The 114,657-nt window shown below is 52.7% G+C and carries 113 protein-coding genes, 3 tRNA genes and 1 pseudogene (2 of these 117 only partly in view); 79 read left to right on the forward strand and 38 right to left on the reverse strand.

Features of this window, described 5'->3' with window-relative positions; genetic code table 11:
- Positions 1-122: the end of a chaperonin GroEL gene (gene groL / locus N7268_RS07355; protein ID WP_260862312.1), read on the forward strand. It extends 1,525 nt beyond the left edge of the window; only the last 122 of its 1,647 coding nucleotides appear in the window; its start codon lies off the left edge, out of view; it ends in the stop codon at positions 120-122.
- 133 nt (positions 123-255) lie between these two features.
- Positions 256-609, forward strand: a complete 354-nt coding sequence (locus N7268_RS07360) for a DUF4156 domain-containing protein (protein WP_198906781.1) — start codon at positions 256-258, stop codon at positions 607-609.
- 188 nt (positions 610-797) lie between these two features.
- Here N7268_RS07360 and yjeJ read toward each other — a convergent pair whose 3' ends face one another.
- Both yjeJ and epmB read right to left on the reverse strand, forming a co-directional pair.
- Positions 798-1,661, reverse strand: a complete 864-nt coding sequence (yjeJ, locus tag N7268_RS07365) for a YjeJ family protein (RefSeq protein WP_260862313.1) — start codon at positions 1,659-1,661, stop codon at positions 798-800.
- 181 nt (positions 1,662-1,842) lie between these two features.
- On the reverse strand, positions 1,843-2,871 hold the full coding sequence (gene epmB / locus N7268_RS07370) for an EF-P beta-lysylation protein EpmB (RefSeq protein ID WP_260862315.1): 1,029 nt from the start codon (positions 2,869-2,871) through the stop codon (positions 1,843-1,845).
- Positions 2,872-2,911: 40 nt separating this feature from the next.
- On the opposite strand from epmB, the gene efp reads away from it, so the two are divergent.
- The 3 genes from efp (at position 2,912) to ecnB (ending at position 3,993) form a co-directional block, all read left to right on the forward strand.
- Complete coding sequence (efp, locus tag N7268_RS07375; RefSeq protein ID WP_096758605.1) at positions 2,912-3,478, forward strand: elongation factor P; 567 nt, start codon at positions 2,912-2,914, stop codon at positions 3,476-3,478.
- 126 nt (positions 3,479-3,604) lie between these two features.
- Positions 3,605-3,739: an entericidin A/B family lipoprotein gene (locus N7268_RS07380; RefSeq protein ID WP_260862316.1), complete on the forward strand. Its 135-nt coding sequence runs from the start codon at positions 3,605-3,607 to the stop codon at positions 3,737-3,739.
- A 107-nt stretch (positions 3,740-3,846) separates the two neighbouring features.
- Positions 3,847-3,993, forward strand: a complete 147-nt coding sequence (gene ecnB / locus N7268_RS07385; RefSeq protein WP_003025482.1) for a lipoprotein toxin entericidin B — start codon at positions 3,847-3,849, stop codon at positions 3,991-3,993.
- A 30-nt stretch (positions 3,994-4,023) separates the two neighbouring features.
- Here ecnB and N7268_RS07390 read toward each other — a convergent pair whose 3' ends face one another.
- Positions 4,024-4,623, reverse strand: a complete 600-nt coding sequence (locus N7268_RS07390) for a LuxR C-terminal-related transcriptional regulator (protein WP_260862317.1) — start codon at positions 4,621-4,623, stop codon at positions 4,024-4,026.
- A 255-nt stretch (positions 4,624-4,878) separates the two neighbouring features.
- On the opposite strand from N7268_RS07390, the gene sugE reads away from it, so the two are divergent.
- Positions 4,879-5,196, forward strand: a complete 318-nt coding sequence (sugE, locus tag N7268_RS07395) for a quaternary ammonium compound efflux SMR transporter SugE (protein WP_198906776.1) — start codon at positions 4,879-4,881, stop codon at positions 5,194-5,196.
- On the opposite strand, the gene N7268_RS07400 is transcribed toward sugE, so the two are convergent.
- From N7268_RS07400 to frdA, 5 genes are all read right to left on the reverse strand, one after another.
- Positions 5,193-5,726 carry a lipocalin family protein gene (locus N7268_RS07400; RefSeq protein ID WP_260862319.1) on the reverse strand — a complete coding sequence of 178 codons (534 nt, stop codon included), beginning with the start codon at positions 5,724-5,726 and terminating at the stop codon, positions 5,193-5,195. The two genes, sugE and N7268_RS07400, sit on opposite strands and share 4 nt — an antisense overlap.
- Before the next feature lie 107 nt (positions 5,727-5,833).
- On the reverse strand, positions 5,834-6,190 hold the full coding sequence (gene frdD, locus N7268_RS07405; protein WP_003025535.1) for a fumarate reductase subunit FrdD: 357 nt from the start codon (positions 6,188-6,190) through the stop codon (positions 5,834-5,836).
- A gap of 10 nt (positions 6,191-6,200) precedes the next feature.
- Complete coding sequence (gene frdC, locus N7268_RS07410) at positions 6,201-6,596, reverse strand: fumarate reductase subunit FrdC (RefSeq protein ID WP_198906774.1); 396 nt, start codon at positions 6,594-6,596, stop codon at positions 6,201-6,203.
- A 10-nt stretch (positions 6,597-6,606) separates the two neighbouring features.
- On the reverse strand, positions 6,607-7,341 hold the full coding sequence (frdB, locus tag N7268_RS07415) for a succinate dehydrogenase/fumarate reductase iron-sulfur subunit (RefSeq protein WP_198906773.1): 735 nt from the start codon (positions 7,339-7,341) through the stop codon (positions 6,607-6,609).
- Entirely contained in the window at positions 7,334-9,124 is a 1,791-nt protein-coding gene (frdA, locus tag N7268_RS07420; RefSeq protein WP_260862321.1) for a fumarate reductase (quinol) flavoprotein subunit, read from the reverse strand. Before frdA ends, frdB begins: the two co-directional genes overlap by 8 nt.
- Positions 9,125-9,448: 324 nt before the next feature.
- Between frdA and epmA the strand changes: the two genes are divergently transcribed.
- Both epmA and yjeM read left to right on the forward strand, forming a co-directional pair.
- A complete protein-coding gene (epmA, locus tag N7268_RS07425) occupies positions 9,449-10,426 on the forward strand; it encodes an elongation factor P--(R)-beta-lysine ligase (protein WP_137384013.1) in 978 nt (325 codons plus the stop codon).
- A gap of 221 nt (positions 10,427-10,647) precedes the next feature.
- Positions 10,648-12,150, forward strand: a complete 1,503-nt coding sequence (gene yjeM / locus N7268_RS07430; RefSeq protein WP_260862323.1) for a glutamate/gamma-aminobutyrate family transporter YjeM — start codon at positions 10,648-10,650, stop codon at positions 12,148-12,150.
- A 65-nt stretch (positions 12,151-12,215) separates the two neighbouring features.
- On the opposite strand, the gene mscM is transcribed toward yjeM, so the two are convergent.
- From mscM to rsgA, 3 genes are all read right to left on the reverse strand, one after another.
- Positions 12,216-15,530, reverse strand: a complete 3,315-nt coding sequence (mscM, locus tag N7268_RS07435) for a miniconductance mechanosensitive channel MscM (protein ID WP_260862324.1) — start codon at positions 15,528-15,530, stop codon at positions 12,216-12,218.
- A gap of 17 nt (positions 15,531-15,547) precedes the next feature.
- Positions 15,548-16,516: an archaetidylserine decarboxylase gene (gene asd, locus N7268_RS07440; RefSeq protein WP_260862326.1), complete on the reverse strand. Its 969-nt coding sequence runs from the start codon at positions 16,514-16,516 to the stop codon at positions 15,548-15,550.
- Between the two features lie 91 nt (positions 16,517-16,607).
- Positions 16,608-17,660 (reverse strand): small ribosomal subunit biogenesis GTPase RsgA, encoded by a 1,053-nt coding sequence (gene rsgA / locus N7268_RS07445; protein ID WP_198906768.1) that lies wholly within the window; start codon positions 17,658-17,660, stop codon positions 16,608-16,610.
- Positions 17,661-17,766: 106 nt separating this feature from the next.
- On the opposite strand from rsgA, the gene orn reads away from it, so the two are divergent.
- The 4 genes from orn to N7268_RS07465 all read left to right on the forward strand — a co-directional run bounded on the left by orn (position 17,767) and on the right by N7268_RS07465 (position 18,917).
- Positions 17,767-18,312 carry an oligoribonuclease gene (gene orn / locus N7268_RS07450; RefSeq protein WP_260862328.1) on the forward strand — a complete coding sequence of 182 codons (546 nt, stop codon included), beginning with the start codon at positions 17,767-17,769 and terminating at the stop codon, positions 18,310-18,312.
- Between the two features lie 186 nt (positions 18,313-18,498).
- A tRNA-Gly gene (locus N7268_RS07455) sits at positions 18,499-18,574 on the forward strand.
- Positions 18,575-18,730: 156 nt separating this feature from the next.
- A tRNA-Gly gene (locus N7268_RS07460) sits at positions 18,731-18,806 on the forward strand.
- A 35-nt stretch (positions 18,807-18,841) separates the two neighbouring features.
- A tRNA-Gly gene (locus tag N7268_RS07465) sits at positions 18,842-18,917 on the forward strand.
- 269 nt (positions 18,918-19,186) lie between these two features.
- Here the strand turns inward: N7268_RS07465 and queG are convergent.
- Positions 19,187-20,326 (reverse strand): tRNA epoxyqueuosine(34) reductase QueG, encoded by a 1,140-nt coding sequence (gene queG, locus N7268_RS07470; RefSeq protein ID WP_260862331.1) that lies wholly within the window; start codon positions 20,324-20,326, stop codon positions 19,187-19,189.
- On the opposite strand from queG, the gene nnr reads away from it, so the two are divergent.
- The 21 genes from nnr to N7268_RS07575 all read left to right on the forward strand — a co-directional run bounded on the left by nnr (position 20,325) and on the right by N7268_RS07575 (position 42,143).
- Positions 20,325-21,872: a bifunctional ADP-dependent NAD(P)H-hydrate dehydratase/NAD(P)H-hydrate epimerase gene (gene nnr / locus N7268_RS07475; RefSeq protein WP_260862332.1), complete on the forward strand. Its 1,548-nt coding sequence runs from the start codon at positions 20,325-20,327 to the stop codon at positions 21,870-21,872. The two genes, queG and nnr, sit on opposite strands and share 2 nt — an antisense overlap.
- Positions 21,844-22,305, forward strand: a complete 462-nt coding sequence (tsaE, locus tag N7268_RS07480; protein ID WP_198906764.1) for a tRNA (adenosine(37)-N6)-threonylcarbamoyltransferase complex ATPase subunit type 1 TsaE — start codon at positions 21,844-21,846, stop codon at positions 22,303-22,305. Before nnr ends, tsaE begins: the two co-directional genes overlap by 29 nt.
- 16 nt (positions 22,306-22,321) lie before the next feature.
- Positions 22,322-23,653, forward strand: a complete 1,332-nt coding sequence (amiB, locus tag N7268_RS07485; protein ID WP_260862333.1) for an N-acetylmuramoyl-L-alanine amidase AmiB — start codon at positions 22,322-22,324, stop codon at positions 23,651-23,653.
- A gap of 9 nt (positions 23,654-23,662) precedes the next feature.
- Positions 23,663-25,516, forward strand: coding sequence for a DNA mismatch repair endonuclease MutL (gene mutL / locus N7268_RS07490; protein ID WP_260862334.1), 1,854 nt, complete (start codon positions 23,663-23,665; stop codon positions 25,514-25,516).
- The gene (miaA, locus tag N7268_RS07495) at positions 25,509-26,459 is read left to right on the forward strand and encodes a tRNA (adenosine(37)-N6)-dimethylallyltransferase MiaA (protein ID WP_198906761.1); all 951 of its coding nucleotides are present in this window, start codon (positions 25,509-25,511) and stop codon (positions 26,457-26,459) included. Before mutL ends, miaA begins: the two co-directional genes overlap by 8 nt.
- 84 nt (positions 26,460-26,543) lie before the next feature.
- Positions 26,544-26,852, forward strand: a complete 309-nt coding sequence (hfq, locus tag N7268_RS07500; RefSeq protein WP_003025584.1) for an RNA chaperone Hfq — start codon at positions 26,544-26,546, stop codon at positions 26,850-26,852.
- A 74-nt stretch (positions 26,853-26,926) separates the two neighbouring features.
- On the forward strand, positions 26,927-28,207 hold the full coding sequence (hflX, locus tag N7268_RS07505) for a ribosome rescue GTPase HflX (RefSeq protein ID WP_042312807.1): 1,281 nt from the start codon (positions 26,927-26,929) through the stop codon (positions 28,205-28,207).
- Positions 28,208-28,333: 126 nt separating this feature from the next.
- Entirely contained in the window at positions 28,334-29,590 is a 1,257-nt protein-coding gene (gene hflK, locus N7268_RS07510; RefSeq protein WP_260862336.1) for an FtsH protease activity modulator HflK, read from the forward strand.
- A gap of 2 nt (positions 29,591-29,592) precedes the next feature.
- Positions 29,593-30,597 (forward strand): protease modulator HflC, encoded by a 1,005-nt coding sequence (hflC, locus tag N7268_RS07515; RefSeq protein WP_006686309.1) that lies wholly within the window; start codon positions 29,593-29,595, stop codon positions 30,595-30,597.
- A gap of 83 nt (positions 30,598-30,680) precedes the next feature.
- Positions 30,681-30,878, forward strand: coding sequence for a DUF2065 domain-containing protein (locus N7268_RS07520; protein ID WP_003025602.1), 198 nt, complete (start codon positions 30,681-30,683; stop codon positions 30,876-30,878).
- Between the two features lie 102 nt (positions 30,879-30,980).
- Positions 30,981-32,279 carry an adenylosuccinate synthase gene (gene purA, locus N7268_RS07525; RefSeq protein ID WP_198906757.1) on the forward strand — a complete coding sequence of 433 codons (1,299 nt, stop codon included), beginning with the start codon at positions 30,981-30,983 and terminating at the stop codon, positions 32,277-32,279.
- 230 nt (positions 32,280-32,509) lie between these two features.
- Complete coding sequence (nsrR, locus tag N7268_RS07530; RefSeq protein WP_198906756.1) at positions 32,510-32,935, forward strand: nitric oxide-sensing transcriptional repressor NsrR; 426 nt, start codon at positions 32,510-32,512, stop codon at positions 32,933-32,935.
- Between the two features lie 38 nt (positions 32,936-32,973).
- Positions 32,974-35,415: a ribonuclease R gene (rnr, locus tag N7268_RS07535; protein WP_260862337.1), complete on the forward strand. Its 2,442-nt coding sequence runs from the start codon at positions 32,974-32,976 to the stop codon at positions 35,413-35,415.
- A 92-nt stretch (positions 35,416-35,507) separates the two neighbouring features.
- Positions 35,508-36,239, forward strand: coding sequence for a 23S rRNA (guanosine(2251)-2'-O)-methyltransferase RlmB (gene rlmB, locus N7268_RS07540; RefSeq protein WP_198906754.1), 732 nt, complete (start codon positions 35,508-35,510; stop codon positions 36,237-36,239).
- A 125-nt stretch (positions 36,240-36,364) separates the two neighbouring features.
- Positions 36,365-36,769, forward strand: a complete 405-nt coding sequence (locus N7268_RS07545; RefSeq protein ID WP_260862338.1) for a YjfI family protein — start codon at positions 36,365-36,367, stop codon at positions 36,767-36,769.
- A gap of 15 nt (positions 36,770-36,784) precedes the next feature.
- A complete protein-coding gene (locus N7268_RS07550; protein WP_260862339.1) occupies positions 36,785-37,483 on the forward strand; it encodes a PspA/IM30 family protein in 699 nt (232 codons plus the stop codon).
- A gap of 57 nt (positions 37,484-37,540) precedes the next feature.
- The gene (locus tag N7268_RS07555) at positions 37,541-38,200 is read left to right on the forward strand and encodes a YjfK family protein (protein ID WP_260862340.1); all 660 of its coding nucleotides are present in this window, start codon (positions 37,541-37,543) and stop codon (positions 38,198-38,200) included.
- Between the two features lie 17 nt (positions 38,201-38,217).
- Positions 38,218-38,616, forward strand: a complete 399-nt coding sequence (locus tag N7268_RS07560; RefSeq protein ID WP_260862341.1) for a DUF350 domain-containing protein — start codon at positions 38,218-38,220, stop codon at positions 38,614-38,616.
- A 9-nt stretch (positions 38,617-38,625) separates the two neighbouring features.
- Positions 38,626-39,267, forward strand: coding sequence for a DUF1190 domain-containing protein (locus tag N7268_RS07565; protein ID WP_260862342.1), 642 nt, complete (start codon positions 38,626-38,628; stop codon positions 39,265-39,267).
- 2 nt (positions 39,268-39,269) lie between these two features.
- Positions 39,270-40,436 carry a glutathionylspermidine synthase family protein gene (locus N7268_RS07570; RefSeq protein ID WP_260862343.1) on the forward strand — a complete coding sequence of 389 codons (1,167 nt, stop codon included), beginning with the start codon at positions 39,270-39,272 and terminating at the stop codon, positions 40,434-40,436.
- A gap of 84 nt (positions 40,437-40,520) precedes the next feature.
- The gene (locus N7268_RS07575; protein WP_260862344.1) at positions 40,521-42,143 is read left to right on the forward strand and encodes an isovaleryl-CoA dehydrogenase; all 1,623 of its coding nucleotides are present in this window, start codon (positions 40,521-40,523) and stop codon (positions 42,141-42,143) included.
- Positions 42,144-42,225: 82 nt separating this feature from the next.
- On the opposite strand, the gene yjfN is transcribed toward N7268_RS07575, so the two are convergent.
- Positions 42,226-42,501 carry a DUF1471 family protease activator YjfN gene (gene yjfN / locus N7268_RS07580; RefSeq protein WP_198906747.1) on the reverse strand — a complete coding sequence of 92 codons (276 nt, stop codon included), beginning with the start codon at positions 42,499-42,501 and terminating at the stop codon, positions 42,226-42,228.
- A gap of 147 nt (positions 42,502-42,648) precedes the next feature.
- Positions 42,649-42,978 (reverse strand): biofilm peroxide resistance protein BsmA, encoded by a 330-nt coding sequence (gene bsmA / locus N7268_RS07585; protein WP_198906746.1) that lies wholly within the window; start codon positions 42,976-42,978, stop codon positions 42,649-42,651.
- Between the two features lie 181 nt (positions 42,979-43,159).
- On the opposite strand from bsmA, the gene yjfP reads away from it, so the two are divergent.
- Positions 43,160-43,909, forward strand: a complete 750-nt coding sequence (gene yjfP / locus N7268_RS07590) for an esterase (protein WP_260862345.1) — start codon at positions 43,160-43,162, stop codon at positions 43,907-43,909.
- Here the strand turns inward: yjfP and ulaR are convergent.
- Complete coding sequence (gene ulaR / locus N7268_RS07595; protein ID WP_260862346.1) at positions 43,906-44,661, reverse strand: HTH-type transcriptional regulator UlaR; 756 nt, start codon at positions 44,659-44,661, stop codon at positions 43,906-43,908. The genes yjfP and ulaR overlap by 4 nt on opposite strands.
- A 106-nt stretch (positions 44,662-44,767) precedes the next feature.
- A complete protein-coding gene (gene ulaG / locus N7268_RS07600; RefSeq protein ID WP_260862347.1) occupies positions 44,768-45,832 on the reverse strand; it encodes an L-ascorbate 6-phosphate lactonase in 1,065 nt (354 codons plus the stop codon).
- 367 nt (positions 45,833-46,199) lie between these two features.
- Here ulaG and ulaA point away from each other — a divergent pair, with 367 nt between their 5' ends.
- Genes ulaA through ulaF form a run of 6 tightly spaced genes read left to right on the forward strand, consistent with a single transcriptional unit; the run spans position 46,200 to position 50,606 of the window.
- A complete protein-coding gene (gene ulaA / locus N7268_RS07605) occupies positions 46,200-47,597 on the forward strand; it encodes a PTS ascorbate transporter subunit IIC (RefSeq protein ID WP_260863532.1) in 1,398 nt (465 codons plus the stop codon).
- A 15-nt stretch (positions 47,598-47,612) separates the two neighbouring features.
- On the forward strand, positions 47,613-47,918 hold the full coding sequence (gene ulaB, locus N7268_RS07610; RefSeq protein WP_000218360.1) for a PTS ascorbate transporter subunit IIB: 306 nt from the start codon (positions 47,613-47,615) through the stop codon (positions 47,916-47,918).
- 9 nt (positions 47,919-47,927) lie between these two features.
- Entirely contained in the window at positions 47,928-48,392 is a 465-nt protein-coding gene (gene ulaC, locus N7268_RS07615) for a PTS ascorbate transporter subunit IIA (protein ID WP_198906741.1), read from the forward strand.
- 13 nt (positions 48,393-48,405) lie between these two features.
- Positions 48,406-49,056 (forward strand): 3-keto-L-gulonate-6-phosphate decarboxylase UlaD, encoded by a 651-nt coding sequence (gene ulaD, locus N7268_RS07620; protein ID WP_260862348.1) that lies wholly within the window; start codon positions 48,406-48,408, stop codon positions 49,054-49,056.
- Positions 49,057-49,065: 9 nt separating this feature from the next.
- Positions 49,066-49,920, forward strand: coding sequence for an L-ribulose-5-phosphate 3-epimerase UlaE (gene ulaE, locus N7268_RS07625; RefSeq protein ID WP_260862349.1), 855 nt, complete (start codon positions 49,066-49,068; stop codon positions 49,918-49,920).
- Complete coding sequence (ulaF, locus tag N7268_RS07630) at positions 49,920-50,606, forward strand: L-ribulose-5-phosphate 4-epimerase UlaF (RefSeq protein ID WP_260862351.1); 687 nt, start codon at positions 49,920-49,922, stop codon at positions 50,604-50,606. Before ulaE ends, ulaF begins: the two co-directional genes overlap by 1 nt.
- A gap of 135 nt (positions 50,607-50,741) precedes the next feature.
- Here the strand turns inward: ulaF and yjfY are convergent, their stop codons facing one another.
- Positions 50,742-51,017: a DUF1471 family protein YjfY gene (yjfY, locus tag N7268_RS07635; RefSeq protein ID WP_260862352.1), complete on the reverse strand. Its 276-nt coding sequence runs from the start codon at positions 51,015-51,017 to the stop codon at positions 50,742-50,744.
- A gap of 301 nt (positions 51,018-51,318) precedes the next feature.
- Between yjfY and N7268_RS07640 the strand changes: the two genes are divergently transcribed.
- The 6 genes from N7268_RS07640 (at position 51,319) to N7268_RS07665 (ending at position 54,748) form a co-directional block, all read left to right on the forward strand.
- Complete coding sequence (locus N7268_RS07640) at positions 51,319-52,083, forward strand: TSUP family transporter (protein ID WP_260862353.1); 765 nt, start codon at positions 51,319-51,321, stop codon at positions 52,081-52,083.
- 159 nt (positions 52,084-52,242) lie between these two features.
- Positions 52,243-52,638 (forward strand): 30S ribosomal protein S6, encoded by a 396-nt coding sequence (gene rpsF / locus N7268_RS07645; RefSeq protein ID WP_020456251.1) that lies wholly within the window; start codon positions 52,243-52,245, stop codon positions 52,636-52,638.
- A gap of 6 nt (positions 52,639-52,644) precedes the next feature.
- Complete coding sequence (gene priB / locus N7268_RS07650) at positions 52,645-52,959, forward strand: primosomal replication protein N (RefSeq protein WP_006686338.1); 315 nt, start codon at positions 52,645-52,647, stop codon at positions 52,957-52,959.
- 4 nt (positions 52,960-52,963) lie between these two features.
- The gene (gene rpsR, locus N7268_RS07655) at positions 52,964-53,191 is read left to right on the forward strand and encodes a 30S ribosomal protein S18 (protein ID WP_000135199.1); all 228 of its coding nucleotides are present in this window, start codon (positions 52,964-52,966) and stop codon (positions 53,189-53,191) included.
- Between the two features lie 41 nt (positions 53,192-53,232).
- A complete protein-coding gene (gene rplI, locus N7268_RS07660; protein WP_005134442.1) occupies positions 53,233-53,682 on the forward strand; it encodes a 50S ribosomal protein L9 in 450 nt (149 codons plus the stop codon).
- A 142-nt stretch (positions 53,683-53,824) separates the two neighbouring features.
- Positions 53,825-54,748, forward strand: a complete 924-nt coding sequence (locus N7268_RS07665) for a DMT family transporter (RefSeq protein WP_260862356.1) — start codon at positions 53,825-53,827, stop codon at positions 54,746-54,748.
- A 57-nt stretch (positions 54,749-54,805) separates the two neighbouring features.
- On the opposite strand, the gene N7268_RS07670 is transcribed toward N7268_RS07665, so the two are convergent.
- The gene (locus N7268_RS07670) at positions 54,806-55,456 is read right to left on the reverse strand and encodes an OapA family protein (RefSeq protein WP_260862357.1); all 651 of its coding nucleotides are present in this window, start codon (positions 55,454-55,456) and stop codon (positions 54,806-54,808) included.
- A 218-nt stretch (positions 55,457-55,674) separates the two neighbouring features.
- Between N7268_RS07670 and fklB the strand changes: the two genes are divergently transcribed.
- Both fklB and cycA read left to right on the forward strand, forming a co-directional pair.
- Complete coding sequence (gene fklB / locus N7268_RS07675) at positions 55,675-56,295, forward strand: FKBP-type peptidyl-prolyl cis-trans isomerase (protein ID WP_038642968.1); 621 nt, start codon at positions 55,675-55,677, stop codon at positions 56,293-56,295.
- A 309-nt stretch (positions 56,296-56,604) separates the two neighbouring features.
- Positions 56,605-58,014, forward strand: a complete 1,410-nt coding sequence (cycA, locus tag N7268_RS07680; RefSeq protein ID WP_260862359.1) for a D-serine/D-alanine/glycine transporter — start codon at positions 56,605-56,607, stop codon at positions 58,012-58,014.
- Between the two features lie 59 nt (positions 58,015-58,073).
- Here cycA and ytfE read toward each other — a convergent pair whose 3' ends face one another.
- Positions 58,074-58,736, reverse strand: a complete 663-nt coding sequence (ytfE, locus tag N7268_RS07685) for an iron-sulfur cluster repair protein YtfE (RefSeq protein WP_260862360.1) — start codon at positions 58,734-58,736, stop codon at positions 58,074-58,076.
- Between the two features lie 245 nt (positions 58,737-58,981).
- On the opposite strand from ytfE, the gene N7268_RS07690 reads away from it, so the two are divergent.
- Positions 58,982-60,553, forward strand: a complete 1,572-nt coding sequence (locus N7268_RS07690; protein ID WP_260862361.1) for a methyl-accepting chemotaxis protein — start codon at positions 58,982-58,984, stop codon at positions 60,551-60,553.
- A gap of 65 nt (positions 60,554-60,618) precedes the next feature.
- Here the strand turns inward: N7268_RS07690 and N7268_RS07695 are convergent, their stop codons facing one another.
- From N7268_RS07695 to N7268_RS07705, 3 genes are all read right to left on the reverse strand, one after another.
- Positions 60,619-61,584: a DMT family transporter gene (locus N7268_RS07695; RefSeq protein ID WP_260862362.1), complete on the reverse strand. Its 966-nt coding sequence runs from the start codon at positions 61,582-61,584 to the stop codon at positions 60,619-60,621.
- Between the two features lie 76 nt (positions 61,585-61,660).
- A complete protein-coding gene (locus N7268_RS07700) occupies positions 61,661-62,485 on the reverse strand; it encodes an AraC family transcriptional regulator (protein WP_260862363.1) in 825 nt (274 codons plus the stop codon).
- Between the two features lie 80 nt (positions 62,486-62,565).
- Positions 62,566-63,414, reverse strand: a complete 849-nt coding sequence (locus N7268_RS07705) for an SDR family oxidoreductase (RefSeq protein WP_260862364.1) — start codon at positions 63,412-63,414, stop codon at positions 62,566-62,568.
- Between the two features lie 88 nt (positions 63,415-63,502).
- Here N7268_RS07705 and N7268_RS07710 point away from each other — a divergent pair, with 88 nt between their 5' ends.
- The gene (locus N7268_RS07710) at positions 63,503-63,883 is read left to right on the forward strand and encodes a winged helix-turn-helix transcriptional regulator (RefSeq protein ID WP_198906727.1); all 381 of its coding nucleotides are present in this window, start codon (positions 63,503-63,505) and stop codon (positions 63,881-63,883) included.
- Positions 63,884-63,927: 44 nt separating this feature from the next.
- Here N7268_RS07710 and N7268_RS07715 read toward each other — a convergent pair whose 3' ends face one another.
- Complete coding sequence (locus N7268_RS07715) at positions 63,928-65,871, reverse strand: bifunctional 2',3'-cyclic-nucleotide 2'-phosphodiesterase/3'-nucleotidase (RefSeq protein ID WP_260862365.1); 1,944 nt, start codon at positions 65,869-65,871, stop codon at positions 63,928-63,930.
- A 188-nt stretch (positions 65,872-66,059) separates the two neighbouring features.
- Between N7268_RS07715 and cysQ the strand changes: the two genes are divergently transcribed.
- Entirely contained in the window at positions 66,060-66,800 is a 741-nt protein-coding gene (gene cysQ / locus N7268_RS07720) for a 3'(2'),5'-bisphosphate nucleotidase CysQ (RefSeq protein ID WP_198906725.1), read from the forward strand.
- Here the strand turns inward: cysQ and N7268_RS07725 are convergent.
- The gene (locus tag N7268_RS07725; protein WP_260862366.1) at positions 66,790-67,347 is read right to left on the reverse strand and encodes a YtfJ family protein; all 558 of its coding nucleotides are present in this window, start codon (positions 67,345-67,347) and stop codon (positions 66,790-66,792) included. The genes cysQ and N7268_RS07725 overlap by 11 nt on opposite strands.
- A gap of 327 nt (positions 67,348-67,674) precedes the next feature.
- On the opposite strand from N7268_RS07725, the gene N7268_RS07730 reads away from it, so the two are divergent.
- On the forward strand, positions 67,675-67,881 hold the full coding sequence (locus N7268_RS07730; protein WP_003025710.1) for a DUF1107 domain-containing protein: 207 nt from the start codon (positions 67,675-67,677) through the stop codon (positions 67,879-67,881).
- Positions 67,882-67,961: 80 nt separating this feature from the next.
- Here the strand turns inward: N7268_RS07730 and N7268_RS07735 are convergent, their stop codons facing one another.
- Both N7268_RS07735 and msrA read right to left on the reverse strand, forming a co-directional pair.
- Positions 67,962-69,299: a hemolysin family protein gene (locus N7268_RS07735; protein WP_198906723.1), complete on the reverse strand. Its 1,338-nt coding sequence runs from the start codon at positions 69,297-69,299 to the stop codon at positions 67,962-67,964.
- Between the two features lie 149 nt (positions 69,300-69,448).
- Positions 69,449-70,087 carry a peptide-methionine (S)-S-oxide reductase MsrA gene (msrA, locus tag N7268_RS07740; RefSeq protein ID WP_260862367.1) on the reverse strand — a complete coding sequence of 213 codons (639 nt, stop codon included), beginning with the start codon at positions 70,085-70,087 and terminating at the stop codon, positions 69,449-69,451.
- A 210-nt stretch (positions 70,088-70,297) separates the two neighbouring features.
- Here msrA and tamA point away from each other — a divergent pair, with 210 nt between their 5' ends.
- The 3 genes from tamA to N7268_RS07755 are packed head-to-tail and all read left to right on the forward strand — an operon-like array spanning position 70,298 to position 76,151.
- Complete coding sequence (gene tamA, locus N7268_RS07745) at positions 70,298-72,031, forward strand: autotransporter assembly complex protein TamA (protein WP_260862368.1); 1,734 nt, start codon at positions 70,298-70,300, stop codon at positions 72,029-72,031.
- Complete coding sequence (gene tamB, locus N7268_RS07750; RefSeq protein WP_260862369.1) at positions 72,028-75,804, forward strand: autotransporter assembly complex protein TamB; 3,777 nt, start codon at positions 72,028-72,030, stop codon at positions 75,802-75,804. The genes tamA and tamB overlap by 4 nt, the downstream gene beginning before the upstream one ends.
- A 2-nt stretch (positions 75,805-75,806) precedes the next feature.
- Entirely contained in the window at positions 75,807-76,151 is a 345-nt protein-coding gene (locus tag N7268_RS07755; RefSeq protein ID WP_198906719.1) for a gamma-glutamylcyclotransferase, read from the forward strand.
- A gap of 57 nt (positions 76,152-76,208) precedes the next feature.
- On the opposite strand, the gene N7268_RS07760 is transcribed toward N7268_RS07755, so the two are convergent.
- The 3 genes from N7268_RS07760 to ppa all read right to left on the reverse strand — a co-directional run bounded on the left by N7268_RS07760 (position 76,209) and on the right by ppa (position 80,136).
- Positions 76,209-78,218 carry a TonB-dependent receptor domain-containing protein gene (locus N7268_RS07760; RefSeq protein WP_260862370.1) on the reverse strand — a complete coding sequence of 670 codons (2,010 nt, stop codon included), beginning with the start codon at positions 78,216-78,218 and terminating at the stop codon, positions 76,209-76,211.
- Between the two features lie 84 nt (positions 78,219-78,302).
- A complete protein-coding gene (locus tag N7268_RS07765) occupies positions 78,303-79,373 on the reverse strand; it encodes a YncE family protein (protein WP_260862371.1) in 1,071 nt (356 codons plus the stop codon).
- Between the two features lie 232 nt (positions 79,374-79,605).
- Entirely contained in the window at positions 79,606-80,136 is a 531-nt protein-coding gene (gene ppa, locus N7268_RS07770; RefSeq protein ID WP_260862372.1) for an inorganic diphosphatase, read from the reverse strand.
- Positions 80,137-80,446: 310 nt separating this feature from the next.
- Here ppa and ytfQ point away from each other — a divergent pair, with 310 nt between their 5' ends.
- The 5 genes from ytfQ (at position 80,447) to N7268_RS07795 (ending at position 86,264) form a co-directional block, all read left to right on the forward strand.
- On the forward strand, positions 80,447-81,403 hold the full coding sequence (ytfQ, locus tag N7268_RS07775; protein WP_260862373.1) for a galactofuranose ABC transporter substrate-binding protein YtfQ: 957 nt from the start codon (positions 80,447-80,449) through the stop codon (positions 81,401-81,403).
- A gap of 118 nt (positions 81,404-81,521) precedes the next feature.
- Entirely contained in the window at positions 81,522-83,024 is a 1,503-nt protein-coding gene (gene ytfR / locus N7268_RS07780) for a galactofuranose ABC transporter, ATP-binding protein YtfR (RefSeq protein ID WP_260862374.1), read from the forward strand.
- Between the two features lie 13 nt (positions 83,025-83,037).
- On the forward strand, positions 83,038-84,060 hold the full coding sequence (gene ytfT / locus N7268_RS07785) for a galactofuranose ABC transporter, ATP-binding protein YtfT (protein WP_198906821.1): 1,023 nt from the start codon (positions 83,038-83,040) through the stop codon (positions 84,058-84,060).
- The gene (gene yjfF / locus N7268_RS07790) at positions 84,047-85,048 is read left to right on the forward strand and encodes a galactofuranose ABC transporter, permease protein YjfF (protein ID WP_260862375.1); all 1,002 of its coding nucleotides are present in this window, start codon (positions 84,047-84,049) and stop codon (positions 85,046-85,048) included. Before ytfT ends, yjfF begins: the two co-directional genes overlap by 14 nt.
- 103 nt (positions 85,049-85,151) lie before the next feature.
- Entirely contained in the window at positions 85,152-86,264 is a 1,113-nt protein-coding gene (locus N7268_RS07795) for a methyl-accepting chemotaxis protein (protein ID WP_260862376.1), read from the forward strand.
- Positions 86,265-86,347: 83 nt separating this feature from the next.
- Here the strand turns inward: N7268_RS07795 and fbp are convergent, their stop codons facing one another.
- On the reverse strand, positions 86,348-87,346 hold the full coding sequence (gene fbp, locus N7268_RS07800; RefSeq protein ID WP_003830390.1) for a class 1 fructose-bisphosphatase: 999 nt from the start codon (positions 87,344-87,346) through the stop codon (positions 86,348-86,350).
- A 175-nt stretch (positions 87,347-87,521) separates the two neighbouring features.
- Between fbp and mpl the strand changes: the two genes are divergently transcribed.
- Positions 87,522-88,901 carry a UDP-N-acetylmuramate:L-alanyl-gamma-D-glutamyl-meso-diaminopimelate ligase gene (gene mpl / locus N7268_RS07805; RefSeq protein ID WP_260862377.1) on the forward strand — a complete coding sequence of 460 codons (1,380 nt, stop codon included), beginning with the start codon at positions 87,522-87,524 and terminating at the stop codon, positions 88,899-88,901.
- 100 nt (positions 88,902-89,001) lie between these two features.
- On the opposite strand, the gene yjgA is transcribed toward mpl, so the two are convergent.
- Positions 89,002-89,553, reverse strand: coding sequence for a ribosome biogenesis factor YjgA (gene yjgA, locus N7268_RS07810; protein WP_198906711.1), 552 nt, complete (start codon positions 89,551-89,553; stop codon positions 89,002-89,004).
- Positions 89,554-89,646: 93 nt separating this feature from the next.
- Between yjgA and pmbA the strand changes: the two genes are divergently transcribed.
- The 13 genes from pmbA (at position 89,647) to N7268_RS07875 (ending at position 99,898) form a co-directional block, all read left to right on the forward strand.
- Positions 89,647-90,999: a metalloprotease PmbA gene (gene pmbA, locus N7268_RS07815; RefSeq protein ID WP_260862378.1), complete on the forward strand. Its 1,353-nt coding sequence runs from the start codon at positions 89,647-89,649 to the stop codon at positions 90,997-90,999.
- A gap of 80 nt (positions 91,000-91,079) precedes the next feature.
- Positions 91,080-91,466 (forward strand): cytochrome b562, encoded by a 387-nt coding sequence (gene cybC / locus N7268_RS07820; RefSeq protein ID WP_198906709.1) that lies wholly within the window; start codon positions 91,080-91,082, stop codon positions 91,464-91,466.
- A gap of 337 nt (positions 91,467-91,803) precedes the next feature.
- The gene (locus N7268_RS07825) at positions 91,804-92,112 is read left to right on the forward strand and encodes a glycine dehydrogenase (RefSeq protein ID WP_260863533.1); all 309 of its coding nucleotides are present in this window, start codon (positions 91,804-91,806) and stop codon (positions 92,110-92,112) included.
- 10 nt (positions 92,113-92,122) lie between these two features.
- On the forward strand, positions 92,123-92,485 hold the full coding sequence (locus N7268_RS07830; protein WP_198906707.1) for an SFCGS family glycine-rich protein: 363 nt from the start codon (positions 92,123-92,125) through the stop codon (positions 92,483-92,485).
- Positions 92,486-92,487: 2 nt separating this feature from the next.
- Entirely contained in the window at positions 92,488-92,787 is a 300-nt protein-coding gene (locus N7268_RS07835) for a DUF4312 family protein (protein ID WP_198906706.1), read from the forward strand.
- Between the two features lie 22 nt (positions 92,788-92,809).
- Positions 92,810-93,586 (forward strand): DUF4311 domain-containing protein, encoded by a 777-nt coding sequence (locus N7268_RS07840; protein ID WP_260862380.1) that lies wholly within the window; start codon positions 92,810-92,812, stop codon positions 93,584-93,586.
- An 11-nt stretch (positions 93,587-93,597) separates the two neighbouring features.
- A complete protein-coding gene (locus N7268_RS07845; RefSeq protein ID WP_260862382.1) occupies positions 93,598-94,242 on the forward strand; it encodes a DUF4310 family protein in 645 nt (214 codons plus the stop codon).
- Positions 94,243-94,299: 57 nt separating this feature from the next.
- Complete coding sequence (locus tag N7268_RS07850; protein ID WP_260862384.1) at positions 94,300-95,433, forward strand: amidohydrolase/deacetylase family metallohydrolase; 1,134 nt, start codon at positions 94,300-94,302, stop codon at positions 95,431-95,433.
- Positions 95,417-96,535 (forward strand): DgaE family pyridoxal phosphate-dependent ammonia lyase, encoded by a 1,119-nt coding sequence (locus N7268_RS07855; RefSeq protein ID WP_260862386.1) that lies wholly within the window; start codon positions 95,417-95,419, stop codon positions 96,533-96,535. The genes N7268_RS07850 and N7268_RS07855 overlap by 17 nt, the downstream gene beginning before the upstream one ends.
- A complete protein-coding gene (dagF, locus tag N7268_RS07860) occupies positions 96,532-97,272 on the forward strand; it encodes a 2-dehydro-3-deoxy-phosphogluconate aldolase (RefSeq protein WP_260862388.1) in 741 nt (246 codons plus the stop codon). Before N7268_RS07855 ends, dagF begins: the two co-directional genes overlap by 4 nt.
- Before the next feature lie 21 nt (positions 97,273-97,293).
- Positions 97,294-99,207, forward strand: coding sequence for a BglG family transcription antiterminator (locus N7268_RS07865; protein WP_260862389.1), 1,914 nt, complete (start codon positions 97,294-97,296; stop codon positions 99,205-99,207).
- A gap of 171 nt (positions 99,208-99,378) precedes the next feature.
- Positions 99,379-99,627, forward strand: coding sequence for a type II toxin-antitoxin system Phd/YefM family antitoxin (locus tag N7268_RS07870; protein WP_016155558.1), 249 nt, complete (start codon positions 99,379-99,381; stop codon positions 99,625-99,627).
- Positions 99,617-99,898 (forward strand): type II toxin-antitoxin system RelE family toxin, encoded by a 282-nt coding sequence (locus N7268_RS07875; protein WP_198906698.1) that lies wholly within the window; start codon positions 99,617-99,619, stop codon positions 99,896-99,898. The genes N7268_RS07870 and N7268_RS07875 overlap by 11 nt, the downstream gene beginning before the upstream one ends.
- A gap of 29 nt (positions 99,899-99,927) precedes the next feature.
- On the opposite strand, the gene nrdG is transcribed toward N7268_RS07875, so the two are convergent.
- From nrdG to treR, 5 genes and pseudogenes are all read right to left on the reverse strand, one after another.
- Positions 99,928-100,392 carry an anaerobic ribonucleoside-triphosphate reductase-activating protein gene (gene nrdG, locus N7268_RS07880; RefSeq protein ID WP_260862390.1) on the reverse strand — a complete coding sequence of 155 codons (465 nt, stop codon included), beginning with the start codon at positions 100,390-100,392 and terminating at the stop codon, positions 99,928-99,930.
- Positions 100,393-100,576: 184 nt separating this feature from the next.
- Positions 100,577-102,715, reverse strand: coding sequence for an anaerobic ribonucleoside-triphosphate reductase (gene nrdD / locus N7268_RS07885; RefSeq protein WP_198906696.1), 2,139 nt, complete (start codon positions 102,713-102,715; stop codon positions 100,577-100,579).
- A gap of 408 nt (positions 102,716-103,123) precedes the next feature.
- Positions 103,124-104,776 (reverse strand): alpha,alpha-phosphotrehalase, encoded by a 1,653-nt coding sequence (gene treC / locus N7268_RS07890; protein WP_260862391.1) that lies wholly within the window; start codon positions 104,774-104,776, stop codon positions 103,124-103,126.
- 48 nt (positions 104,777-104,824) lie between these two features.
- On the reverse strand, positions 104,825-106,243 hold the full coding sequence (gene treB, locus N7268_RS07895) for a PTS trehalose transporter subunit IIBC (protein WP_198906820.1): 1,419 nt from the start codon (positions 106,241-106,243) through the stop codon (positions 104,825-104,827).
- 110 nt (positions 106,244-106,353) lie between these two features.
- Positions 106,354-107,304 (reverse strand): annotated as a pseudogene (treR, locus tag N7268_RS07900) (trehalose operon repressor TreR); the annotation flags it as partial.
- Between the two features lie 216 nt (positions 107,305-107,520).
- On the opposite strand from treR, the gene mgtL reads away from it, so the two are divergent.
- The 5 genes from mgtL to N7268_RS07920 all read left to right on the forward strand — a co-directional run bounded on the left by mgtL (position 107,521) and on the right by N7268_RS07920 (position 113,716).
- Positions 107,521-107,574 (forward strand): mgtA regulatory leader peptide MgtL, encoded by a 54-nt coding sequence (gene mgtL, locus N7268_RS25165; RefSeq protein WP_353655333.1) that lies wholly within the window; start codon positions 107,521-107,523, stop codon positions 107,572-107,574.
- 143 nt (positions 107,575-107,717) lie between these two features.
- Positions 107,718-110,426: a magnesium-translocating P-type ATPase gene (gene mgtA, locus N7268_RS07905; RefSeq protein ID WP_260862392.1), complete on the forward strand. Its 2,709-nt coding sequence runs from the start codon at positions 107,718-107,720 to the stop codon at positions 110,424-110,426.
- A gap of 423 nt (positions 110,427-110,849) precedes the next feature.
- Positions 110,850-111,827: a TRAP transporter substrate-binding protein gene (locus N7268_RS07910; protein WP_260862393.1), complete on the forward strand. Its 978-nt coding sequence runs from the start codon at positions 110,850-110,852 to the stop codon at positions 111,825-111,827.
- Between the two features lie 62 nt (positions 111,828-111,889).
- The gene (locus N7268_RS07915) at positions 111,890-112,399 is read left to right on the forward strand and encodes a TRAP transporter small permease (RefSeq protein ID WP_260862395.1); all 510 of its coding nucleotides are present in this window, start codon (positions 111,890-111,892) and stop codon (positions 112,397-112,399) included.
- Positions 112,400-112,429: 30 nt separating this feature from the next.
- Positions 112,430-113,716 (forward strand): TRAP transporter large permease, encoded by a 1,287-nt coding sequence (locus tag N7268_RS07920; protein WP_003839607.1) that lies wholly within the window; start codon positions 112,430-112,432, stop codon positions 113,714-113,716.
- A 52-nt stretch (positions 113,717-113,768) separates the two neighbouring features.
- Here the strand turns inward: N7268_RS07920 and ridA are convergent, their stop codons facing one another.
- A complete protein-coding gene (ridA, locus tag N7268_RS07925) occupies positions 113,769-114,155 on the reverse strand; it encodes a 2-iminobutanoate/2-iminopropanoate deaminase (RefSeq protein ID WP_071696512.1) in 387 nt (128 codons plus the stop codon).
- Positions 114,156-114,232: 77 nt separating this feature from the next.
- Positions 114,233-114,657, reverse strand: the 3' portion of a protein-coding gene (pyrI, locus tag N7268_RS07930; protein WP_016151492.1) for an aspartate carbamoyltransferase regulatory subunit. It continues 37 nt past the right edge of the window; 425 of the gene's 462 nt are visible here — the last part of the coding sequence; its start codon lies beyond the right edge, outside the window — the gene reads right to left on this strand; its stop codon occupies positions 114,233-114,235.

Consider the following 114,657-nt stretch of genomic DNA (forward strand, 5'->3'; position numbering starts at 1 on the left):
CTGTTGCGGGTCTGATGATCACCACCGAGTGCATGGTTACCGACCTGCCGAAAGGCGACGCTCCTGACTTAGGTGCTGCTGGTGGTATGGGCGGTATGGGTGGAATGGGCGGCATGATGTAATCATGTTGTTCTGAACCTCTCAGAATTGAAAACCCCCAGGCAGAAATGTCTGGGGGTTTTTCTTTTGGTCATCTTTTTAGTATATGATTCAGCTACGGACAAAAGGTCCAGCTCATTGATTATGGGGAATAACATGCACGTGAAATATTTAGCAGGGATCGTTGGTGCCGCGCTACTGATGGCGGGTTGTAGCTCCAGCAACGAACTGAGTTCAGCCGGGCAGAGCGTACGCTTTGTAGAAGAGAAGCCAGGCGCTGAGTGCCAACTGATTGGTACTGCAACGGGTAAGCAGAGCAACTGGCTTTCTGGTCAGCATGGTGAAGAGGGCGGTTCTATGCGCGGTGCGGCGAACGATCTGCGTAACCAGGCTGCAGCGATGGGCGGTAACGTGATTTATGGCGTCAGCAGCCCGTCGCAGGGGATGCTGTCCAGCTTTGTCCCAACGGCCAGTGAGATGAACGGCCAGGTTTATAAGTGCCCGAACTGAGTGCACTTCATCATTCAACCTGCCTTTCCGTTGGCTGTGCGGTGAAACCCCCAGTCACGTAGTCCTCTATGCTCCTGGGGATTGATGAGAGACGTCTCAGTCTCTCATTCGTTCCTGACGACGGTATGCCTCATTTGCCACCGCGATGCAGATTGAATGAGCGAGTGTCCAGCACTGCGCTAACCACATCAGGCATTCTTAGCTTTCTTCATGGACTGAACGCGTAAATGATGTAATGCGCGCAGGCACTGTTCCTGGGTGAGCTTCTGCGTTTTATCGTCCGTTAACGTTCTGACAAATACCTGGCACGGTGCGCCGACCAGCTTTTTCAGTCTGGGGCTGAAGTCGAGCAATCGACGTGAAATCGCCTTCACCTCTTTACTGCCTGAAGGTGTGCGGGTTTTCACTACGGAACCACAAAACTGAGTGTTGCCCGTTTCATCCTCGTAGCGATAAAGCACGGCCAGATAATGATTAAATAAATGCTGTTTCCACTCGGGTTGCTCGTAGGAATCATATTCCAGATTGTCGTTTTTCTGGCAATCCACATCGTACAGAGGCAAAAAATCCAGCAGTGACGTAATACGTAGCGCTAATTCACGCATGCCTGCATTGTTGATGGCATGAATTATTGCATGTGTCAGAACATTAATTTGCAATTCATTAATCAATAACTCGCATGTTTGTCCATCATGTAATGTCAGAGATAGCGTTAAGTGCTCGCCTTTATCATTGATAAGTATGAGTGAATTGATGCGACGGTTAATATCTGCGTTTTTTAACTCACCTTCCTGAATTAAGGGGATGTTCTCGTGCATTTTCTTACTGGCCCTGGCACAGGCTTTTTCATAGTGCTGACGTTCATCGTCGCGAAGCAGAGATTTCGCATATAGCCTGCTCTCCAGTGCGATAAACAGGTCTCGCAAACCCAGCGGAGACAGGAAAAAAAGTGATTCTTTGTTACCCGTTTCTTTTATCTTTAAGGCCAGTGCAATAAATTCATTTTTCTGGCGAATAACACCTGTATTAATTCCCTTAATACTAATAGGCATCACGGTTCTCCCTAACCATATATTAATTAGAATGATAATTTTGGATTGTGCCATATATTTTAAAAATGCACATTTATAAGCGCTTGTTAAAATAGCATAGATTAAAAGTGAGGCTCTACCCGAATGGAATTAAATCATAAAATTTAGCAATGGGTGTCCGATTTCGGACACCCATTACGTGTTATTGTTGACGTAATTGTAAATCCAGCGGTGTTTTACTTGGCTCTCCGCCGATCTCACGTGCCAGTTTGGGCACCATATAACCTGAAACCAGCGTTAATAACTCACGCATGATTTGACGTGCTTCGTCGTCGCTGACCATAAAGTGGGCGGCTCCCTGCACTTTATCCAGCACATGCAGGTAATAAGGCATCACTCCCGCATCAAACAATGCATTGCTGAGAGCAGCCAGCGTTTGCGCATTATCGTTGACACCACGCAGCAACACGCTTTGGTTGAGTAGCGTGACGCCTGCTTTACGCAGCGTTGCCATCGCCTGACGAAATGTCTCATCGATTTCGTTGGCGTGATTAATATGGTTCACCAGCAAAACTTGCAGGCGCGATTGCTCGAAGCGGGTTGTCAGCCCATCCGTAATACGTGCAGGAATCACAATCGGCAGGCGACTGTGAATTCGCAGACGTTTGATATGCGGGATGGCTTCCAGTTGTGTGAGTAACCACGCCAGCTCATGATCCTTGGCCATTAACGGATCGCCACCGGAGAAGATGATCTCATCAAGTTCAGGATGCGCAGCGATGTAATCTAACGCGACCTGCCAGTTGCGTTTATTCCCTTGATTTTCTGCATAAGGGAAATGGCGGCGGAAACAGTAGCGGCAGTTTACCGCGCATCCACCTTTTACCAACAGTAACGCCCGATTACGGTATTTATGCAGCAATCCCGGCACAACGCTGTGTTGTTCTTCCAGCGGGTCGGTAGAGAATCCGGGCGCGGCGACAAATTCATCCTGTGAGGTAAGAACCTGACGCAACAGAGGATCGTTAGGGTTGCCTTTTTCCATACGCGCGATAAATGAGCGCGGCACGCGGAGGGCAAAAAGACGTTTTGCCTCGCGCCCTGCGAGCAAATTTTCATCAGCGTCTATATTCAAAAGACGTAATAGTTCATCCGGATCGGTGAGAACATCGGCAAGTTGTACTAACCAATCTTCTCTGGATGGGGTGTTTAGGGTTACAATATGCGCCATTTTGTGGCTTAGCTACCAGTTAACAATTTCAGAGGGCCTTATGGCAACTTACTATAGCAACGATTTTCGCGCCGGTCTTAAAATCATGATGGACGGCGAACCTTATGCGGTTGAAGCCAGTGAATTCGTTAAACCGGGCAAAGGCCAGGCTTTCGCGCGCGTTAAGCTGCGTCGTCTGCTGACCGGTACTCGTGTAGAGAAAACCTTCAAGTCCACCGACTCTGCAGAAGGCGCAGATGTTGTCGATATGAACCTGACTTACCTGTACAACGATGGTGAGTTCTACCATTTCATGAACAACTCCACTTTCGAACAGCTTGCAGCTGACGCGAAAGCAGTCGGTGATAGCGCTAAATGGCTGCTGGACCAGGCTGAGTGCATCGTGACCCTGTGGAATGGTCAGCCGATCTCCGTGACTCCGCCGAACTTCGTTGAGCTGGAAATCGTTGAAACTGATCCAGGTCTGAAAGGCGACACCGCAGGTACTGGCGGCAAGCCGGCAACGCTTTCCACTGGCGCAGTAGTTAAAGTTCCGCTGTTCGTACAGATTGGCGAAGTGATTAAAGTGGATACGCGTTCAGGCGAATACGTTTCCCGCGTTAAGTAATACACTTCATCCTTCATGCTGCTTCTTTGCAGGCCTTTTTGACTGGTCGCTTCGACGCAGCATGAATGATTTTGAATTTTTGATGATGAGTGCAGATCACTGCACCCGACTTTTTCCAGGGCAGGAATGATGAAACGTCTTCTCGGTCTTGTAATGGTAATCTTTTTCTCCAGCACGCTTCTGACGGGCTGTAATACCGCTCGCGGCTTCGGCGAAGATATCAAACACCTTGGTAGTTCAATCTCTCACGCAGCCAGCTAATCTTCTCATATTGTCTTAAAAACGCGCGTTTATCCGTCATCCTTCCGGATCTTGTCTATCATTAAGTAGCTATACACAAACAATATTGGCTAGAAAAGGAAGACGTTATGGTTAAGAAGACAATTGCTGCGATCTTTTCTGTGTTGGTACTTTCTTCCGTATTAACCGCGTGTAATACCACGCGAGGCGTCGGGCAGGATATTTCTGAAGGCGGTAGTGCCATTTCTGGCGCAGCGACAAAAGCTCAGCAATAACCCTGAACGGTACGGCGCCATGTCGTACCGTTAATTCTTGTTTTCCGGTAGTGACAGAAATGGTGAGAATCGGTTGCCTAAATGCAGTTTCATCCGGATATTCCGTTTATAGGTGTAGGCCGTTTTGCTATGAATACCGAGTGCAGCGGCTATTGCCTTGTTTCCCATACCATCCATCCACAGTGACAGTACTTTCTCCTCTTGCGGCGTGAGCAGCGGCGTGACACTTTTTTGTGTATCCAGTGTGGCGCGAATGCGCAGCGCATCCTGAATGATGTCCGAGAGTTCGTTTAGCGCAGTGCGTTTGGATAATACCGAATGGACTGTGTACTGGCGGTCGTAGGCGGGTATATGCTCGCGCTCTCCTGATTGCAGCAGAATCAGGGGGATGGTGTTACAACTCATAAAAAAAGGGGCGATGGGTGTGCTGGCGCGAGGATCGCTGAGAAAACTGTATAAGTCCGCGATAACCAGATGGGGTTTCCACTGCAAAATATGCTCTTTTGCCAGCAGGAGATTATTCATTCCTGATACCAGAAATGAAGCGTTGAACGTCCCGGAATGATTGAGCAAAGCCTCTATTCCTGTGCGGGTAAAGTGGCATCGATCAATCACTAAAATTTTAAGCATAAACCTGTCGCATTCAGAAGAGGGGCAAACGGCTTCCTGACTTCAGAAAGCACTTCATCATAGATAAATCTAATGTGAGCCAAATGCGGGAACTACGCTGCTAATTGCGCTTAATTCTTGCTTTAAGTAGACAGCTAATAAAAAGGTTGAAATTGATTTTCTGCAGGGTAAAAATGCTTTTTCACACATTGCTTTGCAGGACGACCTGCAAACGCTTCTTTCATCGGGGACGGCCCCACTATTCTGGAGCCTGACATGTCCTGGATTGTTTTACTGATTGCTGGTCTGCTCGAAGTTGTATGGGCCATTGGCCTGAAATATACCCACGGTTTTACCCGCCTGATGCCGAGCATCATCACCGTTGTGGCAATGGTTGCCAGCGTCGCCATGCTCTCCTGGTCGATGAAATCACTACCGGTTGGGACGGCCTACGCGGTCTGGACCGGCATTGGCGCTGTTGGTGCGGCCATCACCGGTATCGTGCTACTGGGGGAATCAGCCAGCCCGGCACGTCTGCTGAGCCTGGGGCTGATTGTTGCCGGCATTATTGGTCTGAAGCTCAGCACCCATTAAGCGCCAGGCTGTTTTACCCAAATCAGTTTGTTCACTTCGAAACCTTGTCGGGTCGCGATTGCCAGCATCTGCTGTTTCATTTCATCTGAAATCGTCGGTGTCCGTGAAAGTATCCACAGATAGTCACGATCCGGGCCGCAGACCAGCGCATGGCGATAATCTCGATCGAGCGCAATCACGTTATACCCGCCATAGAAGGGGCCGAAGAACGAGACTTTTAGCGCGGCCCGTGAAGGATCACCCGTAAAATAGGCTTTGCCTTCCGTTTTTTGCCACATGCTTCTGTCCGGGTTGTAACCTTTGTTGATCACGTTGATACCACCGTCATCGCGCATGCTGTAAGTCGCGGTGACTTTGTCCAGCCCTTGTTCAAAGCGATGGTCGAAGCGCGCGATTTCATACCAGGTTCCGAGGTAGCGTTTCGCATCAAAGTTATTTACAACGGTAACTCCTTTGGGCGGCGTGGGAGAGCTGCAAGCGACAACCAGAAACGCAGCCGTAACGGCAGCAACGACGGGCAGCAAGCGCATAGGTATTTCCTTAGAGGTTTTTCCTAAGTGTAGAACCTGATGGGGAAATAAGGGGAAGGGGACGAGAAAAAAACGCCCTCTTACCTGATGATAAGAGGGCGCTTCGATTAGATCGTGAGGATACCAATCGCGGTAACAACGGTCAGGATCGCTGCCAGACCGTAGAATACCCATTTGCCAGCAGGCACGTGGATTTTCAGGTCATGCATCGCGTGGTGCATACGGTGTAAACCGCACCACAGCGGCAGAACGATCATCAGGAACAGAAACGCACGTCCGATGAAGCTCTGAGCGAATGCCAGTACGCGTTCATAGCTGAAAGCATCAGGAACAAAGCCCAGCGGCAGCATAATACCTACCAGCAGGATCATCACTGGCGCAATGATTGCGCTCCACATACCGCCTGCACCAAACAGGCCCCAGAATACGGGTTCGTCAGAGCGTTTTGGATTTGGATTAATCATTCCGGACTCCTTACCAGAACAGGGCAACAAACAGTATGACTACTGTCGCAACCACAGTAACTGCCCAGAGACCTTTGATGATCGGCTCTGGCCCCATTTTTTCGTCTTTTACGATGATGTTGGCTGCTTTTGGCGCCAGCTCAAACCAGGTTTTGGTATGCAGCAGCGCTGCAGCCAGGGCGATAATGTTCAGGATCACCACCACCGGGTTTTGCAAAAAGGCGACGAAGCCCATCCAGGATTCAGCGCCATGCTTAAGCGCAAACAGACCGAAAATCAGTTCAATACTGAACCAGACTGCCGGAACTGCCGTGCCTTCGCGCAGCATGTAAAAACGATAAAATGGCAGCTTTTTCCACCAGGTGGACGTCATTGGCCGCACATAGGCTTTGCGTTTAGTCGTCATCGTGCACTCCTTAGCGTGGTTTCAGGGTAGCGATAAGAAAGTCTTTTGAACTTTCCACTTTACCCTGCTGGATGGCCGCAGCCGGATCGACGTGTTTCGGACATACTTCGGAGCAATAGCCCACGAAAGTACAGGACCAAACGCCGTTCGGGCTGTTCAACTGAGCCATACGCTCCTTCTTACCGTGGTCGCGGCTATCTTCGTTATAACGATGCGCCAGCGTAATCGCAGCCGGTCCAATGAACTCAGGGTTCAGGCCGAACTGCGGGCACGCGGCGTAGCACAGACCACAGTTGATGCAACCGGAGAACTGATGATACTTCGCCATCTGCGCTGGGGTCTGGGTGTTTGGACCCTGATCCGGTGTACGCGGATTACCAATGATGTACGGCTTGATAGCTTCCAGGCTTTCGATAAAGTGCGTCATATCGACGACCAGATCGCGTTCAATCGGGAAGTTACCCAGTGCTTCAACCTTCATGCCACTGGTGTAATCACGCAGGAAGGTTTTGCACGCCAGTTTCGGCACGTTGTTGACCATCATGCCGCAGGAGCCGCAGATAGCCATACGGCAGGACCAGCGGTAGCTCAGGTCGGGTGCCAGGTTGTCTTTGATGTAGTTCAACGCATCGAGTAATGACGTTGTTTCATCATAAGGAACTTCATAGAAAGCACTGTGCGGCGCGGTATCGGTTTCCGGGTTATAGCGCACCACCTCAACTTTCAGGTTTTTCATCTCAGCCATTCGCCTTCTCCTTTTTATCGGCTGCTTCCGCTTCGCCACCGTACACACGTTTAGCAGGTGGCAGAGTGGTGATTTTCACGTCGCTGTAATCCAGGCGAGTGGTGCCATCAGCATCGCGGAAGGCGAGGGTATGTTTGAGGAAGTTCACGTCATCACGCTCGGTGCAGCCTTCATCCAGACGCTGATGCGCGCCGCGGGATTCTTTACGTGCCAGAGCGGAGTGCGCCATACATTCAGCAACGTTCAGACCGTGACCCAGTTCGATGGTGTACAGCAGGTCGGTGTTGAAGACGCTGGAGTTATCCGTGATGCGGACGCGCTTGAAGCGTTCCTGCAGTTCAGCCAACTTATCAACGGTTTTCTGCATGAGTTCCGGCGTACGGTAGATACCGCAACCTTCTTCCATAGACAGACCCATTTCGTCGCGGATCTTAGACCAGTTTTCATTACCGTCCTGGTTAACCAGATCTTTCAGACGTTTTTCAACGCCAGCAGCCTGTGCTTCGAGCGCAGCGTCGTTAGCTGTACCCGTGGTCGCAGCACGCTCCATCGCTTGTTCACCCGCCAGGCGACCAAAGACGACCAGTTCTGCCAGAGAGTTAGAACCCAGACGGTTAGCACCATGCAGGCCAACAGACGAACATTCACCGACAGCGAACAGACCTTTAATGCGGGTTTCGCAGTTCTGATCGGTTTCGATACCGCCCATGGTGTAGTGCGCAGTCGGACGTACTGGGATCGGCTCTTTAACCGGATCGACACCCACGTAGGCTTTCGCCAGTTCGCAGATGAACGGTAAGCGTTCGAGCAGTTTTTTCTCGCCGAGGTGACGCAGGTCGAGGTGAACGACATCGCCACGCGGAGTGGAGATGGTGTTGCCTTTGCGCCATTCGTGCCAGAAAGCCTGAGAAACTTTGTCGCGCGGACCCAGTTCCATGTATTTGTTCTTCGGCTCGCCCAGCGGTGTTTCCGGGCCCATGCCGTAGTCTTGCAGATAACGGTAGCCATTCTTGTTGACCAGAATACCGCCTTCACCACGGCAGCCTTCGGTCATCAGGATACCGGAACCTGGCAGGCCGGTTGGGTGATACTGAACGAATTCCATATCACGCAGTGGAACGCCGTGGCTCAGCGCCATGCCCATACCGTCACCGGTTACGATGCCGCCGTTGGTGTTGTAACGGTATACACGGCCAGCGCCGCCCGTTGCCATCACGACCGCGTTAGCACGGATTTGCACCAGGGTGCCTTCCATCATGTTCATTGCGACCAGGCCGCGAGCATGACCGTCATCAACCAGGATATCGAGAACGAAATGTTCGTCAAAACGCTGAATTTGCGGGAACTGCAAAGAAGTTTGGAACAGCGTATGCAGCATGTGGAAGCCGGTTTTATCCGCGGCAAACCAGGTACGCTCAATTTTCATGCCGCCGAAGCGACGTACGTTGACGCTACCGTCTTCACGACGGCTCCATGGGCAACCCCATTGTTCCAGTTGCGTCATTTCAGTTGGGCAGTGGTGGACAAAGTAATCCACGACATCCTGCTCACACAGCCAGTCTCCGCCCGCTACCGTATCGTGAAAATGGTAGTCAAAGCTGTCATGATCCTGCGCGACAGCAGCAGAGCCGCCTTCGGCAGCAACGGTGTGGCTGCGCATTGGGTACACTTTTGAGATCAGTGCGATTTTAGCGTTGGGATTTGCTTGCGCAGCAGCAATTGCAGCACGTAATCCCGCGCCACCGGCGCCTATAATGGCAAGATCGGCTTGAAAGGTTTGCACGACATTCCTCCAGATTGTTGTTATTTCATTCCCGCCCGAAATCGGATGCTTAATCTGATTCAAGCAGGTTATGAATACGTTTCCACTGCTCCTTTATAGGTACAATAGTATAGTCTTAGGGATGGGAGGGAAATTTGACGTGTTCGATTTTTTTAGCGTATCACAGGGGGGAATTATCATTGAATTTGATTAATTTAATTACTAAACCACCCCGAGTTACTTTTTTTACCCGCCAGCCCGTGTTTATTATTCCCTCGTGAAATTTGTCTCGCTTACGCGTTACGAGTAGACTTCGTGCCCTTGTCTTTAATCGGAGATACAACCATGAGCGAAACGGCAACCTGGCAGCCGAGCGCGTCCATCCCCAATCTGTTAAAACGTGCAGCAATTATAGCGGAAATACGCCGCTTTTTTGCCGATCGTGGAGTGCTTGAGGTTGAGACACCTTGCATGAGTCAGGCGACGGTAACGGACATCCATTTGTTCCCGTTCGAAACGCGTTTCGTTGGCCCTGGACATTCCCAGGGGATGAACCTCTATTTAATGACCAGCCCGGAATACCATATGAAGCGCCTGTTGGTGGCTGGGTGTGGCCCGGTATACCAGCTTTGCAGAAGCTTTCGTAATGAAGAGATGGGGCGTCACCATAACCCTGAATTCACCATGCTTGAGTGGTATCGCCCTCACTACGACATGTATCGCCTGATGAATGAAGTCGATGATCTGCTCCAGCAAGTGCTGGACTGCTCGCCTGCGGAAAGCCTCTCTTATCAGCAGGCCTTCCAGCGTCATCTGGAGATCGACCCACTGTCTGCGGATAAAACCCAACTGCGCGAAGTGGCGGCCAAACTGGATCTCAGCAATATTGCCGATACCGAAGAAGACCGGGATACCTTGCTACAACTGCTGTTTACGATGGGCGTTGAACCGCACATCGGTAAAGATAAACCGACGTTTGTGTATCACTTTCCAGCCAGCCAGGCGTCACTGGCGCAAATCAGTACGGAAGATCACCGCGTTGCTGAGCGGTTTGAGGTCTATTACAAAGGTATTGAGCTGGCGAATGGTTTCCATGAATTGACGGATGCCCGTGAGCAGCAGCAACGCTTTGAACAGGATAACCGTAAACGTGCCGCTCGTGGTTTACCGCAGCAGCCTATCGACAATAATCTGCTTGAAGCGCTGAAAGTCGGTATGCCGGATTGCTCGGGTGTGGCGTTGGGGGTTGATCGTCTGGTGATGCTGGCGCTGGGCGCCGATAGCCTGGCAGATGTTATCGCGTTTACCGTCGATCGGGCGTAAATCTGAAAATCACATCTCAGTAAGATAAATGGCGCAAAATGCGCCATTTTGTAGCGTTTTTTTTCACTTTCATTTTTATAGTCACAATTTAAGTCTGGATATTTGTCATTATTCAGGTATCAATTCTGTGTCGATTTTCTAATGGCTGACCTTCGTATGAAGGACAGCGTAAACATGTGGACGCGGCTTCACTCAGGCGTTCCAGAGTAAGGGATGGTTTAATGACCCAAACAATTAAAAAGATGAGCCTGATAGGTCTCATCCTAATGATATTTACGTCAGTTTTCGGATTTGCAAATAGTCCTTCCGCTTTCTATTTAATGGGTTATAGCGCTATTCCGTGGTATATATTTTCTGCATTATTATTCTTTATTCCATTTGCCTTGATGATGGCCGAAATGGGATCTGCGTATCGAAAAGAAGAAGGCGGGATATATTCATGGATGAATAATAGCGTTGGCCCACGCTATGCTTTTATCGGCACATTTATGTGGTTCTCTTCCTATGTGATTTGGATGGTCAGTACAGCGGCAAAAGTTTGGGTGCCTTTTTCCACCTTTCTGTTTGGCGCTGACATGACGCAGCACTGGCGTATCGCGGGGCTTGAGCCCACTCAGGTTGTCGGGCTGCTCGCGGTGGGCTGGATGATCCTGGTCACCTGTGTGGCCTCCCGAGGGATCAATAAAATTGCGCGTATTACGGCTGTCGGTGGTATTGCTGTAATGTGTCTTAATTTGGTTCTGTTGTTAGTGAGTGTCGCTATTTTGTTATTAACGGGTGGACACTTTGCGCAGGATATTAATTTTGTCTCCTCACCTAATCCGGGATATCAGTCCGGCCTGGCCATGTTGTCATTTGTTGTCTTTGCCATTTTTGCCTATGGTGGAATTGAGGCCGTTGGCGGTCTGGTCGATAAAACTGAAAAACCGGAAAAGAACTTTGCTAAAGGTATTGTCTTTGCCGCGATTGTGATTTCAGTCGGTTATTCACTGGCGATATTTTTATGGGGTGTGAGTACCAACTGGCAGCAGGTATTAAGCAATAGTTCGGTTAACCTCGGGAATATTACCTATATCCTGATGAAAAGCCTGGGCATGACGCTGGGTAATGCGCTTAACCTTTCTCCTGAGACCTCACTGACGATGGGCGTATGGTTTGCGCGTATTACCGGGCTCTCTATGTTCCTTGCTTATACTGGCGCTTTTTTCACACTCAGTTACTCGCCATTGAAAGCGATTATTCAGGGGACGCCGAAGGCGCTGTGGCCTGCCCCCATGACGAAACTGAATGGCGTGGGTATGCCGGCGACGGCAATGTGGATGCAATGCCTGCTGGTAAGCTTGTTTATTCTGTTGGTTTCGTTTGGTGGCGATACGGCTTCCGCGTTTTATAACAAACTGACGCTGATGGCGAACGTATCGATGACGTTGCCATATCTGTTCCTTGCGCTGGCATTCCCTTTCTTTAAATCCTGCGCGGGTCTGGAAAGGCCATTTGTGATTTTTAAAACCAGAGCCGCCACGTTGCTGGCAACCGGTGTGGTGGTGCTGGTGGTGACATTCGCGAACGTGTTCACCATCATCCAACCGGTGATTGAAGCCGGAGACTGGAACAGCGCGTTGTGGATGACCGGTGGACCGGTATTCTTCTCACTGCTGGCAATGGCGATTTATCAGAACTACAGCCGCCGTATGGCTAATCAGCCACAGTGGGCGACGGAGTAATCTTCTTGCCGTACCCGGCCTACAAGAGACATCGTCCTTCGTAGGCCAGATGGCATCATTGACGCTTACAAACTTCCCGCCGGGCGAGCGCCTCTGCCCGCAGAACTTAACGTTCTCCCCGTTTGCTTGCCGCCCAGACTCTCCAGACGCATCTGGAACGGTGGGAATGGCATATCAATACCGTGTTCACGGAACCCTGCCAGAATCAACTGGTGGATCTCATGGCGTAACGGCATGCGGTGACCCATCTCAGCCGCATAGATACGCAGCTCAAAGATCTGAATCCCCTGTTGCAGGTCAACCAGAAAGACTTCGGGGGCTGGCGTATCGATAACCAGAGAACAGCGCTGTGCGGCCGTTAACAAGATTTGCGTGACTTCCTCGCTGTTAGCCTCTGACGGTGCCGGGATAGTTAACACCACGCGAGTGACAGAGTCGGACAGCGACCAGTTGATAAACTGCTCGGTAATAAACGCTTTGTTGGGCACGATGATCTCTTTACGGTCCCAGTCGCTGATTGTCGTGGCGCGGGTATTAATTTTCGTCACGCTACCGGTGAGATCGCGAATCGTCACCGTGTCGCCAATACGAATGGGCTTTTCAAACAGGATAATCAGGCCAGAGATAAAGTTGGCGAAAATCTCCTGTAAACCAAAGCCCAGCCCCACACCAAGGGCCGCGACCAGCCATTGCAGTTTAGACCACTCAATACCAATCATTGAGAAGCCCACCAGACCACCTATCAACATCAGCAAATACTTGGTAATCGTGGTGATGGCGTAACCGGTGCCGGGGGTTAAATCCAGATGCTGTAGCAGCGCCAACTCCAGCAAGGCGGGGAGGTTACGTACCAACTGAGTGGTGATGATGAACACCAGTATCGCAATCAGCACCGCACCCAGCGTAATTGGCTCCAGGCTTTCTACGCCCTGCACCGTGGAGGTGACATCCCACAACGAGATATTTTCCAGGAAGCCAAAGGCGGAGTGAATTTCTGACCACAGCACGATGACCGAAAGCAGGGCGATGAGCATCAGGATAGAACGCACCAGACGCAGCGATTGCGCACTGATCGCATCAAGATCCACTTCGCTTTCATCCACATCAATCGCCCCTTCAAGGCTGGTTGAATGCGGCGGTTCTTCTTCGCCACGTGCGCGCTGCGCCAGCATCTCTGCTCGTCGGTGTTTTGCGCGATCGAATGCCAGGCGGCGCCGCTGGATCAACATCCAGCGGCGGATGACGTGATAAATCACCAGCAACAAGAACCAGATGGCGACGGACGTTTCCAGACGCGCCAGCAGTGCCTGCGCTGTCGCCAGATACCCCACGGCAGCGGCGAGAATGGCAATGAGCGGTGCGCCCATCAGCATATTCCACAGCATGCTGTTGACCATGTTATCGCCATTACCTTCTTTATCGAGATACAGCGGTATACCCGCGCGTTTCAGACTCAGGGTGACAAGCGCCAGGGCACCACAAATCAAAATAAAGCACAGGCGTCCCAATGACGCGGAGAATTCCCGATCATTGAGATTATCAAACATGATCACCGCCATGATGAGCGGGACAATCAGCCCGATACTCATCAGGTAATAATGCATGGCCTTGGCAACACGGTTCCGCGGCCAGCCAAAGTGGGCAATGAACAGACCGTTAGGGCGGGCGAAAGTGGCGCAAATCATCACTACCCATAGCATCGGCACCGTGGCGGTGACGCCATCGCCTATCGCAACGGCCAGCGGATAGGGCCACGCTTCCTGCAATCCGTAACCCAACGTTGCCCACAGTACCGGCAGTGGCGAGGCGACAAGTATTGACCAGAACACCGTGCGTAGCGTCAGCCAGAAGTGATCCTGGGTCACTTTGCCAACCCGGGCTGACGAGCGCTCGAGAAAACGGGTGAAGTGTTTGCGCGAGTAGAGGCTAAACCCAACCAGCACCAGCGCAGCGAAAAGCGGCAGCAATGTTTCCTTGCTGGTCAGCATCATAATGCTGGCTTTACCAAGCTGATTAAACGTGTCTAATGAGATAAGACGCCGTAGATCCTGGACTAAATCAACGGGCCAGGAGAGTGAGATGGGGCTGACGTCAGAGGTCCAGAACAGATAGCGGTGAGTGGCCTCGTTGACTTCTTTCAGCGCGTCTTCCAGTTGGCTATTGGAGACTTTCAGCTTGGTCAATTCGAGGATCAGCGTATCGCCGCCCTGCAACAGGGAGTTCAGCAGCTCTCGCTGAGTACGCAGCTGTGCGTTGAGAATACGATTCTGCTCAGCGGTAAGCGGTTGGCCATCTGCCTGATGGATCTGACGCAACTGTGGCTGTTTGTTCAGCAGATCTTCATAGCGCATTCGGTGTACGCGAAGCTGCGCCATTTCCGTATCTAATTGCTGAGGCTTGGGCATTTCTGGCAGACGCGAGACTTGCGCGCGCAGAGCCTCGCCCAGCATATTCGAGGCGCCAAGCCACTGTGACTGCTCCCGCAGCGTGTTTAACGCCTGGCGTACCTGCAACGTTTGGCTGGTGGCCTGACGTTGTTGAGAGGCCACCAGGTCCATGCGTTGCGCTTGCTGGTTTAAGGCTTGCGATAGCTCCCGGTTAACTTTGAACTGATCGACAATGCCTTCCGGCAGTCCGGCACTGTTTTCCGCCAGCAGTTCGGTGCTTTCCAGCGCCCGTTCAGCTTCACGCTGGCGCTGGCTGTTAAGTTGATTACGTAACCCCTGCAGGTAGGCATCAAGTTGTTGGCTCTGTTTTTCTGCCAGCTCAGAGCGCATACGCGCCAGCTCCTGGCGGTTATTTGCAGAAAGTTGCGCCAGCTCCAGTTCATCGACCTGAGCTTTGAGTTTGGCTGACTCAGCCTGCATCGCTTGATTGAGCGCTACGTTTCCGTTGGCCGTTCCCAGACGTCGTTCAATGTCATTGAGCTGGCGACGGGCATCGGTTTGCTGTTGAGGAAGCTGACTTAATGAATCGGCAATCTCCCGGGCGCGATCCTGCTCTTGTTGAGCCTGGCGGCTTTTTTCCAGCAATTGACTGCTGACCTGGAGGATCTCCTGGTTTAGCGCATCAGTGGAAAGACCGGTTGGCACCGTGCGCGGTTCGTCGCGCAGGTTGTTAAGCTGTGCACGTAATGTCGCAGACAGCTTGGGGAAGTTATCGATAACCTGCTGATATTGCTCAGCACGCTCAAGGGAGCCTTTGCGCTCCTCAAGAGCATTCAGCGCGGACTGGAGCGCCTCAACGACTTCGGGCTGAGCGGGTTTCGCCGCTTTTGCCTGCTCCAGTTCCTGGGTAAGTTGTTTGGCATCGGGGGCCGTCGCAGCGTACGCCCCCAGGCTGAGGCACCAGGCCATCAGAAAAGTGATAATCAGGCGCACAGCAGCGATTCCTATGGTTAGCTTTCGTCTTTTTTATCATCAACCAGCGGGCTGGCGTCGTGTTCCGCTACGATCTCTTCTGGCGGCAGCGGGGCTGGTTCAGCCTCTGGCGTCACGAAAGTTTCGGTGGAGATAGCCATTGGCTGGCCGATTTTGGTCACTGAAAGATCCTGTAACTGCTCGACAAGATTGACTTTACCCGGCGCAAACAGGTTGATAACGGTGGAACCAAGCTTAAAGCGACCCATCTCCTGGCCTTTTAATAACGCGACTGACCCTTCGCTTTCGCCTTCAGGCCATGTCCAGCGTTTGATCACCCCTTCACGCGGTGGCGTAATCGTGCCAGCCCATACGGTTTCAATGCTACCAACGATAGTTGCGCCAACCAGAATCTGGACCATCGGGCCAAATTCGGTATCAAACAGGCAAATCACGCGTTCGTTACGGGCAAACAGGTTGGGTACGTTTTGCGCGGTCAGGATATTGACGGAGAAGAGGTCGCCTGGCACATACAGCATTTCCCGAAGGATACCGTTACACGGCATGTGCACGCGGTGGTAGTCACGCGGTGAAAGGTACGTTGTGACAAATGTCCCGTTACGGAACTTGTCTGCCATCTGGTAGTTGCCAGCCAGCAGCGCTTCAAGGCTATAGCTATGCCCTTTGGCCTGCATAAGTTTATCTTCTTCGATGTTACCGAGCTGGTTAATGACGCCATCTGCAGGCATCACCAGAACGTTAGGATCGGTATTAATCGGGCGGGCATCGTCACGCAGTGGGCGAACGAAGAAATCGTTAAAGGTGCGATAGCTGGCGGTATCCGGCTTTTGCGCCTCTGTCATATCGACCTTGTAATACTTCACGAACAGATCGATAACCAGTTTTGTTAACCATCCCGCTCGTTTGCTCGCACCCCAACCCGCCAGGCGAGTGAGCCATAGTTTCGGCAGAATGTATTGTAGCGAAAGCTTAAATGAGTTTAACAAGGTAGCCTCCAGGCCATAATTTGTTCCTGATCCGACACAGGGGCCGGATCCTGAAAAAAGGGGACGATTCTAGCGATGCTTAGCTTAGTTGTCAGTTATCTGTATCAGAAAAGTTTTTACGCGTTTTTACTTGCGCCATGCTTTCCAGGATACGGTGATAATTCTCAAACCGGGTTTCAGCGATGACACCTTTTTCAACCGCCTCACGGATGGCGCAGCCTGGATCCGTGTCGTGTTTGCAGTCGCGGTATTTGCAATGACCCAGGTAATCATGGAATTCGACAAAGCCGAGCGTGATTTGTTCCGGTTCCAGATGCCACAGACCAAACTCGCGCACCCCTGGGGAGTCGATGACATCACCGCCGTGCGGGAAGTGGTACAGGCGAGAAGCGGTAGTGGTATGTTGTCCAAGACCTGAATTATCGGAAACATCGTTGGTCAGGATCTCTTCCTGCAGTCCAAGCAGGTTGTTAAGCAGGCTGGATTTCCCTACACCCGACTGGCCGGCAAAAATACTGATACGGTCAGTTAACGCCTCTTCAAGCGGCTGCAGACCATCTTTAGTCCGGCTTGATACCATCAGTACGCGATAGCCAATATTGCGATAGATATCCATCTGCTCGTTAACGAAGGCCATACCTTCGGCATCCAGCAGGTCGATTTTATTCAGTACGATAATCGGTTCGACGTGTAACGTTTCGCAGGCTACCAGATACCGGTCGATAATATTGAGCGACAGCTCGGGTAAGATGGCAGAAACGATAACGATTTGGTCAATGTTGGCCGCAATAGGCTTAACGCCGTCGTAAAAATCGGGACGCGTGAGTACTGAGGTACGCTCATGTACCGCTTCAACGATACCTTTAACATTGACCCCTTCGGCTGCTGTTTTACCCGGACGCCAGACCACACGGTCACCGGTTACCAGCGAGCGAATTGTTCGACGGATATTGCAGCGGTGAATTTCACCGTCAGCAGATTCCACGTCGGCATGCATGCCAAAACGGCTGATAACAATGCCTTCAGCAGTCTCACCAAACAGGTTGTCGTCGTAGTCAGGCTTCTCCGTGGACGTTTTAAGACGACGCTGGTGATTGGCGTTCACGCGGCGCTGCTGGCCTTTGGAGAGTTTATTTTTACTCAATCGTACTGGCTCCTGGTCGCCCATTGTGGGCAAAACATCTATGATACACACAATTTTAGATGAATATAGTCACACTGAATGTGACCTCTGAAGGGTGGAAAATAGCATGAGTGCCAATGAAAACAACCTGATTTGGATCGATCTGGAGATGACAGGTCTGGATCCCGAGCGCGATCGCATCATTGAGATCGCTACGCTGGTGACTGATGCCAACCTGAACATTCTGGCGGAAGGACCGACGATTGCCGTCCATCAGTCTGACGAACAACTGGCATTAATGGATGACTGGAACGTACGCACGCATACAGGTAGTGGGCTGGTGGATCGCGTGAAGGCAAGTGCGATGGGCGATCGCGAAGCAGAACTGGCGACGTTAGCATTTTTAAAAGAGTGGGTTCCGCAAGGGAAATCGCCGATTTGCGGTAACAGCATCGGTCAGGATCGTCGTTTCCTGTTTAAATACATGCCGGAACTGGAAGCCTATTTCCATTATCGTTATCTGGACGTCAGCACACTGAAAGAACTGGCGCGTCGCTGGAAGCCAGAGATCCTTGATGGCTTCACCAAACAGGGAACACATCAGGCGATGGACGATATTCGTGAGTCGGTTGCTGAGCTTGCTTATTATCGTGAGCATTTTATTAAGCTTTGATTTTGAGGCCTGGCACGCTTGCTTAACCGGTTTTTTGACGTTAAATTGTTCAGCTTGATTGCAAAGTAATCACTTGAACGAATTTTCAAAAAAATCGTATTCAGGGGGGTTGCAGCTAAACGGATTTCTCGTATAATGCGCCTCCCGTAACGACGCAGAAATGCGAATTACGACAGCAACAAATTTGCGGGAATAGCTCAGTTGGTAGAGCACGACCTTGCCAAGGTCGGGGTCGCGAGTTCGAGTCTCGTTTCCCGCTCCAAAATTTGAAAGTATTGTAAAATACGCACCACCCAATCGCAGGATTTCGAATTGCGACAAGGCGGCAACTGAATAAGTCCTTGGGAGCTTACTGAAGTAAGTGACTAAGGTGAATGAAGGCAGCCAACGCAGTAGTGGTTCGAAAGACGAAGATTAAGCGGGAATAGCTCAGTTGGTAGAGCACGACCTTGCCAAGGTCGGGGTCGCGAGTTCGAGTCTCGTTTCCCGCTCCAAAATTTGAAAGTATTGCAAAATACGCACCACCCAAGCGGGAATAGCTCAGTTGGTAGAGCACGACCTTGCCAAGGTCGGGGTCGCGAGTTCGAGTCTCGTTTCCCGCTCCAAATTCTTATCTCAATAAACATATCCACAACGAATAATCGCGTTGGGGCTGTTTTTCGTTGTCTCTGACACACTTCTGTAAACAGACTTATCCACAGGTTCGGGTATTAATTCTGAAAGGCTAAAAACTTAGCTGGGTGAATAATATCTCTGTAATTTGTTGAATTTATAACATTAATTATCATTTCAAATTGTTAGTGTGATCACTTGACGATTTTTTCCCTCTTGAATATCAATGTGTTTTTATTTTTATACACAAGCTGTGGATGACTTAAGCGTCACGCGGCAACCCTTTCTCAATCACTCTGACCAGACGTTGCTTTTTCGGTAATTGCACCTCAATCACACAAGCATTTCGCTTGTCTGTTTGCTGCGCAATCGCCCACTCTATGTGCTCGTCGAGAAGTGGGTGCTCACCTCTGCGACTTTCCAGCGCGTCGATGACGCGCTTATCCCAGGGGGCATTTCCCAGCGCAACGGCGATATTTCGCAACCAGCGCAGGTGGCCAATACGACGAATAGCCGATCCTTCTGTGACTTTTAAGAACCATGCTTCGCTCCAGCTGAACAATTCAATTAACTCCGGGGCATGGAGTTGTTTACGAGGGGTGAAGTCATCTTCGACGGTTAACTGAGAATAACGGTTCCAGGGGCAGATGAGCTGGCAGTCATCACAGCCATAGATTCGGTTACCCATCAGTGGGCGAAATTCTTCTGGTATAGCCCCTTCGAGTTCGATAGTGAGATAGGAAATACAGCGGCGGGCATCTACGGTATAGGGCTCAACGATCGCCCCCGTGGGGCAGATCGTCATACACGCGACGCATTTCCCGCATCCTTCTTCTACAGGGTTATCGACAGGCAGAGGCAAATCAATCAGTAACTCACCCAGGAAGAAGAAGGAACCGGCTTCGCGGTTGAGTGTTAGTGAGTGCTTACCAGTCCAGCCAAGCCCGGCTTTTTCCGCCAGTGGGCGCTCAAGAATGGGCGCAGAATCGACAAAAGGTCTAAAATTCAGCGAAACGCAGTGCTGTTGAATCATCTCTCCCAGCTTTTTTAAGCGGTTACGCAGCAGCTTGTGGTAGTCACGCCCGAGCGCATACCGACTTACGTAGCCCAGAGAGGGATTTTTCAATGTGCTGGCAAAGGCCGCGTTGGCGGGGAGATAGTTCATGCGTACGCTGATAACGCGTAAGGTACCGGGTAACAATTCGTGAGGACGAGCACGCATCATGCCGTGACGGGCCATCCAGTCCATCTCGCCATGATAATGTTTATCCAGCCATGCCTGCAGTTTGGGTTCGGCTTCACTAAGGTCGGTATCGGTAATACCGACCTGCTGAAAGCCAAGTTCCAGCCCCCACTGCTTAATATTTTGCGCTAACTGATTGAGATCGAGGGGCTCTGACATGACGGACCATACAATGAAGAAAAACCCCACAAGTATACCACACTCCATCTGGCACGCCGATGACATCAAATGGGCGGAGCGAGAGGCAGCAGATAGCTTAGGACTGACGCTTTATGAACTGATGCTCCGTGCGGGCGAGGCGGCGTTTCAGATTGCCCACAACGCTTACCCACACGCCAGGCGCTGGCTGGTGCTCTGTGGGCACGGTAATAACGGTGGCGATGGTTACGTGGTTGCCAGGCTTGCCCAGGCAGCAGGTATTGATGTCACATTACTGGCGCAGGAAAGTGACAAACCCCTTCCCGACGAGGCGCAGCAGGCGCGTGATGCCTGGCTTAATGCGGGAGGTGTCATTCATGCCCCCGATATCATCTGGCCGCAAGACGTCGATCTGATTATCGACGCCCTGTTGGGTACCGGCTTAAAACAGGCGCCGCGTAAACCTCTCTCAACGTTGATTGAACATGCGAATACGCATCCTACGCCCATCGTGGCGATCGATATTCCATCCGGTCTGGTGGCACAAACGGGCGGGACGCCTGGGGCGGTCATTCACGCGGCACATACCGTCACCTTTATTGCGCTGAAGCCGGGGTTGTTAACCGGTCAAGCGCGGGATGTCACAGGCAATGTGCATTTTAATGCGCTTGGCCTGGATGCCTGGTTGGCCGGTCAGGCTGCACCGATTCAACGTTTTGACGCATCACAGCTTGTTCACTGGTTACCGCCACGACGACCCACTTCGCATAAAGGTTCTCATGGGCGGTTGGTGGTGATTGGCGGCGATCACGGTACGGCAGGCGCCATTCGTATGGCGGGTGAAGCGGCGCTCCGCGCAGGTGCCGGGCTGGTTAAAGTCCTGACCCGTAGTGAAAACATTGCGCCAATCCTGACGGCTCGCCCTGAGTTGATGGTCGCTGTGTTAACGCCAGACGCGCTGGAAGAAAGCCTGGCGTGGGCGGATGTTGTCGTGATTGGTCCGGGGCTTGGGCAGCAGGAGTGGGGCAAAAAAGCGCTGCAAAAAGTAGAGAACTTTCGTAAACCGATGCTCTGGGACGCAGATGCGCTTAACCTGCTGGCAATCAATCCCGATAAACGTCACAATCGCGTGATCACGCCGCATCCGGGGGAAGCCGCGCGACTGCTGGGTTGCTCCATTGCAGAAATTGAAAATGATCGCTTACTTTCCGCACAACGTCTGGTAAAACGGTACGGAGGTGTGGTGGTGCTGAAAGGCGCCGGTACGGTTGTGGCTTCTGAGCAGAACGCGTTGGGTATCATTGATACCGGTAATGCAGGGATGGCCAGCGGCGGTATGGGCGATGTGCTCTCTGGAATTATTGGCGCATTGCTCGGACAGAAGCTAACCCCGTATGATGCAGCCTGTGCGGGATGTGTTGCGCATGGTGCGGCGGCGGATGTGCTGGCGGCGCGTTCTGGTACGCGCGGCATGCTGGCGACCGATCTCTTTACCACGCTACAGCGTATTGTTAACCCTGATGTGATTGACGTTTATCATGATGAATCGAGTAATTCCGCTACCTGATGAACAGGCGACTTTAGACCTGGGACTGCGGGTAGCCAACGCCTGTGACGGCGCAACGGTTATTTATTTGTACGGCGATTTGGGTGCGGGTAAAACCACCTTCAGCCGGGGATTTCTGCAGGCGTTAGGCCACAAAGGTAATGTAAAAAGCCCTACCTATACGCTGGTAGAACCCTATTCGCTCGCTAATTTGACGGTGTATCACTTCGATTTGTACCGACTGGCGGACCCGGAGGAGCTGGAATTTATGGGGATCCGCGATTATTTTGCCAATGATGCCATTTGCCTGGTGGAGTGGCCGCAACAAGGTAAAGGTGTGCTTCCTGACCCGGACGTCGAAATACACATTGACTATCAGGCGCAAGGTCGAGAAGCGCGCGTAAGCGCGGTCTCCGCATCGGGTGATTTATTGCTGGCGCGTTTAGCCGATTAACCTTAAGGGTGGCGGGATGATTTATCGCATCAGAAATTGGCTGATGGCAAGCCTGGTCCTGCTGTGCGCGCAGGCAGGGGCCGCCAGCCTCTCCGATATTCAGGTTTCCAACGGCGATCAACAGGCGCGGATTACGCTGAGCTTTATTGGCGATCCTGAATATGCCGTATCGCAAGATGGGAAACGTACCGTCGCGCTGGATATCAAACAATCCGGCGTGATTCAGGGATTACCGCTGCTCTTTAGCGGTAATAATCTGGTGAAGGCAATCCGTTCTGGTACGCCAAATGACGCGCAGTCTCTGCGTCTGGTGGTTGATTTAACCGAAAATGGGAAAGCCGAGGCGATGAAACGGCAAAACGGTGGCAACTACACCGTTGTGTTTACCATCAAAGCTGATGCACCGCCGCCTCCACCGCCACCCCCCGTGGTCGTGAAGCGCGTTGAAACACCGGTGGTCACTCCGCGTCCAACAGAACCTGCGCGAAATCCATTTAAAACGGAAAACAACCGTACAACTGCTGTGACGAACAGTAACACGGTAACGCGTCCCGCCGCCCGGGCGAGTAATAACACTGGCGATAAAGTGGTTATTGCGATCGATGCAGGGCACGGCGGGCAAGACCCCGGCGCTATTGGTCCAGGCGGTACGCGGGAGAAAAACGTCACTATCGCGGTTGCGCGTAAGCTGCGTAGTTTGTTGAACGATGACCCGATGTTTAAAGGCGTACTCACCCGTGACGGCGATTATTTCATCTCGGTAATGGGGCGTTCTGATGTTGCGCGTAAACAAAATGCCAATTTCCTGGTCTCAATTCACGCCGATGCAGCGCCAAACCGGGATGCCACAGGCGCTTCCGTGTGGGTACTGTCCAACCGCCGTGCGAACAGTGAAATGGCTGGTTGGCTGGAACAGCATGAGAAGCAATCGGAACTGTTGGGTGGGGCGGGTGATGTGCTGGCAAACAGCCAGTCCGATCCTTACTTAAGCCAGGCGGTGCTGGACCTACAGTTCGGTCATTCACAGCGCGTAGGGTATGATGTCGCGACCAGCATGATCGGACAGTTGGAGCGTATTGGGTCGATGCATAAACGTCGCCCGGAGCACGCCAGCCTTGGCGTATTACGTTCGCCTGATATCCCGTCGGTATTGGTTGAAACCGGCTTTATCAGTAATAACAGCGAAGAACGTCTGCTGGCGAGCGAAGATTATCAGCAGCAACTGGCCGAGGCGATTTATAAAGGATTACGTAACTACTTCCAGGCGCACCCGATGCAAACCGGGCCGCAGAGCGCACCGGCGCAAACGGCCAGTGCAGTCACGCCTGGTAGTATGTTAACAAATTAAGGATTAGCTATGCCGATTCAGGTTCTACCGCCACAACTGGCGAACCAGATTGCCGCAGGTGAGGTGGTAGAACGGCCTGCGTCGGTGGTTAAAGAACTGGTGGAAAATAGCCTTGATGCGGGCGCTACGCGTATCGATATTGATATTGAGCGTGGCGGGGCGAAGCTTATCCGCATTCGTGACAACGGCAGCGGCATCAAAAAAGACGAGCTGGCGCTGGCGCTGGCGCGTCATGCCACCAGTAAAATTGCCTCGCTTGACGATCTCGAAGCCATCGTTAGCCTCGGGTTTCGCGGTGAAGCTCTGGCAAGTATCAGCTCTGTCTCGCGTTTAACGTTGACGTCACGTACTCAGGAACAGCCCGAAGCCTGGCAGGCGTATGCCGAAGGGCGCGATATGGACGTGACGGTCAAACCTGCAGCCCACCCGGTGGGCACCACGCTGGAGGTGTTGGATCTGTTCTACAACACGCCAGCGCGACGCAAGTTTATGCGCACCGAGAAAACCGAATTTAATCATATCGATGAGATTATCCGTCGCATTGCGCTGGCGCGTTTTGATGTGACCATTAATCTGTCGCACAACGGTAAAATGGTGCGTCAGTATCGCGCGGTGGCCGTCGATGGACAGAAAGAGCGCCGACTGGGCGCGATTTGTGGTACGCCCTTTCTGGAGCAGGCGCTGGCGATTGAGTGGCAGCATGGTGATTTGACGCTACGTGGTTGGGTCGCTGATCCCAATCACACCACTGCGGCATTGGCGGAAATTCAGTACTGTTACGTGAATGGCCGTATGATGCGCGACCGGTTGATTAACCACGCTATCCGTCAGGCCTGCGAAGACAAACTGGGCGCTGATCAGCAACCTGCATTTGTACTGTATCTGGAGATTGACCCGCATCAGGTCGATGTCAACGTGCATCCTGCTAAACATGAAGTCCGGTTCCATCAGTCCCGCCTGGTACATGATTTTATCTATCAGGGGGTACTGAGCGTCCTGCAACAGCAGCTCGAAACGTCGCTGCCACTGGCGGATGACGAAGAGCCCGCTCCGCGACCTATCCCGGAAAACCGCGTTGCGGCAGGGCGAAACCATTTTGCAGAACCTGCGCCAGCGCGTGAATCCTCCGTTCCCCGCTATTCTGCCACCGGTAGCGGCGGCAGTCGGCAGACGGGCGCCAGCTGGCCGAACGCTCAGCCGGGATATCAAAAGCAGCAGGGGGCGATTTACCAGCAACTGCTTCAGACCCCAGCGCCGACACACAAAGGCGCTGTGCCTGAAACGCCCGTGGCACCTCTTGCTGGCAACAGCCAAGGCTTTGGCCGAGTGCTGACGATCGTCGGTGCTGACTGCGCGTTACTTGAATGCGACGGCCATATTCGGCTGTTGGCGTTACCCGTAGCGGAACGCTGGCTGCGCCAGGCGCAGCTGACACCAGGACAAGGACCGGTTTGCGCCCAACCATTGCTGATCCCGCTACGCTTAAAAGTGACTGCAGAAGAAAAGGCCGCGCTGCAAAAAACGCAGGCCCCACTGGCTGATTTGGGCATTGAGTTTCAGTTGGATGCGCAGCATGTGACCATCCGGGCGGTGCCTTTACCCTTACGCCAACAAAATTTACAAATCTTGATTCCTGAACTGATAGGCTACCTGGCGCAGCAATCTGCATTCGACGCTGGCAATATTGCACAGTGGATTGCGCGTAATCTTATTAGTGAGCATCCGCAATGGAGTATGGCTCAGGCCATTACGCTGTTGGCGGATGTTGAGCGGCTCTGCCCACAACTCGTGAAAGCGCCGCCGGGTGGTCTGTTACAACCTGTTGATTTACATTCGGTAATGAACGCCCTGAAACATGAGTGATATCAGTAAGGCGAGCCTGCCAAAGGCAATTTTTTTGATGGGGCCAACGGCCTCCGGTAAAACGGCATTAGCGATTGAATTGCGTAAAGTTTTGCCCATAGAGTTGATAAGCGTTGACTCTGCCCTTATTTACAAGGGGATGGATATCGGTACCGCCAAGCCGGATGCTGAAGAGCTAAAGGCTGCGCCGCACCGGCTGCTGGATATTCTCGATCCGGCACAAGCGTATTCTGCTGCGGATTTTCGTCGCGATGCGTTAGCCGAGATGGCCGATATCACGGCAGCGGGGCGTATCCCGCTGTTAGTGGGCGGTACCATGTTGTATTTCAAGGCATTGCTTGAAGGATTGTCGCCGTTACCCTCGGCGGACCCGGAGATCAGGGCCAGGATCGAGCAGCAGGCGGCAGAGCTCGGATGGGATGCGTTGCACCGACAGCTTCAGGATATTGATCCGGTCGCTGCGGCACGTATTCATCCAAATGATCCGCAAAGACTTTCCCGAGCACTGGAAGTTTTTTTCATTTCGGGTAAAACTTTAACGGAGCTGACGCAAACGTCAGGAGATGCTTTGCCGTATCAGGTGCATCAGTTTGCTATCGCCCCGGCGAGCCGTGAACTGCTCCATCAGCGAATTGAGCAGCGGTTTCATCAGATGTTAGCTTCAGGTTTTGAAGCAGAAGTCCGGGCGCTATTTGCCCGAGGAGATTTGCATACGGATTTGCCTTCCATTCGTTGTGTCGGGTATCGCCAGATGTGGTCATACATTGAAGGCGAAATTTCATACGATGAAATGGTTTATAGAGGTGTTTGCGCCACGAGGCAGTTGGCGAAACGGCAGGTAACCTGGTTGCGTGGTTGGGAAGGAGTGCACTGGCTTGACAGTGAAAAGCCTGACCAGGCGCGAAACGAAGTATTACAGGTTGTTGGTGCTATCGCGAACTGAATGTGTACAATTGAAACGTATCGTGCGCAATTTTTCAGAATCGAAAGGTTCAAAGTACAAATAAGCATATAAGGAAAAGAGAGAATGGCTAAGGGGCAATCTTTACAAGATCCGTTCCTGAACGCACTGCGTCGGGAACGTGTTCCAGTTTCTATTTATTTGGTGAATGGTATTAAACTGCAAGGTCAAATCGAGTCTTTTGATCAGTTCGTGATCCTGTTGAAAAACACGGTCAGCCAGATGGTTTATAAGCACGCGATTTCTACTGTTGTCCCGTCTCGCCCGGTTTCTCATCACAGCAATAATGCCACCGGCGGCACCGGCAGTAACTACCATCACGGTAGCAACGCGCAGGGTTCATCTGCGCAACAGGACAGCGAAGAAACCGAATAAGGTTTTTGGCTGTTTTACACACGGGGAGCCAGAGATCCTGCGTTCCCCGTTGATATATATTAAGGGGTTGACGCTTGTTTGACCGTTATGATGCCGGTGAGCAGGCGGTACTGGTACACATCTATTTTTCGCAAGACAAAGATATGGAAGATCTCCAGGAGTTTGAATCTCTGGTTTCTTCCGCCGGTGTCGAAGCAATGCAGGTGATTACCGGGAGCCGTAAAGCACCGCACCCGAAGTATTTTGTTGGTGAAGGTAAGGCAATCGAAATTGCTGAAGCCGTAAAAGCGACTGGCGCTGCGGTGGTGATTTTTGATCATGCTCTAAGCCCTGCCCAGGAACGTAACCTGGAACAGTTATGCCAGTGTCTTGTTATCGACAGGACCGGTCTCATTTTAGATATTTTTGCCCAGCGTGCGCGTACCCATGAAGGTAAGTTGCAGGTTGAGCTGGCGCAGTTGCGCCATATGGCTACACGTCTGGTCCGTGGCTGGACGCACCTTGAAAGACAAAAGGGCGGGATTGGTTTGCGCGGTCCGGGTGAAACCCAGCTCGAAACCGACCGTCGTTTGCTGCGTAATCGCATTTTGCAGATACAGTCGCGCCTGGAAAAAGTTGAAAAGCAACGTGAGCAGGGGCGGCAGTCGCGTAAGAAAGCGGATGTCCCAACCGTCTCTCTGGTGGGGTATACCAACGCCGGAAAATCCACCCTGTTCAACCAGATAACCGAAGCCCGGGTCTACGCAGCTGATCAGCTGTTCGCGACCCTGGACCCGACGCTACGCCGTATTGATGTTGCGGACGTCGGTGAAACCGTGTTGGCGGATACCGTAGGGTTTATTCGCCATTTGCCGCATGACCTGGTGGCGGCGTTTAAAGCCACTTTGCAGGAGACACGTCAGGCTACATTACTGCTGCATGTTATTGATGCGGCAGATTTTCGTGTGCAGGAGAACATTGAGGCCGTTGATACGGTACTTGAAGAGATCGACGCACATGAGATCCCGACCCTGCTGGTGATGAATAAAATCGATATGCTGGATGATTTTGAACCGCGTATCGACCGTGATGAAGAGAATAAACCAATCCGCGTTTGGGTTTCCGCGCAAACCGGTATTGGCATACCACAACTTTTTCAGGCTTTGACAGAGCGACTTTCCGGTGAGGTTGCGCAGCATACGTTGCGTTTACCGCCGCAGGAAGGGCGTCTGAGGAGCCGGTTTTACCAACTTCAGGCAATAGAAAAAGAGTGGATGGAGGAGGACGGCAGCGTAGGTCTGCAAGTTCGTATGCCGATCGTTGACTGGCGTCGCCTCTGTAAACAAGAACCGACCCTGGCAGATTACATCATCTGACCGGGAGGAAGTGCCTGGGGATTTTTTGCCCAATACTCATCGAATTTTGGGTTGCAGGAAGGCGGTAACGCCCCTGTAGTACAAAAAACGGGGTATATCACCGCATAACAAATATGGAGCACAAACATGGCGTGGAATCAGCCCGGTAATAACGGACAAGACCGCGACCCCTGGGGAAGCAGCAAACCTGGCGGCAACCCTGAGGGAAATGGAAACAAAGGTGGTCGCGATCAGGGACCTCCCGATCTGGATGATATCTTCCGCAAGCTGAGTAAAAAACTCGGTGGTCTGGGCGGCGGTAAAGGCACTGGTTCTGGTGGCGGTAGTTCATCGCAAGGCCCGCGTCCGCAACTGGGCGGTCGAGTCTTTACTATCGCAGCAGCGGCTATTGTCATTATCTGGGCGGCAAGCGGTTTCTATACCATTAAAGAAGCGGAGCGCGGCGTGGTGACACGCTTCGGTAAATTCAGCCATCTGGTTGAGCCGGGTCTGAACTGGAAACCGACCTTTATCGATGAAGTCACACCGGTGAACGTTGAAGCCGTGCGTGAACTTGCCGCATCTGGCGTGATGCTGACATCTGACGAAAACGTCGTGCGCGTTGAAATGAACGTGCAGTACCGCGTCACCGATCCGCAGCGTTACTTGTTTAGCGTAACCAGCGCTGATGACAGTCTGCGTCAGGCAACCGACAGCGCCCTGCGTGGTGTGATCGGTAAGTACACGATGGATCGTATCCTGACCGAAGGCCGTACCGTTATTCGTAGCGATACTCAGCGCGAACTGGAAGAGACGATTCGTCCGTACAACATGGGTATCACCCTGCTGGACGTCAACTTCCAGGCAGCTCGTCCGCCGGAAGAAGTAAAAGCAGCATTTGACGATGCTATCGCCGCGCGTGAAAACGAGCAGCAATATATCCGTGAAGCTGAAGCGTATACCAACGAAGTTCAGCCACGTGCAAATGGTCAGGCTCAGCGTATTCTCGAAGAAGCGCGTGCTTACAAAACGCAAACCATTTTGGAAGCACAGGGTGAAGTGGCTCGCTTCGCAAAAATCCTGCCGGAATATAAAGCCGCACCGCAAATTACTCGCGAGCGTCTGTATATCGAGACCATGGAGAAAGTGCTGAGCCATACCCGTAAAGTTCTTGTGAACGACAAGGGCAGCAATCTGATGGTTCTGCCGCTGGATCAAATGCTGAAAGGCGGCAGTAGCGCGCCAGCAGCAAAGACTGACAGCAGTTCAAATCTGCTTCGTCTGCCACCGGCAACGTCTTCCAGCACTGGAGCAAGCAACACCTCGTCCACCAGTCAGGGCGATATTATGGACCAACGCCGCGCGAACGCGCAGCGTAACGACTACCAGCGTCAGGGGGAATAACGATGCGTAAGTCAGTTATTGCGATTATCATCATCGTTCTGGTAGTGCTGTTCATGTCTGTCTTTGTCGTCAAAGAAGGCGAGCGTGGTATTACCCTGCGCTTTGGTAAAGTTCTGCGCGACGATGACAACAAGCCGCTGGTTTATGCGCCGGGTCTGCACTTCAAGATCCCGTTTATTGAATCAGTGAAGATGCTCGATGCGCGTATTCAGACCATGGACAACCAGGCCGATCGCTTTGTCACCAAAGAGAAGAAAGACCTGATCGTTGACTCCTATATCAAATGGCGTATCAGTGACTTTAGCCGTTACTACCTGGCAACAGGCGGTGGCGATGTTTCTCAGGCAGAAGTCCTGCTGAAACGTAAGTTCTCTGACCGTCTGCGTTCTGAAATCGGTCGTCTGGATGTGAAAGACATTGTTACCGACTCTCGTGGTCGTTTGACGCTGGAAGTCCGTGACGCGCTAAACTCCGGTTCTGCGGGTACGGAAGATGAAGTTGCGACGCCAGCGGCAGACAGTGCGATTGCCGAAGCGGCCGAACGTGTTCAGGCTGAAACGAACGGTAAAGTACCGGTCATCAACCCGAACAGTATGGCGGCGTTGGGGATTGAAGTGGTCGATGTGCGTATTAAGCAAATCAACCTGCCTGCGGAAGTGTCTGAAGCTATCTACAACCGTATGCGCGCTGAGCGTGAAGCGGTAGCCCGTCGCCATCGTTCACAGGGTCAGGAAGAAGCTGAAAAACTGCGTGCAACAGCGGACTATGAAGTCACCAAAACGCTGGCAGAAGCTGAGCGCCAGGGCCGTATCATGCGTGGTGAAGGTGATGCAGAAGCGGCGAAGCTGTTTGCCGACGCCTTCAGCCAGGATCCTGACTTCTACGCCTTCATCCGTAGCCTGCGTGCTTACGAGAAGAGCTTCGAAGGTAATCAGGACGTGATGGTCATGAGCCCGGACAGCGATTTCTTCCGCTACATGAAGACACCAAATACCGCGACACGCTAAACTAGCTCCAGCGGTTTTAGACCAGCAAAACCACCGGCGTCCCCCAAGGATGCGGTGGTTTTCTTTTTATATAAGGACAGCGGATGAACTCAACAATTTTGCTGGCGCTCGCGCTGGTTTTGGTGCTCGAAGGGTTGGGACCGATGCTTTATCCCAGTGCCTGGAAGAAAATGATCTCAGCAATGGCACAACTTCCGGAAAATATTTTACGTCGTTTTGGCGGCGGTCTTGTGGTTGCGGGCGTTGTGGTCTACTACATGTTGAGGAAAACGATTGGCTGATCAATAAGTAGACTATTTTGCGTATTTTTGGATGCAAAAAGTGCTGTATATCTGAAAAAGCGGTGGTAGAATCCATTTTTAAGCAAACGGTGATTTTGAAAAATGGGTAACAACGTCGTCGTACTGGGCACCCAATGGGGTGACGAAGGTAAAGGGAAGATCGTCGATCTTCTGACTGAACGGGCTAAATATGTTGTGCGCTACCAGGGTGGTCACAACGCAGGCCATACTCTCGTAATCAACGGTGAAAAAACCGTCCTCCATCTTATTCCATCAGGTATTCTTCGCGAGAATGTCACCAGCATCATCGGTAACGGTGTTGTGCTGTCTCCGTCCGCGCTGATGAAAGAGATGAAAGGACTGGAAGATCGTGGTATCCCTGTTCGTGAGCGCCTGCTGTTGTCTGAAGCGTGTCCGCTGATTCTTGATTATCATGTTGCGTTAGATAACGCTCGTGAGAAAGCGCGCGGCGCGAAAGCGATCGGCACCACCGGTCGTGGTATCGGTCCGGCTTATGAAGATAAAGTAGCGCGTCGCGGTCTGCGCGTTGGCGATCTGTTTGATAAAGCCACCTTCGCTGAAAAACTGAAAGAAGTGATGGAATATCACAACTTCCAGCTGGTGAATTTCTATAAAGTCGAAGCCGTTGACTACCAGAAAGTGTTGGATGATGTGATGGCAATTGCCGACATCCTGACCTCAATGGTTGTTGATGTTTCCGATCTGCTGGACCAGGCGCGTAAACGTGGCGATTTCGTCATGTTCGAAGGCGCGCAGGGTACGCTGCTGGATATCGACCACGGTACCTATCCGTACGTAACCTCGTCCAACACCACTGCGGGTGGCGTGGCAACTGGCTCCGGCCTGGGCCCACGTTATGTGGACTACGTTCTGGGTATCATTAAAGCCTACTCGACTCGCGTAGGTGCAGGTCCGTTCCCGACTGAACTGTTTGATGACGTCGGTGAGTTCCTGTGCAAGCAGGGTAACGAATATGGCGCAACCACTGGCCGTCGTCGTCGTACCGGCTGGCTGGACTCCGTTGCTGTGCGTCGCGCAGTACAGATCAACTCCCTGTCTGGCTTCTGCCTGACCAAACTGGACGTGCTGGACGGTTTGAAAGAGGTGAAAATCTGTGTTGCTTACCGTATGCCGGATGGTCGTGAAGTGACGACGACTCCGCTGGCTGCAGACGACTGGGAAGGTATTGAGCCGATCTACGAAACCATGCCAGGCTGGACTGAATCCACCTTTGGTGTGAAGGAACGTAGTGGTCTGCCGCAGGCTGCGCTGAACTACATCAAGCGTATTGAAGAACTGACCGGTGTGCCGATTGATATTATCTCTACCGGCCCGGATCGTACTGAAACGATGATTCTGCGCGACCCGTTCGACGCATAATTTCTCGTTCACGCGGCGCCGGATGGCGCTGCGTTTATCAGACGTATATCGTGTTCTATTGTAAGCCGGACAAGGTGTTTTACATCGTACTCCGGCTTAAATCATGTAAGTTCCTCGCTTTTTTCCTTCCCGAACTGAAATAAATTAGCGACCTGGCAGGTGGCTGGTTTATCATCAATATAATTAATACTACCAGGCTTATCCGTTTTTTCCCTTTTCCTGAGGTTGATGTGCAGTTAACGAGTTTCACCGATTACGGATTACGTGCGCTAATCTATATGGCGTCGCTACCCGAAGGGCGTATGACCAGTATTTCTGAGGTGACAGAAGTCTACGGCGTGTCCCGTAATCATATGGTCAAAATAATCAATCAACTTAGCCGGGCGGGCTACGTTACTGCTATTCGAGGAAAAAATGGCGGTATCCGCCTGGGCAAACCGGCTAAGGCTATTGTAATTGGTGATGTGGTCCGCGAGCTGGAACCCCTGTCGCTGGTCAATTGCAGCAGCGAGTTTTGCCACATCACCCCTGCCTGTCGATTAAAACAGGCGCTTTCTAAGGCTGTGCAAAGTTTTCTCACGGAGCTGGACAACTACACACTTGCCGATTTGGTTGAAGAGAATCAACCGCTTTATAAATTATTGCTGGTGGAGTGACGAAAATCTTCATCAGAGATGACAACGGAGGAACCGAGATGTCACATGATCCTTTCCAGGAACGCGAAGCTGAAAAATACGCGAATCCCATCCCGAGCAGGGAATTTATCCTCGAACATTTAACCAAACGTGAAAAACCGGCTAACCGTGATGAGTTGGCCGTTGAACTGAACATTGAAGGTGAAGAACAGCTGGAAGCGCTGCGTCGCCGTCTGCGCGCGATGGAGCGTGATGGACAATTGGTCTTCACCCGCCGCCAGTGCTACGCGCTGCCGGAGCGCCTCGATCTGCTGAAAGGTACCGTTATTGGCCACCGTGATGGCTACGGCTTTCTGCGCGTTGAGGGCCGTAAAGACGATTTGTATCTTTCCAGCGAGCAGATGAAAACCTGCATCCATGGCGATCAGGTGCTGGCACAACCGCTGGGTGCCGATCGCAAAGGACGCCGTGAAGCACGTATCGTGCGTATTCTGGTGCCTAAAACCAGTCAAATTGTTGGTCGCTACTTCACCGATGCAGGTGTCGGTTTTGTGGTACCCGATGATAGCCGACTGAGCTTCGACATCTTGATCCCACCGGAAGAGGTCATGGGAGCCCGAATGGGCTTTGTGGTCGTGGTTGAACTGACTCAGCGTCCGACCCGTCGTACCAAAGCGGTGGGTAAAATTGTTGAAGTGCTGGGCGACAACATGGGAACCAGCATGGCCGTTGATATGGCCCTGCGCACGCATGAAATTCCGTATATCTGGCCGCAGGCGGTAGAGAAACAAGTTGCCGGGCTGAAAGAAGAAGTACCGGAAGAAGCCAAGGTTGGACGTGTAGATCTGCGTGATTTGCCGCTGGTGACTATCGACGGCGAAGATGCGCGTGACTTCGATGATGCGGTTTACTGCGAGAAGAAACGCGGTGGCGGCTGGCGCTTGTGGGTAGCGATTGCTGACGTAAGCTATTACGTTCGCCCACCAACACCGCTGGACCAGGAAGCGCGTAGCCGCGGCACGTCCGTCTACTTCCCTTCGCAGGTGGTACCGATGCTGCCGGAAGTGCTTTCCAACGGCCTGTGCTCGCTGAACCCGCAGGTTGATCGCCTGTGTATGGTGTGCGAAATGACCATTTCGTCAAAAGGTCGTTTAACGGGCTTTAAATTCTATGAAGCGGTGATGAGCTCCCATGCGCGTCTGACCTACACCAAGGTCTGGCACATGCTGCAGGGGGATCAGGAACTGCGCGAGCAATATGCGCCGTTAGTAAAACATATTGAAGAGCTGCACAATCTCTACAAAGTGCTGGATAAAGCGCGTGAAGAGCGTGGCGGCATCTCGTTTGAAAGCGAAGAAGCGAAGTTTATCTTCAACGCTGAACGCCGTATTGAACGTATTGAGCAGACGCAACGTAATGACGCGCACAAGCTGATTGAAGAGTGCATGATCATGGCGAACATTTCCGCGGCGCGCTTCGTTGAGAAAGCGAAAGAGCCGGCGCTGTTCCGTATTCATGACAAGCCAACGACTGAAGCCATTACCTCCTTCCGTTCCGTACTGGCGGAGCTGGGGCTGGAACTGCCAGGTGGTAACAAGCCTGAGCCGCGCGATTATGCTGAGTTGCTGGAGTCTATTGCCGATCGACCTGACGCAGAAATGCTGCAAACCATGCTGCTGCGTTCAATGAAGCAGGCGATTTACGATCCTGAAAACCGTGGTCACTTTGGCCTCGCGTTGCAATCTTATGCGCACTTTACCTCACCGATTCGTCGTTATCCGGACCTCTCCTTGCACCGTGCGATTAAGTATCTGCTGGCGCAGGAGCAAGGGCATAAAGGTAATACGACGGAAACGGGCGGCTACCATTATTCGATGGAAGAGATGCTGCAACTGGGTCAGCACTGTTCGATGGCAGAGCGTCGTGCTGACGAAGCCACGCGCGATGTTTCTGACTGGCTGAAGTGTGACTTCATGCTGGATCAGGTGGGGAATGTCTTTAAGGGCGTGATCGCCAGCGTGACCGGTTTTGGCTTCTTTGTCCGCCTTGATGAGCTGTTTATTGACGGTTTGGTGCATGTCTCCTCGCTGGATAACGACTACTATCGTTTCGATCAGGTAGGACAGCGCCTGACGGGTGAATCGAGCGGTCAGATGTATCGTCTGGGCGATCGAGTGGAAGTTCGCGTGGAAGCCGTTAACATGGATGAGCGCAAAATCGACTTTAGCCTGATCTCCAGCGAACGCGCCCCGCGCAATGAAGGTAAAACCGCGCGCGAAAAAGCGAAAAAAGGCGATGCGGGTAAAAATACCGGCAGACGCCGCCAGGTAGGGAAAAAGGTGAATTTCGAGCCAGATAGCGCTTTCCGCGGCGAGAAGAAACAGAAGCCGAAGGCAGCGAAGAAAGAGGCGAGAAAAGCGAAGAAACCCTCGGCGAAAACGCAGAAAATCGCTGCCGCGACCAAAGCGAAGCGCGCGGCGAAAAAGAAAGTAGCAGAGTGATCGATGCCCTCTTCGTTGAGAAGAGGGTGAATTATCTCCAGGCCGGGCAAGCGCTGCGATCCCGGCAAAAACGTGAGCAATGAGACCCATCAATGAGTGAAATGATTTACGGTATCCACGCAGTCCAGGCCCTGCTGGAGCGCGCTCCTGAACGTTTTCAGGAAGTCTTTATTCTAAAAGGCCGCGAAGATAAACGTTTGTTGCCGCTTATCCATGCGCTGGAAGCGCAGGGCGTGGTGATCCAACTGGCGAACCGCCAGTACCTGGATGAGAAAAGCGAAGGTGCCGTGCATCAGGGTATTATCGCGCGCGTGAAGCCGGGACGTCAGTACCAGGAAAACGATCTGCCGGATCTGCTCGCCTCGTTGGACAATCCGTTCCTGCTGATCCTCGATGGCGTGACCGATCCGCACAACCTCGGTGCGTGCCTGCGTAGCGCAGACGCGGCAGGTGTTCATGCGGTGATTGTACCGCGCGATCGTTCTGCTCAGCTTAACGCGACGGCGAAGAAAGTCGCCTGTGGTGCGGCAGAAAGCGTACCGCTGATCCGTGTGACCAACCTGGCGCGCACAATGCGTATGCTGCAGGAAGAGAACGTGTGGATCGTCGGAACGGCTGGCGAAGCTGACCATACGCTGTATCAGAGCAAAATGACCGGTCGTATGGCGCTGGTGATGGGAGCCGAAGGTGAAGGCATGCGCCGTCTGACGCGTGAACATTGTGATGAGCTGATCAGCATCCCAATGGCGGGAAGTGTCTCGTCGTTGAATGTCTCTGTTGCAACGGGCATTTGCCTGTTTGAAGCGGTTCGCCAGCGCGGATAAACTTATTTTTCGGAAAAAGCCATCCTGATTCGGATGGCTTTTTTTTATCTTAAACGAGTATGATAAATGGTGAAAAATGATATTCATTTTATTTATTCTTTAATTAACTAATATATGGAAAATATATGGTATGGACTCCGCAGTCTCTTGCTGAAGCACTACAAACTCAACATGAATTAAATATAGACATTGAATATAACGATCAATCATTGATTATAAAAATGAATGATTATGGTGATTTGCCGCTCAGTGTTTTATTAACTTCCCGCCAGATTATTATTGAAACCGTTATCTGTCCTGTCTGCAGTATTCATGATCAGGGTGAATTTAATATTTTCTTATTGCGTAATCAGAAACTCCTGCCTCTGTCTTCCGTGGGAATTTCCCGCGTTCAACACGATGAATATTACATCGCATTTGGGGCGCTTTCGCTTAACTCATCGTTGGATGATGTGGTGTTAGAGATGACTACATTAGCGGACAACGCGCTGGATCTGGCTGAAATAACTGAAGAATATACTCACGAATAACAAGGAACGCTATTTATGGGAATTTTGAAAAGCCTGTTTACCCTGGGCAAGTCTGTGCTTTCGCAGGCGGAAGAGTCAATTGAAGAGGCGCAGGGCGTTCGAATGCTGGAGCAACATATCCGTGAGGCGAAAGGCGAGTTAGATAAAGCCGGAAAATCACGGGTAGACCTGCTAGCGCGCGTGAAGCTAAGCCATGACAAGTTGAACGATCTGCGCGCACGCAAATCCAGCCTGGAAACCCGAGTGCTGGAGGCGATGAGTAAAAACGCTAACCCGTCTCTGATTAATGAAGTTGCAGAAGAGATTGCCCGTCTTGAGAATACCATAACCGCGGAAGAGCAAGTGCTTACTAACCTTGAGGCGTCGCGTGATGGCGTTGAGAAAGCGGTAGGCGCAACCGCTCAACGGATTGCACAGTTCGAACAGCAGATAGAGGTGGTAAAGGCTACGGAAGCGATGCAGCGTGCTCAACAGGCCGTAACGACATCGACCGTGGGGGTCTCTTCCCGCGTGTCTACGGCGGCGGAGTCACTCAAGCGTTTGCAAACGCGTCAGGCAGAGCGCCAGGCCCGTCTGGATGCTGTCGCACAGCTGGAGAAGGTTGCGGATGGACGTGACCTGGACGAGAAGCTGGCTGAAGCTGGCATTGGGGCGACCAATAAAAGTTCTGCTCAGGATGTTCTGGCACGACTGCAGCGCCAGCAGGGTGAGTAACCATACCGTGAAATCTTCCAGCGTCGACTGGCGCTGGCAGATCATTAAGGGAAAATAATGACGAGTTTTTTCCAGCGTTTATTGGGTAAAACGGCTACAGCAGTACCTGTTCGTGGGCCGTTGGGGTTACATCTGAATGCCGGGTTTACGCTCAACACGCTGGCGTTTCGCTTGTTAGAAAAGTCTTTATTGATCGAATTGCCCGGTGAGGAATACACCGTTGCAGCTGTCAGCCACATTGATTTGGGTAGCGGAAGCCAGATTTTTCGCTACTACACGTCCGGCGAGGAGTTTTTGCAAATCAATACCACAGGCGGCTCAGACATTGATGATATCGATGATATCAAATTCTTTGTTTATGAAGAAAGCTACGGGATTTCGCAGAAAGAACACTGGCAGTCTGCCATTAGCCCAACAGCGATAGGTACACCAACACTGACCTGGCAGGAAGAACGCTGGCTACGCTTTTTTAATGACAAAGAGCCGGGGAATATTGAGCCGGTCTACATGCTGGAAAAAGTGGAAAATCATCGGCATGCCACATGGGATGTACATAATTTTACTATGGGTTACCAGCGACAGGTTACAGGAGATACCTGGGAATACTTGCTATTAAACGGTGAAGAGTCGTTCAATGAGCGGGGCGAGCCTGAGTGGGTATTTTCGTGGGCGTTGGGTGTCGATATTCCATTAACATCACTTAATATAATCGGTTAATTTCAGGGAAGATTACAATGCATATAATGGATTCTTTACTGGCTTTTTGCGCCTATTTTTTTATTGGCATAGCCATGGTGATCGTTTTCCTGTTTATCTACTCAAAAATTACACCGCACAACGAATGGCGACTGATTAAAAATAATAATCTGGCAGCATCGCTGGCATTTAGTGGTACGTTACTGGGCTACGTTATTCCGTTATCCAGTGCGGCAATTAACGCCGTCAGCATCCCAGATTATTTTGCCTGGGGCGGTATTGCGCTGGTGATACAACTCATCATTTATGGCGGCGTGCGTTTATATATGCCAGCGTTGAGTAAAAAAATCATTAATCACAATACTGCCGCGGGATTATTTATGGGGACCGCTGCTGTGGCGGGGGGCATTTTTAACGCCGCCTGCATGACATGGTAATGGACGATCATGGTAAGAAAATATAAATCCGGAAACAAAAACGGGGTACCAGGACATTCCGCCAACATGCGAATCGATCGCTCAGTGAATCCCTTTGCAAAAGAACGCAGCAGTTACAGCGGAAAATATCTGACGCTGGCTATTATGGGCGGGGCGGCATTTTTTCTCCTTAGAGGATGTGCGGAAGACGGCAATAACGATAACAATGGTGACGGTACATTTTACTCCATGGTGAGTAAATGCATTGAAGATGGTAATAGCGCCACCGTTTGTGTCGACGGCTGGAACAATGCGAAAGCAGAGTTCTACTCCAGTCTGCCAAAGCAAATGACCAGGGAGACCTGTCAGACGCAGTTTGGCGACTGCTATCTCGACAGCACCAATCAAAGCTGGGTGCCAGTGTTCACCGGTTTTTTACTCAGTCGGGTGATTCGCAAAGATCGTGACGAACAGTATGTCTACAATAGCGGCGGTTATTTATATGTCTCGCGCCCGGTCTGGCGCACGGCTTCGGGAGATTACAGCTGGCGTACCGGTAGTGGAAAAAATGATATCGCAACCCGCCATGCTTTCACGACGAAGAAAGTCTCGACGGTTTCACGCGGCGGCTACGGACGTTCGTCTAGCGCACGTGGGCATTGGGGGGGTTAACGATGCTGCGACATGATGTCCCCGTTCGGCAGGATCTGGACAGGATCGCTTACGATCATGGCTTCGATTTTCATATTATCGACAACGAAATCTACTGGGATGAGAGTCGGGCATACCGCTTTACGCTCCGGCAAGTGGAAGAGCAGATCGAGAAACCTACCGCGGAACTGCACCAAATGTGTCTGGACGTTGTCGAGCGGGCAGTTAACGACGAACATATTATGCAGCAATTGGCGATCCCACCGCTGTACTGGGATGTCATTGCTGAAAGCTGGCGCAGTCGTGATCCCTCATTGTATGGTCGAATGGATTTTGTCTGGTGCGGAAATAATTCCCCGGTCAAGCTGCTGGAGTACAACGCGGATACGCCAACGTCGCTCTATGAGTCAGCGTATTTCCAGTGGCTATGGCTGGACGATGCGCGTCGTAGCGGGGTGATCCCACGCGATGCCGACCAGTACAACGCCATTCAGGAGCGGCTGATCTCCCGTTTTGCTGAGCTTTATCGTCCTGATCCCTTTTATTTCTGCTGCTGTGAAGATACCGATGAAGATCGCACCACGGTGTTGTATTTACAGGATTGCGCGCAGCAGGCCGGGCAAGAGTCACGGTTTATTTATGTCGAGGATCTGGGGCTCGGCGTTGGTGGTGTTCTCACAGACCTGGATGATAATGTCATCCATCGCATCTTTAAGCTCTATCCCCTGGAATGGATGATGCGAGATGAAAATGGCCCCTTACTGCGCCATCGTCGCGAGCAGTGGGTTGAGCCGTTGTGGAAGAGCGTACTCAGCAATAAAGGGTTGATGCCTTTACTGTGGCGATTTTTTCCCAATCACCCCAATCTACTGCCAGCCTGGTTTGACGGAGAAACGCCACAAATTGTGGCGGGGGAAAGCTATGTGCGCAAACCAATATTTTCTCGTGAGGGGGGAAACGTCACTATTTTTAATGGCCAGCAACAGGTCGTCGAACATGCTGAAGGTGACTATGCCGAAGAACCGATGATCTATCAGGCATTTCAGCCGTTACCCCGTTTTGGCGATAGCTACACGCTGATCGGCAGTTGGATTGTAGATGATGAAGCATGTGGTATGGGGATCCGCGAAGATAATACCTTGATCACTAAAGATACTTCTCGTTTTATTCCTCATTATATTGCGGGCTGACCGCACTTTTGTGATCTCCCTCCGTCGCGAATAACGGGGTTCTGACCATACTTAGGGTCACTGCCATTGAAGGAGGGAGACATCATGCATTGGCAAACCCATACCGTTTTCAATCAACCCACTCCACTGAATAACAGTAATTTGTTCCTGTCGGATGGTGCTCTGTGTGAGGCCGTTGTGCGTGAAGGCGCAGGCTGGGACAGCGATCTGCTGGCCAGTATTGGTCAGCAGCTAGGCACAGCGGAATCGCTCGAGCTGGGCCGCCTGGCCAATGCGTATCCGCCTGAACTGTTGCGTTACGATCCGCAGGGACAGCGACTGGATGATGTGCGCTTTCACCCCGCCTGGCATTTGCTGATGCAGGGGTTATGTACGAACCGCGTGCATAATCTTGCCTGGGAAGAGGATGCCAGACAGGGCGCGTTTGTGGCCCGAGCGGCACGTTTTATGCTGCATGCGCAGGTAGAGGCGGGCACGTTGTGTCCGGTCACGATGACGTTTGCCGCGACACCACTGCTACTCCAGATGTTACCCCCACAGTTTCAAGACTGGTTCACCCCACTTCGTAGCGATCGTTATGACTCACATCTGTTACCGGGTGGGCAGAAGCGCGGCCTGCTGATTGGCATGGGAATGACGGAAAAACAGGGGGGCTCTGATGTCCTGAGTAATACCACTCAGGCAGAGCGCCTTGAGGACGGTACATATCGCTTAGTCGGACATAAATGGTTTTTCTCTGTGCCGCAAAGCGACGCGCACCTGGTGCTGGCACAGGCCAAAGGTGGTTTATCCTGTTTTTTTGTGCCCCGCTTTTTACCGGATGGACAGCGTAATGCGATTCGCCTTGAACGTCTGAAAGATAAATTAGGCAACCGTTCTAATGCCAGTTGTGAAGTTGAATTTCAGGATGCCATAGGCTGGCTGTTGGGAGACGAAGGGGAAGGACTCCGCCATATCCTGAAAATGGGAGGAATGACGCGCTTTGACTGTGCTCTTGGGAGCCACAGCATGATGCGACGCGCTTTTTCGGTGGCGATTTATCATGCGCATCAGCGTCAGGTGTTTGGTAAGCCGCTGATTGAACAACCTATGATGCGACAAGTGTTAAGTCGAATGGCGTTACAGCTTGAAGGTCAGACTGCGTTGCTGTTTCGGCTGGCGCGTGCCTGGGATCGTCGTAACGATGCGAAAGAAGCGCTGTGGGCCAGATTGTTCACGCCGGCAGCAAAATTTTCTGTATGCAAAAGCGGTATACCCTTCGTGGCTGAGGCCATGGAGGTACTGGGCGGCACAGGGTATTGTGAGGAGAGTGAACTGCCGCGTTTGTATCGTGAAATGCCGGTAAACAGCATTTGGGAAGGTTCTGGCAATATCATGTGCCTTGATGTACTGCGGGTGTTGACGAAACAACCTGGTATGTACGATATGCTCAGTGAGGCCTTTGCCGAAGTTAAAGGACAAGATCGGCATTACGACCGCAGCGTGCGTCAATTACAGCAACATTTACGCAAACCCAGCGAAGAACTGGGAAGGGAAATCACGCAGCAGCTTTTCCTGCTCGGCTGTGGGGCGCAAATGCTGCGATACGCTTCGCCACCTGTGGCGCAGGCGTGGTGTCAGATGATGCTCGATACGCGTGGTGGGCTTCGTTTGTCGGAACAGGTACAAAATGATTTGCTACTGCGGGCGACGGGCGGTTTACGTTAGAGGCTTACCTGGCGACGGAAGGATAATAACTTATCCGGCCTACATTCGCGTTTGCAACGTAGGTCGGATAAGCGGTGAGTTGTTATGCATAGAGTATGGCCTGTACGCGCCAGTTATCAGGCTGTTGTTCTTCGTACATCTGAATGATCCGGTACCATGAGGCACCTTGTTCATCCGCTTTTAACGCCACAACGCGTTCTACATCCTGCGGATTTCCTGCAATGTTACTGACAGAAATCAGGCCAATTTCGTTCAGACCCGTTACACAGTCAGCACTGGCGAACTCGGCAGGCTGTGCCGTGGTACCCACCAGTCCGGTAGAAAGCAGCAGTGAGGATAAGGCAAGTGATTGTTTCATCGTCAGCTCCATTATTCGTACCCCTACACGTGGCAGGGCATTCCATCGCGATAATAAACCTCAAGCTCCCTGCTGTTGGTTTATTGTGCACAGGTAAACGCATAGGGGCGCAAAGCAATGTAAAGCTGACTAAATTTCAACCCACTGTTATTTACGATATAAAATGGCTTGCGAATACCATTGGCCTGTTACCACGGTTTCATCGACCAGTAAGACAACGTAATAATCAGCTTTAGCCGCGGCTGCTTTGGCACGGATTTCTGCCAGCGCATCGTCTGGAGAACCTCTTACCAGCGCATTGACTGTCCCGATTCGCTGCAACCCCTGACTCTGGTCACGGCGTATTTCTTGCGGGTGGTCAGCGACGGGCGGTGCCGGTTGTGGCGTTCCCTGTAGCACGCTACAGGCGCTTAAAAGCATAACCAGCATCAAAGAGGCAAACCGACGCATAACTCTATCTCGTTTCCTGATAGCCATAGTGTAGTGCCTTATTAATTTCCCTTTAGGGGAATGTTCCCGAATTGTTATCTCTCACGCGATTTTCGAATGAAAATGTTGCGAAAGCGTAACCCAGTTCTCAACATTATGAATCATTGTCGAACACATTCACTTGCGTTACGTATTTCTCCGTGGCATACCAGAAAAAAAGGGGCGATACATGATAGAAATTGAAACACGACAGCTGGCGGGGATTCCGGCTCTGCACGCATTTCCTACGGGTAAACGCGACCTCTCACTTCCTTGCATTATCTTCTATCACGGATTTACATCTTCCAGCCTGGTCTACAGCTATTTTGCCGTTGCTTTGGCACAAGCTGGATTCCGGGTTGTTATGCCAGATGCGCCCGAACATGGTGCGCGGTTCAATGAAGATGCGCAGGGGCGAATGTACCGCTTCTGGCAGATTTTGCAGCAAAACATGCAAGAATTTACGGCGTTACGTGCGGCGCTGGTGGCAGAAAATTGGCTCACAGATGAACGCCTTGCTATCGGTGGCGCCTCAATGGGAGCCATGACGGCATTGGGGATTATGGCGCGTCATCCTGAGGTGAAATGTGCAGCGAGCCTGATGGGGTCGGGCTATTTTACCCGTCTTGCCCATTCGCTTTTTCCCCCTGTGTCAGTCCAGACGCCAAAGCAACAGGAAGACTTCGATACAATCATTGCCCCGCTTGCTGAGTGGGATGTGACACATCAACTGAATCGTCTGGCCGACAGGCCACTGCTATTGTGGCATGGGCAGGATGATGATGTGGTTCCGGCAGCTGAAAGCTTTCGCTTACAGCAGGCGTTGATTCAGGCAGGTCTGGATAACAATCTGACCTGCCTGTGGGAAGCCGGTGTACGGCATCGCATTACGCCAGAAGCGCTGGCCGCGACGGTATCGTTTTTCCGTCAACACCTTTAAACACGCAATATGCTGACGCCCTGGGCTTCGAGTTGTTGCAGGATCTCAGGGTTCGCATTTTTGCCGGTAATCAGCATATCGATCTGATCGGCTCGGCTGAATAGCATGCCTGCACGCTCACCCACTTTACTGCTATCGACCAACACCACCAGTTTGCCGACCACATTCAGCATCTTCTGCTCAGCCATCGCGGTGAGCATATCGGTTTTATACAGTCCGTCAGCAGTAAGTCCTTTGCCGCTGGTAAACATCCAGTGTCCGGCATACAGGCTATTTTCGCTGCCCTGCGGGCTAAGTGTGATGGACTGGCTCTTGTTGTATTGCCCGCCCATGATGATCACGCTTTCATGCTCCTGGTCGATCAAATAGTTCGCCAGCGGGAGATAGTTGGTGATGATCTGCACCGGTTTACCGCACATTTCACGTCCAAGCAGAAACGCGGTTGATCCACAGTTGATGACCACGCTTTCACCGGCATTCACTAACTGGGATGCGGCTTTGGCGATCCGTACTTTCTCATCGTGGTTTTGTGCCTGATGCAGATTCATGGGCGTCCAGCGGGGACGCTGCTGAGTGATGGCCTCAGCGCCGTTACGAACTTTTTTGAGCTTGCCGTTTTCGTCAAGTTTATTGATGTCCCGACGCGCCGTGGCGGGTGAGATCTCTAAACGTTCGACAACATTCTCAACGGTCACAAAGCCCAACTGTGCCAGCATATCCAGTAAAATTTGATGTCTTTGTGCTTCAGTCATGAGCTATTCCGATACAAAATGATTTTAAAAGAGGATATTTGAAATAGCCTGAAAATACTAAAGTAAATGGGGAAAAATGCCGGGAGGCCCGGCATTTTGTGTGTCATCACAGGAAGGATTTAAACGGCAAATCCGGCTCGATCGTGAAGCAATCGTCAAATCCACGGGGATAGTGGTACTCGAAATTATCTTTATCCAATGGCCAGGTGAACTTGCCGCCAACCTGCCAAATAAACGGCTTAAAGCCATATTTCAAACGATCTTTTTTCATCTCCCACAGAACGCGGATCTCCTGCGGGTCGGCCTGGAAATTTGACCAGATATCATGATGGAAAGGGATCACCACTTTGGTATTCAGCGCTTCCGCCATACGCAGCATGTCGGAACTGGTCATCTTGTCCGTAATACCGCGCGGGTTCTCACCGTAGGAGCCAAGTGCCACGTCGATCTGATGTTCGTTGCCGTGTTTCGCGTAGTAGTTGGAGTAGTGGGAGTCACCGCTGTGGTACAGCGTACCCCCCGGCGTTTTGAACAGGTAGTTTACTGCGCGCTCGTCCATGCCATCCGGCAGTACGCCTGCTGCTTTTTGATCGGCTGGAAGGGTGATCAGAGCCGTACGGTCGAACGCGTCAAGCGCATGAATTTCAATGTCTTTCACTTTCACCACATCGCCCGGTTTGACCACGATGCAACGCTCTTTCGGCACGCCCCAGCCAATCCATAAATCCACGCAGGTTTTCGGTCCGATAAACGGGACATCGTCAGCACAGTTTTGCATGACGGCTGCAGCGACGTTCACATCAATGTGATCGTTATGATCGTGGGTCGCCAGTACGGCGTCGATCTGACGAATAGCAAAAGGATCAAGAACAAACGGGGTAGTGCGCAGGTTTGGTTGCAGTTTCTTTACCCCGGCCATGCGTTGCATCTGATGTCCGGTTTTCATCAACGGGTTACCATGACTCTGTTTACCGGTACCACACCAAAAGTCGACACAGACGTTAGTCCCGCCTTCTGATTTCAGCCAAATCCCGGTGCAGCCAAGCCACCACATGGCAAAGGTGCCTGGTGCAACCTGTTCTTGCTCGATCTCTTCATTTAGCCAGCTTCCCCACTCAGGGAATGTGTTCAGGATCCATGATTCACGGGTGATGCTTTTTACTTTACTCATCGCATTTACCTTCACGTTTGTTCATATATAATCATTTGGTGATTTGTTTTGATTGATTCTGGCACCGTTTTTTCAGAATGGCAATGCGTGATTTTTCTTCCGCCAAAGGAAGATGTGTAAAAATAACAGTGTGATAAAGTGATTTGATATGAGAGTGTGATTTTTATCTGATTGTTTTTTATGTTTTTATTTTTAAACTCTTGAACCTGAAGTATACCCGTACAGCGTGTAAGCTAATTATTTGCGTACTGCATCACATTTAATCAAATTCAATCTTGTTGTGATTATTTTTGAAAACTAAAGTGAAGGCACAACATCCTGGGCATCTGTAATGAATGTTCAGCAACTTCGTCTACTGGAGATCGTTATGGAGATCCTCTACAACATCTTTACCGTCTTTTTTAACCAGGTCATGACCAATGCTCCGTTACTGCTGGGTATCGTGACCTGTCTCGGCTACATCCTGTTGCGTAAAAGTGTCAGCGTTATCATCAAAGGCACAATTAAAACGATTATCGGTTTTATGCTGTTGCAGGCGGGGTCAGGCATCCTGACCAGCACCTTTAAGCCGGTTGTGGCGAAGATGTCCGAGGTCTACGGTATCAACGGGGCCATTTCCGATACGTATGCCTCCATGATGGCGACCATCGAACGCATGGGGGATGCCTATAGCTGGGTGGGGTATGCCGTGTTATTGGCGCTGGCGCTTAACATCTGTTATGTGTTGCTGCGGCGTATCACCGGTATTCGTACCATCATGCTGACCGGCCACATCATGTTCCAGCAGGCGGGATTGATTGCCGTCACGCTGTTTATTTTCGGCTACTCCATGTGGACGACCATTATCTGCACCGCGATTCTGGTTTCGCTCTATTGGGGCATCACCTCCAATATGATGTACAAACCGACTCAGGAAGTGACGGACGGTTGTGGTTTCTCCATTGGTCACCAGCAGCAGTTTGCCTCGTGGATTGCTTATAAAGTCGCGCCTTATCTGGGCAAGAAAGAGGAGAGCGTTGAAGACCTCAAACTGCCTGGCTGGCTGAATATTTTCCACGACAATATTGTCTCCACGGCGATTGTCATGACGATCTTCTTTGGCGCCATCCTGCTCTCCTTTGGAATCGACACCGTGCAGGCGATGGCGGGTAAAGTGCACTGGACGGTCTACATCCTGCAAACCGGTTTCTCTTTCGCCGTCGCCATTTTCATCATCACTCAGGGTGTGCGCATGTTTGTCGCGGAACTCTCTGAAGCCTTCAACGGTATCTCGCAGCGTTTGATTCCAGGGGCGGTACTGGCGATTGACTGTGCGGCCATCTATAGCTTTGCGCCGAATGCCGTTGTCTGGGGCTTTATGTGGGGCACCATCGGCCAACTGATTGCGGTTGGTATCCTGGTCGCTTACGGCTCTTCGATCCTGATTATTCCTGGCTTTATCCCGATGTTCTTCTCCAACGCCACCATTGGCGTATTCGCTAACCATTTCGGTGGCTGGCGTGCAGCGCTGAAGATTTGTCTGGTGATGGGCATGATTGAAATTTTCGGCTGCGTTTGGGCGGTGAAACTCACGGGCATGAGCGCCTGGATGGGGATGGCGGACTGGTCGATTCTGGCGCCGCCAATGATGCAGGGCTTCTGGTCCATCGGCATCGCCTTTATGGCCGTCATCATTGCTATTGCACTGGCTTATATGTTCTTCGCTGGCCGCACATTGCGTGCTGAAGAAGATGCGGAAAAACAACTGGCAGAACAGTCTGCCTAAAAAGGAGTTTTGATTATGACCGTACGTATTCTGGCTGTATGTGGTAACGGGCAGGGCAGTTCCATGATCATGAAAATGAAGGTGGACCAGTTTTTAACCCAGTCGAATATCGACCACACGGTAAACAGCTGTGCAGTAGGCGAATACAAAAGTGAATTAAGCGGCGCGGATATCATCATCGCTTCCACGCATATCGCGGGCGAAATCACCGTCACTGGCAATAAATACGTGGTGGGCGTGCGCAACATGCTGTCTCCAGCTGACTTTGGCCCGAAACTGTTGGAAGTGATCAAAGCGCATTTCCCACAGGACGTGAAATAAGGGCTCGCAATGAAACTACGTGATTCGCTGGCAGAAAATAAATCTATCCGCTTGCAGGCTGAAGCGGAGACCTGGCAGGAGGCGGTGAAAATCGGCGTCGATCTGCTGGTGGCGGCAGATGTGGTTGAGCCGCGTTACTACCAGGCCATTCTGGATGCGGTTGAGCAGCACGGCCCGTATTTTGTGCTCGCACCTGGTCTGGCAATGCCGCACGGTCGTCCGGAAGAGGGCGTGAAGAAGACCGGTTTTGCACTGGTTACCTTGAAAAAACCGCTGGAGTTTAACCACGAAGATAACGACCCGGTGGATATTCTCATCACCATGGCAGCGGTCGATGCGACCACCCATCAGGAAGTGGGCATCATGCAGATCGTCAATCTGTTTGACGATGAAGCCAATTTCGACCGTTTACGTGCCTGCCGTACCGAGCAGGAAGTGCTGGATTTAATTGACCGCACCAACGCGGCTGCTTAAGAAGGAATTGAACATGTCATTACCGATGTTACAAGTCGCGCTGGACAACCAGACCATGGATAGCGCTTACGCAACCACTCGCCTGATTGCTGAAGAAGTGGACATTATCGAAGTGGGTACCATTCTGTGTGTGGGCGAAGGTGTTCGTGCGGTTCGCGATCTGAAAGCACTCTACCCGCATAAAATCGTGCTGGCAGACGCCAAAATAGCCGATGCGGGCAAAATCCTCTCTCGTATGTGCTTCGAAGCCAACGCTGACTGGGTCACTGTGATTTGCTGTGCAGATATCAACACCGCGAAAGGTGCGCTGGACGTAGCGAAAGAGTTTAACGGCGACGTACAGATTGAACTGACCGGTTACTGGACCTGGGAACAGGCGCAGCAGTGGCGTGAAGCGGGTATTGGGCAGGTGGTTTATCACCGTAGCCGTGACGCACAGGCAGCAGGCGTAGCGTGGGGCGAAGCGGACATTAGCGCGATCAAACGTCTTGCCGATATGGGCTTCAAAGTCACCGTAACCGGCGGCCTGGCGCTGGAAGATCTGCCGCTGTTCAAAGGCATTCCGATTCACGTCTTTATCGCCGGTCGTAGCATCCGTGACGCCGCCTCTCCGGTTGAAGCCGCACGTCAGTTCAAACGTTCTATTGCCCAGTTGTGGGGCTAAGGAGCGGATATGTTATCCAAACAGATCCCGCTCGGTATCTATGAAAAAGCGCTCCCCGCCGGGGAGTGCTGGCGGGAAAGACTGCAACTGGCGAAAACGCTAGGGTTCGATTTTGTCGAGATGTCGGTGGATGAAACCGACGATCGCCTGTCGCGTCTGGACTGGAGCCGCGAGCAACGTCTGGCGTTGGTGAATGCGATTGTCGAAACCGGCGTGCGAGTGCCTTCTATGTGTCTCTCTGCGCATCGTCGCTTCCCGCTGGGTAGTGAAGACGACGCCGTGCGGGCGCAGGGGCTGGAGATTATGCGTAAAGCCATCCAGTTCGCGCAGGACGTGGGCATTCGCGTGATCCAACTGGCGGGCTATGACGTTTACTATCAGGAAGCGAACAACGAAACGCGTCGCCGTTTCCGTGACGGGCTGAAAGAGAGCGTCGAGATGGCAAGCCGTGCGCAGGTGACGCTGGCGATGGAGATCATGGATTATCCGTTGATGAACTCCATCAGCAAGGCGCTGGGTTACGCGCACTATCTCAACAACCCGTGGTTCCAGCTCTACCCGGATATCGGCAATCTGTCAGCGTGGGACAACGACGTGCAGATGGAATTGCAGGCCGGGATGGGGCATATCGTCGCGGTTCACGTCAAAGACACTAAACCGGGCGTCTTCAAAAACGTCCCGTTTGGCGAAGGCGTGGTGGATTTCGAACGTTGCTTTGAAACGCTCAAACAGAGTGGCTATTGCGGGCCCTATCTGATTGAGATGTGGAGCGAAACGGCGGAAGATCCGGCGGCGGAAGTGGCGAAAGCGCGTGATTGGGTGAAAGCGCGCATGGCCAACGCAGGTCTGGTGGAGGCGGCATAATGCAAAAGCTGAAACAGCAGGTATTTGAAGCCAACATGGATCTGCCCCGTTACGGGCTGGTGACCTTTACCTGGGGCAATGTCAGCGCCATCGACCGTGAAAGCGGACGGGTGGTGATTAAGCCCAGCGGTGTCGCCTACGAAACCATGAAAGCTGACGATATGGTGGTGGTCGATATGAGCGGCAAGGTGGTGGACGGGCAGTATCGCCCGTCATCAGACACCGCGACGCATCTTGAGCTCTATCGCCGTTACCCATCGCTTGGCGGCATCGTGCATACTCACTCCACCCATGCCACCGCCTGGGCGCAGGCGGGGCTGGCGATCCCGGCGTTAGGCACCACGCATGCGGACTACTTCTTTGGCGATATCCCCTGCACCAGGGTGCTAAGTGAAGAAGAGGTACAGGGCGAGTATGAACTGAACACCGGCAAAGTGATTATCGAAACGCTGGGCAACGCCGAGCCGCTGCATACACCGGGGATTGTGGTGTATCAGCACGGGCCGTTCGCCTGGGGGAAAGATGCTCACGACGCAGTGCATAACGCGGTGGTGATGGAAGAGGTGGCGAAGATGGCCTGGATTGCGCGCGGCATTAATCCGCAACTGAATCACATCGACAGCTATCTCATGAACAAACACTTCATGCGTAAGCACGGGCCGAATGCCTATTACGGGCAGAAATAAAAAACGCGCCGGAGCTTACATCTTCAGGGGGATGTTATCGGTCTGGCTCCGGATGCGTTTTACTGCAAAAAAAGGCCCCCAATGAAGGGGGCAATTCAAACTGTGGCAATGTTCTCGTTGGTTATTTCTGGATAGCTAGCGATAAATATCCGCGCTGGCGCGCATATTTCCGTTACTACCGGGTTCCCTGGTGAGGATCACGTGGTAGTAGGTTGCGCCTTCTGCATCTGTTTCTTCATTCAGAGCCTGATTTGCTTCACTTTCAGTGGCGAAGTTATGATTTATGTAAATGACGCCTAAGCTCTGCACATCATCCATATTCCTGGCCTGATGGTTGTCAATTTTGATGGCTGCCGTCGCGTTTGCACTGAGCAACAGCACTGCCAAAAGGGTCAAAACACGGGTTCGCATATGTACCTCCTCGACTGCAGTCTCTGGTTGCCTCCCTCTCCAGTTAGTCAATAACATCTGATTTAATTTTAATCGCTAGCCGCAAAGTCTATAGCGACCATTTCTGATGCTGTTGTTCAAAAAATTACCGCATTGCCGGCTTTTCTTTAATTAACAGCGAACTGGGATATACCGCTGCGATTAAAAAATACCTGTTTTTTGGGTATGAGCTCTTACCAAATTGTCAATTTAACCGGATGAGCACGCCGTTTATAGTGAGCCGAAAAAATAATATAACTTCATGATTATAAGGCAAAAACTAATGGATACTTCATTCATGGATTTCAGCTATTTCGTGATTATGTTTATGGTCGCGCTGGTGGCTGGTTTTATTAATGTGGTCTCAGGCGGCGGTGGCTTTCTTTCGATTGGCGCATTGTTGATTTCCGGTTTGCCACCGGCCAATGCGCTGGCAACCAATAAAATTCAGGCATTGGGCAGTTCACTGACCTCCGGGATTTATTTTTTGCGCCGGGGGCATATCAACGTACGGGAGCACAAATATGTGTTTTTATCGGCGTTTATCGGCTCTGCGCTCGGTACCACGCTCATTCAGTTTATTGAGCCGGAACTGCTAAAAAAACTGCTGCCGGTGCTGATCATCGCCGTGGCTATCTATTTTATTTTTGCCCCTAATCTCAGTGAACCGAAAAGAAAACAGCAGGTTTCTCTGTTTCTTTTTTCACTTATCTGCGGCGGGTGTGTGGGGTTTTATGATGGATTCCTCGGGGCAGGAGCCGGTTCTTTTTATACGCTTAGCTATATTCTGCTGTGGGGATACAGCATCGATAAAGCGCAAATTCACTCAAACTTTATCAACCTGGCGTCGAACATCGCCTCGATTCTGTTCTTCATTTTTGGCGGCAAAATGATCTGGTCGTTGGGGCTGGTGATGTTCATCGGTCAGTCCCTCGGCGCACGTCTTGGCGCAACGGTAGTGCTGACGCGTGGAAAGAAAGTCATCAGGCCGATGATTGTGATTGTCTCCATTTGCATCAGCGTCAAGATGCTGTTGGATATGTATTAATGATGCCGTGATAAATAATCGTACAATCACCTTGAGTTTAGCGGCAGTCGCCAGTATTATGACGCGTCAATTTTTCAGCCGACCTTTAACACGTTCCTTGCCTCCCCGGGCCTCGGCTGACCCAGACAGGAGGCTGAATAATCCGTAAGGAGCAATTCGATGCGTCATTACGAAATCGTTTTTATGGTCCATCCTGACCAGAGCGAACAGGTTCCGGGTATGATCGAACGCTACACTGGTGCAATCACTGCAGCAGAAGGCACGATCCACCGTCTGGAAGACTGGGGCCGCCGTCAGCTGGCTTACCCGATCAACAAACTGCACAAAGCTCACTACGTTCTGATGAACGTTGAAGCGCCGCAGGAAGTGATCGATGAGCTGGAAACAAACTTCCGCTTCAACGATGCCGTTATCCGTAGCATGGTAATGCGTACTAAGCACGCTGTTACCGAAGCATCTCCGATGGTTAAAGCGAAAGACGAGCGTCGTGAACGTCGCGATGATTTCGCAAACGAAACCGCAGATGATGCAGATGCTGGGGATTCTGAAGAGTAATTTCTGATGACCAACCGTCTGGCGTTGTCCGGCACCGTGTGCAGGGCTCCCCTTCGAAAGGTCAGTCCATCAGGAATTCCTCATTGCCAGTTCGTGCTTGAGCATCGTTCTGTGCAGGAGGAAGCCGGGTTTCACCGGCAGGCGTGGTGCCAAATGCCCGTTATTGTTAGCGGACACGAAAACCAGGCCATTACTCACAGTATAACGGTCGGTAGCGCAGTGACCGTTCAGGGGTTCATCTCTTGCCATAAGGCAAAGAACGGCCTGAGCAAAATGGTTCTGCATGCCGAGCAGATTGAATTGATAGATTCTGGAGACTAGCCATATGGCACGTTATTTCCGTCGTCGCAAGTTCTGCCGTTTCACCGCGGAAGGCGTTCAAGAGATCGACTATAAAGATATCGCTACGCTGAAAAACTACATCACCGAAAGCGGTAAGATTGTCCCAAGCCGTATCACCGGTACCCGTGCAAAATACCAGCGTCAGCTGGCTCGCGCTATCAAACGCGCTCGCTACCTGTCCCTGCTGCCGTACACTGATCGTCATCAGTAATCGGTCACGGTCCATTAATACGACTTTGAGAGGATAAGGTAATGCAAGTTATTCTGCTTGATAAAGTAGCAAACCTGGGTAGCCTGGGTGATCAGGTTAACGTTAAAGCGGGTTACGCTCGTAACTTCCTGGTACCACAGGGTAAAGCTGTTCCTGCTACCAAGAAAAACGTTGAATTTTTCGAAGCGCGTCGCGCTGAACTGGAAGCCAAACTGGCTGACGTTCTGGCCGCTGCTGAAGCTCGTGCTGAGAAAATCAATGCACTGGAAACCGTAACCATCGCGTCTAAAGCAGGCGACGAAGGTAAACTGTTCGGTTCCATCGGTACTCGCGACATCGCTGACGCTGTAACTGCAGCTGGCGTTGAAGTGGCTAAGAGCGAAGTTCGTCTGCCGAACGGCGTTCTGCGTACCACTGGTGAGCACGAAGTGAGCTTCCAGGTTCACAGCGAAGTGTTTGCTAAGCTGACTGTAAACGTAGTTGCAGAATAAGTTTTTATTCTGATAACCGCGTAAAAGCGCCGGCCTTGTGCCGGCGTTTTGCTTTTCTCCCCTCCTGTTTTTCGTTCTGGCTATTCTTTATCCTTTTCGGGATAATCATAAAAATAAAACATTATTTCAAAGTGGTGATGGAATGGAACCAACGCACCAACCTCTGTTTGCGCGTAAAAATGTTGTCTACCTGAGCGCAGCGTTCTGCTGCCTGTTGTGGGGGAGTGCCTATCCGGCGATAAAAAGCGGATATGAGATCTTCCAGATTGCCACGGATGATATTCCGTCGAAAATTGTCTTTGCTGGCTACCGCTTCTTATTTGCGGGGTTATTACTGCTGCTGCTGGCGATAGCGCAGCGAAAACCTGTTGGCAGATTAAGCCCACGCCAGTTTGGACAACTCACCCTGTTGGGGCTGACGCAGACCTCGCTGCAGTACATCTTCTTTTATATCGGTCTGGCGTTCACAACCGGGGTTAAAGGTTCAATCATGAACGCCACCGGTACGTTCTTTAGCGTGTTGCTGGCCCACTTTATCTACCAGAACGATAAGCTGAGTTATAACAAGGCGCTGGGTTGTATTCTGGGCTTTACCGGTGTGATGGTGGTGAACTTCAACAGTGGCATGGATTTTAGTTTCAGCCTGTTAGGGGATGGCTCGGTGGTGATGGCGGCCTTTATTCTCTCCGCGGCCACGCTATACGGTAAACGTATCTCTCAGACGGTAGACCCGACGGTGATGACGGGCTATCAACTGGGGATGGGGGGGCTGGCATTGGTTATCGGGGGCTATGCTTTCGGCGGGACGCTTACGGTACACGGCGCTTCTTCAGTGGCCATTCTGGGTTACCTGACGTTACTCTCTTCGGTAGCATTTGCCCTGTGGAGCATTTTGCTCAAGTACAACCGTGTGGGGATGATTGCACCGTTTAACTTCCTGATCCCGGTATCTGGCGCGGTGCTGTCAGCGATCTTCCTTGGCGAAAACATTCTTGAATGGAAATATGCGGTTGCGCTGGTGCTGGTCTGTTCGGGGATCTGGTGGGTGAATAAGGTGAAGCGCTAACGCCTCACCTTGAGGCCTGATGGCGCACTGCTTATCAGGCCTGCCTGTTGCCAGCGTTTAGCGAGCGCGAATAAAACTGCCATTAGGTTGGCGGGTAAACAATACCTGCTGACCATTGTCGGTATCGATAGTTAAGCCCGTCACTACGCCATTGGCATTCTGCCTGATCTGTATCATCTGACCATTTTTCAGATTGCTCAGCGGTTTTCCCGCGCCTTCTACCTGCGCCATTGCATAAACATCGGTCGGCGGAAGGTTATGATCACGAAAGACCTGCGCCAGCGTTTTTCCCGAATCTACGCGGTAAGTACGCCACTGTTGTTCAATGCCGCTGCTCTGCTGAAAAGGCTGTGTCTGTGCCTGAGATTGCGGGGCCTGCGGTTGTGCATCGGGATCGCCTTCCTGAATGGGTTCCGGCGCAACCGGCGCGACCTGGCCTGGATCGTTTTGCGGCGCAACCAGCTGTGCCTGAAGCTGAGCCTCGGTTGGCGGCTGTGACTGCGACTGGATGTCCAGTTGCGCCTCACGCGTGACCGCAGGGGCATCGCTGGTGTCATTAGAAGGGAGCAGGAAACCTATCACCAGCACGATGGCAGCAGCAATAATGCCACGGCGATGCATAGGCGGTAGCGGGTCCATAATGCGAAAATTGTCCGGTGCATGCCAGATTTTCGCCAGGGTTGGTTTTAATTCGAAGCGCCCGGGCATGGCTTTCCTCCTGCTCCGCTTATCGTTCCTCGATCATAGAGTATAGATGGCTAACGCTATGATGTTCGTCATAATGCCCGCTTTCGTGACGTCAGCGCGGGATATCCTATTGTTTATGTTTCGCTACGATTTGTCATCTCTTCCTGATACAAAGTTTTACCGGATGCGGCATGGCTGATATGCTGCCCGCTACTTTATACCCGATGAAAGGAAATATGATGGCCACTCCGACTTTTGACACTATCGAAGCGCAAGCTAGCTACGGCATTGGTTTGCAGGTTGGACAGCAGCTGAGCGAATCCGGTCTGGAAGGGCTGTTGCCTGAAGCACTGGTTGCTGGTATCGCTGACGCGCTGGAAGGCAAGCACCCAGCTGTGCCTGTTGATGTTGTGCACCGTGCACTGCGTGAAATCCACGAACGTGCGGATGCGGTACGTCGCGAGCGTTTCCAGGCTATGGCGGCTGATGGCGTCAAATATCTGGAAGAAAACCGTGAGAAAGAGGGTGTGAACAGCACTGAATCCGGCCTGCAGTTCCGTGTTCTGACTCAGGGCGAAGGCGCAATCCCGGCGCGTACCGACCGCGTTCGCGTGCACTACACCGGTAAACTGATCGACGGTACCGTGTTTGATAGCTCCGTTGCACGTGGCGAACCGGCTGAATTCCCGGTTAACGGCGTGATCCCTGGCTGGATTGAAGCACTGACCCTGATGCCGGTAGGTTCTAAATGGGAACTGACTATCCCTCAGGAACTGGCATATGGCGAACGTGGCGCAGGCGCGTCTATCCCTCCGTTCAGCACGCTGGTGTTCGACGTTGAGCTGCTTGAAATCCTGTAAGCAGTGATTTCTGTTCCCCTCAAGCTTGAGGGGAGCGGAAAATTAGTTTTAAAACCTATAGTTATTACGATATCGATATTTTATCTTGCAAATAGCGTGCTTGCGTGTATTTTTGTGAGCTAATTCGCGCTATCAGAGTGATATGACACTCACTTTAAACATAAAATTAACATTATATCTAAATCTTAGTGTTCATCCCGCCAATTCTTACCTAATATCGATGAGTCCTGATAACAGGATCGTCGTATCATAGACACACTAAAGGCCGTAGAGCCTGAACAACACAGACAGGTACAGGAAGAAAAAAACATGGTAGATCAGGTAAAAGTCGTTGCCGACGAAGAGGCATCGTCTGAACAGTCGCTACGGCGCAATCTCACAAACCGACATATTCAACTTATTGCTATTGGTGGTGCTATCGGTACAGGCCTGTTTATGGGCTCCGGGAAAACCATCAGTCTCGCCGGACCGTCGATCATCTTTGTTTATATGATCATCGGTTTTATGCTGTTTTTCGTGATGCGGGCAATGGGAGAATTGCTGCTCTCGAATCTTGAGTACAAATCCTTTAGTGATTTCGCCTCTGACCTGCTCGGGCCGTGGGCCGGGTATTTTACTGGCTGGACTTACTGGTTCTGCTGGGTCGTGACCGGGATGGCGGACGTTGTCGCCATTACGGCTTATGCGCAATTCTGGTTCCCCGGTCTCTCGGATTGGGTCGCTTCACTGGCGGTGATCATTCTGCTGCTGAGCCTCAACCTCGCCACCGTTAAGATGTTCGGTGAGATGGAGTTCTGGTTTGCCATGATCAAAATTGTCGCCATTGTCGGCTTGATTGTTGTCGGCCTGGTGATGGTCCTGACGCAATTCCAGTCGCCAACCGGCGTGCAAGCGTCATTTACGCATCTGTGGAATGACGGTGGTTGGTTCCCGAAAGGCCTGAGCGGCTTCTTTGCGGGCTTCCAGATAGCGGTCTTCGCGTTTGTAGGTATCGAACTGGTCGGGACCACGGCGGCTGAAACCAAAGACCCGGAAAAATCGCTGCCGCGTGCCATTAACTCGATTCCAATTCGTATCATCATGTTCTACGTTTTCGCGCTGATCGTGATTATGTCGGTCACACCGTGGAGTTCGGTTGTGCCGAGTAAGAGTCCTTTCGTTGAACTGTTTGTCCTGGTCGGTCTGCCGGCGGCGGCGAGCCTGATTAACTTTGTGGTGCTGACCTCTGCGGCCTCTTCTGCGAACAGCGGCGTGTTCTCTACCAGCCGTATGCTGTTTGGTCTGGCGCAGGAAGGTGTCGCGCCTAAAGCGTTCGCGAAGCTGTCTAAACGCGCAGTTCCGGCGAAAGGCTTAACGTTCTCCTGTATCTGCCTGCTGGGCGGCGTGGTGATGCTGTACGTTAACCCGAGTGTGATTGGCGCATTCACCATGATCACCACCGTATCTGCGATTCTGTTTATGTTTGTCTGGACCATTATTCTTTGCTCGTACCTGGTGTACCGCAAACAGCGTCCGCATCTGCATGAGAAATCGATCTACAAGATGCCGTTAGGCAAACTGATGTGCTGGGTGTGTATGGCGTTTTTCGTCTTCGTACTGGTACTGCTGACGCTGGAAGAGGATACCCGTCAGGCGCTGATCGTGACGCCGCTGTGGTTCATCGCTCTGGGACTGGGCTGGCTGTTTATCGGTAAGAAACGCATGGCTGGCGTACGCTAATAAAAAAGAGCCGCAATGCGGCTCTCGTATTTCATCAAGGCGCTCTCGGGCGCCTTTTTTTATTCCCCAGCGAGTGCTCGCGGGAACAGCACATTGTTTTCCAGACTGATGTGTTCCATCAGGTCATCGATCATCTCGTTAATGCCGTTATACATGGCTTTCCAGGTGGTGCAGGCTTCTGGCGGCGGCGTGACATTGTGGGTGATGTGCTTGATCACTTCGACCAGCTCACCCGCATCGTCATGCTCGCTTTCCATCACGCTGATTGGCCCCATCGCCTGGCTGCCCATTCCTTGTTTAATCATCGGGAACAGGATCTGTTCTTCTTTCATCATGTGGCTGGACAGCTCTTCATGCAGCATGGTCAGGTTTTTCGCCAGGCCACGCGGTACATTCGGCTTGTCAGCGTGAACGCGTTCAACTTTGGTGGCTTGCAGGATCAGTTCCGGCAATTGCTCGCGGTGGCGGTCATGAAAACGCACGATGATATGATCGATAATTTCTGCCAACGCTACGCTACGCCAGTCTTTTTCAAGCGGTTGTTCCGCCAGTTTTGCCAGCTCTGCTTCGATCGCATCAACATCCAGCTCTTTACGTGCAGCAGCGCGCGCCAGGGTTTGCTTACCGCCGCAGCAGTAATCCATATCGTACTTACGAAACAATGCGGAAGCGCGAGGAATAGAGAGCGCCAGTTCACCTAAAGGTTGATCGCGATAAGACATAGCCGTTACCTCATTCTCAATAATATAAGATGTATTTTAAATGCAACTTATGGCGAAGGATATAACCCTTTCGGGGTGGGGGATTTTGTGATGGTTGTCACGAAAAATTCTTCTCTCTTTAACGTGCTGAATCTTATTGAAAAGCGGGAAAACGGCGTAGAAAGCCGCTTCACAAGGTTAAATAAGCGGACGATGCTGCCGATAGTTAGACCTCAGACAATACCTGCATAATAAAAAGGCAACAGATGTTCAAACGAATCAAAGTGATAACCTTACTTATCACCGTGTTACTCGCCCTGGGCGCAATGCAGTTTATCTCTGCGGGCGTCTTTATTGGCGCGCTCAATAACGATAAGCAAAACTTTACCGTGTCTCAGCTTTCCAGCCAGAACGTGGCTGAGTTTACCGATGCGTGGATTAGCCTGAACCAGGCTCGCGTCACTCTCAACCGGGGAATGCTGCGCTTGCAGGGGACAATGGCGAGTGACATTAACGGGGGTCAGTTGAAAGAACTGGTAAGCACGGCTAACCGCCTGCTGGCCGAGGCAAAAGTGCATTACGATACATACTACGCACTGCCGGAAACGCCGGGTCTGGATGAACATCTGGCGGATCGGCTTGAAGAGCAGTATGGCATCTACTCGACGACGCTCGCAAAAATGAATGCGTTACTGGCGCAAGGCAAGCTGGAGGAGATGTTCAAACAGAATGCCGAGCAAAAGCAGACGGCGATGCAGGATGTTTATCAGGAATGGCGAGCTGCGCAATCTGCACTGGCCAGTGCGGGCGTGCAGGATAACGAGCATGACTATCAGAAGATCATCTGGTTGTTGTCTGCGGTGATGCTGGCGGTGGTAACCCTCATCATCGCCAGTTGGATAGCCGTGCAGCGCGTATTGCTGAAGCCACTCCATGACGTGATGACGCATATTCGTCACATCGCGGCCGGTGATTTGACCCACCGCATCAACGCGGAGGGCAGCAATGAAATGGCGCTGCTGGCGCGTAATGTCCGCGACATGCAGCAGGCACTGGCGAACACGGTGAGCGTGGTACGTGATGGCGCAGATACCATCTACACCGGCGCAGGGGAAATTGCTGCAGGCAGTAACGATCTCTCATCGCGTACTGAACAGCAGGCCGCCTCGCTGGAAGAGACCGCCGCCAGTATGGAGCAGCTCACCGCGACCGTGAAGCAGAATGCGGAGAATGCGCGGCAGGCGACCAGTTTGGCAAAAAACGCCTCGCAAACGGCGAAAAAAGGCGGTGCAGTCGTTGATAGTGTGGTGCGTACTATGGATGAAATCGCCACCAGTTCCAGCAAAATTGCGCAAATTACCAACGTTATCGACGGCATTGCCTTCCAGACCAATATTCTGGCGCTGAACGCCGCGGTAGAAGCGGCGCGAGCCGGCGAACAGGGGCGTGGGTTTGCGGTTGTTGCCGGTGAAGTGCGTACGCTGGCACAGCGTAGCGCCCAGGCGGCGAAAGAGATTAAGGCGTTGATTGATGATTCCGGTCACCGGGTCAATGCTGGTGCTACGTTGGTGCATGAAGCCGGTGAAACGATGTCGGAAATCGTCAGTGCCGTTACCCGAGTGACCGATATTATGGGCGAAATCGCGTCGGCGTCTGATGAGCAAAGTCGGGGCATTGAGCAGGTCGGTCAGGCGGTGGCTGAAATGGATCGCGTCACGCAGCAAAATGCCTCGCTGGTGGAAGAATCTGCGTCTGCCGCCGCCGCGCTTGAAGAGCAGGCCGCGCGGCTGAACCAGACCGTGGCGGTGTTTAACGTCGCGCGCCGAATGGTGGCGTAAACGCCCGTTCCGGCCTACAAGACGTCATCCAGTAGGCCGGATAAACCCGGCGTCACCCAGCAATATTAGGATGGCGAAACGGCGACGACGCGCGGTTTTTCCGGCTTCGCCCTGACCGCGACTACCACGCCGACAACCAGCAGAGCGATGCCACTCAGGGTCAGCATCGGTGGCATCTCCTGGCGCAGCATAAAGGTGTACAGCAGGCCCGCCAGCGTTTCAAACACAATCAGTGGCCCGAGGATCACCGTCGGTAACTTCTGGCTGGCAATATTCCAGCACAATGCGCCTACCCACGAGCACAATACCGCGATGGCAATCATCAGGCTAATAAACACAACCGGGCGCGGACCAAACGGGAGGGCGAAATCCGGAGTTTGCCCGTTCAGCCACAGGCAGGCCGCAACGTAACCCAGCAGAGAAACGGGAAGCGTCACCAGCGCCTGTGCCGTTGCCCACATCATCGGATGTTTATCGGGATTCTCACGCAGCCAGCGGGCGTTACGCAGCGCATACCATGCCCAGCACACCACTGAAATCAGCGCCAGCGCAATACCTGAACCGTAGCGCCAACCGCTAAAGTCGGGTAACCCTTGATTCAGCTCGGAAATATTGACGCACAGCAGTCCAATGCCGATCAGTACCAGCGCAGGGGCTAAGCGCCACCACGATAATTTGCCGTCACGCTGGCTATACAGCAGGTTGGCGAAGACCGGGATCACCACCGGTAATGTCCCGATGATCATCGTTGAGACAGGGGCGCCGGTGCGCTGGATGGCACTCGCCAGGCAAACGTAATAAATCAGGTTGCCCATCATTGTCAGCGCCAGCGCAGTGAACCAGTCTTTACGCGTCAACTGACGCAGACGCGCACGACCCAGCCAGGCGATTGGCAGGGCGATCAGACCCAGTGCCAGGTAGCGTCCCATCGACTGCAATACCGCCGGGTATTCTGGCACGATCAGCGGCCCGACAAAAATCAATCCCCACATCAGCCCAGCCAGCAGGGCATACAACACACCGCTAATCATTTTTGACACCCACATCGTTTTACATAGCGAAGAGTGTAGGCAGGGAAAAAGGCGGCGTATTGTATGAGATTGCGCATTAGCGCGGAAAAACCTGTTTTTGATAGCGCACGGGGGTAATGCCGTAGCGATGAGTAAATGCGCGGGTAAGGTGTGACTGATCGGTGAGGCCCGTTGCCGCGGCAACGTCTGCGGCGGCCATACCGTGAGTGAGGAAGCCTTTGGCGCGCCACAGGCGGATGGCCATCAGCATCTGGTGCGGCGTGACATGAAAATGCGATTTGAACTGGCGCTGAAAATGCCAGGGACTCAGCGACGCAACGCGGGCCAACTCATCGAGCGTCACCGGGTGCATATAGTTGTCGTGCAGATATTCACGCACTCGTGTAAAGCGGTGCGCGCCTTCTGGCGATACGGGCGCATGGCGAGCCAGCGGCTGGAATGTGTCGATCAGATCGAGCAATAAGCCTTTTTGTGCCAGGGGATCTTCGGCATTCCACAGACCATGGATCAACGAACAGATCTGGCGTGAACGCTGCGGGTCGTGGCGGGTGACATCATGAAACCACCAGTGGCGGATCCCGGTAACCTCTTCCAGAAGGTCGGGTTCAAGGTAGATCATCCGGTAGCGCCAGCCGTCGGCGGTTTCCGCTTCGCCGGTATGCAGCTCATCGGGATTCATGGTGACGACGGAGTGGGCCGGGGCCACGTACTGCGTACCGCGGTAGCGAAAGCGTTCGGCACCAGCTTCAATCGCGCCGATACCAAAGGCTTCGTGCGTGTGAGGCTCAAAGGCGTAACGTGAGATATGCGCATGATAAAGCTCAACGCCGGGCACCTGCGCCAGGTGGCGAAAGCGGGCACTGTCTTTATCATCAATGAACTGTTCAGGTACACCTTGCACGTTGTCTCTCCCCACGCATCGTCTTTCATTATCAGAGAGGATGCGCGGGGATGCCACCACAATTAACCGATTTTTAACACTTAGACGATCGCGTTGACGCTGTCTGCCAGTGAGGTTGTCGGGCGACCGATCAGTTTGCTCAGCGTTTGGCTGTCGTCGAACAACCCCCCTTTTGAGGCGCCGATATCGGAATCAGCCAGCATATCCGCCAGCCCATCAGGCAGACCAAAACCTTTCAGGGCTGCGGCAAAATCTGCTTCGCTCAGGTTTTGATACACCACCTCTTTGCCACTCTGTTTTGTCAGTTCGGCAGCCAGTTGGCTTAATGTCCAGCCTTCGTCACCCGCCAGTTCGTAGATTTTCCCGGCGTGGCCTTCTTCGCTGATGACGCGTGCGGCAGCGGCAGCATAATCGGCACGGGTCGCTGAGGCGATTTTTCCCGCACCGGCAGCGCCGATAAAGACGCCGTGCTCCAGTGCGGCAGGTGCGCTGGCCAGATAGTTTTCGGTATACCAGCCGTTGCGCAGCAGTGCATAGGGGAGCCCTGAGTCGGCGAGCAGTTTTTCAGTTTCAACGTGCTCGACATGCAACCCCAGCGGGGAGCGGTCGGCATGCAGCAGGCTGGTGTAAGCAATAAATTTCACGTTGGCTGCCTTCGCCGCGTTAATCACGTTGCGATGCTGCGGGGTACGTTGCCCGACTTCGCTGGAGGAGATCAGCAGCAGTTTGTCGATCCCCTGCAATGCGTGCGTGAAGGCGGCTTCATCAGTGTAATCCGCCTGACGAACGGTAATGCCCTGCTGACTGAGCGCTGTTGCTTTGCCTGGGTTACGCACAATCGCCACAATCTGGCTGGCAGGAACGGTGTGCAACAGGGTTTCAATGACGTGTTGGCCGAGTTGGCCAGTGGCACCGGTAATGGCAATCATGGAGAACTCCTTGGTGTTTGTCTTGTGTTTCGTTAAGCTAACACCTAAACTTACTTTTAGTAAGTACATACAAAAAGGTAAGTATTAAATGACCGCATCGACGCTTTCTGAACAGTTACGCGAGGGCAATTTATTTGCCGAGCAGTGTCCCTCACGCGAGGTGTTAAAGCACGTCACCAGCCGTTGGGGCGTGTTGATTCTGGTGGCGCTGCGCGACGGGACGCACCGGTTCAGCGATTTACGCCGCAAGATGGGGGGAGTCAGTGAAAAGATGCTGGCGCAATCCTTACAGGCGCTGGAGCAGGACGGGTTTATCAACCGGGTGTCATATCCGGTCGTACCGCCGCACGTAGAGTACAGCCTGACGCCGTTAGGTGAGCAGGTCAGCGAGAAAGTCGCCGCGCTGGCAGACTGGATCGAGCTGAATTTGCCGCAGGTGATGGCACAACGGGAAGAACGTGCAGCCTGAGAGTGCCGGATAAGACGCTGCGCGTCGTCATCCGGCACAGGGCGTTACTTGCTCAAATCCAACTGATAAATCGCAAAGCCGATATCATCGGTCGCGACCTTGTTCATCGGATACTGTTTCTTCTGCTGAATAAACGCGGCAGCCTTCTCAGAGGGTGAGGTTTCAAAGCGGATATCCAGCTTCGTATCGCTGTGAATCGGCGCCAGACGCCAGTTATTATCCGCCGCCGGGTGAATTTCGCCTGCGCTCTTCGTCTGGGAGCCTATCCATGCCGCCAGCACTGAGCGGTTTTCATCCGGCGAGGCAAAGGCGATGTGGCTGTCGCCGGTGCCCGCAAACTTACCACCGTAGGCACGGTAGTTGTTGGTTGCGACCAGGAAGGTCGCGTCAGGATCGATAGGTTTACCGTTAAAGGTCAGATTTTTAATACGCTCTGCGTTGGCGTTTACCGTCTGGCACTCGCCGTCGTAGCGGGCTGGCTGCGAAACATCAATCTGGTAATCCACGCCATCAATCACGTCGAAGTTATAGGTACGGAAACCGTCCCAGTTAATTAACGACTGCGGTTTGCTGCTGTGAATATCAACCTGATTAAACTGCCCGGCGGAACATTCCAGCCACTCTTTAACCTCTTTACCGCTCGCTTTCACCACCACCAGCGTATTGGGGTAGAGGTACAAATCGGCGGCATTGCGGAAGGTTAACTGGCCTTTTTCGACTTCAACAAAACTTGCCGGATCGTTCTTGCGTCCGCCAACCTTAAACGGCGCGGCGGCGGAAAGCACCGGCAGTTTTGCCAGGTCTGGATCGCCCTGAATAAAGTGTTCCACATACGCTTTCTGCGCGTTATTCACCACCTGCACGGTTGGGTCGTCCTGAACCAGCGCCAGATAGCTGTACATGTTGTCGGCTGATTTACCAATGGGCTTGCTGACAAACTCGCGCGTGGCATCGTGATCGGCTTTCAGGATCTCCACAATCTTACGATCCTCAGCAGCCAGTGATTTTTTAGTCGCAGCGTCATAAATCGGGCGTGCTTCGGCTTTTGCCTGCGTGACCTGCCATTTGCCGCTGTCGTTATTCAGCACCAGATCCACCACGCCGAGATGATCGCCCCACATGCCCGGCATGACGGCAGGAATACCATTCAGCGTACCCTTAGCAATGTCTGCGCCTTTGATACTGGCAAAGTCTTTACCCGGGAAGACAGCATGAGCATGACCAAACATAATCGCGTCAACGCCGGGAACTTCGCTGAGGTAATAAACGGAATTTTCTGCCATCGCCTGGTATGGGTCGGCAGACAGACCGGAGTGGGCGACCACGACCACAATATCGGCGCCTTTTTCACGCATCTCCGGGACATATTTCCGTGCGGTTTCGGTAATGTCATTCACCGTGACTTTGCCGCTGAGATTGGCCTTATCCCAGGTCATGATCTGCGGCGGAACAAAGCCGATATAGCCAATCTTCAACGTCTGTTTGTGACCTTCTTTATCGACAACGTCAGTCTCTTTAATCAAGTAAGGCGTAAACAGCGGTTTTTGGGTCTTAACGTCGATGATATTGGCGTTAACGTAGGGGAATTTTGCGCCAGCGAGCGCGTTCTGCAGATACTCCAGACCATAGTTGAATTCATGGTTGCCGAGGTTGCCCACTGCGTAATCCAGCGTATTGAGCGCTTTATACACCGGGTGAGTTTCGCCAGCCTTAAGGCCTTTGGCTGCCATGTAATCCCCGAGCGGGCTGCCCTGAATCAGATCGCCGTTATCGACCAGTACGCTGTTTTTGACTTCACTTCTGGCGGCGTTAATTAAACTCGCCGTACGTACCAGACCGAATTTTTCAGTCGGTGTATCTTTGTAATAATCGAAATCCATCATATTGCTATGCAAATCAGTGGTTTCCATTATACGCAGATCGACGGTCGCGGCATTCACGCTGGCGGCAATCAGCGTGGCCAGAAGCGTTGCACTAAACTTAATCATCAGGGGCATCCTTTTTAGAACCAGACCACAAAAGAAAATGTATATAAATCTTCTTGCTTACAGAATTGTGAATCATGACATGAATATAGCGTTTAAAACCGCAGGCGCTATCACAGTTGGCGGATCCCTTGACGATCGGGTATAAGTAAAACAACGAGTTAACACCACTGCCATAAACGAGGTGGAGAATGCTAGAACATGTATGCCAGCTTGCACGGAACGCGGGCGATGCCATTATGCAGGTCTACGATGGAATCAAACCGATGGAGATTGCCAGCAAGCAGGACGATTCTCCGGTCACGGCGGCGGATATTGCCGCACACACGGTGATCCTCGAAGGATTACAGGCACTGACGCCCGATATTCCAGTGTTATCAGAAGAGGCGCCTCCGGGCTGGGATGTGCGCCAGCACTGGCAGCGCTACTGGCTGGTAGACCCGCTGGACGGCACCAAAGAATTCATCAAACGTAACGGTGAATTCACCGTGAATATTGCGCTGATCGAAAAAGGAAAGCCGGTGCTGGGCGTGGTTTATGCGCCGGTGATGAAGGTGATGTACAGCGCGGCGGAAGGCAAAGCGTGGAAAGAAGAGTGCGGTGTGCGCAAACAAATTCAGGTGCGCGACGCTCGCCCTCCGCTGGTGGTGATTAGCCGCTCGCACGCTGACAATGAGCTAAAAGAGTATCTGCAGCAGTTGGGCGAACACCAGACCACGTCGATTGGCTCGTCGCTGAAGTTCTGCCTGGTTGCGGAAGGGCAGGCGCAACTGTACCCGCGTTTTGGACCCACCAACGTTTGGGACACCGCTGCAGGCCACGCCGTTGCCGCAGCAGCCGGAGCACACGTTCACGACTGGCAGGGAAAATCCCTGGATTACACCCCGCGTGAATCGTTCCTCAACCCCGGCTTCCGGGTCTCTATTTACTGAGCAATTTATGCAGCAGGGCGATAACCTGCTGCACCTCTTCCTGAGTTAAAGCACCATCTTTTGCCCACTGGATACGCCCTTCTTTATCAAGAACGACGATTGCTGAACTCTCTTCGTCCAGTTGCCACGTTTTACGCGCGATGCCGTCACTATCGACAATAAATTGTGACCAGGGGTAGAGCTTCTTATTACTCTCCAGGCTGCTGCGTACGAACATACCTGAACCCGGAATGGCATCATCCGTGTTGACGATGGTGGTGGTCTGGTATTGATCGTGTGGCAGATTTGCCGCTTTGATGGCCTCAATCAGCGTCGCATTTTTCTCCTTGGCGGAGGTGCGTCCGGCAATGTGTTGCACAATGCGTACTTTCCCTGGCAACTGCGCGCTATTCCAGCTTTTGTAGCTAAACTTATCGTTATCGAGAATCAGTTCGCCGCGATCGGCGATCCCCACCGGCGGTACGCGCTGGTTAGTCTCAAACTTATGTGCGGAGGCAATCATCGGCAGCAGCAGGCACGTCAGCGCCAGCAGTTTTCGTAGGGTCATGGTATTTCCTTCTTTCTTTATTGTGCAGGTGATCCGACCACTTGGGTCTGGAATTTAATCATATGTGCGAATGATGCTTTTTCCCGCAATCGCGATGCCAGTTTGCGGACGGGCGCACAAATCCTGCGAAAAATGAAGACTTATACTGAAGACAGCGAAGCGTTGAAAAGATAATTCTGAATAAATGTAACTTGAAGGTAAATAAACTTATACACGCTGGAAACATCAACGAGATAGTCTATAGTCATAGGGCATTAAAATTTGCGCCTGAGGATTGTCGGACCGATTGTGGTACCGCATAGGCGTAATGCTCAGCAGGAGACAACAATGAAAATTTTCCAACGATACAACCCGCTGCAGGTGGCGAAGTACGTGAAGATCCTGTTTCGTGGACGGTTATATATCAAGGACGTAGGCGCTTTTGAATTTGATAAGGGTAAGATTCTTATCCCAAAAGTGAAGGACAAACTGCATTTTTCTGTTATGTCCGAAGTTAACCGTCAGGTCTTGCGTCTGCAAACTGAGATGGCTTGATCAAAGTGCTATGCAGTAGTTAAGTAGTTAAAAGAACGGCTCCTTATTACAGGAGCCGTTGATGTTTCTGTCAGGTGCGGTTACGCCTTGACCTCTTCTTTGGCATCCGGCAGTTTCGGGACCAGAACGCCAGGTTTGCTGTCCAGGCGCGTCACCAGTAGCTGATCGATCTTGTAGTTATCGATATCCACCACTTCAAATTTATAGCCTGAGAACTTCACCGAGTCGGTGCGTTTCGGGATTTTACGCAGCATAAACATCATAAAACCACCGATGGTTTCATAGTTGCCAGACTGCGGAAACTCGTCGATATCCAGCACACGCATGACGTCATCAATTGGCGTACCGCCGTCAATCAGCCAGGAGTTCTCATCACGCGCCACAATCTGCTCTTCCAGACCCTGGCCAACTAAATCACCCATCAGCGTGGTCATCACGTCGTTAAGCGTAATAATCCCCACCACCAGCGCGTACTCGTTCATGATCACGGCAAAGTCTTCGCCTGCGGTTTTGAAGCTTTCCAGCGCTTCAGAAAGGGTCAGGGTATCCGGGACAATAAGCGTATTGCGAATCTGCACGCCGCTGTTCAACGCCATACTTTGATTCGCCAGAACGCGGTTAAGCAGATCTTTGGAATCCACATAGCCGATGATGTGATCGATATCTTCGTTACACACCAAAAACTTTGAATGCGGATGTTCAGCCACTTTGTTCTTCAGGCTTTGCTCATCTTCATGAAGATCAAACCAGATGACGTTCTCGCGTGATGTCATCGATGACGGCACGGTACGGGATTCCAGTTCGAACACATTTTCAATAAGCTCATGTTCCTGCTTACGCAAGACACCTGCCAGTGCGCCAGCTTCTACTACGGCGTAGATATCGTCTGAAGTGATGTCATCTTTACGCACCATCGGGATCTTGAACAGGCGGAAAATGTTGTTTGCCAGGCCGTTAAAGAACCACACCAGAGGGCGGAACACGAACAGGCAGAAGCGCATCGGGTTGATGATACGCAAAGCCACAGCTTCTGGCGCAATCATACCGATGCGTTTCGGAGTTAAATCCGCGAACAGGATGAACAGGCCAGTTACCAGTGAGAACGAGAGAATAAAGCTTAGCTGTTCAGATAGCTCTGGGGAGAAGTATTTCGAGAATAAGCTATAAAAAGCCGGAGAAAATGCCGCGTCACCGACGATACCGCCGAGAATAGCGACAGCGTTAAGGCCAATTTGCACAACGGTAAAGAACATGCCGGGGTTTTCCTGCATCTTCATCACGCGTAGTGCGTTAACGTTACCTTCATCGGCAAGCAGCTTAAGTTTAATTTTGCGTGAGGCAGCAAGCGAGATCTCGGATATCGAGAAAAACGCACTCACGGCGATCAGGCAGAGAATGATTAAAATACTGTTTAACATATCTTATCCGGCATTACGCCAGATCCTCGGAAGGGAGAAGTTGATAAATCCGTGTGAAATACACATTGAAAACCGGCTCGTGGAAGTAAGCCGGTAAATTCAGAAGCTAGTATAGCGTAAGCGACTGTAAAGTCGCCAGAGGTTGATATTTATCCTTGCGGCGGCAGACAAACCCCGATGCCGCCAATGCCACAATATCCATAGGGGTTTTTATGTAAATATTGCTGATGATCGTCCTCGGCATAGTAAAACGGGGTGGCCGTTTTGATTTCCGTCGTAATCGGGCGATCGTCGCCTGCGGCCGTCATCGCTGCCTGAAAACGTGCAAGGCTGGCCTGGGCGGCCGCGCTTTGCTCCGGGGTTAACGGATAAATGGCGGAACGATACTGCGTGCCGTTGTCATTACCCTGACGCATGCCTTGCGCCGGGTCGTGATTTTCCCAGAACACCTGCAGCAGCTGTTCGTAGCTGATAACATTCGGGTCATAAACAATACGCACGGCTTCGGCATGGCCCGTTTCGCCGGAGCACACTTCCCGATAGGTTGGGTTCGGGGTGTAGCCGCCGGAATAGCCTGCTGCGGTACTGTACACGCCGGGGAGTGACCAGAATAAACGCTCAACGCCCCAGAAACAGCCCATGGCGAAAAGCGCAATCTCCATACCGTCGGGTACGTTGGTCATTGAATGTTGGTTCACCGCATGCAGCGTTGCCACTGGCATCGGGGTATTGCGTCCTGGTAGAGCATCTGCTTGCGTCACAAGATGCTTTTTATCAAATAAACTCATGGCCGTTCTCCCGAAATCAGTCATTTGGGTTAGGGTTGTAACAAGACGCGTCTTTGCCCACAATAAACGGTGTGAATACGTCTAGAGTTAAACATAAGAAATATTTGGGTTGTCGTCTGTTTTTCAACTCTTATTGTTGATTTTTTGTTAAGCCGAGGAACGGCATAGTTTTTTTCCAGGGGCGGGAAAAAAGGATATTCAGGAGAAAATGTGCCACATATCCGTCAGTTATGTTGGGTGGGTTTACTGTGCTTAAGTGGTTCCGCCGTCGCCGCGAATGTTCGCTTGCAGGTCGAAGGATTATCGGGACCGCTGGAGAAAAACGTCCGTGCGCAGCTGTCCACGATTCAGAGTGATGAAGTCACCCCTGACCGGCGTTTTCGCGCTCGCGTCGATGATGCCATCCGCGAAGGATTAAAAGCGCTGGGCTATTTTGAGCCGACCATTGATTTTGAATTGCGTCCGCCGCCGGCGAAAGGACGCCAGGTGCTGATCGCCAAAGTGACGCCCGGCGAACCGGTACTGATTGGTGGAACCGACGTGATTTTACGCGGCGGAGCGCGTACTGACAGAGATTATCTCGACCTGCTGAAAACGCGCCCGGCCATCGGCACCGTGCTGAATCAAGGCGATTACGACAACTTCAAAAAGTCGCTAACCAGCGTGGCGCTGCGTAAAGGCTATTTCGACAGTGAGTTTAATAAAAGCCAGCTCGGCATTGCACTCGATCGCCGCCAGGCGTTCTGGGATATCGATTACAACAGCGGAGAGCGCTATCGCTTTGGGCATGTCACCTTTGAAGGCTCGCAGATACGCGATGAGTATTTGCAGAATCTGGTGCCATTCAAAGAGGGTAAAGAGTACGAGTCGAAAGACCTGGCCGAACTGAACCGTCGTCTTTCTGCGACCGGATGGTTTAATTCCGTGGTAGTGGCGCCGGAATTCGATAAAGCCCGCGAAACCAAAGTGCTGCCGTTAAAAGGCGTGGTATCGCCACGCACTGAAAATACCATTGAAACCGGGGTCGGCTATTCTACTGACGTCGGGCCGCGCCTGAAGACCACCTGGAAAAAGCCGTGGATGAACTCCTACGGGCACAGCCTGGCAACCAGCGTCAGCGTTTCCGCGCCAGAGCAGGTTCTTGATTTCAGTTATAAAATGCCGTTGTTAAAGAACCCGCTGGAGCAGTACTACCTGGTGCAGGGGGGCTTTAAGCGTACGGATTTAAACGATACCGAGCAGGACTCCACCACGCTTGCGGTCTCCCGCTACTGGGATCTCTCCAGCGGTTGGCAGCGTGCCATTAACCTGCGCTGGAGTCTCGATCACTTTACCCAGGGTGAAGTCACCCACACCACTCAACTGTTCTATCCTGGCGTTATGATCAGCCGGACGCGCTCGCGTGGCGGTCTGATGCCGGTCTGGGGCGATTCCCAGCGTTATTCCATCGATTACTCCAATACGGCCTGGGGTTCCGATGTCGATTTCTCCGTCTTCCAGGCGCAGAACGTCTGGATCCGCACATTGTACGATCGTCATCGCTTTGTGATGCGCGGTAACCTCGGCTGGATCGAAACCGGGGACTTCGACAAAGTGCCGCCGGATCTGCGTTTCTTTGCCGGGGGCGACCGCAGTATTCGCGGCTACAAATACAAATCCATTTCACCTGAAGACAGCAACGGCGACCTGAAAGGGGCCTCAAAGCTGGCGACCGGTTCGCTGGAATATCAGTACAACGTGACCGGGAAATGGTGGGGAGCGATGTTTGTCGACAGTGGCGAAGCGGTGAGTGATATCCGCAAGAGCGATTTCAAAACCGGTGCCGGGGTTGGCGTGCGTTGGCAGTCGCCGGTGGGGCCGATCAAGCTTGATTTTGCCGTACCTGTCGGCGACAAAGATGAACACGGTTTACAGTTTTACATCGGTCTGGGGCCTGAATTATGAGTTTATGGAAGAAGATAAGCCTCGGCGTACTGATTTTTATTCTGCTGCTGTTAGGGACCGTCGCATTCCTGATTGGCACCACGTCGGGTCTGCATCTGCTGTTCAACGCGGCTAATCGCTGGGTGCCGGGGCTGGAAATTGGCCAGGTCACCGGCGGTTGGCGGGATCTCTCGCTGAAAAATATCCGCTATGAGCAGCCTGGCGTGGCGGTCAATGCCGGTGAAGTGCATCTGGCCGTTGGCCTCAACTGCCTGTGGGACAGTAGCCTGTGCGTCAACGATCTGGCACTGAAAGATATCAACGTGGCGATCGACAGTAAAAAGATGCCGCCTTCTGCGCCGGTTGAGGAAGAAGAGAGCGGCCCGCTTAACCTTTCTACGCCTTACCCCATCACGCTTTCCCGCGTGGCGCTTAACAATATCAATATCAAAATCGATGACACCACGGTTTCCATCCTGGACTTTACGTCCGGTCTGAACTGGCAGGAAAAAACGCTGACCCTGAAGCCAACGTCACTGCAGGGGCTGCTGATCGCACTGCCAAAAGTGGCCGATGTTGCGCAGGAAGAGGTGGTTGAACCGAAGATCCAGAATCCTCAGCCGGATGAAAAACCGCTGGGTGAAACGCTGAAAGATCTGTTCTCAAAACCTGTCCTGCCGGAAATGACCGATGTTCATTTGCCGCTGAATCTGAATATCGAAGAATTCCGTGGCGAGCAGTTGCGCGTGACCGGTGATACGGATTTAACGGTGCATAGCATGCTGCTGAAGGTGAGCAGTATCGATGGCAACATGAAGCTCGATACGCTGGATATAGACTCCAGCCAGGGCGCCGTGAAGGCCAGCGGAACCGCGCAATTGACCAACAGTTGGCCGGTAGATATTACGCTGAACAGCACACTGAACATCGACCCGCTAAAAGGTGAGAAGGTTAAGCTGAAAGTCGGTGGCGCGCTGCGCGAGCAACTGGAAGTGGGCGTGAATCTTTCCGGTCCGGTAGATATGGATCTGCGGGCACAGACGCGCCTGGCCGAAGCCGGATTGCCGCTGAATGTGGAAATCGTCAGTAAGCAGGTTTACTGGCCGTTTACGGGTGAAAAGCAGTTCCAGGCAGATGATATCAAGCTCAAACTGACCGGGAAGATGACGGACTATACGCTGTCGATGCGTACCGCCGTGAAAGGGCAGGACATTCCTCCGGCAACCATTACGCTGGACGCTAAAGGCAACGAACAGCAAATCAATCTCGACAAACTCACCGTTGCCGCGCTGGAAGGGAAAACGGAGCTCAAAGCCTTACTCGACTGGCAGCAGGCGATTAGCTGGCGCGGTGAACTGACGCTGGATGGCATTAACACCGCGAAAGCGATCCCGGACTGGCCGTCAAAACTGAACGGTCTGGTGAAAACCCGCGGAAGCCTGTACGGCGGCACCTGGCAGATGGACATCCCGGAGCTGAAGCTGACCGGTAACGTCAAACAGAACAAGGTCAATGTAAACGGCTCGCTGAAGGGGAACAGCTACCTGCAGTGGACGATTCCCGGCTTGCATCTGGAACTGGGGCGCAACAGCGCAGAAGTGAAAGGTGAATTGGGCGTGAAAGATCTCAATCTGGATGCGACGGTGGATGCGCCAAATCTGGATAACGCGCTGCCAGGGCTGGGGGGAACGGCGAAGGGGCTGGTCAAAGTTCGCGGTACGGTCGACGCGCCACAACTGCTGGCGGATATCACCGCCCGAGGCCTGCGCTGGCAGGAACTCTCCGTTGCTCAGGTGCGTGTTGAAGGCGATGTGAAATCCGCTGAGCAGATTGCCGGTAGCCTCAATGTGCGCGTAGAGCGCATTGTGCAACCTGACGTGAATATCAACCTGGTGACCCTGAATGCAAAAGGGAGCGAAAAGCAGCATGAGCTGCAGCTACGCATCCAGGGCGAACCGGTTTCCGGGCAACTGGATCTGGCAGGGAGCTTTGATCGTAAAGAAGAACGCTGGAAAGGGGCGTTGAGTAACACGCGTTTCCAGACGCCAGTAGGACCGTGGTCGCTGAATCGCCCGATTGCACTGGATTACCGCAATCAGGAACAGAAAATCAGTATTGGGCCGCACTGCTGGAATAACCCCAATGCAGAACTGTGTGTGCCGCAGACCATTGATGCGGGTGCGGAAGGTCGCGCGGTGGTGAATCTGAACCGCTTCGATCTGGCGATGCTGAAACCGCTTATGCCGGAGACCACCCAGGCCAGCGGTGTGTTCAGTGGTAAAGCCGACGTGAGTTGGGACACCACCAAAGAGGGACTGCCGCAGGGGCAAGTCACGTTGAGTGGGCGCAATGTGAAGGTGACGCAAAGCGTTAACGATGCGCCGCTGCCGGTGGCCTTTGACACGCTGAACCTGACTGCGGATCTGCACAATAACCGCGCCGAGCTGGGCTGGCTGATTCGCCTGACCAATAACGGGCAGTTCGACGGGCAGGTTCAGGTTACCGACCCGCAAGGGCGACGTAACCTTGGCGGCAACGTTAATATCCGTAACTTCAATCTGGCGATGGTGAACCCTATCTTCTCGCGCGGCGAAAAAGCGGCGGGGATGATAAACGCAAACCTGCGTCTGGGCGGCGATGTGCAAAGCCCGCAGTTGCTGGGTCAGCTACAGCTGAGCGGTCTGGATATTGACGGCAACTTTATGCCGTTTGATATGCAGCCAAGCCAACTGGCCGTGAACTTCACGGGGACGCGTTCAACGCTGGCAGGCGTCGTGCGTACGCAGCAGGGACAAATTAACCTGAGCGGTGATGCCGACTGGAGTCAGATTGATAACTGGCGCGCACGCGTCGCCGCCAAAGGCAGCCGGGTGCGAATCACCGTACCGCCGATGGTGCGTCTGGATGTCTCGCCGGATGTGGTCTTTGAAGCCACGCCAAGTTTATTCACGCTGGACGGCAGCGTAGATGTGCCGTGGGCGAGAATAGTTGTGCACGACCTGCCGGAAAGCGCGGTGGGGGTTTCCAGCGATATGGTGATGCTGAATAACAATCTGCAGCCAGAGAAGCCGCAGAGCGCCGGGATTCCCATCAACAGCAACCTGACTGTACATGTCGGAAATAACGTTCGTATCAACGCCTTTGGTTTGAAAGCACGCCTGACGGGTGACCTGAAAGTGGCGCAGGATAAGCAGGGGCTGGGGCTGAACGGGCAGATCAATATTCCAGAAGGGCGTTTCCATGCGTACGGTCAGGATTTGATTGTGCGTAAGGGCGAGCTGCTGTTCTCCGGTCCGCCGGATCAGCCGTTGCTCAATATCGAGGCGATTCGTAACCCGGATGCCACGGAAGACGACGTCATCGCTGGTGTGCGGGTGACAGGCTCTGCCGATGAACCGAAAGCCGAGATCTTCTCCGACCCGGCAATGTCGCAGCAAATGGCGCTTTCCTACCTGCTCCGTGGACAAGGTCTGGACAGTGAACAGAGCGACAGTGCGGCAATGACCTCAATGCTTATTGGTCTGGGGGTTGCACAAAGTGGTCAGGTTGTGGGTAAAATCGGGGAGACATTTGGCGTAAGCAATCTGGCACTGGACACACAAGGGGTGGGAGACTCATCTCAGGTGGTGGTCAGTGGATATGTACTGCCAGGTCTGCAGGTGAAATATGGTGTGGGGATATTTGACTCTTTAGCGACACTCACGCTACGTTATCGTCTGATGCCTAAGCTATATCTGGAAGCCGTGTCTGGTGTTGATCAGGCACTTGATTTGCTCTATCAGTTCGAGTTTTAGCAATGCGAATATTTGTCTACGGTAGTTTACGACGCAAACAGGGCAACAGCCACTGGATGACCAACGCCCAGTTGCTGGGTGATTTCAATATCGAGAACTACCAGTTGTATAGCCTGGGCCACTATCCAGGCGCGGTTCCGGGAAATGGAACGGTACACGGGGAAGTTTATCGTATTGATAACGCCACGCTGGCAGAGCTGGACGCTCTGCGTACGCGCGGCGGAGAATATGCACGCCAGTTAATTCAGACGCCGTATGGAAGTGCATGGATGTATGTGTACCAACGTCCGGTCGATGGGTTAACGCTGATTGAAAGCGGTAACTGGTTAGACAGAGACCAGTACTGATATATCGCCTACGAAAATAAACACGCCACCTTCGGGTGGCGTTGTTTTATCCGGGATTTAAAACTCCACGCGCGCGCCGAGATTATAGCGACGCCCTTCCACCTGAGCGGATTCATTCCACGCGGTCGTCAGTTTCGGGTCTTCATCCAGCAGGTTATAGATACCCGCCATCAGCTGTGTATGTTTATTGAGCTTATAACGCACACCGACATCCACCATCGTGTAGTCATCATATTTATAGTTATTGCCACTGTTGCGGTTACTGCTGCGATAGTTCAGCGTACTCCACACATCAAGGCTTTGTGTTGCTGCCCAGTTCAGCGACAGGTTGGCCATATGGCGCGGATAATCGTTCAGCGCGTAACCTTTGTTGACACCGCTTTTTTGCTCGCTGTGGTTCCAGGTATAGTTCGCGTTGGCTTTAATGTCGGCGCTAATCTGCCAGTCGGCATTGAGCTCAACACCGTACACATCCGCTTCGCTGACGTTGAAGTATTTACTCACAGAGTCGGCGTTGTAACCGTTGACCGAGCACTGATGAGTCGCTGTGGTTTCACAAATGGTTTGTTCAGCAATTTTATCTTTGAACTGGGTGTAAAAGACGGTGCTATCCAGTGAAAGTACGTCGCCCGTCCAGTAGAGACCCAGTTCGGAGTTCACGCTTTTCTCCGGTTTCAGGTCGTCATTGCCCACCGTCAGGAAGGGATAGGGCACGGTGGAGCCGTATGGGGTGACGAAGTCGCTGGATGTGGCGCGTAGTTCCGGTTTTTTATACCCGGCAGAAACGCCGCCTTTCAGCGCCCAGGCATCGCTGAATGCCCAGTTGCCATACATTTTGGGCGTAATATGCGTACCAAAGTTATCATCCTGATCCATACGCGCTGAGGTGGTCAGGATGAAGTCGTCAATGCTCCAGCCATCTTCAACAAACAGCGCCCAACCGTTACGGCTGATTTTGGTCACCGGATCTGAACCCGGCAGCGTTTTGTTGGCTACATCAAAGCGGTCGTTTAATTCTTCGCGCGTAAAATTGGCGCCGACGGTCAGCTTATGGTTGTCGAGAGTGAACGTGGTCTGCGAGTTAGCGACGTAGTTTTCCATCTGCACATACTGCGGCGCCTGTCCGTCATAAACGTATTTCGAACGGCCTTTTTCATAGTTGATGTAGTTGGTTGTGGCGATGGTATCGTCCGCATACCAGCCGGTGTGCGTCAGGGTGGCCGCGTTACGGTCAAACAGCCATGACCACGGCGCACCGCGTTTTTGGGTCCGGTTTTTCTCTTGCTCACCGGTAACCACGTTGAGATCGAAAAGGTTATTTTCGCTGGCGGCCAAACCGAGCGTCATATCGACGGACTTACGGTTGTGTTTACCAAAGTAATTATTGCGATCGTCATCGCGTCGGTCGAGCCAGTCTGCTGCAACGCTCAGCCCCAGAACATCAGGAATAAGCGGTCCCATGGTGAACAGATTCATCTGGCTGGTATTACCTAAATACTCATGTTCTTGCAGCCAGGTATTGGCGGCGATAGCCCCCGTCCAGTCCTTGTTACCATAGGGTTTTTTGGTGATGACGTTCACCACGCCGCCAATGGCGTCTGAGCCATACAGCGATGACATCGGCCCGCGAATCACTTCGATACGTTCAATGGCCTCCATCGGTGGTAAGAAGTTGGCTTCGGTACCAATGTCATGCCCATACGGACGAGATTCGCCGGTATTTTGTTTGACGCTGTTGACCATGAAGGCGGTGTAAGACGGGTCCATCCCACGGATCATGATGCTGCCCGCGTTCATGCCGCTGCTGTTGGAAACCGACACGCCGGGAATATTTTTAATGGCTTCACCGACGTTACGATCCGGCTGAATATCCAGGGTGTTACGGTCGATAACGGAAATAGTGGCCGGTGCTTCGCGTTTTTGCTGCGAGAAACCGGATGCCGTGATCACCATTTCATCTTCACTGTTGCGAGAGGTTTCTGTTAATTCTTCGGCCTGGGAGGGAAAAATAACACCGCCTGAGAATGCGACGATCCCTGTCAGCGTAATAAGTTGACGCGTTTTCATAATATAAGACACCTGAAGAGTAAAAAAATAACAGCGCCACCCTGCAGCTAAAATAACCGCAAGGTGGAAGAATCTTTTTATTTATTAGTATTGAGACAGATCGATTTTCAGCACGTAGTCCGGTTTGACGCCAATCATCTTCTCCGGCTGTTTTATACTGACATACAAGGTATTCGCATCTGCTGAGAGTGCGAGGCTGTTCGGCAGAGCGTGGGTTTCGATGCTCTGTTTCACCTGATAGGTCTTGCTGTCCACAATGCTGATCCGTTTGGCATTGCGGTGAGTGATATAAACTTCCTGTCGTTTTTCGTTATAGATCACTGCCAGTGAATTGATGACCTTAATTGGCGCAATAACCTTACCGGTATTAATATCAACAACCAGTACGTCTGCTAAATCAGGATCGGTCAGAAACGCGCGATTATTTTTGCTATCCAGAGCAATATTCAGGAAGAAATGTTTTTTGGTTGGCTCAACGGAAAAACGGCTAATAATCTTATGGTGAGTCGTATCCAGCGTAATAAGCTCATTTCTGCCATTCACAACATACAAACGCCCCTTTTCTGCATCAAGGGCCATTCCGGTGGGGTATTCTCCCATGTTTTCAAGGGTGGCGATTTTCTCACGCTTTTGCGTATCCACCACCCAGACAATCCCTTTCTCCGCGACACCGGAAACATACAGGCGATGATGCTGCTTATCGAGCACCATTTCCCGCGTGTGGACGATGTCCGCCGGTTTTGTGGCTTCGCTTAACTGCAGTATCGCCAGCTCTTTACCGCTGCGCGTATCAATGAGCGTGACAGAACCTTCCAGCGTATTGCCGATATACAGAACGTGGTTTTCTGCATCCAGCGCAGTCGCAAAAGCGCGGCGGCTGGTGTCGATAACTTCCGTCGTGGTGAGCTTTTCCAGATCGAGTTTGTAGACAAGCCCGCGGGTTTTGTCTTTATCAAACGACGGGGCAGAGGCGGCAAAAAGCGCATTTTGTTGGTGATCTACCGCCAGTTCATACACGCCGTTACCGACGTCGCGGGTCAGAAAATCGGTCTCGGGCAACGTGCCTGCGTTGCTGGTCAGGGAGGCAAATAACAGCGCTGTGGCAAATGCCGCGCGGGAATAGCGTTTCAGGGACATCACATTGTGGAGGTTCATTGACTTTTATTCACATTTATTTACGTGTTGCGAATGATAATGAGATCTAATCTCATTCGCAAATAAGATAAGCGAAATGTGACTACCCAATCTGGTAGGTTAAAAAGACAACAGTTGAACCAGGGAAAAGCGGGAGGAAAAGAGAGAGGAAAAGAGAGTAGAGCGGAAGCCGATGTTAAAAACCCCTACTAACCAGATGCTGGCGTTCGGGGTTTTACGCGAGAGTGCGAACTTATTTCTTCGCCGCGCGCTCGAAGGAAGCAACGATTTCAGCTTTAGCCGCTTCTGCGTTTTCCCAACCGTCAACTTTCACCCATTTGCCCGCTTCGAGGTCTTTGTAATGCTCGAAGAAGTGAGTGATCTGCGCTTTCAGCAGTTCTGGCAGGTCGTTCACATCTTTGATGTGATCGTATTCTTTGCTCAGTTTGGTGTGCGGAACAGCAACCAGTTTCGCATCTTCACCGGATTCGTCGGTCATTTTCAGCACGCCAACCGGACGGCAGCGGATCACTGAACCCGGCTGCAGCGGGTACGGCGTCGGGACCAGAACGTCTACCGGATCACCATCCAGAGACAGGGTGTGGTTGATGTAACCGTAGTTGCACGGATAGAACATCGCAGTGGACATGAAGCGGTCAACGAACAGGGCGCCGCTCTCTTTGTCAACTTCGTATTTGATCGGATCTGCGTTCGCAGGGATCTCGATTACAACGTAGATATCTTCCGGCAGATCTTTACCGGCAGGGACGTTGAGTAAGCTCATGTCTGTTTCCTTTAAATAAGCTATGGCAAACAAGTGGCGGGTATTATAGCCAACTCGCGCTGAATGTCTCCGCTTGTTTTCGATTTTCATTCCACACATTTCCCCCTTTTTATCTCCCTTTCGTGACAGAAAAATCCATATCTTCAGCTGCATTTTTCATAGGGAGATGGAAGCGATTACAAAGTTGTGATTAACGTTTTATTTACTTTTTTGAAGTGTGATGTAACGCAATTCGTTACATACCCAATTGTCTATAGTTTTTTCGCGACGGTTTATTAATCAACAATAATCACCCTACGAGGATGCACTTATGTGGAAGCGCTTACTGTTAGTCACAGCAGTTTCGGCAGCCATGTCGTCTATGGCGATGGCAGCCCCTTTAACCGTAGGATTTTCCCAGGTTGGCTCTGAATCCGGCTGGCGCGCAGCAGAAACCAACGTGGCGAAAAGCGAGGCTGAGAAGCGGGGTATTACGCTGAAAATCGCTGACGGCCAGCAAAAACAGGAAAACCAGATTAAAGCAGTACGCTCATTCGTGGCTCAGGGCGTGGATGCGATTTTCATTGCGCCGGTTGTGGCAACGGGTTGGGAGCCGGTGTTGAAAGAAGCGAAAGATGCCGAAATTCCGGTCTTCTTGCTCGATCGTTCCATCGATGTAAAAGACAAATCTCTCTATATGACCACCGTCACCGCCGATAACGTTCTGGAAGGCAAGTTGATTGGCGACTGGCTGATCAAAGAGGTGAACGGTAAGCCGTGTAACGTTGTTGAGCTGCAAGGCACGGTGGGTGCCAGCGTGGCCATTGATCGTAAGAAAGGCTTTGCCGAAGCCATTAAGAGTGCGCCAAACATCAAAATCATCCGCTCTCAGTCCGGCGACTTTACCCGCAGTAAAGGGAAAGAAGTCATGGAGAGCTTTATTAAAGCGGAAAACAACGGCAAGAACATCTGCATGGTTTACGCCCACAACGATGACATGGTGATCGGTGCGATTCAGGCGATTAAAGAAGCGGGCCTGAAACCGGGTAAAGATATTCTGACCGGCTCCATCGACGGCGTACCGGATATCTACAAAGCAATGATTGACGGTGAAGCGAACGCCAGCGTTGAGCTGACGCCGAACATGGCGGGACCGGCTTTCGACGCGCTGGAGAAATTCAAGAAAGACGGCACGATGCCTGAGAAGCTGACCATCACCAAATCTATCCTCTACCTCCCTGATACCGCAAAAGAAGAGTTAGAGAAGAAGAAAAATATGGGTTACTAAGTCGCCAGGTGAGGAACCATGCCGGATGGCTGTGCGCTTATCCGGCCTACAGGTGAGCGTATCGTAGGCCGGACTGGACGCGAGCGTCGCCATCCGGCAGTTTGACGCAGGAGGAACCATGACCACCGAACGACACCCGGAAATCCTCCGAACTGAAGGATTAAGCAAATTCTTTCCCGGCGTCAAAGCGCTGGATAACGTTGATTTCAGCTTACGCCGTGGCGAGATTATGGCGCTGCTGGGAGAAAACGGCGCCGGAAAATCAACTCTCATTAAAGCGCTGACCGGCGTTTATCATGCCGATCGTGGCACCATCTGGCTCGAAGGCCAGGTGATCTCCCCTAAAAATACCGCCCATGCGCAACAACTGGGCATTGGCACCGTTTATCAGGAAGTGAATCTGCTGCCCAATATGTCGGTGGCGGATAACCTGTTTATTGGCCGCGAGCCGCGACGCTTTGGGCTGTTACAACGCAAACAGATGGAAAAACGTGCCACGGAGCTGATGGCGTCTTACGGGTTTTCCCTGGATGTTCGCGAACCGTTGAACCGATTTTCTGTGGCGATGCAGCAGATTGTCGCTATCTGCCGGGCTATCGATCTCTCGGCGAAAGTGTTGATCCTCGATGAACCCACCGCCAGCCTGGACACCCAGGAAGTTGATATGTTGTTCGGCCTGATGCGTCATCTGCGCGATCGCGGCGTCAGTCTGATCTTCGTCACCCACTTTCTCGATCAGGTTTACCAGGTCAGCGATCGGATCACCGTCCTGCGTAACGGGAGCTTTGTTGGCTGCCGTGAAACCCGGGAACTCCCGCAGATCGAGCTGGTGAAGATGATGTTGGGACGCGAACTCGACACCCATGCGTTACAACGCGCAGGCCGCACTTTGCTGAGTGATAAACCGGTGGCTGCCTTCAGCGATTTTGGTAAGAAGGGCACGATCGCGCCGTTTGATCTGCAGGTGCGTCCCGGTGAGATCGTCGGCCTGGCGGGGCTGCTGGGATCGGGGCGAACGGAAACCGCGGAAGTGATCTTTGGAATTAAACCCGCCGACAGCGGCAGCGCGCTGATCAAAGGCAAACCGCAGAGCCTGCGCTCGCCGCATCAGGCATCGTGCCTGGGGATCGGCTTCTGTCCTGAAGATCGAAAAACGGATGGCATTATTGCCGCCGCGTCGGTGCGGGAAAATATCATTCTGGCCCTGCAGGCGCAGCGCGGCTGGCTGCGGCCGATCCCGCGCAAAGAACAAAATGAGATTGCTGAGCGTTTTATCCGCCAACTGGGTATTCGCACTCCCAATGCTGAACAACCTATCGAGTTTCTCTCCGGCGGCAATCAGCAAAAAGTGTTGCTGTCACGCTGGTTACTGACGAAACCGCAATTCCTGATCCTTGATGAGCCGACGCGCGGGATCGATGTTGGGGCGCATGCGGAGATCATTCGCCTGATCGAAACGCTGTGCGCAGATGGTCTGGCGCTGCTGGTTATTTCGTCTGAACTGGAAGAGCTGGTGGGGTATGCCGATCGGGTCATTATCATGCGCGATCGCAAACAGGTGGCTGAGATCCCACTGGCTGAACTGTCCGTACCGGCAATTATGAATGCCATTGCGGCCTAAGGAGACTATTGTGATGCCCCAATCTCTCCCTCAATCCAATCCACCAAAACGGCGGTTTCGCTGGCCAAAGGGAATGCCGCAACTGGTGGCGTTGCTGCTGGTGTTGCTGGTGGACAGTCTGGTCGCGCCTCACTTCTATCAGGTGATTTTGCAGGATGGTCGCCTGTTCGGGAGTCCGATTGATATTCTCAACCGCGCCGCACCCGTGGCGCTGCTGGCGATTGGCATGACGCTGGTGATCGCCACCGGCGGTATTGATCTTTCTGTTGGGGCGGTGATGGCCATTGCCGGCGCGACGACTGCCGCGATGACGGTGGCCGGACACAGCTTACCGGTCGTGTTGCTTGCCGCGTTAGGTTCCGGGATCCTGGCGGGATTGTGGAACGGCATTCTGGTGGCACTCCTCAAGATCCAACCCTTTGTCGCCACGCTTATCCTGATGGTCGCCGGACGCGGTGTGGCGCAATTGATCACCTCCGGGCAGATCGTCACCTTTAACTCGCCCAGTCTGTCGTGGTTCGGCAGTGGATCGCTCTTACTGTTCCCCACGCCGGTGATTATCGCGCTGATTACACTGGTCGTATTCTGGCTGCTGACCCGCAAAACGGCGCTGGGTATGTTTATTGAGGCGGTGGGGATCAATATCCGTGCGGCGAAAAACGCCGGGGTAAACACCCGCATCATCGTCATGCTGACCTATGTACTGAGCGGACTGTGCGCGGCGATTGCCGGTATTATCGTCACGGCGGATATTCGCGGCGCGGATGCCAATAACGCCGGGTTATGGCTGGAGTTAGATGCCATCCTGGCGGTGGTCATCGGAGGTGGTTCGTTGATGGGCGGGCGTTTTAATCTGCTGCTGTCGGTGGTAGGCGCCTTAATTATTCAGGGAATGAACACCGGGATTTTACTGTCGGGCTTCCAGCCGGAACTGAACCAGGTGGTGAAAGCCGTTGTGGTGTTGTGTGTGCTGGTCGTGCAATCACAACGCTTTATCAGCCTGATAAAAGGAGTGCGTGGTCATGATAAAACGTAACTTACCGCTGATGATCACCCTCGGCGTCTTTGTGCTGGGTTATCTCTACTGCCTGACGCAATTCCCGGCGTTTGCCTCCACGCGGGTGATCTGCAATATCCTGACCGATAACGCCTTCTTAGGGATCATTGCCGTTGGTATGACGTTTGTGATCCTCTCCGGTGGGATCGATCTGTCCGTGGGTTCAGTGATCGCGTTTACCGGCGTGTTCCTGGCGAAGGCGATTGGTTACTGGGGAATCTCTCCACTGGTGGCGTTTCCGCTGATTCTGGTGATGGGCTGTGCGTTTGGGGCATTCATGGGGCTACTGATCGATGCCCTGAAGATCCCGGCATTTATCATTACGCTGGCGGGAATGTTCTTTCTGCGTGGCGTCAGCTATCTGGTGTCGGAAGAGTCGATCCCAATCAACCATCCTGTTTACGATACGCTCTCCAGCCTGGCGTGGAAGATCCCCGGCGGTGGCCGCCTGAGCGCAATGGGACTACTGATGCTGGGCGTCGTGGTGATCGGTATCTTCCTCGCGCACCGTACACGGTTCGGCAATCAGGTCTATGCCATTGGCGGCAATGCCACCTCGGCTAATCTGATGGGGATCTCGACCCGCAGCACGACAATCCGTATCTACATGCTCTCCACCGGGCTGGCGACGCTGGCTGGCATTGTCTTTTCCATTTATACCCAGGCCGGTTATGCGCTGGCGGGCGTGGGTGTCGAGCTTGATGCCATTGCCTCAGTGGTGATTGGCGGTACCTTGCTGAGCGGCGGGGTCGGTACGGTGTTAGGAACGTTATTTGGCGTGGCGATTCAGGGGCTGATCCAGACCTATATTAATTTTGACGGCACATTAAGTTCCTGGTGGACGAAAATCGCGATTGGCATTTTATTGTTTATTTTTATTGCCTTACAACGGGGGCTTACCGTGTTGTGGGAGAATCGCCAGAGCTCGCCTGTTACCCGCGTGACCACGGCCATAACACCAAAGTAACCGGCTGATTTTTCAGAAAACATTTAAATACCTAAACTTTTTCCGGTTGTAGTCGATAGGTTCTGTACAGGTCTGTTTTATCCCTACAACCGGAAATATAACGATGCCAAAATCCCTTTCAATTCGATCAAGTTTGTTGGTGTTATTGTCTCTGCTGACGTTCCTTCTGTTAGTGACCGGAGGAATGGGGCTTTACGCCGCGACTCGTGTGATTACTTCATTGATTTATCACGGCATTATGAGCGCTGCGATGTTGGCGGCAATCGCGTTGCTGGCGGTTATTTGGTTCATGTTGCGAAATAAGTTTCTGCAGCCGCTGGATAACGTCATAGAGCAACTGGAACGTCTGGCAACCGGGGATTTGTCGCCTGTTACAGCCCCCCCGGCAAGCGCCGAATTTAATCGCCTTAACACGGCAATGGACGAAATGCGCCACGCGCTGGGCGATTCCGTGATGCGTGTGCGTGATGCCAGCTCGCAAATTGATGTCGGCAGTCGTGAACTGACGGCGGGTAACCTGCATCTGGCGCAACGCACAGAATCAACCGCGACCTCGCTTGAGCAAACCGCCGCCAGCATGGAAGAGTTAACGGCAACGGTTAAACAGAATGCGGAAAACGCAGAGCAGGCGCACCAACTGGCAAAATCGGTCTCAGATACCGCCGACCGTGGCAGCGAAATGGTGTGCTATGTCATTGAGAAAATGCGTGATATTTCAGGAAGCTCCAGCCGTATCGCCGACATCCTTAGCGTCATCGATGGTATTGCTTTTCAGACCAATATTCTGGCGCTAAATGCTTCTGTAGAGGCGGCTCGCGCGGGTGAGCAGGGCAGAGGGTTCGCGGTCGTGGCGGGAGAGGTCCGTAATCTGGCCAGCCGTAGCGCCGAAGCGGCAAAAGAGATCCGTACATTAATCAGCGACTCGCACACGCACGTGGGCGAAGGCAGTGAACTGGCGCAGCAAGCGGGTGAAACCATGGATGAGATTGCGACGGAAGTTCTGCGCATGACCCGGTTGATGCGTGAAATCGCCAGTGCATCCCAGGAGCAGAGTCGTGGTATTGAACAGGTTAATATTGCGGTGAGTCAGATGGATGAAACGGCGCAGCAGAATGCGGCGCTGGTACAGCAATCTTCGGCGGCCACCCGCTCGCTGGAGGAGCAGTCGCATGCGCTGCTGGAGGCGATGTCGGCGTTTAAATTACAAACGGCGTAACGAATATGTTTGCCGGAGGCGACGTGACAATGCCTTATCCGGCCTACATTCGTGCAGTTTGTAGGCCAGATAAAGCGAGCGTATTACGCGTCCGGGAACTCACGGATAAAGCGTTCTACGTCTTCAACCATATGGTCGTTGCCGACGAAGAATGAGCGGCGCTGGTGCAGACTTTCCGGGGTGATATCCAGAATGCGTTCTTTACCATCGCTTGCCTTGCCACCCGCCTGTTCCGCCAGGAAAGCCATCGGGTTGCATTCGTACAGCAGGCGCAGTTTCCCTTGCGGGTGGCTGGCGGTGCTTGGGTACAGGTAGATGCCGCCTTTCAGCAGGTTACGGTGGAAATCCGCCACCAGGGAGCCGATGTAGCGTGAGGTGTACGGACGCTGGGTGGGCTTATCTTCTTCCTGGCAGAATTTAATGTATTTCTTCACGCCATTCGGGAATTTGATGTAGTTGCCTTCGTTAATGGAGTAGGTGCTTCCTTTTGCCGGGAAGCGCATACGTTCCTGGCTGAGGCAGAAGACGCCCAGAGAAGGATCGTAAGTGAAGGCATGTACGCCACAACCGGTGGTGTACACCAGCATGGTTGATGAGCCATAAACGACATAGCCCGCAGCAACCTGTTTGTTGCCCGGCTGCAGGAAATCTTCTTCCGTGACCGGTGTGCCGACGGGGGTAACGCGGCGATAAATGGAAAAAATCGTGCCGACAGAGACGTTCACGTCAATGTTGGAAGAGCCATCCAGCGGATCCATTAGCACAACATATTTTGCGTGTTCACAACCTTCAAAGACGACGATTTCATCTTCTTCTTCGGAGGCGATGCCTGCGACAATATCACGAGCCTTCAGTGCTGCTTTCAGTTTTTCGTTCGCGAACAGATCGAGTTTCTGCTGAACCTCTCCCTGCACGTTCTCTGCACCGCTGGCACCCAGGATATCGACCAGACCGGCCTTATTGATATCGCGGTGGATGATCTTGGCGCCCAGCTTTATTGCCGACAACAAAGCAGTGAGCTCACCGGTAGCATGAGAAAACTCGTGCTGCTTTTCGACAATAAATTCACCTAACGTTTTCATAACACTTTCCCTGCAATTTATGTGGAGTAAAGCGACCGCAATAATATTAACAAATATTTCCGTTGCCGCGCTCAGGTGAATCGCGCCAGCAAACTACGGAATATCCTTAAATGCGTTTCTCACTTGCCAGACATGTGCGTAAAATGGCCCCCAGATTAAAAAAGGATAGTGACGTATGCGCATTCATATTTTGGGAATTTGTGGCACTTTCATGGGCGGTCTGGCGATGCTGGCGCGCTCGCTCGGTCATGAAGTAACGGGTTCGGACGCCAATGTGTATCCGCCGATGAGCACCTTACTTGAGAAACAAGGCATCTCCCTGATTCAGGGCTACGATGTCAGCCAGCTCGACCCACAGCCGGATCTGGTGATCATCGGCAATGCCATGACCCGTGGCAACCCGTGTGTGGAAGCGGTACTGGAGAAGAACATTCCGTTCATGTCAGGCCCGCAGTGGCTGCATGACTTTGTGCTGCGCGATCGCTGGGTACTGGCGGTTGCGGGGGCGCACGGGAAACCCCCCACCGCCGGCATGGCGACCTGGATCCTCGAAGCCTGCGGCTATAAGCCGGGCTTTGTGATTGGCGGCGTGCCGGGGAACTTTGAGGTTTCTGCGCGTCTGGGCGAAAGCGACTTTTTCGTGATCGAAGCGGACGAGTATGACTGCGCCTTCTTCGACAAACGTTCTAAATTTGTGCATTACTGCCCGCGTACGCTGATCCTCAACAACCTTGAGTTTGATCACGCGGACATCTTTGACGATCTGAAAGCGATTCAGAAACAGTTCCACCATCTGGTGCGTATCGTACCGGGTCAGGGACGCATCATCTTCCCGGAAAACGACATCAATCTGAAACAGACGATGGCGATGGGGTGCTGGAGCGAGCAGGAACTGGTTGGCGAACAGGGCCACTGGCAGGCGAAAAAACTGACGACAGACGCTTCCGAGTGGGAAGTGTGGCTGGACGGTGAAAAAGCTGGCGTTGTGAAATGGGGCCTGGTGGGTGAACACAACATGCACAATGGCCTGATGGCGATTGCGGCAGCCCGTCACGTGGGTATTTTGCCAGCAGATGCGGCGAATGCGCTGGGCTCGTTCATCAACGCCCGTCGTCGTCTTGAACTGCGCGGTGAAGCCAACGGTGTGACGGTGTATGACGATTTCGCCCATCACCCAACGGCGATTCTGGCGACGCTCGCCGCACTGCGCGGTAAAGTGGGCGGCACGGCGCGCATAATTGCCGTACTGGAACCGCGCTCGAACACCATGAAGATGGGGCTGTGTAAAGACGATCTGGCACCGTCGTTAGGACGTGCAGACGAAGTGTTCCTGCTCCAGCCGCCACATATTCCGTGGCAGGTTGCGGAAGTGGCCGAAGCCTGCGTTCAGCCTGCTCACTGGAGCGGCGATGTTGATTTGCTGGCGGACATGGTGGTGAAAACCGCGCAGCCTGGCGATCATATTCTGGTCATGAGCAACGGTGGGTTTGGCGGCATTCACCAAAAACTGCTGGATGGTCTGGCGAAGAAAGCACAGGCAGAAGCGGAAGAGTAAAAAAAAGCCCGGTAGCGCTGATGCTTACCGGGCCTACGATTTTGCGACCTTGTGGGCCGGATAAAACAGATGTGCCATCCGGCTCTTTCAACGCATGAAATTACGCTTCGCTTTCTGCCAGTTCACGCAGATACTGGAAAATCTGGCGTGCGGATTTCGGCGGTTTATTGCCTTCTTGCTCTTTCTTCGCATTACGCACCAGAGAGCGAAGCTGCTGGCGATCGGCGTTTGGCCACAGGTTCAGCACTTCCGCTATCGCATCATCACCTTCGACGATCAGACGATCGCGCAATTGCTCAAGCTTGTGAAACAACACGACCTGTTGGTTGTGGCGGTTTTTCAGCTTGTCCAGCGCCTGGCGAATCGGATCGACTTCACGCTGACGCAGCATTTTACCAATCAACTGTAGCTGGCGACGGCGACCTTCCATCTTAATACGCTGGGCCAGTTCAATGGCGGCACGCAGATCCGCATCGAGCGGGATTTTATCCAGCGCGTTTTTCCCCAGTTTTACCAGTTCCGCACCCAGGTGTTTTAACTCCTCGGCGTCACGTTTAATTTCACTTTTACTGACCCAGATAATTTCATCGTCTTCGTCTTCGATGTCATCACCGGGAACGTCGTCGAGCCAGTCTTCGGGCTGCTTAGTCATGTCAGGCTCCTTAAAAAAAGAGGCTAATGTTACCAGTTAAGATGCGCACTGAAAAACGGTTCTCTGTTAGACTTCAGAGAAACTCTCTACATTATGGCATTTGCGATGAAAGTAATCTCACAAGTTGAAGCGCAGCGTAAGATTCTGGAAGAAGCAGTCTCGACAGCACTGGAGCTGGCGTCAGGCCAGTCGGACGGCGCGGAAGTCGCTGTAAGCAAGACCACGGGCATCAGCGTCAGCACCCGTTATGGCGAAGTGGAGAACGTAGAATTCAATAGCGATGGTGCTCTGGGTATTACGGTTTATCACCAGAACCGTAAAGGGAGTGCGTCATCCACTGATTTAAGTCCACAGGCCATTGCCCGCACCGTGCAGGCCGCGCTGGATATCGCGCGTTACACCTCGCCGGATCCGTGCGCGGGCGTGGCGGATAAAGAACTGCTGGCATTTGATGCCCCTGATTTAGATCTGTTCCACCCGGCAGAAGTGTCGCCTGATGAAGCCATCGAACTGGCTGCACGTGCGGAACAAGCTGCGTTGCAGGCGGATAAACGCATCACCAATACCGAAGGCGGCAGCTTTAACAGCCATTACGGTATCAAAGTGTTTGGTAATAGCCACGGCATGTTGCAGGGATACTGCTCCACGCGTCATTCGCTTTCCAGCTGCGTTATCGCAGAAGAAAATGGCGACATGGAACGCGATTACGCCTACACCATTGGCCGTGCGATGAGCGATCTGCAAACGCCGGAATGGGTGGGTGCCGACTGTGCCCGCCGCACCTTATCCCGTCTGTCGCCGCGTAAGCTCTCCACCATGAAAGCGCCGGTGATTTTCGCCAATGAAGTGGCGACCGGTCTGTTTGGTCACCTGGTCGGCGCGATTGCCGGCGGTTCGGTGTACCGCAAATCCACCTTCCTGCTGGATTCTCTGGGCAAACAGATCCTGCCGGAATGGCTGACCATTGAAGAACACCCGCACCTGCTGAAAGGGCTGGCATCTTCGCCGTTCGACAGCGAAGGCGTACGGACAGAACGCCGCGACATTATCAAAGACGGCGTACTGACCCAGTGGCTCTTAACCAACTATTCCGCGCGTAAGCTGGGGCTGAAGAGCACCGGTCATGCTGGTGGTATTCACAACTGGCGAATTCCGGGACAAGGTCTAAGCTTCGAGCAGTTGCTCAAGGAGATGGGCACTGGCCTGGTGGTGACCGAGCTGATGGGACAGGGTGTGAGCGGCATTACCGGCGATTACTCGCGCGGTGCGGCTGGCTTCTGGGTCGAAAACGGCGAAATTCAGTATCCGGTGAGTGAAATTACCATCGCCGGTAACTTAAAAGAGATGTGGCGCAATATCGTGACCGTGGGTAACGATATTGAAACACGCAGTAATATACAGTGTGGTTCTGTACTGTTACCGGAGATGAAAATCGCCGGACAGTGATACCCGTCATTCTTCACGCTGCAGCGCGAAGGGCTGAGGGTATCTGGCGTTATTTTTTAATAATAAAAAGGAAGTGAGCAATGCGTAAACACCTGTTAGCGATCGTCGCGGCTTCAACGCTGGTTCTTGGCTCTTCTGCGTTTGCAGCCGATCTCGAAGATGATATGGGGATCCTCAACGACAACCTGAAAATCGTCGAAAAAACGGATAATGCGACTGAACTCAAAGGCGCGTTAACCAAAATGCGTGCAGCCGCGCTGGATGCCCAAAAGGGAACACCCCCGAAGCTGGAAAGCAAATCCCCGGACAGCCCGGAGATGAAAGATTTCCGCCACGGTTTTGACACCCTGATCGGTCAGATTGACGGCGCGCTAAAACTGGCGAACGAAGGCAAGGTCAAAGAGGCGAAAGCCGCAGCGGAAGAGTTGAAAACGACCCGCAACGCATACCATAAGAAGTACCGTTAATTTATTTATCCGGCCTACGTAACCTGTAGGCCGGATAATACGCAGCCCCACCCGCACAATTTCCCCATAAGTAAACGTTATACCCATCACATTTTTTCGTTTTCATCATCCTTTTATTGTTCGTCTTCAACGCTGTTTTCCGTGTTCCTCTTGCGAGCTCAATCACATTCTTCCAGCGATAAATCGTGGATCCGGCGCTTTTTGAGGCACAGATCACTATCGCTGCATCCCTTTCCACTTCGAAGTGGAAAACAACTCGCTACAAACTTTTAACCTTCGTCGCTAATTTATCGACAGAGCCATTAGCGGGGTAAGACGAGTGAATAACGGAGCTGTAATGAATGAGATGGGGGAGTCGGCGGCACTGGCCGACCGCATGCTGGCGCAGGTGTATGCCTTGCTGCGTGAACGCCACATCATTCCCAACGCGGTACAGGAACAAATGCTGACATCGCATGTACGCGCCATGGCTCATCGCTCGGTGACGGGCGAGCCTTTGCCAGACGTCGATGCCAGCTTATTTGATGAAATTTCAGCCGAATCAATGGCGCTTGCCCGCGATGTCGTCGCGGCGTTTGGCAATCTTCCTGAGGAAGAAGCCTGGCTGCTGTCGGTGCATTTCGAAGTCGCAAAAGACAACCTTTAAGGAGCAAAAGATGGAACAAATTACGGTAGTGATTGGCGATCGTCTGGGTAAAGGTCAGAAAGTGGCAGCCGGCGTCGAAAAAGCGGGTGGCCGCGCGGTGGTGGTGCCGGGTGTGGCGGCGGATATGAAGTTAGGTGACGTCATGAAAGCGGAAAACGCCACCTTCGGCATCTCGTTTTGCGGCAGCGGCGGCGCGGGCGCCATTACTGCGCAGACCAAACATGGCTACAAAGCGAAATACGGCATGCGCTCGGTTGATGAGGGCGTAACCGCCATCAATGAAGGCTGCAATGTGCTGGGATTCGGCTTTATGGATAAAGAAGAACTCGGTGAGCGCCTGGTGCAGGCCTGGCAAAAGAAACACGGCGCGTAAGTATGAAAGAGCAATTCACCACGACGGTGAGAGTGACTGGTAAAGGCGACGCTAAAGCCCGCGCGTTTGCCGATGCCCTGAACCATGTTCAGGCCGCGGTGATGAAGGCGTCACCGCATATTTTACTGCGTATTGAGCCACAGGATGTGCAGGTTGTTCAAGCGCGTGAAACGGTGCGAAAGGAGGCCTTTTTATTCTTCTTTTTGCGCCGGGAGCGACGCACGTTCAGCGTAGAGCTGGATGTGACCGTCAACGTGACTGCCATTAATCTCGACAAAGTGGATTTCGTCACGCAACGCTGATTCACTACTAAAAGGCATAAATATGTTCCTGATAATATTAATAAAATCGCTCATCATCGGCGCGCTGGTAGGCGTCGGTGTTGGCGCTGGGGCTGCACGCATGTTTCATGCGCCTACCACTCAAGGGATGGGCGCGTTTCGTACTCTGGGGGAACTGAATTCCTGTGAAGGGGATCCGGCTTCTCACTTCTCGTTTGGCCTGGGCTTCTTCTTTAACGCCTGGGCTTCCTCTGTTGCGGCGGGGGCGTTCACACAGGACGTAGACCACCGCATTATCCCGAACTGGGGCGCAGCGGCGCTGATGATCAAAAATCGCAACGTTGGCGAAACGTTGCACGATCCTAAGCGCATGGCGATTTCCTGCGGCGTCATCGGTATGATCGTGGTGGCCTTCCTGAACCTTACGGCGTCCTCCGTACCGGAAGCGCTGCAGGTTACCGCCGTGAAGGTGCTGGTGCCGGCGGCAAACCTGCTGGTCAACACCGTGATGCCGGTGATCTTCTGGCTGGCGGCGATTGATGCCGGTAAAAAATCGGGCTTCTGGGCCACCGTATTTGGCGGTGCGGCGCAGCTGATTATGGGTAACGCCGTACCGGGTCTGGTGCTCGGCATTCTGATCGGCAAAGGCGTTGAAGAGAGCGGCTGGAACCACGTCACGCGAGTGATGATGGTCGCGATTGTCGCGCTGTTTGTCCTGAGCGGCTTCTTCCGCGGTTTCGACATGAAGATGATCGAATCTTTCCATCTGACCGTGCCGAACTGGCTCGAACTGATCCACAACTCGCTCAGCGGCAAATAACGGAGGCCACAATGGAACAGAATAAAGGTTTTTGGTATGCCGACTGGTCGTTCCCGATCTTCGTTGGCTTACTCTCATCCGGCGTCTTTGCCGGGACGCATATGTATTACCTGTACGGCATCGGCGCGTTTAACGAAGTGGCGTTTGTCGCCATGCTGAAAGCGGGAATGGACACCGGCTCCTACGGCGCGGTAGCGGCGTTTGGCGCAAGTTTCCTGTTCGCCCGCATTATCGAAGGTTCGCTGGTGGGGATTCTGGATATCGGTGGCGCGATTCAGACCGGTGTTGGCTTAGGGGTTCCGGCGTTGCTGCTGGGCGCTGGCTTTATTTTCCCCGTTGCCAACTTTGCCGCGTCGCTGGTCACGGGCCTGGTGATTGGTCTCGCCATTGGTTACATCATCATTCTGGCGCGTAAGTTCACCATTAATCAGAGTGACTCCACCTATGGTGCGGATGTGATGATGGGGGCGGGTAACGCTTCCGGTCGCTTCCTCGGTCCCTTGATTATCCTCAGCGCTATGACGGCCTCTATCCCGATCGGGATTGGTTCATTGGCAGGAGCACTGTTGTTTTATCTGTGGCAGAAACCGATCACCGGCGGCGCGATCCTCGGTGCGATGATCCTCGGTTCTATCTTCCCGATTGCCATTAGCTGAGTGCAGCTTTGTAGGCCGGATACGGCGCTGATGTCGTATCCGGCAAAGGAGAGTGAGATGTTTGATTTACTCCTGCGTCACGCGCGTCTGGTTGACGATACGGTGAGTGATATTGCGCTAAAAGACGGCAAAATTGCGGCGTTGGGTAACGTTGATAGCCCCGCGGTGAAAACGATCGACTTACAGGGCGAGTGTTATGTCAGCGCGGGCTGGATTGATTCCCACGTCCACTGCTACCCCAAATCCCCGATTTATCATGATCAGCCCGACAGCATCGGTATTGCTACCGGCGTCACCACGGTTGTCGATGCCGGGAGTACCGGGGCGGATGATATTGATGATTTTTATACGTTAACCCGTGAAGCCACCACGGACGTTTATGCCCTGCTGAATATCTCGCGCGTTGGGCTTATCGCCCAGAACGAACTGGCCAATATGCACAACATCGATGCTGCTGCGGTGCAGCAAGCCGTGAAACGCCACCCTGATTTTATCGTCGGGCTGAAGGCGCGAATGAGCAGCAGCGTGGTAGGTGTTAACGGCATTACGCCGCTGGATCGCGCCAAAGTTATGCAAAAAGAGAACGGCGACCTGCCGTTGATGGTGCATATCGGCAACAACCCGCCGGATTTGGATGAGATTGCCGAACGCCTGACGGCGGGCGACATCATTACGCACTGTTACAACGGGAAGCCGAACCGAATTCTGACGCCAGAAGGCGAACTGCGCGCCTCGGTAACGCGGGCGCTCAAGCGTGGTGTACGCCTTGATGTTGGGCATGGTACCGCCAGCCTGAGTTTTGCGGTCGCGAAACGCGCCATCAGTTTAGGCATTCTGCCGCACACCATTAGCTCTGATATCTACTGCCGCAATCGCCTCAACGGCCCGGTCCATTCGCTGGCCAATGTGATGTCGAAATTCCTCGCCATCGGTATGTCGTTGCCGCAGGTCATTGAATGTGTCACCGCGAACGCTGCCGATGGTCTGCGCCTGAAAAATAAAGGCCGGCTTCAGGTCGGCCTGGATGCCGACCTTACCCTTTTTACACTTAAACGCCAGCCAACCGTGCTGGTAGATGCAGAAAGCGACAGCCTGCAGGCTGAGCAACTGCTGGTGCCGCTTGCCGCAGTCCGCGCGGGCAAGGGCTATATGACCGAACAAGGGAGCGCAGAACATGTCTTCGATTTTTGAAAAATATGATTTAAAACAGGTGATTAACACATCTGGCCGCATGACGGCCCTCGGTGTTTCCACGCCGCGCCCGGAGGTTGTCCAGGCCGCGATGGACGGAATGAATCAGTACTTTGAGATGAAAGACCTGGTTAATAAAACCGGCGACTACATCGCGAAACTGCTGGAAGTGGAAGGCGCAACGGTGGTGTCCTGTGCGTCGGCAGGGATTGCGTTGTCGGTTGCTGCGGTGCTGGTCAAAGACAGCGACTGGCTGCTGGAAAACCTGCATGTGACGCCAATCGACAACAACGAAATCGTGTTGCCAAGAGGTCACAACGTTAACTTTGGCGCGCCGGTCGGCAGCATGGTGGCGCTTGGCGGCGGTAAGTTAGTCGAGGCGGGCTACGCCAATGAATGCTCTGCGGCGCAACTGGCTGCGGCTATTACGCCACGCACGGCGGCCATTCTCTATATCAAGTCACACCACTGTGTGCAAAAAAGCATGCTCAGCGTGGAGCAGGCTGCCGTCGTGGCGCGCACCCATAATCTGCCGTTAATTGTTGATGCGGCGGCGGAAGAGGATTTGCAGTGTTACTACCGTGTGGGTGCCGATCTGGTGATCTACAGCGGCGCGAAGGCGATTGAAGGGCCGACCAGTGGTCTGGTGATTGGCAAAACGCAGTATGTTGAGTGGGTGAAACGCCAGACGGCGGGCATCGGCCGGGCGATGAAGGTTGGCAAAGAGGGCATTCTCGGCCTGACCTGCGCTATCGAACTGTACCTGAACGCGCAGAAAGAGAGCGGCGCGGAGATGGTGGAAAAAATGACCCCGTTCATTAATGCGCTGAACGCCCTGAACGGCGTGAGCGCACGCGTAGTCTGGGATAGCGCAGGGCGCGACATCGCGCGCACGGAAATCAAGTTTGACGAAGCGCTAACGGGTATCGCCACGGGCGAACTGGTTGACGCGCTTAAACAGGGGGAGTACGCGATTTACTTCCGTGGTTACAAAGCTAACGAAGGCATTATTGAAGCGGACGTACGTAGCGTCGATCGCGCACAACTGGAGATTGTCGCCCGCCGTATTGGTGAAGTGACGCAGCAGGAGAAAACAGCATGAACCTCACCCCTAACTTTTATCGCGATCGCGTCTGTCTGAACGTGCTGGCAGGCTCGAAAGAGAACGCCCGCGAGATTTATGCGGCGGCAGAAGGACATGTGCTGGTTGGCGTGCTGTCAAAAAATTATCCGAGCGTGGAAAGCGCGGTTGCGGATATGCGCGAATACGCGGCGCTTATCGACAATGCGCTCTCCGTAGGGCTGGGAGCAGGCGATCCGAACCAATCGGCGATGGTCAGTGAAATTTCCCGCCAGGTGCAACCGCAGCATGTAAACCAGGTGTTTACAGGCGTAGCGACCAGCCGGGCTCTGCTTGGCCAGCATGAAACGGTGGTTAACGGTCTGGTTTCGCCAACCGGCACGCCGGGCAAAGTGAAGATTTCCACCGGTCCGCTGAGCAGCCTGTCCCCGGATGGCATTGTGCCGGTAGAAACCGCCATTGCGCTGCTCAAAGACATGGGCGGCAGCTCAATCAAATACTTCCCGATGGGCGGTCTGAAATGCCGTGACGAGTACATCGCAGTCGCGCAAGCCTGTGCCCGTCATGACTTCTGGCTTGAACCTACGGGCGGCATAGACCTGGAGAATTTCACTGAAATCCTGCAGATCGCGCTGGATGCGGGAGTGAGCAAAATCATTCCTCACATTTATAGTTCTATTATTGATAAGGTGAGTGGTAACACCCGCCCGGACGACGTACGCCAGCTGTTGGCGATGACCCGGGCCTGCATAGATTAACTGACTGATGAGGAAACTGACGTGCGATTCCCCAACCAACGTTTAGCGCAGCTGTTTGGTATGCTGCAAAACGAAGCGCTTCCGCAGGATGAGCTGGCGCAACGGTTGTCGGTTTCCACACGCACCGTACGCGCGGATATTACGGCGCTCAACGCGCTGCTTATCGACTATGGCGCGCAGTTTGTTCTCAGTCGGGGTAACGGTTATCAACTCAAAATTGACGACCCGGTCAGCTATCACGCCTTACAAACGCAGCAACCGGATACGCTGCTGCGCATCCCGCGGACCAGCCAGGAGCGCGTACACTGGCTGGTGGTTCGTTTTCTGACATCGGCCTTTTCACTGAAGCTGGAAGATTTAGCTGATGAATGGTTCATCAGTCGGGCGACGTTACAAAACGATATGGCCGAGGTGCGCGAGCATCTGCAACGGTATCGCCTGACGCTGGAAACGCGTCCCCGACACGGGATGAAGTTGTTTGGCAGCGAGATGGCGATCCGTGCCTGTTTGACCGATCTGCTGTGGACGCTGGCACAGCAGGACCCCCTTCACCCGCTGGTGATGGAAGAGGCACTGAATGCCGGGATCCCTGAGCAGCTTCAGCCCATTTTGCAGGATATTTTTGCCCGCTTTCATATTCGCCTGACCGATGAGGGCGAGTTATTTTTGCGTTTGTACTGTGCGGTAGCGGTACGGCGGATCAGCGAAGGTTATCCGCTCCCGGAGTTTGCCGCAGAAGAGGCCGGGCATGCGGTGTGCCTGGCGACACGGGAAATCGCGGCGGTGCTGCACAAGCTGGCGGATAAACCGCTTTCCGTATACGAAGAAAACTGGCTGAAGGTACATATTGCTGCTCGCCAGGTGCAGGACGTGGCGCCCAGCGCCATCAATGCCGATGATGACGAAGCGCTGGTCAATTACATCCTGCGTTTTATCAACACGCAGTACAACTACAACTTATTGAATGACAAGCAGTTGCATGCCGATCTGCTGACGCATATTAAAACGATGATCACCCGGGTTCGCTACCAGATCATGATCCCCAATCCGCTGCTGGAAAATATTAAACAGCACTACCCGATGGCATGGGACATGACGCTGGCTGCCGTATCAGGCTGGGGAAAATACACCCCGTACACCATCAGTGAAAATGAGATCGGTTTTCTCGTCCTGCATATTGGCGTAGGACTGGAACGTAGTTACAACATCGGTTACCAACGACAGCCTCGCGTATTGCTGGTTTGCGATGCGGGAAATGCGATGGCGCGGATGATTGAAGCGGTGCTGGCGCGTAAATATCCGCAGATTGAGATCGTGGGAACCGTGACGCTGCGCGACTACGAACAATGCGACAGCATCCACGAAGACTTCGTGATTTCGACCGCGCGGATTAGCGAAAAAGATAAGCCCGTCGTGATGATTGCGCCATTTCCCACCGACTATCAGCTGGAGCAGATTGGCAAGCTGGTGCTGGTGGACAGAACTCGCCCATGGATGCTGAATAAGTTTTTCGATGCCGCCCATTTTCGCGTGATCGACGGGCCAATGGATCAACAGACGCTGTTCAAAACGCTATGCCACCAGTTGCAGGATGAAGGCTTTGTGGGCGCAGAGTTTCTCGATTCGGTCATTGAACGTGAAGCTATCGTCAGCACCATGCTGGGTGACAGCATTGCGCTTCCGCATGCGCTCGGTTTGCTGGCAAAGAAGACGGTGGTTTATACGATCCTTGCCCCGCAGGGTATTGCCTGGGGCGATGAAACCGCCCACGTGATCTTCTTACTTGCCATCAGCAAAAGCGAATACGAAGAAGCGATGGCGATTTACGATATTTTCGTCACTTTCCTGCGTGAACGCGCCATGGCCCGGCTCTGTACGTGCAAAAATTTTACCGAGTTCAAAACGGTGGCAATGGAGTGTGTGAGTCGTTTTTAAACGACCTTGTACAACCCTTATCACACCCACTCAGTTGTTGCCGCCACAATCGACGGCGGCGTCATCGCTATTCACAGCTCATGGTTTTGGTGCAGTAGAAGCATGTTTAATGATGCTTATAAAGGTGCTTTTTATAGCCTATAATAAAGCCTCATTAACGAGGAAAACACCATGCCATTTCATATCCTGACGAAAACCGCTGCCAGCATCACTGATCTGAAACGTAACCCAATGGGGACGGTCAACGCCGGAGAAGGTGAAGCGGTGGCGATTCTTAACCGCAATGAACCTGCTTTTTACTGCGTTCCGCCTGCGGTTTATGCGTATCTGCTGGAGCTGGCGGAAGATGCCGAGCTGAACCGCATCGCTGACGAGCGGGAAGGTGGAAAGCGAATAAAGGTGTCTTTAAATGACCTATAACCTGGAGTTTTTAGATGTTGCGCTCAAGGAATGGCGCAAGCTTTCTCCCGCATTACGTGAACAGTTCAAAAAGAAACTGGCGGAGCGACTGGAAAATCCTCATGTTCCTGCCGCCCGCCTTTCCGGCAAATTGCACCGTTACAAAATCAAGCTACGTAGCGCCGGATATCGCCTGGTCTACCAGGTCGAAGATGAGCAGGTTATCGTTCTTGTGATCGCTGTGGGCAGGCGTGATGGCGATGAGGTTTATCATCAGGCCAACCGGCGTTAGCGTCGTCGTCGCGCAAACCGATTCCCAGCTTAACGTAAGTGATGCACGACCTGATTGCTACTGCCACGCCAGATGAGCGCCGGGTCTTTAAGATCCTGCACAAACTTGCCATCGACCAGCACGTTGATGAGATCCACGACCTGCATTTGTGCGGCGTTGAGCTCGTCGAGCTTATAGCCGGTCCACACCCAGATGTCTTTACCCGGGCATTCCGCGTGAATGCGCTGTACCAGTTTTAGAATATCCGGCACGTTTTGCGGATGCAGCGGATCGCCGCCAGAGAGAGAGAGCCCCTGGCGATGGATGCGCGTGTCGTTCAGATCGGCAATGATCTTGTCTTCCATCTCCCGGGTAAACGGCATGCCGGAGTTCAATCGCCAGGTACTTTTGTTATAGCAGCCAGGGCATTCATGTACGCAGCCTGAAACAAACAGGGTGCAACGGGTGCCGGGGCCGTTAACGATATCGACGGGGTAATATTGATGAAACCTCATTTTTGCTTCTCATCCGCTTATCAATTCGCGCCATAGCTGCGTTAGCTGCATTCGTGCGCCCGAGTCACTTACTTATGTAAGCTCCCCGGGACCCACTCATTTGCTGCCTTGCTATGACGTGAATTGCGTTGCGGAAAAAATGGCCCGAAAAGCGTCGCATCGCCGGGCAATAATACTCTCGAAATTAACCGATCTGCCCATTGCCTAAATGCTTAACGCGGCGCTTCACTTCTTCCTGCTTACCGGCGTTAAACGGACGTGCATCCGGGCTACCTAAATAACCGCACACACGGCGGGTGACCGACACGCGTGAGGCGTCGTGGTTACCGCATTTCGGACAAGTGAAGCCTTTGCTGGTGCACTCGAACTCACCGGTGAAGCCGCATTCGTAGCACTCGTCGATTGGCGTATTAGTCCCGTAATACGGCACATGCTGATAGCTGTAATCCCAGACGTCTTCCAGCGCTTTCAGGTTGTGCTGAATATTGGGATACTCGCCGTAGCAAATGAAGCCACCGCTCGCCAGCGGCGGATAAGGGGCTTCGAAGTCGATTTTGTCGTACGGGTTAACCTTTTTCTCCACGTCGAGGTGGAAGCTGTTGGTGTAGTAGCCTTTGTCGGTCACGCCCGGAATGACGCCAAACTCGGCGGTATCCAGACGGCAGAAGCGGTCGCACAGGTTTTCACTTGGCGTGCTGTACAGACTAAAGCCGTAACCGGTCTCGTCTTTCCACTGATCGACGGCCTGACGCAGACGTTCAACAATGGCAATGCCCTTGGCGCGAAGCTGCTCGCTGTCGTACACGTGCTGATCACCAAACAGCGCATTAATGGTCTCGTGAATACCGATGTAGCCCAGAGAGATAGATGCACGGCCGTTTTTGAAGATCTCAGACACATCATCGTCCGCTTTCAGACGAACGCCGCAGGCACCTTCCATATACAGGATCGGCGCGACGCGCGCTTTCACGCCTTCCAGACGCGCAATGCGGGTCATCAGCGCTTTACGCGCCAGCACCAGACGGTCGTCCAGCAACTTCCAGAAAGTGGCTTCGTCACCGTGTGCTTCCAGCGCAATACGCGGCAGGTTAAGGCTGATCACGCCGAGGTTGTTACGGCCATCGTGGATCTGCTCGCCGTTCTCGTTTTCCCACACGCCGAGGAAGCTACGACAGCCCATCGGGGTTTTGAACGAACCGGTAACTTTTACCACCTGATCGTAGTTCAGGATGTCCGGGTACATGCGCTTGCTCGCGCACTCCAGCGCCAGCTGTTTGATGTCGTAGTTCGGATCGCCAAACTTGTGGTTCAGGCCATCACGAATCGCGAACACCAGTTTCGGGAAGACGGCGGTTTTACGATTTTTACCCAGACCCGCAATGCGGTTACGCAGAATGGATTGCTGGATCAAACGCGATTCCCAGCTGGTACCGAGACCAAAGCCAAAGGTGACGAACGGCGTCTGGCCGTTGGCGGTATGCAGCGTGTTCACTTCATACTCAAGGGACTGGAATGCGTCGTAGCACTCTTTCTCGGTACGGGAATGCGCATAACCGTCGGCGTCCGGGATCTGCCACTCTTCAGCGGTTTTACGGTGCTTGTTAAAGCTCTCGGTAACGAACGGCGCGAGAACTTCGTCGATGCGGTTAATGGTGGTGCCGCCGTAAATATGGCTGGCGACCTGCGCGATGATTTGCGCGGTGACGGCAGTTGCCGTGGAGATGGATTTTGGCGGTTCGATCTCCGCGTTACCCATCTTAAAGCCCTGCGTCAGCATACCTTTCAGGTCGATCAGCATGCAGTTAAACATCGGGAAGAAGGGAGAGTAGTCGAGATCGTGATAGTGAATATCACCGCGCTCGTGTGCCTGTACCACATCGCGCGGCAGCAGGTGCTGACGTGCATAGTGTTTGGCGACGATACCGGCCAGCAGGTCGCGCTGAGTCGGGATCACTTTACTGTCTTTGTTGGCGTTTTCGTTCAGCAATGCTGAGTTGGTTTGCTCAACCAGACCACGAATTTCCTGGTTCAGACGACCGCGTTTTTCACGCTGGATATCACGGTCATGGCGGTATTCGATATACGCGCGAGCGAGTTGTTTATACGGGCCAGACATCAGCTGGTTTTCGACCGCTGTCTGGATCTCGTTGATATCAACCTTGCTGCGTTCATTCATCTGGCTGCTAACGACTTCTGCGACGGTGGCACAGTAATCTGTGTCATCGACTCCCGCTGCTTTAGCTGCACGCAGAATGGCTTCTTTGATGCGCTCTGATTTAAACGGCACTTTACAGCCATCTCGTTTCATCACATGCGGTGTCATGATCACTCCATCATTTATAAGAACAGGTTATCCACAGAGGGTGGGAAGCGCGCATTGGTTTATTCATCTATCTGGTCAATGACTTCCCGTAATCCAGACCCCATTTATCCACATTTCCACTGCAAGGGCGGGAAATGATGTTGTAGCAATTATAGGCGATTAATACAACATATTGGGTCGGCGTGCATTTTAAGTTCTATATGTAGTGATTTGCATCAAGGATGTTTACGATTTTATTGATGTAGCTCAAAGTAAAAACTGGAGCGTACAGATGACGGGCAGTACAGCGATTGTAAATTACGGGAAGAAAAATCTGATTAATTATTCAACAAAAACAGCAAGGTAAGCTGAGCCCCTGCGACGAGGCCCGGCAGCGCTATGCGTACCGGGCGAGAAGCAGAATGCAAGTTATTTTTGTCGCCACCAGATGGCTTCAAAAGGACGCAGCGTCATCTCCCCTGGTTGGTGAGCCACTTCATCATAGTTGTGCATCAGCACCTGCCAGTTTCCGCCCGTGTGAGTGGGCTGCCAGGACTGGAAGCTGTTGCTCAGGTTAGCAATGACCAGCAGCCGCTGCCCGCGCCATTCACGCTGGTAGCACCACAAGTGCGGGCTATCCGGCAGCAGATCCTGGTAGTCACCCCAGGTGATAACCGGCTCGGTTTTGCGTAGGGCGATCAGTTTCTGATAGGCATAAAACACGGAACCGCTATCCGCCAGCGCCGCCGCGACGTTGATATCCGCTGCGTTATCACACAGGTTGATCCACGGCTCGCCGTGCGTAAAGCCTGCATGCTTGCTGTTATCCCACTGCATCGGCGTGCGGCTGTTATCGCGGGATTTACTGGCGAGGATCGCCAGCAGTTCGTTGGCATCACGTCCCTGGCCGTTCAGTTCGGCAAACATGTTGTGGCTTTCGACGTCGCGATAGTCGGTGATCTGGCGAAAATGCGGGTTGGTCATGCCAATCTCTTCGCCCTGGTAGATATAGGGCGTGCCCTGCATACCGTGCAGCACCATCGCCAGCATCTTGGCCGCCGGTACACGGTATTTTCCTTCATCGCCAAAGCGCGAAACGATGCGCGGCTGGTCGTGGTTACACCAGAACAGCGCGTTCCAGGCGACGTTGTGCATCCCTTGCTGCCAGTGGCGAAACAGGCTTTTCAGCGCCACATAATCGGGTTTCGCCAGCGTCCACTTTTCACCCTGGGGATAATCGACTTTTAGATGGTGGAAGTTAAATGTCATCGACAGTTCGCTGCCGTCCAGGGCGGCGTATTGCTGACAATGTTCCAGCGTCGTGGAGGACATTTCGCCCACCGTCATCAGGGAGCGTGGCGTGAAGACATCGCGGTTCATCTCACGTAAGAATTCATGCACGCGCGGGCCGTCGGTATAAAAACGGCGTCCATCGCCGTCGGGATCGCTGGGGAAGTCCTGTTCTTTGGAGATAAGGTTCACGACGTCGAGGCGCAGGCCGTCTACGCCGCGATCGGCCCAGAATTCGCACACTTTTTTCAACTGTGCGCGTACCGCCGGATTTTCCCAGTTCAGGTCAGCCTGCTCCGGGGCAAAGAGGTGCAGATAATATTGTTCGCTTTCGGCATGCCAGCCCCAGGCGTTGCCGCCAAATTTGGAGCGCCAGTTATTCGGAGGCAACTGCGGCGAGCCCTCGCGCCAGATGTAAAACTGACGATACGGACTGTCTTTATCCAGCGCCTCGCGAAACCAGGCGTGCTGCGTCGACGTATGGTTGAACACCATATCCAGAATGATGCGGATACCGCGCGCTTTCGCTTGCGCCACCAGTTCGTCAAAGTCCTCCAGCGTGCCATAGGCTGGATCGACAGAAAGATAGTCAGCGACGTCGTAGCCGTTATCAACCTGTGGTGAAACATAGAAGGGGGTTAGCCAGAGCGCATCAATGCCCAGTTTTTGCAGATAATCGAGGCGTTGCGTTACACCGCGTAAATCGCCGGTGCCGCTGCCTGTCGTGTCCTGAAAACTCTTGGGGTAAATCTGATAGATAACGCCGTTTTGCCACCAGTGGGGAATAGTCATTATGGTTTCCTGCAAATGCGATGGTGCGCAACTGCGCCCCGAAAAAAGTCAGACAATCTGTAAGGTGCCCTGACGGTATTTACGCTGGTAGATGAACGAGGTCAGTACCATCGGGATAACAATTGAGACCACCATCGCCAGGCCGAATACCTGCCAGTAGGTCGGCTGGATGGAGAGGATGCCCGGCAAACCGCCGACGCCAATACCGTTCGCCATAACGCCGTTCAGGCCACACAGCAGACCGGCGAGGCCGGAGCCAATCATGGCGCACAACATCGGGAAGCGGTATTTCAGGTTGATGCCGTACATTGCCGGCTCGGTGACCCCGAGATAAGCGGAGATCGCCGCCGGAACGGAGATTTCACGTTCGTTATGCTTACGGCTGGAGATAATGATGCCGACCACCGCAGAGGCCTGAGCGATATTCGACAGTGCAATCAGCGGCCAAACCGGCGTTCCCCCCATGCTTTGAATCATCTGCATGTCGATAGCCAGCGTGGTCTGATGTACGCCGGTGATCACCAGCGGGGCATACAGGAAGCCAAACAGCGCTGCGCCAATCGGTGCAAAGCTGCCGGTCATCAGATGACGTACCGCAAAGGCCACACCGTCGCCAATCATGCGGCCAAACGGACCGATAAACGCATGTGCGAGGAACACCGCGAGGATCAGCGAACAGACCGGGACGACCACCAGATAGAGGTAATCGGGGACGATGCGCTTCAGACGTGTTTCAATAAATCCAAGCGCCAGACCCGCCAGCAGAGCCGGAATGACCTGCGCCTGATAGCCGACTTTTTCGATAGAAAACAGGCCAAAGTTCCACACTTCTGGCACCTGCTGACCCAGCAGGTAGGCGTTCATCAACTGCGGTGAAACCAGCGTGACGCCCAGCACAATACCGAGGATCGGTGTACCGCCCATTTTCTTCACCGCCGACCAGCAGATCCCGACCGGCAGATAGAAGAAGATCGCTTCGCCAATCAGCCACAGGAAATCGTAGAGGGTTTTCAACGACGGATGCATCTGCGCCAGCGTCTGGCCGTTGCTCATGGGCAGATCGCCGATCACATTACGAAAACCTAAGATCAAACCGCCGCTAATCAGCGCAGGCAGCAGCGGGAAGAAGATCTCCGCGAAATGCGAAATCAGTTGCTCGTGCCACTTCATGTTCTGCCGCGCGGCTTTTTTCGCCTGCTCTTTATCGGCGCTGGCCTGTCCGGTCGTGGCCAGTAGCGCTTTATAGTAGTCGCCAACGTCGGTGCCAATCACCACCTGAAACTGCCCGGCATTGGTGAAGCAACCTTTGACCATTGGCAACTGCTCGATCTCTTTGGGCCTGGCATTTGCGGGTTGGTTTAGCACAAAGCGCAGGCGAGTGATGCAGTGACTCACCGTGGCGATATTGTCGCGCCCGCCTACCAGCTCAATCAGCCGGTCGATATCTGCTTGTTTTACTTTGCTCATCATTAAGCCCTGTTGTTGACCTGGCGCCAGAGTATATCGGCGATGAATATTTAAAAATGGGAACGTTCCCGAAACGCAGCGAAGATCACAAATTAGTGCTCAGAAAGCGATCAGGAGAGGGTGGAGGGGATAACGATTTGGCGCGGTTCGCTGCGGCCGTTGATCTGGTCGATCAGCTGCAAAGCCGCATGGCGACCGGCATCAGCATAACCCGGATCAACGGTGATGATCTCCGGGTGCAGGAATTTCATCAGCGGCGTGTTACCCACGCTTGCCAGCTGCAGGTTTTCCCTTCGCTGTTCCTGCAAATATTTGCTGACCCCAAGGGCAAGGGTATCCGTTGCGCACACTAACGCGGTGGTCTCCGGCGCAATGACATCGGCGGCATGATCATAGCCCTGCTTCATGGCCAGCCCTGGTAGCGCGGCGACAGGGTGCAGTGTGTGTTTTTTACAGAAGTCCAGGTAGGCTTCATGGCGACGCTTACCCGTGGTGACGTCGCTGTGTGGAACGCCCAGAAAACTGATATGGCGATGTCCGCGATCGTACAGACGCTGCATCAGGATATGGATCGCGCCTTCATCGTCATAACAGACGGAGGCAAAACCTTTGGCATCCCGTGCCAGCAGTACCAGCGAGTCCTGCCAGGAGGCGAGCAGGGTTTCCGTGATGCCGGTAAAACCAAACAGCACCACACCGTCAATATTGCGACGTCTGAGCATGCCCAAATGCTCTTCGACCAGCGCGGGTGAAAACTGGCTTTCCATCATAATCGGGTCATAACCCTGTTCGTAGAAAGCGGGCAGCATGGTCTGAACGGCGAGGTTTTCAGAAAGCGAGTCCAGACGCGTGACAATGATCGCCACCACCTTATCGCTTTGTCCGCGCATGGCACGGGCGGATCGGGAAGGGGAAAAGCCGTGCTGATTCATCACCGCTTCAACACGTTCGCGGGTGCGTTCACTCACACCGCTTTCGTTGTTGAGGACGCGGGAAACGGTTGATTTTCCCACACCGCTTAAGCGGGCGATGTCTTTAATGGTCAGCCGGTTTTGCATCCTGTTTTCCCGTAGCGCACGTTCAGTCTTTCATTAAGAGGGTAACTTTACTCAAGTAGAGTGCAATGGGCAAAGTCTGCTTTATACACATCATCCTTCAGGGGTTGTGTATACGTTTGGTTTAGTTTCCATGCTTTATTATACCGCCATAATTGCCACGAACCTTGTGGTTTTCTGCGTAGAATGCACCGCGCAAATCATTCACTTACCGGAGGCTGTATGGATCCCGATCCCACCCCTCTCCCGAAACGGAGAAATAACCCTTTCCGGTAAGCCAGCTTTTCACTGTCTTACCGGTGCCGTAAGACAGTGACGTTTTAACGTCCCTGTGATGAAAAAAGATTGCCATCAGGCAAGGCTTTGCCACGCCTGAAGGATTTACTGCGCCTGTAGAGACTGGCGCAGAGGGACTGCCTATGTTTAAAAATATTACTCGCCAGCTGTTTGCCCGGCTCAATCGTCATCTCCCGCAGCGCCTGGTGCATCGTGATCCGTTGCCCAATGCCCAGACCGTTGCCAGCACACCGATTCCGCCTTCCCTGAGCGAACACTGCCTGAAGATGGCGCTGATGGAAGAAGCCGCGCTGTGGAAAACCTTTGATGCGCACCCGGAAGGATTAAACGCCGCAGAAGTGCAGAGCGCTCGCGAAAAGCATGGCGAGAACAAGCTGCCGGCGCAGAAACCCTCACCGTGGTGGGTGCATCTGTGGGTCTGTTACCGTAACCCGTTTAATATTCTGCTCACGATTCTGGGCGGCATTTCCTATGCCACCGAAGATCTGTTTGCCGCAGGCGTGATCGCGCTGATGGTCGGGATCTCGACGTTGCTGAACTTTGTGCAGGAAGCCCGCTCCACCAAAGCGGCAGATGCGCTGAAAGCGATGGTCAGCAATACCGCCACGGTACTGCGGGTAAACAATGAGAAAGGGGAAAATAGCTGGGTTGAGTTGCCGATCGACCAGCTGGTGCCGGGCGACATTATCAAGCTGGCGGCGGGCGATATGATCCCGGCGGATTTGCGTATCGTTCAGGCACGCGATCTGTTCGTGGCGCAGGCGTCGCTCACCGGGGAATCGCTGCCGGTCGAGAAAGTGGCGACCAGCCGTGACCCACAACAAAGTAACCCGTTAGAGTGCGATACCCTGTGCTTTATGGGAACCAACGTGGTGAGCGGTACGGCGCAGGCTATGGTGATTGCCACCGGGGCTAACACCTGGTTTGGGCAACTGGCAGGCCGGGTTACCGAGCAGGAAAATGAGCAAAATGCCTTCCAGAAAGGGATCAGCCGCGTCAGCATGTTGCTGATCCGCTTTATGCTGGTGATGGCGCCCGTGGTGCTGATCATCAACGGCTACACCAAAGGCGACTGGTGGGAAGCGGCGCTGTTTGCCCTTTCTGTGGCGGTGGGGCTGACGCCGGAAATGCTGCCCATGATCGTCACCTCAACGCTGGCGCGTGGGGCGGTGAAGCTGTCAAAACAAAAGGTTATCGTCAAACACCTCGATGCCATCCAGAACTTTGGCGCGATGGATATTCTCTGCACCGATAAAACCGGCACGTTAACCCAGGACAAAATCGTACTGGAGAACCATACCGATATTTCCGGTAAGCCGAGCGAACACGTGTTGCATTCCGCATGGCTGAACAGCCACTACCAGACCGGGCTGAAAAACCTGCTGGATACCGCGGTGCTGGAAGGCGTTGATGAAGAGTCAGCGCGTCAGCTCTCAACCCGCTGGCAGAAAATCGATGAGATCCCGTTTGATTTCGAGCGCCGTCGGATGTCGGTGGTGGTGGCAGAAGCAACCGATGTGCATCAGTTGGTGTGCAAAGGCGCACTGCAGGAGATCTTAAACGTCTGCACCCAGGTCCGCCATAATGGCGAGATTGTCCCGCTCGATGACAACATGCTGCGCCGGGTGAAGCGCGTCACGGATACGCTTAACCGTCAGGGGCTGCGCGTGGTGGCGGTGGCTACCAAATATCTGCCCGCGCGTGAGGGGGATTATCAACGCATTGATGAGTCCGACCTGATCCTCGAAGGGTACATTGCGTTCCTCGATCCGCCCAAAGAGACCACTGCACCGGCGCTGAAGGCGCTGAAAGCCAGCGGGATCACGGTGAAAATTTTAACCGGTGACAGCGAACTGGTCGCCGCAAAAGTCTGCCATGAAGTCGGTCTGGACGCAGGCGATGTGGTTATCGGCAGCAGCATTGAAACGCTCAGCGACGATGAACTGGCGAAACTGGCTCAGCACACCACGCTGTTTGCCCGTCTGACGCCGATGCACAAAGAACGTATTGTCACCTTGCTCAAACGTGAGGGCCACGTCGTCGGTTTTATGGGCGATGGCATTAACGATGCTCCGGCACTGCGTGCGGCGGATATCGGGATCTCCGTGGATGGCGCTGTTGATATTGCCCGTGAAGCGGCCGATATCATCCTGCTGGAAAAAAGTCTGATGGTGCTGGAAGAAGGGGTGATCGAGGGGCGTCGGACCTTCTCGAACATGCTTAAGTACATCAAAATGACGGCCAGTTCCAACTTTGGTAACGTGTTTAGCGTGCTGGTGGCGAGTGCATTTTTGCCTTTCCTGCCGATGTTGCCGCTGCACTTACTGATTCAAAACCTGCTGTACGATGTATCCCAGGTCGCTATCCCGTTTGATAACGTGGATGAGGATCAGATTAAAAAGCCGCAGCGCTGGAACCCTGCCGATTTGGGTCGCTTTATGCTGTTCTTTGGCCCGATCAGCTCCATCTTCGACATTCTGACGTTCTGCCTGATGTGGTGGGTATTTCACGCCAATACGCCGGAAACGCAGACCTTGTTCCAGTCCGGTTGGTTTGTGGTGGGCCTGCTGTCACAAACCCTGATTGTGCATATGATCCGTACCCGTCGCGTACCGTTCATCCAGAGTCGTGCGGCGTGGCCGTTAATGTTGATGACGCTGGTGGTGATGGTCGTCGGGATTGCCTTGCCGTTCTCACCGCTGGCCAGCTATCTGCAATTGCAGGCATTACCGCTGAGCTACTTCCCATGGCTGATTGCGATTCTGGCGGGCTACATGACATTGACCCAACTGGTGAAAGGTTTTTATAGCCGTCGCTACGGCTGGCAATAAAGCGTAATACCCTCTGCCGGATGGTGCTTACACTCACTTAACCTGTGGTATTTGATCTCAGGTTAAGTAAGGTAACGCGGCTATCCGGCAATTTTCTTTTTCATTCGAAGATATTTCCAAATACTGTTTGTGTTTTATTTTTATTGAAATGCTAACAGGCCCAATCATTAACAAACTCCCTCCGTTACTTTGATTTTTTATCAGGAAAACGATCTGCGTTGCAAAAATGAAACAGTGTGCTAAAAATTATAAGCATTGACGTTTTTTTGTGAACGCAGTCATCGAAATAATTTGTTACACCAGTTAGTCTGCGCAGGTAACGTCGTTAAGTAAGTTTCTCGCTGCCCATTTTTATTTCCGGCAGTCATTTGCTCTGCAAGCTATTCCTGTTAATGGATATTATGAACTTCTGGAGAAGGACAAATGAAACTGACAAAAAACCTGTTAAGTCTGTGTATTGGTACCTGCGTATTACTGGCCAGTCATTCCACATTGGCACAAACCTTTCGCGCCGCAGATGTGCATCCGGCTGATTACCCGAACGTTGTTGCAGTGAAGCACATGGGGGAAAAGCTGAGCGCTGCGACGAATGGTCGTCTGGAGATTAAAACATTCCCGGGTGGCGTGCTGGGCGATGAAAAACAGATGATTGAGCAAGCGCAATTAGGCGCAATTGATATTATCCGCGTCTCGATGACGCCGGTTGCCGCCATCCTCCCGGAAATTAACGTGTTTACTCTGCCGTATATTTTCCGTGATGAAAACCATATGCACCAGGTGTTAGACGGAATGATTGGCCAGGAGATTGGCGATCGTCTGACTGCGAACAGCAAATCACGACTGGTGTTTCTTGGCTGGATGGATGCCGGAACGCGTAACCTGATTACCAAGAATCCGGTGGTGAAACCGGAAGATTTACACGGCATGAAAATCCGCGTGCAGGCGAGCCCGATTGCGCTGGATACCTTAAAAGCAATGGGCGCCAACTCCATTGTCATGGGGGTCAGCGAAGTGTTTAGCGGAATGCAAACCGGCGTCATTGATGGCACGGAAAATAACCCGCCAACCTTCGTCGCACATAACTATTTGCCGGTCGTTAAAAACTATACCTGGAGCAAGCATTTTATTATTCCTGAGCTGTTTCTTTTCTCCAAAGCAAAATGGGATAAATTGAAAAAAGAAGATCAGGATCTCATCATTAAACTCGCCAAAGAAGCTCAGGTAGAACAGCGTAAGCTATGGGAAGCCTATAATGCGAAATCCCTGGAAACCATGAAAGCAAATGGCGTTCAATTCCACGATATTGATACCGATTATTTCTATAAAGCCACGCAGTCAGTAAGGGATAATTACGGTAAAGACCACCAGGATTTGATCAAACGTATTCAGGATGTGAAGTAATTTATCGGGCGGATGGTATTCACCATCTGCCTGAGTCTTTTGATTAATTCGAGGTGATAATGATGGGTGAATGTTATTCATCGGTGATGGATTTTCTTTACCGGGTCTCAATGTGGATTGCCGGTGTGGCATTATTGATAATGGTCGCCATTATTCCTGTCGGGATATTTGCGCGTTATGTTCTGAATAATGCGTTGTCATGGCCTGAACCCGTCGCCATTCTTTGTATGGTGACATTCACCTTTATCGGCGCAGCGGTCAGCTATCGTGCGGGCTCGCATATTGCGGTGAGTATGGTGACAGACCGTCTGGGTGAGTCTGCCCGACGTTATTGCTCGATTGTCGCAGACCTCATGCTTACGGCGATAAGCGTGTTTATTCTCTGGTACGGCACGACGCTGTGTCTTGAACTGTGGGAACAACCTATTGCGGAATTCCCGCTGCTCAGCGCCGGACAAAACTATATTCCGTTGCCCATTGGTTCTGCCATCACGCTGCTTTTTATTCTTGAGAAGATCTGCCGTGGTCCGCAGTACCAACGTCCTGTTGTCATGCTGGGATCGACCAGCTAGTTACCGCCCCCATTTCATAAAGGAAAGCAAATGGATGCATTTATTCTCGTCTTTACGCTTGGCATTATGCTGGCGATTGGGGTACCGGTAGCGTACGCGGTAGGCATTAGCGCCATTATTGGTGCCTGGTATATTGATATCCCGCTGGAAGCGGTGATGATCCAACTGACCAGCGGTGTGAACAAATTTTCGCTATTGGCGATCCCGTTCTTTATTCTGGCCGGGGCAATTATGGCCGAAGGGGGAATTGCGCGTCGGTTGGTGAATTTCGCCTATATTTTCGTGGGCTTTATTCGCGGCGGGTTGTCGCTGGTTAACATTGTCGCTTCCACCTTTTTTGGCGCGATTTCTGGATCGTCTGTGGCAGACACAGCTTCTATCGGTTCTGTGATGATCCCGGAGATGGACAAAAAAGGGTACCCGCGCGACTTTGCGGCCGCAGTGACCGCCAGCGGCTCGGTGCAGGCGATTCTCACGCCACCCAGCCATAACTCGGTCATTTACTCGCTAGCAACGGGCGGTACGGTTTCGATTGCCGCACTGTTTATCGCCGGGATCCTGCCGGGTCTGTTATTAAGCTTCAGTCTGATGGTGATGTGCGTGGCCTTTGCGCACAAACGCGGTTATCCAAAAGGGGAGCGTGTACCGTTTCGCCAGGCGTTGAAGATTTTTGTCGATACGCTATGGGGATTGATGACGGTCGTCATCATCATGGGGGGGATCCTGTCAGGTATCTTCACCGCGACCGAATCTGCGGCGATTGCCTGTCTGTGGGCCTTCTTTGTCACCATGTTTATCTATCGTGACTATAAGTGGTCTGAACTGCCGAAGCTGATGTTCCGTACGGTGAAAACGGTCACTATCGTCATGATTCTGATTGGTTTTGCGGCTGCCTTTGGCGCCGTGATGACCTACATGCAGTTGCCGATGCGTATCACCGAAGCGTTCACCAGCATCTCGGATAACAAATACGTCATCCTGATGTGCATTAACATCATGCTGCTGCTGATCGGGACGTTGATGGACATGGCGCCGCTGATCCTGATCCTGACGCCGGTTCTGCTGCCGGTAACCAACGCGCTGGGCATTGACCCGGTACACTTTGGCATGATCATGCTGGTGAACTTAGGGATTGGCCTGATTACGCCGCCGGTCGGCTCGGTGCTGTTTGTCGCCAGTGCGGTGAGTAAGCAGAAAATTGAGCAGGTGGTGAAGGCGATGTTGCCGTTCTACCTGGTGCTGTTCCTGGTGTTGATGCTCGTGACGTACATTCCGGCGATTTCGTTGTTCCTGCCGAAACTGTTTGGCGTGATGTGATGGTCTTACCGTGACAAAAATCCGGGCTTTCGCGCCCGGATTTTTTTATTGCTTAGCGACGAACGGCGATCGCTTCAATCTCGATTTTTACGTCTTTCGGCAGACGGGCAACTTCCACACAAGAGCGTGCCGGGAAGGTTGCGTTGTGCTCGGTGAAGAACGCTTCGTAGGTGGCGTTAACGGTAGCAAAATCGTTCAGGTCTTTAACGAAGACGGTTGTTTTTACGATGTCGCCCACTTTCAGGCCTGCTGCTTCTACGATAGCTTTCACGTTTTCCAGCGACTGACGCGCCTGAGCGGACACGTCTTCCGATACGGCACCGGTTTTTGGATCGACCGGAATCTGACCGGAAGTGATGATCATGCTACCCAGGTCAACACCCTGAACGTATGGGCCGATTGCTGCTGGTGCATTTTCCGTCGCGATAGTCTTGCTCATGATTTCTCCTGAATTACAGCGGTATATAGAATGTTCCCACTCATTATAGGGAGCTGGGATCTCATAACCAACCCCAATTAGTTGGCTAGCACCACATAATGCGAAAACTCTTTTTCACAGTATTTGCATTTGAGTGCGATGTCATCCGCGCGTTTTTTCACTGAAAAACTGGAGGAAACTGGTTCAGCATGGCTGATGCAGTTGCTGTTCGGGCAGACCAGTACGTTGTCGATGCGCTCTGGCAGGCTGGGACGCGATTTACCCACGACGTCATAGTCGTCAATGCGATTTACCGTTGCCTGCGGGGCGTACAGAGAAAGCTGGTTTACCTGCTCATCGGTCAGGAAGGTATTTTCAATTTTAATCAGGTCTTTGCGACCCATTTCGCCAGACGGCAGGTTCAGGCCGATAGTAATACGCTGATCGGTTTCGGTCAGTTTGAACAGTGTCAGCAGCTTAAAGCCTACCTGTGCCGGGATATGGTCAATCACAGTGCCGCGTT

It is taken from the genome of Citrobacter sp. Marseille-Q6884 (assembly GCF_945906775.1).
Classification (GTDB): domain Bacteria; phylum Pseudomonadota; class Gammaproteobacteria; order Enterobacterales; family Enterobacteriaceae; genus Citrobacter.

Bases quoted from the DNA above. Each gene is read 5' to 3' on its own strand.
- N7268_RS07875 (WP_198906698.1), top strand. From the start codon at position 99,617: ATGACCTATAACCTGGAGTTTTTAGATGTTGCGCTCAAGGAATGGCGC.
- N7268_RS07725 (WP_260862366.1), bottom strand. From the start codon at position 67,347: ATGACCCTACGAAAACTGCTGGCGCTGACGTGCCTGCTGCTGCCGATG.
- hfq (WP_003025584.1), top strand. From the start codon at position 26,544: ATGGCTAAGGGGCAATCTTTACAAGATCCGTTCCTGAACGCACTGCGT.
- ulaF (WP_260862351.1), top strand. From the start codon at position 49,920: ATGCAAAAGCTGAAACAGCAGGTATTTGAAGCCAACATGGATCTGCCC.
- N7268_RS07380 (WP_260862316.1), top strand. From the start codon at position 3,605: ATGATGAAACGTCTTCTCGGTCTTGTAATGGTAATCTTTTTCTCCAGC.
- N7268_RS07690 (WP_260862361.1), top strand. From the start codon at position 58,982: ATGTTCAAACGAATCAAAGTGATAACCTTACTTATCACCGTGTTACTC.
- N7268_RS07520 (WP_003025602.1), top strand. From the start codon at position 30,681: ATGAACTCAACAATTTTGCTGGCGCTCGCGCTGGTTTTGGTGCTCGAA.
- treB (WP_198906820.1), bottom strand. From the start codon at position 106,243: ATGAGCAAAGTAAAACAAGCAGATATCGACCGGCTGATTGAGCTGGTA.
- queG (WP_260862331.1), bottom strand. From the start codon at position 20,326: ATGTCAGAGCCCCTCGATCTCAATCAGTTAGCGCAAAATATTAAGCAG.
- ridA (WP_071696512.1), bottom strand. From the start codon at position 114,155: ATGAGCAAGACTATCGCGACGGAAAATGCACCAGCAGCAATCGGCCCA.
- N7268_RS07360 (WP_198906781.1), top strand. From the start codon at position 256: ATGCACGTGAAATATTTAGCAGGGATCGTTGGTGCCGCGCTACTGATG.
- N7268_RS07565 (WP_260862342.1), top strand. From the start codon at position 38,626: ATGGTAAGAAAATATAAATCCGGAAACAAAAACGGGGTACCAGGACAT.
- nrdG (WP_260862390.1), bottom strand. From the start codon at position 100,392: ATGAGGTTTCATCAATATTACCCCGTCGATATCGTTAACGGCCCCGGC.
- yjfF (WP_260862375.1), top strand. From the start codon at position 84,047: ATGATAAAACGTAACTTACCGCTGATGATCACCCTCGGCGTCTTTGTG.
- ulaC (WP_198906741.1), top strand. From the start codon at position 47,928: ATGAAACTACGTGATTCGCTGGCAGAAAATAAATCTATCCGCTTGCAG.
- purA (WP_198906757.1), top strand. From the start codon at position 30,981: ATGGGTAACAACGTCGTCGTACTGGGCACCCAATGGGGTGACGAAGGT.
- N7268_RS07390 (WP_260862317.1), bottom strand. From the start codon at position 4,623: ATGCTTAAAATTTTAGTGATTGATCGATGCCACTTTACCCGCACAGGA.
- N7268_RS07710 (WP_198906727.1), top strand. From the start codon at position 63,503: ATGACCGCATCGACGCTTTCTGAACAGTTACGCGAGGGCAATTTATTT.
- ulaG (WP_260862347.1), bottom strand. From the start codon at position 45,832: ATGAGTAAAGTAAAAAGCATCACCCGTGAATCATGGATCCTGAACACA.
- N7268_RS07735 (WP_198906723.1), bottom strand. From the start codon at position 69,299: ATGTTAAACAGTATTTTAATCATTCTCTGCCTGATCGCCGTGAGTGCG.
- N7268_RS07550 (WP_260862339.1), top strand. From the start codon at position 36,785: ATGGGAATTTTGAAAAGCCTGTTTACCCTGGGCAAGTCTGTGCTTTCG.
- N7268_RS07840 (WP_260862380.1), top strand. From the start codon at position 92,810: ATGTTCCTGATAATATTAATAAAATCGCTCATCATCGGCGCGCTGGTA.
- N7268_RS07695 (WP_260862362.1), bottom strand. From the start codon at position 61,584: ATGATTAGCGGTGTGTTGTATGCCCTGCTGGCTGGGCTGATGTGGGGA.
- miaA (WP_198906761.1), top strand. From the start codon at position 25,509: ATGAGTGATATCAGTAAGGCGAGCCTGCCAAAGGCAATTTTTTTGATG.
- ulaA (WP_260863532.1), top strand. From the start codon at position 46,200: ATGGAGATCCTCTACAACATCTTTACCGTCTTTTTTAACCAGGTCATG.
- ulaB (WP_000218360.1), top strand. From the start codon at position 47,613: ATGACCGTACGTATTCTGGCTGTATGTGGTAACGGGCAGGGCAGTTCC.
- N7268_RS07640 (WP_260862353.1), top strand. From the start codon at position 51,319: ATGGATACTTCATTCATGGATTTCAGCTATTTCGTGATTATGTTTATG.
- rnr (WP_260862337.1), top strand. From the start codon at position 32,974: ATGTCACATGATCCTTTCCAGGAACGCGAAGCTGAAAAATACGCGAAT.
- N7268_RS07670 (WP_260862357.1), bottom strand. From the start codon at position 55,456: ATGCCCGGGCGCTTCGAATTAAAACCAACCCTGGCGAAAATCTGGCAT.
- rpsF (WP_020456251.1), top strand. From the start codon at position 52,243: ATGCGTCATTACGAAATCGTTTTTATGGTCCATCCTGACCAGAGCGAA.
- cybC (WP_198906709.1), top strand. From the start codon at position 91,080: ATGCGTAAACACCTGTTAGCGATCGTCGCGGCTTCAACGCTGGTTCTT.
- dagF (WP_260862388.1), top strand. From the start codon at position 96,532: ATGAACCTCACCCCTAACTTTTATCGCGATCGCGTCTGTCTGAACGTG.
- fbp (WP_003830390.1), bottom strand. From the start codon at position 87,346: ATGAAAACGTTAGGTGAATTTATTGTCGAAAAGCAGCACGAGTTTTCT.
- epmB (WP_260862315.1), bottom strand. From the start codon at position 2,871: ATGGCGCATATTGTAACCCTAAACACCCCATCCAGAGAAGATTGGTTA.
- epmA (WP_137384013.1), top strand. From the start codon at position 9,449: ATGAGCGAAACGGCAACCTGGCAGCCGAGCGCGTCCATCCCCAATCTG.
- N7268_RS07705 (WP_260862364.1), bottom strand. From the start codon at position 63,414: ATGATTGCCATTACCGGTGCCACTGGCCAACTCGGCCAACACGTCATT.
- N7268_RS07835 (WP_198906706.1), top strand. From the start codon at position 92,488: ATGAAAGAGCAATTCACCACGACGGTGAGAGTGACTGGTAAAGGCGAC.
- cysQ (WP_198906725.1), top strand. From the start codon at position 66,060: ATGCTAGAACATGTATGCCAGCTTGCACGGAACGCGGGCGATGCCATT.
- priB (WP_006686338.1), top strand. From the start codon at position 52,645: ATGACCAACCGTCTGGCGTTGTCCGGCACCGTGTGCAGGGCTCCCCTT.
- ytfR (WP_260862374.1), top strand. From the start codon at position 81,522: ATGACCACCGAACGACACCCGGAAATCCTCCGAACTGAAGGATTAAGC.
- treC (WP_260862391.1), bottom strand. From the start codon at position 104,776: ATGACTATTCCCCACTGGTGGCAAAACGGCGTTATCTATCAGATTTAC.
- yjeJ (WP_260862313.1), bottom strand. From the start codon at position 1,661: ATGCCTATTAGTATTAAGGGAATTAATACAGGTGTTATTCGCCAGAAA.
- sugE (WP_198906776.1), top strand. From the start codon at position 4,879: ATGTCCTGGATTGTTTTACTGATTGCTGGTCTGCTCGAAGTTGTATGG.
- cycA (WP_260862359.1), top strand. From the start codon at position 56,605: ATGGTAGATCAGGTAAAAGTCGTTGCCGACGAAGAGGCATCGTCTGAA.
- tsaE (WP_198906764.1), top strand. From the start codon at position 21,844: ATGATGAATCGAGTAATTCCGCTACCTGATGAACAGGCGACTTTAGAC.
- N7268_RS07570 (WP_260862343.1), top strand. From the start codon at position 39,270: ATGCTGCGACATGATGTCCCCGTTCGGCAGGATCTGGACAGGATCGCT.
- N7268_RS07910 (WP_260862393.1), top strand. From the start codon at position 110,850: ATGAAACTGACAAAAAACCTGTTAAGTCTGTGTATTGGTACCTGCGTA.
- hflC (WP_006686309.1), top strand. From the start codon at position 29,593: ATGCGTAAGTCAGTTATTGCGATTATCATCATCGTTCTGGTAGTGCTG.
- nnr (WP_260862332.1), top strand. From the start codon at position 20,325: ATGACGGACCATACAATGAAGAAAAACCCCACAAGTATACCACACTCC.
- rplI (WP_005134442.1), top strand. From the start codon at position 53,233: ATGCAAGTTATTCTGCTTGATAAAGTAGCAAACCTGGGTAGCCTGGGT.
- N7268_RS07560 (WP_260862341.1), top strand. From the start codon at position 38,218: ATGCATATAATGGATTCTTTACTGGCTTTTTGCGCCTATTTTTTTATT.
- mutL (WP_260862334.1), top strand. From the start codon at position 23,663: ATGCCGATTCAGGTTCTACCGCCACAACTGGCGAACCAGATTGCCGCA.
- rlmB (WP_198906754.1), top strand. From the start codon at position 35,508: ATGAGTGAAATGATTTACGGTATCCACGCAGTCCAGGCCCTGCTGGAG.
- yjfP (WP_260862345.1), top strand. From the start codon at position 43,160: ATGATAGAAATTGAAACACGACAGCTGGCGGGGATTCCGGCTCTGCAC.
- N7268_RS07715 (WP_260862365.1), bottom strand. From the start codon at position 65,871: ATGATTAAGTTTAGTGCAACGCTTCTGGCCACGCTGATTGCCGCCAGC.
- N7268_RS07855 (WP_260862386.1), top strand. From the start codon at position 95,417: ATGTCTTCGATTTTTGAAAAATATGATTTAAAACAGGTGATTAACACA.
- yjgA (WP_198906711.1), bottom strand. From the start codon at position 89,553: ATGACTAAGCAGCCCGAAGACTGGCTCGACGACGTTCCCGGTGATGAC.
- msrA (WP_260862367.1), bottom strand. From the start codon at position 70,087: ATGAGTTTATTTGATAAAAAGCATCTTGTGACGCAAGCAGATGCTCTA.
- ecnB (WP_003025482.1), top strand. From the start codon at position 3,847: ATGGTTAAGAAGACAATTGCTGCGATCTTTTCTGTGTTGGTACTTTCT.
- ytfT (WP_198906821.1), top strand. From the start codon at position 83,038: ATGCCCCAATCTCTCCCTCAATCCAATCCACCAAAACGGCGGTTTCGC.
- N7268_RS07755 (WP_198906719.1), top strand. From the start codon at position 75,807: ATGCGAATATTTGTCTACGGTAGTTTACGACGCAAACAGGGCAACAGC.
- tamB (WP_260862369.1), top strand. From the start codon at position 72,028: ATGAGTTTATGGAAGAAGATAAGCCTCGGCGTACTGATTTTTATTCTG.
- N7268_RS07795 (WP_260862376.1), top strand. From the start codon at position 85,152: ATGCCAAAATCCCTTTCAATTCGATCAAGTTTGTTGGTGTTATTGTCT.
- N7268_RS07765 (WP_260862371.1), bottom strand. From the start codon at position 79,373: ATGAACCTCCACAATGTGATGTCCCTGAAACGCTATTCCCGCGCGGCA.
- mgtA (WP_260862392.1), top strand. From the start codon at position 107,718: ATGTTTAAAAATATTACTCGCCAGCTGTTTGCCCGGCTCAATCGTCAT.
- mpl (WP_260862377.1), top strand. From the start codon at position 87,522: ATGCGCATTCATATTTTGGGAATTTGTGGCACTTTCATGGGCGGTCTG.
- fklB (WP_038642968.1), top strand. From the start codon at position 55,675: ATGGCCACTCCGACTTTTGACACTATCGAAGCGCAAGCTAGCTACGGC.
- orn (WP_260862328.1), top strand. From the start codon at position 17,767: ATGAGTGCCAATGAAAACAACCTGATTTGGATCGATCTGGAGATGACA.
- ytfQ (WP_260862373.1), top strand. From the start codon at position 80,447: ATGTGGAAGCGCTTACTGTTAGTCACAGCAGTTTCGGCAGCCATGTCG.
- hflK (WP_260862336.1), top strand. From the start codon at position 28,334: ATGGCGTGGAATCAGCCCGGTAATAACGGACAAGACCGCGACCCCTGG.
- N7268_RS07760 (WP_260862370.1), bottom strand. From the start codon at position 78,218: ATGAAAACGCGTCAACTTATTACGCTGACAGGGATCGTCGCATTCTCA.
- N7268_RS07555 (WP_260862340.1), top strand. From the start codon at position 37,541: ATGACGAGTTTTTTCCAGCGTTTATTGGGTAAAACGGCTACAGCAGTA.
- N7268_RS07665 (WP_260862356.1), top strand. From the start codon at position 53,825: ATGGAACCAACGCACCAACCTCTGTTTGCGCGTAAAAATGTTGTCTAC.
- ulaE (WP_260862349.1), top strand. From the start codon at position 49,066: ATGTTATCCAAACAGATCCCGCTCGGTATCTATGAAAAAGCGCTCCCC.
- yjeM (WP_260862323.1), top strand. From the start codon at position 10,648: ATGACCCAAACAATTAAAAAGATGAGCCTGATAGGTCTCATCCTAATG.
- rpsR (WP_000135199.1), top strand. From the start codon at position 52,964: ATGGCACGTTATTTCCGTCGTCGCAAGTTCTGCCGTTTCACCGCGGAA.
- frdB (WP_198906773.1), bottom strand. From the start codon at position 7,341: ATGGCTGAGATGAAAAACCTGAAAGTTGAGGTGGTGCGCTATAACCCG.
- bsmA (WP_198906746.1), bottom strand. From the start codon at position 42,978: ATGGCTATCAGGAAACGAGATAGAGTTATGCGTCGGTTTGCCTCTTTG.
- N7268_RS07545 (WP_260862338.1), top strand. From the start codon at position 36,365: ATGGTATGGACTCCGCAGTCTCTTGCTGAAGCACTACAAACTCAACAT.
- frdC (WP_198906774.1), bottom strand. From the start codon at position 6,596: ATGACGACTAAACGCAAAGCCTATGTGCGGCCAATGACGTCCACCTGG.
- N7268_RS07575 (WP_260862344.1), top strand. From the start codon at position 40,521: ATGCATTGGCAAACCCATACCGTTTTCAATCAACCCACTCCACTGAAT.
- N7268_RS07915 (WP_260862395.1), top strand. From the start codon at position 111,890: ATGGGTGAATGTTATTCATCGGTGATGGATTTTCTTTACCGGGTCTCA.
- N7268_RS07400 (WP_260862319.1), bottom strand. From the start codon at position 5,726: ATGCGCTTGCTGCCCGTCGTTGCTGCCGTTACGGCTGCGTTTCTGGTT.
- ppa (WP_260862372.1), bottom strand. From the start codon at position 80,136: ATGAGCTTACTCAACGTCCCTGCCGGTAAAGATCTGCCGGAAGATATC.
- N7268_RS07920 (WP_003839607.1), top strand. From the start codon at position 112,430: ATGGATGCATTTATTCTCGTCTTTACGCTTGGCATTATGCTGGCGATT.
- yjfY (WP_260862352.1), bottom strand. From the start codon at position 51,017: ATGCGAACCCGTGTTTTGACCCTTTTGGCAGTGCTGTTGCTCAGTGCA.
- nrdD (WP_198906696.1), bottom strand. From the start codon at position 102,715: ATGACACCGCATGTGATGAAACGAGATGGCTGTAAAGTGCCGTTTAAA.
- N7268_RS07825 (WP_260863533.1), top strand. From the start codon at position 91,804: ATGAATGAGATGGGGGAGTCGGCGGCACTGGCCGACCGCATGCTGGCG.
- N7268_RS07870 (WP_016155558.1), top strand. From the start codon at position 99,379: ATGCCATTTCATATCCTGACGAAAACCGCTGCCAGCATCACTGATCTG.
- yjfN (WP_198906747.1), bottom strand. From the start codon at position 42,501: ATGAAACAATCACTTGCCTTATCCTCACTGCTGCTTTCTACCGGACTG.
- ytfE (WP_260862360.1), bottom strand. From the start codon at position 58,736: ATGTCTTATCGCGATCAACCTTTAGGTGAACTGGCGCTCTCTATTCCT.
- ulaD (WP_260862348.1), top strand. From the start codon at position 48,406: ATGTCATTACCGATGTTACAAGTCGCGCTGGACAACCAGACCATGGAT.
- efp (WP_096758605.1), top strand. From the start codon at position 2,912: ATGGCAACTTACTATAGCAACGATTTTCGCGCCGGTCTTAAAATCATG.
- amiB (WP_260862333.1), top strand. From the start codon at position 22,322: ATGATTTATCGCATCAGAAATTGGCTGATGGCAAGCCTGGTCCTGCTG.
- pmbA (WP_260862378.1), top strand. From the start codon at position 89,647: ATGGCATTTGCGATGAAAGTAATCTCACAAGTTGAAGCGCAGCGTAAG.
- N7268_RS07730 (WP_003025710.1), top strand. From the start codon at position 67,675: ATGAAAATTTTCCAACGATACAACCCGCTGCAGGTGGCGAAGTACGTG.
- N7268_RS07850 (WP_260862384.1), top strand. From the start codon at position 94,300: ATGTTTGATTTACTCCTGCGTCACGCGCGTCTGGTTGACGATACGGTG.
- N7268_RS07845 (WP_260862382.1), top strand. From the start codon at position 93,598: ATGGAACAGAATAAAGGTTTTTGGTATGCCGACTGGTCGTTCCCGATC.
- N7268_RS07830 (WP_198906707.1), top strand. From the start codon at position 92,123: ATGGAACAAATTACGGTAGTGATTGGCGATCGTCTGGGTAAAGGTCAG.
- frdD (WP_003025535.1), bottom strand. From the start codon at position 6,190: ATGATTAATCCAAATCCAAAACGCTCTGACGAACCCGTATTCTGGGGC.
- ulaR (WP_260862346.1), bottom strand. From the start codon at position 44,661: ATGACTGAAGCACAAAGACATCAAATTTTACTGGATATGCTGGCACAG.